Annotated in this window: 106 protein-coding genes, 2 pseudogenes and 1 riboswitch (2 of these 109 only partly in view); of the genes and pseudogenes, 54 read left to right on the top strand and 54 right to left on the bottom strand. The window is 64.6% G+C overall.

Features of this window, described 5'->3' with window-relative positions; genetic code table 11:
• On the bottom strand, positions 1-84 hold the start of the coding sequence (locus tag EJ068_RS11270) for a hypothetical protein (RefSeq protein ID WP_129554536.1). It extends 783 nt beyond the left edge of the window; only the first 84 of its 867 coding nucleotides appear in the window; the start codon lies at positions 82-84; its stop codon lies off the left edge, out of view.
• 358 nt (positions 85-442) lie between these two features.
• On the opposite strand from EJ068_RS11270, the gene glmM reads away from it, so the two are divergent.
• The 5 genes from glmM (at position 443) to serA (ending at position 6,846) form a co-directional block, all read left to right on the top strand.
• Complete coding sequence (glmM, locus tag EJ068_RS11265; protein ID WP_126064006.1) at positions 443-1,795, top strand: phosphoglucosamine mutase; 1,353 nt, start codon at positions 443-445, stop codon at positions 1,793-1,795.
• A gap of 219 nt (positions 1,796-2,014) precedes the next feature.
• Positions 2,015-2,833, top strand: coding sequence for an outer membrane protein (locus EJ068_RS11260; RefSeq protein WP_127253139.1), 819 nt, complete (start codon positions 2,015-2,017; stop codon positions 2,831-2,833).
• 197 nt (positions 2,834-3,030) lie between these two features.
• Positions 3,031-3,810, top strand: coding sequence for an outer membrane protein (locus EJ068_RS11255; RefSeq protein ID WP_127253141.1), 780 nt, complete (start codon positions 3,031-3,033; stop codon positions 3,808-3,810).
• Positions 3,811-4,002: 192 nt separating this feature from the next.
• Positions 4,003-5,178, top strand: coding sequence for a phosphoserine transaminase (locus EJ068_RS11250; protein WP_127253143.1), 1,176 nt, complete (start codon positions 4,003-4,005; stop codon positions 5,176-5,178).
• A gap of 66 nt (positions 5,179-5,244) precedes the next feature.
• Entirely contained in the window at positions 5,245-6,846 is a 1,602-nt protein-coding gene (gene serA, locus EJ068_RS11245; protein ID WP_127253145.1) for a phosphoglycerate dehydrogenase, read from the top strand.
• A 93-nt stretch (positions 6,847-6,939) separates the two neighbouring features.
• Here the strand turns inward: serA and EJ068_RS11240 are convergent, their stop codons facing one another.
• Positions 6,940-7,839 (bottom strand): DMT family transporter, encoded by a 900-nt coding sequence (locus EJ068_RS11240; protein ID WP_127253147.1) that lies wholly within the window; start codon positions 7,837-7,839, stop codon positions 6,940-6,942.
• 295 nt (positions 7,840-8,134) lie between these two features.
• Here EJ068_RS11240 and EJ068_RS11235 point away from each other — a divergent pair, with 295 nt between their 5' ends.
• Together EJ068_RS11235 and EJ068_RS11230 are read left to right on the top strand one after the other, a co-directional pair.
• Positions 8,135-9,433: an adenylosuccinate synthase gene (locus EJ068_RS11235; RefSeq protein ID WP_126080764.1), complete on the top strand. Its 1,299-nt coding sequence runs from the start codon at positions 8,135-8,137 to the stop codon at positions 9,431-9,433.
• Positions 9,434-9,502: 69 nt separating this feature from the next.
• Positions 9,503-11,347 (top strand): hypothetical protein, encoded by a 1,845-nt coding sequence (locus EJ068_RS11230; protein ID WP_129554535.1) that lies wholly within the window; start codon positions 9,503-9,505, stop codon positions 11,345-11,347.
• Between the two features lie 59 nt (positions 11,348-11,406).
• Here EJ068_RS11230 and EJ068_RS11225 read toward each other — a convergent pair whose 3' ends face one another.
• The 4 genes from EJ068_RS11225 to EJ068_RS11210 are packed head-to-tail and all read right to left on the bottom strand — an operon-like array spanning position 11,407 to position 14,478.
• Positions 11,407-11,706 (bottom strand): CcdB family protein, encoded by a 300-nt coding sequence (locus tag EJ068_RS11225; protein ID WP_126080766.1) that lies wholly within the window; start codon positions 11,704-11,706, stop codon positions 11,407-11,409.
• Positions 11,706-11,948 (bottom strand): type II toxin-antitoxin system CcdA family antitoxin, encoded by a 243-nt coding sequence (locus EJ068_RS11220; protein ID WP_126080767.1) that lies wholly within the window; start codon positions 11,946-11,948, stop codon positions 11,706-11,708. Before EJ068_RS11220 ends, EJ068_RS11225 begins: the two co-directional genes overlap by 1 nt.
• Before the next feature lie 60 nt (positions 11,949-12,008).
• On the bottom strand, positions 12,009-13,823 hold the full coding sequence (locus tag EJ068_RS11215; protein WP_127253653.1) for an ABC-F family ATP-binding cassette domain-containing protein: 1,815 nt from the start codon (positions 13,821-13,823) through the stop codon (positions 12,009-12,011).
• Positions 13,824-13,833: 10 nt separating this feature from the next.
• Entirely contained in the window at positions 13,834-14,478 is a 645-nt protein-coding gene (locus tag EJ068_RS11210; protein WP_127253652.1) for a thiamine diphosphokinase, read from the bottom strand.
• 130 nt (positions 14,479-14,608) lie between these two features.
• Positions 14,609-14,714, top strand: a riboswitch (TPP riboswitch).
• Positions 14,715-14,757: 43 nt separating this feature from the next.
• Here EJ068_RS11210 and thiB point away from each other — a divergent pair.
• The 4 genes from thiB to EJ068_RS11185 all read left to right on the top strand — a co-directional run bounded on the left by thiB (position 14,758) and on the right by EJ068_RS11185 (position 20,093).
• Positions 14,758-15,768, top strand: coding sequence for a thiamine ABC transporter substrate binding subunit (gene thiB / locus EJ068_RS11205; RefSeq protein ID WP_127253651.1), 1,011 nt, complete (start codon positions 14,758-14,760; stop codon positions 15,766-15,768).
• Positions 15,769-16,072: 304 nt separating this feature from the next.
• Complete coding sequence (thiP, locus tag EJ068_RS11195) at positions 16,073-17,689, top strand: thiamine/thiamine pyrophosphate ABC transporter permease (RefSeq protein WP_126080772.1); 1,617 nt, start codon at positions 16,073-16,075, stop codon at positions 17,687-17,689.
• Positions 17,686-18,474: a thiamine ABC transporter ATP-binding protein gene (thiQ, locus tag EJ068_RS11190; RefSeq protein ID WP_127251862.1), complete on the top strand. Its 789-nt coding sequence runs from the start codon at positions 17,686-17,688 to the stop codon at positions 18,472-18,474. Before thiP ends, thiQ begins: the two co-directional genes overlap by 4 nt.
• A gap of 152 nt (positions 18,475-18,626) precedes the next feature.
• Positions 18,627-20,093 (top strand): M48 family metalloprotease, encoded by a 1,467-nt coding sequence (locus tag EJ068_RS11185; RefSeq protein ID WP_127251863.1) that lies wholly within the window; start codon positions 18,627-18,629, stop codon positions 20,091-20,093.
• Between the two features lie 226 nt (positions 20,094-20,319).
• On the opposite strand, the gene EJ068_RS11180 is transcribed toward EJ068_RS11185, so the two are convergent.
• Both EJ068_RS11180 and EJ068_RS11175 read right to left on the bottom strand, forming a co-directional pair.
• A complete protein-coding gene (locus EJ068_RS11180; protein WP_127251864.1) occupies positions 20,320-22,695 on the bottom strand; it encodes a caspase family protein in 2,376 nt (791 codons plus the stop codon).
• Between the two features lie 171 nt (positions 22,696-22,866).
• Complete coding sequence (locus EJ068_RS11175; protein ID WP_126064022.1) at positions 22,867-23,730, bottom strand: RNA polymerase factor sigma-32; 864 nt, start codon at positions 23,728-23,730, stop codon at positions 22,867-22,869.
• Positions 23,731-24,037: 307 nt separating this feature from the next.
• Between EJ068_RS11175 and EJ068_RS11170 the strand changes: the two genes are divergently transcribed.
• The 3 genes from EJ068_RS11170 to EJ068_RS11160 all read left to right on the top strand — a co-directional run bounded on the left by EJ068_RS11170 (position 24,038) and on the right by EJ068_RS11160 (position 26,424).
• Positions 24,038-24,811: an amino acid ABC transporter substrate-binding protein gene (locus EJ068_RS11170; protein WP_127251866.1), complete on the top strand. Its 774-nt coding sequence runs from the start codon at positions 24,038-24,040 to the stop codon at positions 24,809-24,811.
• A gap of 162 nt (positions 24,812-24,973) precedes the next feature.
• The gene (locus tag EJ068_RS11165; RefSeq protein WP_127251867.1) at positions 24,974-25,654 is read left to right on the top strand and encodes an ABC transporter permease subunit; all 681 of its coding nucleotides are present in this window, start codon (positions 24,974-24,976) and stop codon (positions 25,652-25,654) included.
• Entirely contained in the window at positions 25,651-26,424 is a 774-nt protein-coding gene (locus tag EJ068_RS11160; RefSeq protein WP_126064025.1) for an amino acid ABC transporter ATP-binding protein, read from the top strand. Before EJ068_RS11165 ends, EJ068_RS11160 begins: the two co-directional genes overlap by 4 nt.
• 72 nt (positions 26,425-26,496) lie before the next feature.
• Here EJ068_RS11160 and EJ068_RS11155 read toward each other — a convergent pair whose 3' ends face one another.
• The 6 genes from EJ068_RS11155 to EJ068_RS11130 all read right to left on the bottom strand — a co-directional run bounded on the left by EJ068_RS11155 (position 26,497) and on the right by EJ068_RS11130 (position 34,655).
• The gene (locus EJ068_RS11155; RefSeq protein WP_095816705.1) at positions 26,497-27,078 is read right to left on the bottom strand and encodes a CarD family transcriptional regulator; all 582 of its coding nucleotides are present in this window, start codon (positions 27,076-27,078) and stop codon (positions 26,497-26,499) included.
• Positions 27,079-27,451: 373 nt separating this feature from the next.
• Positions 27,452-27,790 (bottom strand): ferredoxin FdxA, encoded by a 339-nt coding sequence (gene fdxA / locus EJ068_RS11150; RefSeq protein WP_126080777.1) that lies wholly within the window; start codon positions 27,788-27,790, stop codon positions 27,452-27,454.
• A 204-nt stretch (positions 27,791-27,994) separates the two neighbouring features.
• Positions 27,995-28,381: an RNA-binding S4 domain-containing protein gene (locus EJ068_RS11145; RefSeq protein WP_126064026.1), complete on the bottom strand. Its 387-nt coding sequence runs from the start codon at positions 28,379-28,381 to the stop codon at positions 27,995-27,997.
• A gap of 15 nt (positions 28,382-28,396) precedes the next feature.
• Entirely contained in the window at positions 28,397-31,807 is a 3,411-nt protein-coding gene (locus tag EJ068_RS11140; protein ID WP_127251868.1) for a helicase-related protein, read from the bottom strand.
• 815 nt (positions 31,808-32,622) lie between these two features.
• Complete coding sequence (gene phbB, locus EJ068_RS11135; protein ID WP_126080779.1) at positions 32,623-33,348, bottom strand: acetoacetyl-CoA reductase; 726 nt, start codon at positions 33,346-33,348, stop codon at positions 32,623-32,625.
• Between the two features lie 122 nt (positions 33,349-33,470).
• A complete protein-coding gene (locus tag EJ068_RS11130) occupies positions 33,471-34,655 on the bottom strand; it encodes an acetyl-CoA C-acetyltransferase (RefSeq protein WP_126080780.1) in 1,185 nt (394 codons plus the stop codon).
• A 306-nt stretch (positions 34,656-34,961) separates the two neighbouring features.
• Here EJ068_RS11130 and phaR point away from each other — a divergent pair, with 306 nt between their 5' ends.
• Entirely contained in the window at positions 34,962-35,555 is a 594-nt protein-coding gene (phaR, locus tag EJ068_RS11125) for a polyhydroxyalkanoate synthesis repressor PhaR (RefSeq protein WP_042641310.1), read from the top strand.
• A gap of 253 nt (positions 35,556-35,808) precedes the next feature.
• Here the strand turns inward: phaR and EJ068_RS11120 are convergent, their stop codons facing one another.
• Positions 35,809-36,954 (bottom strand): citrate synthase, encoded by a 1,146-nt coding sequence (locus EJ068_RS11120; RefSeq protein WP_127251869.1) that lies wholly within the window; start codon positions 36,952-36,954, stop codon positions 35,809-35,811.
• Between the two features lie 89 nt (positions 36,955-37,043).
• Here EJ068_RS11120 and EJ068_RS11115 point away from each other — a divergent pair, with 89 nt between their 5' ends.
• The 7 genes from EJ068_RS11115 (at position 37,044) to EJ068_RS11085 (ending at position 47,528) form a co-directional block, all read left to right on the top strand.
• A complete protein-coding gene (locus EJ068_RS11115; protein ID WP_127251870.1) occupies positions 37,044-38,144 on the top strand; it encodes a citrate synthase/methylcitrate synthase in 1,101 nt (366 codons plus the stop codon).
• A 343-nt stretch (positions 38,145-38,487) separates the two neighbouring features.
• Positions 38,488-39,414 (top strand): IS110 family transposase, encoded by a 927-nt coding sequence (locus EJ068_RS11110; RefSeq protein WP_129554534.1) that lies wholly within the window; start codon positions 38,488-38,490, stop codon positions 39,412-39,414.
• 366 nt (positions 39,415-39,780) lie between these two features.
• Positions 39,781-40,911 carry a patatin-like phospholipase family protein gene (locus EJ068_RS11105; protein ID WP_127252769.1) on the top strand — a complete coding sequence of 377 codons (1,131 nt, stop codon included), beginning with the start codon at positions 39,781-39,783 and terminating at the stop codon, positions 40,909-40,911.
• Positions 40,912-41,034: 123 nt separating this feature from the next.
• Positions 41,035-42,456 (top strand): coniferyl aldehyde dehydrogenase, encoded by a 1,422-nt coding sequence (locus EJ068_RS11100; RefSeq protein ID WP_127252770.1) that lies wholly within the window; start codon positions 41,035-41,037, stop codon positions 42,454-42,456.
• 354 nt (positions 42,457-42,810) lie between these two features.
• Positions 42,811-44,022, top strand: coding sequence for an efflux RND transporter periplasmic adaptor subunit (locus tag EJ068_RS11095; protein ID WP_127252771.1), 1,212 nt, complete (start codon positions 42,811-42,813; stop codon positions 44,020-44,022).
• 74 nt (positions 44,023-44,096) lie between these two features.
• Entirely contained in the window at positions 44,097-47,273 is a 3,177-nt protein-coding gene (locus tag EJ068_RS11090; protein WP_127252772.1) for an efflux RND transporter permease subunit, read from the top strand.
• Between the two features lie 96 nt (positions 47,274-47,369).
• The gene (locus tag EJ068_RS11085; RefSeq protein WP_127252773.1) at positions 47,370-47,528 is read left to right on the top strand and encodes a DUF3309 family protein; all 159 of its coding nucleotides are present in this window, start codon (positions 47,370-47,372) and stop codon (positions 47,526-47,528) included.
• Between the two features lie 63 nt (positions 47,529-47,591).
• On the opposite strand, the gene EJ068_RS11080 is transcribed toward EJ068_RS11085, so the two are convergent.
• Positions 47,592-48,548: an SDR family oxidoreductase gene (locus EJ068_RS11080; RefSeq protein ID WP_128315658.1), complete on the bottom strand. Its 957-nt coding sequence runs from the start codon at positions 48,546-48,548 to the stop codon at positions 47,592-47,594.
• A 96-nt stretch (positions 48,549-48,644) separates the two neighbouring features.
• Here EJ068_RS11080 and EJ068_RS11075 point away from each other — a divergent pair, with 96 nt between their 5' ends.
• Positions 48,645-49,559 carry a LysR family transcriptional regulator gene (locus EJ068_RS11075; RefSeq protein WP_127252775.1) on the top strand — a complete coding sequence of 305 codons (915 nt, stop codon included), beginning with the start codon at positions 48,645-48,647 and terminating at the stop codon, positions 49,557-49,559.
• On the opposite strand, the gene EJ068_RS11070 is transcribed toward EJ068_RS11075, so the two are convergent.
• The 3 genes from EJ068_RS11070 to EJ068_RS11060 all read right to left on the bottom strand — a co-directional run bounded on the left by EJ068_RS11070 (position 49,517) and on the right by EJ068_RS11060 (position 52,229).
• Positions 49,517-50,698 carry an MFS transporter gene (locus EJ068_RS11070; protein WP_129554533.1) on the bottom strand — a complete coding sequence of 394 codons (1,182 nt, stop codon included), beginning with the start codon at positions 50,696-50,698 and terminating at the stop codon, positions 49,517-49,519. The two genes, EJ068_RS11075 and EJ068_RS11070, sit on opposite strands and share 43 nt — an antisense overlap.
• A 396-nt stretch (positions 50,699-51,094) precedes the next feature.
• Complete coding sequence (locus tag EJ068_RS11065; RefSeq protein WP_127252777.1) at positions 51,095-51,403, bottom strand: DUF1244 domain-containing protein; 309 nt, start codon at positions 51,401-51,403, stop codon at positions 51,095-51,097.
• Positions 51,404-51,431: 28 nt separating this feature from the next.
• Entirely contained in the window at positions 51,432-52,229 is a 798-nt protein-coding gene (locus EJ068_RS11060) for an N-formylglutamate amidohydrolase (protein ID WP_127252778.1), read from the bottom strand.
• A 170-nt stretch (positions 52,230-52,399) separates the two neighbouring features.
• Here EJ068_RS11060 and EJ068_RS11055 point away from each other — a divergent pair, with 170 nt between their 5' ends.
• Positions 52,400-52,954, top strand: a complete 555-nt coding sequence (locus EJ068_RS11055; protein ID WP_189342600.1) for a DUF1036 domain-containing protein — start codon at positions 52,400-52,402, stop codon at positions 52,952-52,954.
• Complete coding sequence (gene pyk / locus EJ068_RS11050; RefSeq protein WP_127386250.1) at positions 52,951-54,378, top strand: pyruvate kinase; 1,428 nt, start codon at positions 52,951-52,953, stop codon at positions 54,376-54,378. Before EJ068_RS11055 ends, pyk begins: the two co-directional genes overlap by 4 nt.
• A 68-nt stretch (positions 54,379-54,446) precedes the next feature.
• Here pyk and EJ068_RS11045 read toward each other — a convergent pair whose 3' ends face one another.
• The 4 genes from EJ068_RS11045 to EJ068_RS11030 form a co-directional block, all read right to left on the bottom strand.
• Complete coding sequence (locus EJ068_RS11045) at positions 54,447-55,511, bottom strand: alpha/beta hydrolase (RefSeq protein ID WP_127251055.1); 1,065 nt, start codon at positions 55,509-55,511, stop codon at positions 54,447-54,449.
• Between the two features lie 184 nt (positions 55,512-55,695).
• On the bottom strand, positions 55,696-56,097 hold the full coding sequence (locus tag EJ068_RS11040; protein WP_127251054.1) for a hypothetical protein: 402 nt from the start codon (positions 56,095-56,097) through the stop codon (positions 55,696-55,698).
• A 270-nt stretch (positions 56,098-56,367) separates the two neighbouring features.
• Positions 56,368-56,550 (bottom strand): 50S ribosomal protein L32, encoded by a 183-nt coding sequence (gene rpmF, locus EJ068_RS11035; protein WP_006203806.1) that lies wholly within the window; start codon positions 56,548-56,550, stop codon positions 56,368-56,370.
• Positions 56,551-56,804: 254 nt separating this feature from the next.
• Positions 56,805-57,512, bottom strand: a complete 708-nt coding sequence (locus EJ068_RS11030) for a transglycosylase domain-containing protein (protein ID WP_176480066.1) — start codon at positions 57,510-57,512, stop codon at positions 56,805-56,807.
• 128 nt (positions 57,513-57,640) lie between these two features.
• Between EJ068_RS11030 and EJ068_RS11025 the strand changes: the two genes are divergently transcribed.
• Positions 57,641-58,558, top strand: a complete 918-nt coding sequence (locus EJ068_RS11025) for a polyprenyl synthetase family protein (RefSeq protein WP_127251053.1) — start codon at positions 57,641-57,643, stop codon at positions 58,556-58,558.
• Between the two features lie 7 nt (positions 58,559-58,565).
• Here the strand turns inward: EJ068_RS11025 and EJ068_RS11020 are convergent, their stop codons facing one another.
• Positions 58,566-59,162: a TetR/AcrR family transcriptional regulator gene (locus EJ068_RS11020; RefSeq protein WP_245463399.1), complete on the bottom strand. Its 597-nt coding sequence runs from the start codon at positions 59,160-59,162 to the stop codon at positions 58,566-58,568.
• Positions 59,163-59,282: 120 nt separating this feature from the next.
• On the opposite strand from EJ068_RS11020, the gene EJ068_RS11015 reads away from it, so the two are divergent.
• Both EJ068_RS11015 and EJ068_RS11010 read left to right on the top strand, forming a co-directional pair.
• Complete coding sequence (locus EJ068_RS11015) at positions 59,283-60,041, top strand: SDR family NAD(P)-dependent oxidoreductase (RefSeq protein ID WP_127251051.1); 759 nt, start codon at positions 59,283-59,285, stop codon at positions 60,039-60,041.
• A gap of 78 nt (positions 60,042-60,119) precedes the next feature.
• A complete protein-coding gene (locus tag EJ068_RS11010) occupies positions 60,120-61,154 on the top strand; it encodes an aldo/keto reductase (protein ID WP_127251050.1) in 1,035 nt (344 codons plus the stop codon).
• A gap of 24 nt (positions 61,155-61,178) precedes the next feature.
• Here the strand turns inward: EJ068_RS11010 and EJ068_RS11005 are convergent, their stop codons facing one another.
• The 8 genes from EJ068_RS11005 to EJ068_RS10970 form a co-directional block, all read right to left on the bottom strand.
• Positions 61,179-62,867 carry an ABC transporter ATP-binding protein gene (locus EJ068_RS11005; protein ID WP_127251049.1) on the bottom strand — a complete coding sequence of 563 codons (1,689 nt, stop codon included), beginning with the start codon at positions 62,865-62,867 and terminating at the stop codon, positions 61,179-61,181.
• Positions 62,867-63,811 (bottom strand): acetamidase/formamidase family protein, encoded by a 945-nt coding sequence (locus tag EJ068_RS11000; protein WP_127251048.1) that lies wholly within the window; start codon positions 63,809-63,811, stop codon positions 62,867-62,869. The genes EJ068_RS11005 and EJ068_RS11000 overlap by 1 nt, the downstream gene beginning before the upstream one ends.
• A gap of 108 nt (positions 63,812-63,919) precedes the next feature.
• Positions 63,920-65,542 (bottom strand): ABC transporter substrate-binding protein, encoded by a 1,623-nt coding sequence (locus tag EJ068_RS10995; RefSeq protein WP_127251047.1) that lies wholly within the window; start codon positions 65,540-65,542, stop codon positions 63,920-63,922.
• A gap of 29 nt (positions 65,543-65,571) precedes the next feature.
• Positions 65,572-66,492 carry an ABC transporter permease gene (locus EJ068_RS10990; protein ID WP_126064051.1) on the bottom strand — a complete coding sequence of 307 codons (921 nt, stop codon included), beginning with the start codon at positions 66,490-66,492 and terminating at the stop codon, positions 65,572-65,574.
• Between the two features lie 2 nt (positions 66,493-66,494).
• The gene (locus tag EJ068_RS10985) at positions 66,495-67,343 is read right to left on the bottom strand and encodes an ABC transporter permease (protein WP_127251046.1); all 849 of its coding nucleotides are present in this window, start codon (positions 67,341-67,343) and stop codon (positions 66,495-66,497) included.
• A 9-nt stretch (positions 67,344-67,352) separates the two neighbouring features.
• On the bottom strand, positions 67,353-67,937 hold the full coding sequence (locus EJ068_RS10980) for an ANTAR domain-containing protein (RefSeq protein ID WP_127251045.1): 585 nt from the start codon (positions 67,935-67,937) through the stop codon (positions 67,353-67,355).
• Entirely contained in the window at positions 67,934-69,073 is a 1,140-nt protein-coding gene (locus EJ068_RS10975) for a transporter substrate-binding domain-containing protein (protein ID WP_245463398.1), read from the bottom strand. The genes EJ068_RS10980 and EJ068_RS10975 overlap by 4 nt, the downstream gene beginning before the upstream one ends.
• Positions 69,074-69,328: 255 nt before the next feature.
• Positions 69,329-70,222, bottom strand: a complete 894-nt coding sequence (locus tag EJ068_RS10970) for a LysR family transcriptional regulator (RefSeq protein ID WP_127251043.1) — start codon at positions 70,220-70,222, stop codon at positions 69,329-69,331.
• Between the two features lie 109 nt (positions 70,223-70,331).
• Here EJ068_RS10970 and EJ068_RS10965 point away from each other — a divergent pair, with 109 nt between their 5' ends.
• The 3 genes from EJ068_RS10965 to EJ068_RS10955 are packed head-to-tail and all read left to right on the top strand — an operon-like array spanning position 70,332 to position 72,218.
• Complete coding sequence (locus tag EJ068_RS10965; protein ID WP_189342631.1) at positions 70,332-71,066, top strand: SDR family oxidoreductase; 735 nt, start codon at positions 70,332-70,334, stop codon at positions 71,064-71,066.
• A gap of 15 nt (positions 71,067-71,081) precedes the next feature.
• Positions 71,082-71,975 (top strand): SDR family oxidoreductase, encoded by an 894-nt coding sequence (locus tag EJ068_RS10960; protein ID WP_126080806.1) that lies wholly within the window; start codon positions 71,082-71,084, stop codon positions 71,973-71,975.
• 24 nt (positions 71,976-71,999) lie between these two features.
• Positions 72,000-72,218: a 4-oxalocrotonate tautomerase family protein gene (locus EJ068_RS10955; RefSeq protein ID WP_126080807.1), complete on the top strand. Its 219-nt coding sequence runs from the start codon at positions 72,000-72,002 to the stop codon at positions 72,216-72,218.
• 75 nt (positions 72,219-72,293) lie between these two features.
• On the opposite strand, the gene EJ068_RS10950 is transcribed toward EJ068_RS10955, so the two are convergent.
• Positions 72,294-73,376: an alpha/beta hydrolase gene (locus tag EJ068_RS10950; protein ID WP_348628717.1), complete on the bottom strand. Its 1,083-nt coding sequence runs from the start codon at positions 73,374-73,376 to the stop codon at positions 72,294-72,296.
• Positions 73,377-73,501: 125 nt separating this feature from the next.
• On the opposite strand from EJ068_RS10950, the gene EJ068_RS10945 reads away from it, so the two are divergent.
• Together EJ068_RS10945 and EJ068_RS10940 are read left to right on the top strand one after the other, a co-directional pair.
• Positions 73,502-74,074: an HXXEE domain-containing protein gene (locus EJ068_RS10945; protein ID WP_127251042.1), complete on the top strand. Its 573-nt coding sequence runs from the start codon at positions 73,502-73,504 to the stop codon at positions 74,072-74,074.
• A gap of 187 nt (positions 74,075-74,261) precedes the next feature.
• The gene (locus EJ068_RS10940; RefSeq protein ID WP_126080809.1) at positions 74,262-76,586 is read left to right on the top strand and encodes a response regulator; all 2,325 of its coding nucleotides are present in this window, start codon (positions 74,262-74,264) and stop codon (positions 76,584-76,586) included.
• Here EJ068_RS10940 and EJ068_RS10935 read toward each other — a convergent pair whose 3' ends face one another.
• The 3 genes from EJ068_RS10935 to EJ068_RS10925 all read right to left on the bottom strand — a co-directional run bounded on the left by EJ068_RS10935 (position 76,587) and on the right by EJ068_RS10925 (position 79,126).
• Entirely contained in the window at positions 76,587-77,447 is an 861-nt protein-coding gene (locus EJ068_RS10935; protein ID WP_129554531.1) for a lytic transglycosylase domain-containing protein, read from the bottom strand. It lies immediately after the preceding gene.
• 4 nt (positions 77,448-77,451) lie between these two features.
• The gene (ispG, locus tag EJ068_RS10930) at positions 77,452-78,702 is read right to left on the bottom strand and encodes a flavodoxin-dependent (E)-4-hydroxy-3-methylbut-2-enyl-diphosphate synthase (RefSeq protein ID WP_126080811.1); all 1,251 of its coding nucleotides are present in this window, start codon (positions 78,700-78,702) and stop codon (positions 77,452-77,454) included.
• Positions 78,703-78,946: 244 nt separating this feature from the next.
• Entirely contained in the window at positions 78,947-79,126 is a 180-nt protein-coding gene (locus EJ068_RS10925; RefSeq protein WP_042641511.1) for a YdcH family protein, read from the bottom strand.
• Between the two features lie 248 nt (positions 79,127-79,374).
• Between EJ068_RS10925 and EJ068_RS10920 the strand changes: the two genes are divergently transcribed.
• Entirely contained in the window at positions 79,375-79,578 is a 204-nt protein-coding gene (locus EJ068_RS10920; RefSeq protein WP_126080812.1) for a YdcH family protein, read from the top strand.
• 26 nt (positions 79,579-79,604) lie between these two features.
• Here the strand turns inward: EJ068_RS10920 and EJ068_RS10915 are convergent, their stop codons facing one another.
• Positions 79,605-80,405 (bottom strand): IclR family transcriptional regulator, encoded by an 801-nt coding sequence (locus EJ068_RS10915; RefSeq protein ID WP_126080813.1) that lies wholly within the window; start codon positions 80,403-80,405, stop codon positions 79,605-79,607.
• 164 nt (positions 80,406-80,569) lie between these two features.
• Between EJ068_RS10915 and EJ068_RS10910 the strand changes: the two genes are divergently transcribed.
• From EJ068_RS10910 to EJ068_RS10875, 8 genes are all read left to right on the top strand, one after another.
• Complete coding sequence (locus tag EJ068_RS10910; RefSeq protein ID WP_189341575.1) at positions 80,570-81,400, top strand: transporter substrate-binding domain-containing protein; 831 nt, start codon at positions 80,570-80,572, stop codon at positions 81,398-81,400.
• A 176-nt stretch (positions 81,401-81,576) separates the two neighbouring features.
• Positions 81,577-82,242, top strand: a complete 666-nt coding sequence (locus tag EJ068_RS10905) for an amino acid ABC transporter permease (protein WP_126080815.1) — start codon at positions 81,577-81,579, stop codon at positions 82,240-82,242.
• Position 82,243: 1 nt separating this feature from the next.
• Positions 82,244-82,894 carry an amino acid ABC transporter permease gene (locus EJ068_RS10900; protein WP_126080816.1) on the top strand — a complete coding sequence of 217 codons (651 nt, stop codon included), beginning with the start codon at positions 82,244-82,246 and terminating at the stop codon, positions 82,892-82,894.
• A 2-nt stretch (positions 82,895-82,896) separates the two neighbouring features.
• Positions 82,897-83,691 (top strand): amino acid ABC transporter ATP-binding protein, encoded by a 795-nt coding sequence (locus EJ068_RS10895; RefSeq protein WP_127251041.1) that lies wholly within the window; start codon positions 82,897-82,899, stop codon positions 83,689-83,691.
• A 37-nt stretch (positions 83,692-83,728) separates the two neighbouring features.
• Positions 83,729-84,190: a RidA family protein gene (locus EJ068_RS10890; protein WP_042641524.1), complete on the top strand. Its 462-nt coding sequence runs from the start codon at positions 83,729-83,731 to the stop codon at positions 84,188-84,190.
• 18 nt (positions 84,191-84,208) lie between these two features.
• Positions 84,209-85,414, top strand: coding sequence for an aminotransferase class V-fold PLP-dependent enzyme (locus tag EJ068_RS10885; RefSeq protein WP_127251040.1), 1,206 nt, complete (start codon positions 84,209-84,211; stop codon positions 85,412-85,414).
• Between the two features lie 77 nt (positions 85,415-85,491).
• Complete coding sequence (gene purE / locus EJ068_RS10880; protein ID WP_126064066.1) at positions 85,492-85,989, top strand: 5-(carboxyamino)imidazole ribonucleotide mutase; 498 nt, start codon at positions 85,492-85,494, stop codon at positions 85,987-85,989.
• A complete protein-coding gene (locus EJ068_RS10875; protein WP_127250541.1) occupies positions 85,986-87,062 on the top strand; it encodes a 5-(carboxyamino)imidazole ribonucleotide synthase in 1,077 nt (358 codons plus the stop codon). The genes purE and EJ068_RS10875 overlap by 4 nt, the downstream gene beginning before the upstream one ends.
• 4 nt (positions 87,063-87,066) lie before the next feature.
• Here EJ068_RS10875 and EJ068_RS10870 read toward each other — a convergent pair whose 3' ends face one another.
• The gene (locus tag EJ068_RS10870; RefSeq protein WP_126080821.1) at positions 87,067-87,489 is read right to left on the bottom strand and encodes a lysozyme inhibitor LprI family protein; all 423 of its coding nucleotides are present in this window, start codon (positions 87,487-87,489) and stop codon (positions 87,067-87,069) included.
• A 244-nt stretch (positions 87,490-87,733) separates the two neighbouring features.
• Here EJ068_RS10870 and ykgO point away from each other — a divergent pair, with 244 nt between their 5' ends.
• Together ykgO and EJ068_RS10860 are read left to right on the top strand one after the other, a co-directional pair.
• On the top strand, positions 87,734-87,859 hold the full coding sequence (gene ykgO / locus EJ068_RS10865) for a type B 50S ribosomal protein L36 (RefSeq protein ID WP_040974291.1): 126 nt from the start codon (positions 87,734-87,736) through the stop codon (positions 87,857-87,859).
• Between the two features lie 168 nt (positions 87,860-88,027).
• Complete coding sequence (locus tag EJ068_RS10860) at positions 88,028-88,648, top strand: hypothetical protein (RefSeq protein ID WP_127250540.1); 621 nt, start codon at positions 88,028-88,030, stop codon at positions 88,646-88,648.
• 140 nt (positions 88,649-88,788) lie between these two features.
• Here the strand turns inward: EJ068_RS10860 and EJ068_RS10855 are convergent, their stop codons facing one another.
• On the bottom strand, positions 88,789-89,346 hold the full coding sequence (locus EJ068_RS10855) for a helix-turn-helix domain-containing protein (RefSeq protein WP_127250538.1): 558 nt from the start codon (positions 89,344-89,346) through the stop codon (positions 88,789-88,791).
• Positions 89,347-89,434: 88 nt separating this feature from the next.
• Here EJ068_RS10855 and EJ068_RS10850 point away from each other — a divergent pair, with 88 nt between their 5' ends.
• On the top strand, positions 89,435-90,292 hold the full coding sequence (locus tag EJ068_RS10850) for an alpha/beta hydrolase (protein ID WP_127250536.1): 858 nt from the start codon (positions 89,435-89,437) through the stop codon (positions 90,290-90,292).
• A 39-nt stretch (positions 90,293-90,331) separates the two neighbouring features.
• Positions 90,332-90,988: a glutathione S-transferase family protein gene (locus EJ068_RS10845; RefSeq protein WP_127250534.1), complete on the top strand. Its 657-nt coding sequence runs from the start codon at positions 90,332-90,334 to the stop codon at positions 90,986-90,988.
• A 103-nt stretch (positions 90,989-91,091) separates the two neighbouring features.
• Here the strand turns inward: EJ068_RS10845 and EJ068_RS10840 are convergent, their stop codons facing one another.
• The 3 genes and pseudogenes from EJ068_RS10840 to EJ068_RS10830 form a co-directional block, all read right to left on the bottom strand.
• On the bottom strand, positions 91,092-91,367 hold the full coding sequence (locus tag EJ068_RS10840) for a metalloregulator ArsR/SmtB family transcription factor (protein ID WP_040998815.1): 276 nt from the start codon (positions 91,365-91,367) through the stop codon (positions 91,092-91,094).
• A gap of 32 nt (positions 91,368-91,399) precedes the next feature.
• Positions 91,400-92,704 (bottom strand): annotated as a pseudogene (locus EJ068_RS10835) (MFS transporter); the annotation flags it as partial.
• Positions 92,705-92,728: 24 nt separating this feature from the next.
• Positions 92,729-92,923: a DUF1192 family protein gene (locus tag EJ068_RS10830; protein ID WP_126080827.1), complete on the bottom strand. Its 195-nt coding sequence runs from the start codon at positions 92,921-92,923 to the stop codon at positions 92,729-92,731.
• A gap of 113 nt (positions 92,924-93,036) precedes the next feature.
• On the opposite strand from EJ068_RS10830, the gene EJ068_RS10825 reads away from it, so the two are divergent.
• From EJ068_RS10825 to EJ068_RS10815, 3 genes are all read left to right on the top strand, one after another.
• On the top strand, positions 93,037-94,047 hold the full coding sequence (locus tag EJ068_RS10825) for an NAD(P)H-quinone oxidoreductase (protein ID WP_128315574.1): 1,011 nt from the start codon (positions 93,037-93,039) through the stop codon (positions 94,045-94,047).
• 354 nt (positions 94,048-94,401) lie between these two features.
• Positions 94,402-94,542 (top strand): DUF1127 domain-containing protein, encoded by a 141-nt coding sequence (locus EJ068_RS10820; protein WP_071074868.1) that lies wholly within the window; start codon positions 94,402-94,404, stop codon positions 94,540-94,542.
• Between the two features lie 254 nt (positions 94,543-94,796).
• The gene (locus EJ068_RS10815; RefSeq protein ID WP_127250526.1) at positions 94,797-95,489 is read left to right on the top strand and encodes a DUF1013 domain-containing protein; all 693 of its coding nucleotides are present in this window, start codon (positions 94,797-94,799) and stop codon (positions 95,487-95,489) included.
• A 72-nt stretch (positions 95,490-95,561) separates the two neighbouring features.
• On the opposite strand, the gene EJ068_RS10810 is transcribed toward EJ068_RS10815, so the two are convergent.
• The 3 genes from EJ068_RS10810 to EJ068_RS10805 form a co-directional block, all read right to left on the bottom strand.
• On the bottom strand, positions 95,562-96,281 hold the full coding sequence (locus EJ068_RS10810; protein ID WP_042641559.1) for a YafY family protein: 720 nt from the start codon (positions 96,279-96,281) through the stop codon (positions 95,562-95,564).
• An 18-nt stretch (positions 96,282-96,299) separates the two neighbouring features.
• Positions 96,300-96,440: a hypothetical protein gene (locus EJ068_RS32550; RefSeq protein ID WP_189342604.1), complete on the bottom strand. Its 141-nt coding sequence runs from the start codon at positions 96,438-96,440 to the stop codon at positions 96,300-96,302.
• 203 nt (positions 96,441-96,643) lie between these two features.
• On the bottom strand, positions 96,644-96,808 hold the full coding sequence (locus EJ068_RS10805) for a hypothetical protein (protein ID WP_116397974.1): 165 nt from the start codon (positions 96,806-96,808) through the stop codon (positions 96,644-96,646).
• Between the two features lie 204 nt (positions 96,809-97,012).
• Here EJ068_RS10805 and EJ068_RS10800 point away from each other — a divergent pair, with 204 nt between their 5' ends.
• Positions 97,013-97,174: a hypothetical protein gene (locus EJ068_RS10800; protein ID WP_127250524.1), complete on the top strand. Its 162-nt coding sequence runs from the start codon at positions 97,013-97,015 to the stop codon at positions 97,172-97,174.
• A gap of 378 nt (positions 97,175-97,552) precedes the next feature.
• Here EJ068_RS10800 and EJ068_RS10795 read toward each other — a convergent pair.
• From EJ068_RS10795 to tkt, 7 genes and pseudogenes are all read right to left on the bottom strand, one after another.
• Positions 97,553-98,283 (bottom strand): annotated as a pseudogene (locus tag EJ068_RS10795) (SGNH/GDSL hydrolase family protein).
• Positions 98,284-98,346: 63 nt separating this feature from the next.
• Positions 98,347-99,081 carry a thioredoxin family protein gene (locus tag EJ068_RS10790; protein ID WP_128298096.1) on the bottom strand — a complete coding sequence of 245 codons (735 nt, stop codon included), beginning with the start codon at positions 99,079-99,081 and terminating at the stop codon, positions 98,347-98,349.
• A 153-nt stretch (positions 99,082-99,234) separates the two neighbouring features.
• Positions 99,235-100,260, bottom strand: a complete 1,026-nt coding sequence (locus tag EJ068_RS10785) for a class I fructose-bisphosphate aldolase (protein WP_127250520.1) — start codon at positions 100,258-100,260, stop codon at positions 99,235-99,237.
• A gap of 117 nt (positions 100,261-100,377) precedes the next feature.
• A complete protein-coding gene (locus EJ068_RS10780; protein ID WP_127250518.1) occupies positions 100,378-101,574 on the bottom strand; it encodes a phosphoglycerate kinase in 1,197 nt (398 codons plus the stop codon).
• A 159-nt stretch (positions 101,575-101,733) separates the two neighbouring features.
• On the bottom strand, positions 101,734-103,623 hold the full coding sequence (locus EJ068_RS10775; RefSeq protein ID WP_245463397.1) for a potassium/proton antiporter: 1,890 nt from the start codon (positions 103,621-103,623) through the stop codon (positions 101,734-101,736).
• Positions 103,624-103,877: 254 nt separating this feature from the next.
• Positions 103,878-104,888, bottom strand: coding sequence for a type I glyceraldehyde-3-phosphate dehydrogenase (gene gap, locus EJ068_RS10770; protein ID WP_126080833.1), 1,011 nt, complete (start codon positions 104,886-104,888; stop codon positions 103,878-103,880).
• A 155-nt stretch (positions 104,889-105,043) separates the two neighbouring features.
• Entirely contained in the window at positions 105,044-107,032 is a 1,989-nt protein-coding gene (gene tkt / locus EJ068_RS10765; RefSeq protein WP_127250516.1) for a transketolase, read from the bottom strand.
• Positions 107,033-107,294: 262 nt separating this feature from the next.
• Between tkt and EJ068_RS10760 the strand changes: the two genes are divergently transcribed.
• From EJ068_RS10760 to EJ068_RS10745, 4 genes are all read left to right on the top strand, one after another.
• Positions 107,295-107,567 (top strand): DUF4164 domain-containing protein, encoded by a 273-nt coding sequence (locus tag EJ068_RS10760; protein ID WP_023763725.1) that lies wholly within the window; start codon positions 107,295-107,297, stop codon positions 107,565-107,567.
• 4 nt (positions 107,568-107,571) lie between these two features.
• Positions 107,572-107,937, top strand: coding sequence for a cell division protein ZapA (locus EJ068_RS10755; protein ID WP_042641578.1), 366 nt, complete (start codon positions 107,572-107,574; stop codon positions 107,935-107,937).
• 191 nt (positions 107,938-108,128) lie between these two features.
• Positions 108,129-108,788, top strand: coding sequence for a peroxiredoxin (locus EJ068_RS10750; RefSeq protein ID WP_126080835.1), 660 nt, complete (start codon positions 108,129-108,131; stop codon positions 108,786-108,788).
• A gap of 45 nt (positions 108,789-108,833) precedes the next feature.
• Positions 108,834-109,043, top strand: coding sequence for a hypothetical protein (locus EJ068_RS10745; protein WP_127250515.1), 210 nt, complete (start codon positions 108,834-108,836; stop codon positions 109,041-109,043).
• A gap of 3 nt (positions 109,044-109,046) precedes the next feature.
• Here the strand turns inward: EJ068_RS10745 and rpoH are convergent, their stop codons facing one another.
• Complete coding sequence (gene rpoH / locus EJ068_RS10740; protein WP_126064089.1) at positions 109,047-109,958, bottom strand: RNA polymerase sigma factor RpoH; 912 nt, start codon at positions 109,956-109,958, stop codon at positions 109,047-109,049.
• Positions 109,959-110,171: 213 nt separating this feature from the next.
• Positions 110,172-111,071 carry the 3' portion of an RluA family pseudouridine synthase gene (locus EJ068_RS10735; protein WP_127250513.1) on the bottom strand. It continues 165 nt past the right edge of the window, so the window shows 900 of its 1,065 coding nt (coding positions 166-1,065); its start codon lies beyond the right edge, outside the window — the gene reads right to left on this strand; it ends in the stop codon at positions 110,172-110,174.

The raw sequence follows: 111,071 nt of genomic DNA, 5'->3' as shown, positions 1-111,071 counted from the left end.
CATGGTCAGCGCGTTGGCCGGCGCCGCGATGAACAAGGTTGCGACGGCGAGACCCGTCAAAGCTGCAAGTCTATGAATAAGCATGGCGTTTCTCCCTTGCTGCCGCCAATAGGTGTCCCTATGCCAAATCAATAGCTCTCAATGTCCGGTTGCGCCAGATGCATCCGGCGCGGGACCCGTCACAAAGTGTGTTGCTCCTGATAAGGTGATGAATTGCTTGCGGGTTCGCCGCCAGCCAAGCTTTTCCAGGCTCCGAAAAGCCTCGTGTCGGCAGGTGTAGCGCCGCCAAGTCAAAGGTGGTGATAGGCTGTCGAACCACTTGCACCGACCGCGACAATGTTTTTCTAAAGATTGGTAATATACAATCACGAAATTTGATGATCGGATGCGGCCCAATTGTGGCAATACGGGCCCGCTGAAAACCGACGGGGACTGTAAGGATATGGCAGGTCAGTATTTCGGCACGGACGGTATTCGCGGACGCGCCAACAAATTTCCGATGACGGCCGAGGTCGCCATGCGCGTCGGCATGGCCGCCGGGCTTTCGTTCCAGCGTGGCAATCATCGTCACCGCGTCGTGCTCGGCAAGGATACGCGGCTTTCCGGCTACATGATCGAGAACGCCATGGTTGCCGGTCTGTGCGCCGCCGGCATGGACGTCTTCCTGCTCGGCCCGATACCGACGCCTGCCGTCGCCATGCTGGTGCGCTCGCTGCGCGCCGACATCGGCGTGATGATCTCGGCCTCGCACAACCCTTATTACGACAATGGCATCAAGCTGTTCGGTCCCGACGGCTACAAGCTCTCCGACGAGATCGAGGAGCGCATCGAAGGCATGCTCGACAAGGACATCGAGCTGGCGCTCGCCGATTCCGACGGGCTCGGCCGCGCCAAGCGCGTCGATGGCGTGCATGACCGCTATATCGAATTCGCCAAGCGCACGCTGCCCCGCTCGATGTCGCTCTCGGGCCTGCGGATCGTCGTCGATTGCGCGAACGGCGCCTCCTACAAGGTGGCTCCGGAGGCGCTGTGGGAGCTCGGCGCCGAGGTGGTGGCGATCAATGTCGAGCCGAACGGCTTCAACATCAACAAGGAATGCGGCTCGACCCATCCGGCCGGCCTGCAGAAGAAGGTGCATGAGGTGCGCGCCGACATCGGCATCGCGCTCGACGGCGATGCCGACCGCGTGGTCATCGTCGACGAGAACGGAGCGATCGTCGACGGCGACCAGATCATGGCGCTGATCGCCGAATCCTGGCACCAGAGCGGAAGGCTGGCCGGCGGCGGCGTCGTTTCCACCGTGATGTCCAATCTCGGCCTGGAGCGCTTCCTCGGCGATATGAAGCTGCAGCTGCATCGCACCAAGGTGGGCGACCGCTATGTCGTGGAGCATATGCGCGCGCATGGCTTGAATGTCGGCGGCGAGCAGTCCGGCCACATCGTGCTTTCCGACTTCTCGACCACGGGAGACGGTCTGGTCTCGGCGCTGCAGGTGCTCGCCTGCATCAAGCGGCAGAACCGCCCGGTCAGCGAATTGTCGAAGAAGTTCGAGCCGGTGCCGCAGCTTCTCAAGAACGTCCGCATCTCCGGCGGCAAGCCGCTGGAGGAAGCGCCGGTCAAGGCGGCGATCGAAGAAGGGCGCAACCGGCTCGGCACGTCCGGCCGCCTCGTCATCCGGCCATCCGGCACCGAGCCGCTGATCCGCGTCATGGCCGAGGGCGACGATCCGCAGCTGGTCGAGGCGGTTGTCAACGACATCGTGGGCATCCTCCAGGAAACGCGCAGCGCCGCCTGACAGAGAGATCGGGCCAAAGCTCTTCGCGCTTGGAAGCCCGCCGCCCGGCGGGCTTTTTTGTGCGCGCCCCCAACGGCCGGACAACGGCATACCCTCTAAAATTGCATAGATTCGTGGTTAATCGGTACGGTTAAACGGCCTTTAACCTTTGCAATTCATTATCCACGCCGAGGTTCATCTTCGGGCGGTGTCGTCCCGAGGTCTCTTAGGGGTGACAGCATGTTCAATACAGCAAGAATGGCTTTGTTTGCCGCGTTGCTCGCGGGAGTGGCCGGACCGGCGCTCGCCGCCGACTTCGCGGAGCCGCCTCCGGTCGAGGAGGCGCCGCCGCCGGTTGTCGAGGCTCAACCGGTCGATGTCGGCGGTTGGTACATCCGCGGCGATATCGACTACCACTGGTCGAATTTGGACAGCATCGATTACATCACCTACGGCCCACCGCCCGGCACCAACGATTTCGATTTCGGCGACCTAAAGGGCGGGTTCTCGCTCGGCGCCGGCGTCGGCTACAAGATCAACGATTACTTGCGTACGGATCTGACTGCCGACTACTGGTTCAAGTCGGACTTCAACGGCCAGACCTCGGATCTGATCACGACATCGACCGAAGAGTCGAGCATGAGCGCTCTGCTTCTGCTTGCAAATGCCTATGTGGATATCGGCACGTGGAACGGCGTCACCCCTTATGTCGGCGCTGGCATCGGTGGTGCGCATGTCAAGTGGGACACGGTCCATGACCCGAACACCACCGAAACCAACCCCGGGTCGTCCAACTGGCGCTTCGCCTACGCGCTTATGGCCGGCGCTTCCTACTGCCTCACGGACAAGGTCATCCTCGATGCCGGCTACCGCTTCACTCACATCGAGGGTGGGCGCATGTTCGAATTCGATACGACCAGCTCCGGACCGGGTTTCGACCACGGCATCAACACGCATGAAGTGCGCGGCGGTCTGCGCTATCAGTTCGGCGGCAATAATGGCTGCGCCGCGCCGGTGGTCGCCTATCAGCCTGAGCCGGAACCGATCTACACCAAGTAGAACTGGCGCATCCGACAGTTCGACCGCCCGGCATCAGCCGGGCGGTTTTCGTTTGTGCGCGGCGGGTGAAATTTCATTGAAATCAATTCGGTAACTCTCTGTTAGCCTTAACCGGCACTTAACCACTATGGTTAACAATGGCTGCTTGAAACGGCGCCCGCGTTTGCGGCTGGCGCCAATCTCGGGAGCCGGGGACCATGACATCCAGATCGCGTATCGCGTCAGCGCTTGCCGCAACCATCCTGTTGCCGATGACGCCGGCGCTCGCGGCCGACTACGATCCGCCGATCTATGTCGACCAGGCGCCGGACTACCAGCCGGTCGAGGTCGGCTCGGGCTGGTATCTGCGCGGCGACGTCGCCTATCTGCCGCAGAAGACCTTCGACAACGGGGATTTCACCTTGCCGTCAGCGATCGACAACGAAAGCTTCAGCGAGGGCGAGGACGCGTATTTCGCGAGCATCGGCTTCGGCTATCATTTCAACGACTACCTTCGCGCCGATCTCAACCTGGGCTATCTGCCCGGCAATCACGTCAGCGTAAGCTATGACGATTCAGCGGTCGCACCGGCGGGAACGGCGATCCAGGGCTCGGGAAATGTGAAGAACTACGCGTTCTCCGGTATCCTCAATGGTTATGTCGATCTGGGCACCTATGTCGGGATCACGCCCTATGTCGGCGCCGGCATTGGTTTGGTTCGGACGACAAGCAAGCTTTCGGCCTCATACACAGACAGCGCCGACTCCTCCAACGATTTCGTCCTGAGCAGCAACAAAAACCAATACTCGCTCGCCTATACGCTCAATGCGGGCCTTGCATACCAAGTGACCAAGAATGTTCTTGTCGACCTCGGCTACCAGTATTTCTCCGCCCCCAATGCGGAATATGTGGCCGCCGAGAGCCTGACCTCCTATCCCACCCGTAAGGGGATCAGCAACCACCAGATCAAATTCGGCCTGCGCTACGACCTCTGGTAAAGCGAAGCGGGTCACGAAATGCCACGGCGGGTCCAACGGCTCGCCGTTTTCATTTCGGGGCGCGCCGGGTGGAAGGGAATATCCCGACAACGACAAAAACTTTGCTCTTGACGCCGAAAGGCTGAAAGCATATCGCCGTCCGCGGGCCACCCCTCCCCAACGAGGGGCCACTATCTGGAAGGGTAGACCACGATGACGACACCTACCAAGCCCGGACTCCGTCCGGCAAACCCCAATTTCTCCTCAGGTCCCTGCGCAAAACGCCCCGGCTGGTCGGCCGAGGCGCTCTCTAAGGCCGCGCTCGGACGCTCCCACCGCGCCAAGATCGGCAAGAGCAAGCTCGAACAGGCGATCGAGCTGACGCGCGAAATCCTCAAGGTTCCCGCGAACTATCGCATCGGCATCGTGCCGGCGTCGGACACCGGCGCGGTCGAGATGGCGCTGTGGTCGCTGCTCGGCGAGCGCGGCGTCGACATGGTCGCCTGGGAGAGCTTCGGCTCCGGCTGGGTGACGGATGTCGTCAAGCAGCTCAAGCTCGCCGACGCGCGCAAGTTCGAGGCCGGCTACGGCCAGCTGCCCGACCTCAAGCAGATCGATTTCGATCGCGACGTGGTCTTCACCTGGAACGGCACGACCTCGGGCGTGCGCGTGCCGAATGGCGAATTCATTCCCGCGGACCGCAAGGGCTTGACCATCTGCGACGCGACGTCGGCCGCCTTCGCGCAAAGGCTCGACTTTGACAAACTCGATGTCGTCACCTTCTCCTGGCAGAAGGTGCTGGGCGGCGAAGGCGCGCACGGCATGCTGATCCTGTCGCCCCGCGCCGTCGAGCGGCTGGAGACCTACAAGCCGGCCTGGCCGCTGCCGAAGATCTTCCGCCTGACCTCGGGCGGCAAGCTGATCGAGGGCATCTTCAAGGGCGAGACTATCAACACGCCGTCGATGCTGTGCGTCGAGGATTATCTCGATGCGCTGCACTGGGCGAAGTCGATCGGCGGTCTGGAAGCGCTCATTGCCCGCGCCGACGCCAATGCCGCGGTGCTCGACCGGTTCGTTGGCAAGTCGTCGTGGCTCGGCCATCTGGCCGTCGACCCGGCAACGCGCTCAAACACATCCGTGTGCCTGTCCTTCACCGATCCGGATATCGCGGCGCTCGATGCCGACGGTCAGGCGGCTTTCGCCAAGGGCCTCGTCTCGGCGCTCGACAAGGAAGGTGTCGCCTACGACATCGGCTCCTATCGCGACGCGCCGCCCGGGCTGCGCATCTGGTGTGGCGCCACCGTCGAGACCGCCGATCTCGAAGCGCTGCTGCCCTGGCTCGACTGGGCCTTCGCCGCGCAGAAGGCGTCGCTCAAGGCGGCGGCCTGAAATCCGTGGCGGCCTGCGGGCCGCCACCATTTCCCGACACATCCAATCCCCTTCAAGGAGGCCGTGATGGCGCCCCGCGTTCTCGTTTCGGATAAACTTTCAACCACCGCCGTGCAGATCTTCAAGGATCGCGGCATCGAGGTCGACTACCTGCCCGACCTCGGCAAGGACAAGGAAAAGCTGCTCGAGGTGATCGACCAGTATGACGGCCTCGCCATCCGCTCGGCGACCAAGGTCACCGAGAAGCTGATCAATGCGGCAACCAGGCTCAAGGTCGTGGGCCGCGCCGGCATCGGCGTCGACAATGTCGATATCCCGGCCGCCAGCCGCAAGGGCATCATCGTGATGAACACGCCCTTCGGCAATTCGATCACCACGGCCGAGCATGCGGTGGCGATGATCTTCGCGCTGGCGCGGCAGATCCCGGAAGCCAATGCCTCGACCCATGCCGGAAAATGGGAAAAGAACCGCTTCATGGGCGTCGAGATCACCAGCAAGACGCTGGGCGTGATCGGGTGCGGCAATATCGGCTCGATCGTCGCCACGCGCGGCGTCGGATTGAAGATGCATGTGATCGCCTTCGACCCGTTCCTGTCGGACAGCCGCGCCGAGGAGCTCGGCGTCCAGAAGGTCGAGCTCGACGAGCTCTTCGCCCGCGCCGACTTCATCACGCTGCACACGCCGCTGACCGAGAAGACGCGCAACATCATCGACGCGGCCGCGATCGCCAAGATGAAGGACGGCGTGCGCATCATCAATTGCGCGCGAGGCGGCCTGGTCGTCGAGGCCGATCTGATCGCGGCGCTGAAGAGCGGCAAGGTGGCGGGCGCGGGCATCGACGTATTCGAGGTCGAGCCGGCGGAGAACAACCCGCTGTTCGGCATGGAGAATGTCGTGGCGACACCGCATCTCGGCGCCTCGACCACCGAGGCTCAGGAGAATGTCGCGCTGCAGGTCGCCGAGCAGATGAGCGACTATCTCATCAATGGCGCCGTCTCCAACGCCATCAACATGCCTTCGATCACCGCGGAGGAGGCGCCGCGGCTGAAACCGTTCGTCAAGCTTGCCGAGGTGCTCGGCGCCTTCGTCGGCCAGGTCACCGAGGATCCGATCAAGGAGGTCGAGATCCTGTTCGATGGCTCGACCGCGACGATGAACACCCGCGCGCTGGTGAGCGCCGCCCTTGCCGGCCTGATCCGGCCGCAGGTCTCCGACGTCAACATGGTGTCGGCGCCGATCATGGTGAAGGAGCGCGGCATCATCGTCGCCGAGGTCAAGCGCGACAAGTCGGGCGTGTTCGACGGCTATATCAAGCTGACGGTCAAGACCGAGCACATGACGCGCTCGATCGCCGGCACCTGCTTCTCCGACGGCAAGCCGCGCTTCATCCAGATCAAGGGCATCAATCTCGACGCCGAAGTCGGCCAGCACATGCTCTACACGACCAATGCCGATGCGCCCGGCATCATCGGCCTGCTCGGCACGGTGTGCGGCGAGAACGGCGTCAACATCGCCAATTTCCAGCTCGGCCGCAACCGGCCGGGCGGCGATGCCATCGCGCTGCTTTATCTCGACGCGCCGTTCCCGGAAAAGGTGCTGGAGCAGGTGCGCGCGCACAAGTCGATCGACTCGGCCAAGCGGCTGCGCTTCGACGTCGGCGCCGAGTGAACGTTGAAAATGAAGACGCCCCGCCTGCATCGTCAGGCGAGGCGTTGATAGTACAGCCATCGCCAACGGCTGCTTGACGCGTGGCGGGAGATATCATCCCGCCTGCAGTGCCGCTCTGCTGCCGCTGTATTCGGCAAGGGCAATGCCGCCGAGGACAAGAGCCAGCGCGAAGGCCTGATAGGGCTGAAACTGCTCGCCGACGATCAGCACCGAAAGCAGCGTGCCGAAGATCGGCACCAGGTTGATGAACAGCCCGGCGCGGTTGGCGCCGATCAGCTCGTTGCCCTTGATGTAGAGAACCTGCGAGACGACCGAGGCGCCGAGGGCCGTATAGAGGGTGAGCGCCCATCCGCTTGCGTCCGGCATGACGGCGCGGCCGGCCGCGACCTCCCAGATGACGAAGGGCAGGGAAATCAGCAGCGCGGCGATCGACAGCGCCAGCATGAAACTCTGCCAGCGGATTGCGGGCCTGAGGCGCAGCCCCACCGAATAGAGGCTGTAGCAAAGCACCGCCACAAGCATGATGGCGTCGCCGAAGTTGAGGTCGAGCTTCAAGAGCTGGCCGAGGTCGCCATGGCTTGCGGTCAGCGCGACGCCGACGATGGTGAGCACGACGCCGACGATCTGCAGAGGCCGCACGCGCAGCCGGAAGAACATGAAATTGGCAAGGATGATGACGATCGGGATGGCGGCCTGCTCGATCGAGACGTTGATGGCGGTCGTGTAGTTGAGCGCGGTGTAGAAGATGACGTTGAAGATGGTGAAGCCGCACGCGCCGAGGCCGGCAAGCAGTTTCCAGTGGCTGCGCACTTCGGGCCAGTCCTCGCGCAGTGTCCGCCAGCCGACGGGCAGCAGGATCAGCACCGCCATGACCCAGCGCAGGAACACCAGCGTCATCGGCGAAACATGGCCCACGGCAAGCTTGCCCGCGACCGAATTGCCGCCCCACAACAGCATGGTCGACAGCAGGAACAGATAGGCGGCTCGGTGCATGAGGGATCGGCCTGCAGGGATGTTCGCGGGTTCAGGCCGGCCTAGAGTGGCGGCGGCGGCAAGTAAATGATGCGAAAGCTGGAATTTGTTATGCCTGATCGGGACGAGGCCTCGCCGGCATCGTCATGCCGATCCAACTCCTGGAGCACGATCGGGTTCCGAAAGTCGGCTCCCGCTTTTCAAATCATGTTCCGGGAAGGTTTCAGCGGCAAAGAAAGGGTCGCGCCGGCTGGCGCTTGACGCTATAGAGGCTGTCGTTTCAGGCCGCCCGCGCGGCATTTCAAGGGAAAAGAACATGGCCAATGTGGTGGTCGTCGGCTCGCAGTGGGGCGACGAAGGCAAGGGCAAGATCGTCGACTGGCTGTCGGAACGGGCCGACGTGGTCGTGCGCTTCCAGGGCGGCCACAATGCCGGCCATACGTTGGTCGTCGACGGCAAGGTCTACAAGCTGTCGCTGCTGCCCTCCGGCGTGGTCAGGCAAGGCAAGCTCTCGATCATCGGTAATGGCGTGGTGTTCGATCCGCATGCTTTCGTGGCCGAAGCGAAGAAGCTCAAGGACCAGGGCGTGGAGGTCACGCCGGAGCGCCTGAAAATAGCCGAAAACACCGCGCTTATCCTGTCGCTGCACCGGGAGCTGGATGGATTCCGCGAAGATGCCGCCTCGAATTCCGGGACCAAGATCGGCACGACCCGCCGCGGCATCGGTCCCGCCTATGAGGACAAGGTGGGCCGGCGCGCGGTGCGGGTGATGGATTTGGCGGATTTGGAAACGCTTCCTTTGAAGGTCGACAGGCTGCTGACGCACCACAATGCTCTGCGTCGCGGGCTCGGCCATCCGGAGGCGACGCATGAGGCGATCATGCAGGAGCTGACCTCGGTGGCCGGCGAGATCCTGCCTTACATGGACCGTGTCTGGAAAGTGCTCGACGACAAACGCCGCGCCGGCGAGCGCATCCTGTTCGAGGGCGCGCAGGGCACGCTGCTCGACATCGACCACGGCACCTATCCCTTCGTCACCTCGTCCAACACGGTCGCGGGGCAGGCAGCCGCCGGTTCCGGCGTCGGTCCCGGCGTCATCGGCTATGTGCTCGGCATCACCAAGGCTTACACGACGCGCGTCGGCGAGGGGCCGTTCCCGACCGAGCAGAAGAACGAGATCGGCGAGTTTCTCGGCACGCGCGGCCACGAGTTCGGCGTCGTCACCGGCCGCAAGCGCCGCTGCGGCTGGTTCGACGCCGTGCTGGTGCGCCAGGCCGTGGCCGTCAACGGCATCAAGGGCATCGCTCTCACCAAGCTCGACGTGCTCGACGGGCTGGACGAGATCAAGGTCTGCACGGGCTATCGCCTCGACGGCGAGACGATCGATTACCTGCCGGCCAGCCAGGGCGCGCAAGCGCGGGTCGAGCCCATCTACGAGACGCTCGAAGGCTGGAAGGGAACCACCGCCGGCGCCAGGAGCTGGAACGATTTGCCGGCGCAAGCCGTCAAATATGTCCGCTATATCGAGGAGCTGATCGGCGCCCCGGTGGCGCTGCTTTCCACCAGCCCCGAACGGGACGACACGATACTTGTGACCGACCCGTTTCAAGACTAGTTTCACAGCCCTTCCCGGCGCTATGGCTGATTTGCGGCCGGCGGGAGAAGAATGCAGGTCACCTGACGCATGGCAGATTTCATCGCCGTTCTGAAAAAGACGATCGACAATCTCAGCGAGAACACGCCGGAGATGCGGTCGAAGGTCTATGACAAGGCGCGGGCGACAATCGCCAAGAAGCTTGCCGATCGCGTTCCGCCATTGGCGCCTTCGGTCGTCGATCAGCAGAAGCGCACGCTTGAGGACGCCATCTCCAGCGTCGAGCGCAGTTATGCCAAAAGCGTTCCCGCCGCCGATCCGCTGGCGGAGTTGGAGCATATCTTCTCCTCCATCGACCGCAACAGGAACCAGCCGACCCACTCCCGCCAGCCGGCGCCGCCCGCGGCTGTGCCGGCGCCGGCTAAGCCGGACCCGTTCAAATCAGAACCCCTCAAGCCGACACCGGCGCCCGCCAGGGCCGAACCGTCCTGGCAAAGCGCGCCGAAGGCGGAGCCGGCGCCGCAAAACCCCGTGAAGACCGAGCCGGCCTGGCAAAGCACGGCAAGGACGGAGCCGAGTTGGCAGGCCGCGCCAGAGGCGGAGCCTGCCTGGCAGAAGGCGCCACCACCGCCGATGCCGTCGCCGCGCGAGGACGATGTCGGCCTGGCGGGCATGGATGCCGCCGACGCCGAGGACGGCAGCGATGTCTTTGCCAATGACGAGCAGCCGGCGGCCGATACTTTCCAACGGCTGCGGCCTCAGCAGCCGCAGCGCAGGCGCGGCTATGGCGGCCTGATCGCTGCCGTCATCGCGCTTTTGGTGCTGGCCGGCGGCGGCTACGGCATATGGCTGAACAAGACTGCGTTCGGCTCCCTCTTTGGCCTTGGCGGCAGCGGCAACAAGACGGTCTCGACCGAGCCGCTGGTCAAGCCTGCTCCGGCCAAGCCTGCGACCGAGACGGCGGCCGCGCCGAGCCCAGCTCCGGCCGCTACAGGCGAGCCCGCCGACACGACCAAGTTCACGCAGCGCCTGACGCCCGAGGGCAAGGAGACCGATCCCGGTCCGGCTGGCGGACAGGCCACGATCGGCGAAGGCGAATCCGTCGCGGCGCTGACCTCGCGGCCGCCGCCCGCCCCGGCAACGGCGCCTGCGCCGACCGGTGCCGCGCCTGCGCCCGCCACGCAAACGCCTCCGGCCGCGGCGCCGACGACCGACGCGGCCAATCCGACGCCGCCGGCGGCTGGAACCGCACCGCCAACGGCTGATGCGGCAACGACGCCCCCCGCGGCCGGCGCCACGCCACCAGCGGCGGCGGCAACGCCGCCGGCCGCAGGCACCGCGCCGGCCACGCCCGCGCCGGCGACCGCCGAGGCGACCGTGCCGGTCGGACAGAAGGCGATCTTCTATGAGGAGCGCACCAGCACCCAGCAGGGCACGGCCGAGCCCGGCAGCATCGTCTGGTCGCTGGTCCAGGAATCGCCCGGCGGCGACCTGCCGCCGGAACCGGCGATCCGCGCCGAAGCGACGATCCCCGGCAAGAACATCCAGCTGCGCATGACGATCCGGCGCAACACCGACCAGACCCTGCCGGCCAGCCACATCATCGAGATGATCTTCCTGACGCCGGAAGGGTTTGACGGCGGCGGCGTCGACAACATCCTGCGCATTGCCATGAAGAGCTCGGAACAGGATGCCGGCAGCCCGCTGATCGGCATCCCGGCCAAGATCGCCGACGGCTTCTTCCTCGTCGCGCTCAACGACACCAAGGCCGACGAGGACGCCAATCTGACGCTGCTTCGGGGACAGTCCTGGATCGACGTGCCGGTGGTCTACAAGACCGGGCGCCGCGCGCTGCTCACCATGGAAAAGGGCATCCCCGGCGAGAAGGTCTTCGACGAGGCGCTGAAGGCCTGGGCGGCGAAGACGTCGGGGTGAGGAGCAATTCCAGGAAAAGTGTGAGCCGTTTTCCGTCCGGAATTGCGTAAGGCAGGCCCTTAAAAGCCTTGAAAGAGCATATCGAGCGCCGCCACGATATCGTCGTGGCGGCTCATGAGATTGGTTCGATTTTCGCCGAGTTCGGTTGCGGCAACCGTCGCGATTAGGTGGGTGGCCATCACCATCTTCCGGCCGTTGATCTCAAAGACCGGATGCAGCTTGCGCATTGGCGAAGGCGCCGAGGTCAGTGGCAGAAGCGGAACGACCACCCGCGTCTTGAAGTGGTCGAGCAGGTCGGACTGAACGTCGAGCAGATAGCCGCCTTCGATGCCGCTGGCGAAGACGTCATAGCGCGCCATCAGAATTGCCGATGTTCGGCGAGTGGGATGCCGTGCTTGTCGACATAGTCGTTCCAAGCGTCTATCGTCGCACGGTTCTCAAGCTTCCATAGCCGCGTTTTTTCCGCAGCAACCGCTTCCGATATACCGGCCTCCGCAGCCCGTGATACATTCACGTTGAGCCCCTTGGCTTCCGCCATGAGCTGCGAATCGATCGACAGATTAGCTGGCTGGCGATTTGCGTTCGTTGCAATCTTGCGCATGACAGTCACCTCGACATGCGCATACTTTATGCGCATCGGTGCGTCAGCGCAATGAGGGTGCTATCCCTCCATCTCCTCACGCAGTATCTCCAGCTCCAGCCACTCCTCCTCGAGCGCGGCGAGCGTCGTGCGCTCCTTGTCGAGCGCGGCGATGGTCTTCTGGAACGAGACGGGATCGCGTTCGTAGAAGGCGGGGTCGGCGATGTTGTTCTCCAGCCTGGCGATTGAGGCTGTCACCGCTTCGATCTTCTTGGGCAGGGAATCCAGCGCGAACTTCTGCTTGAACGAGAGCTTTTTCGCCGGGCCTTTGGGTGCGGCTTGTTCGGCCTTCGGCGAAGCCTCGGCGGCCTCGGCTTTCGATCTTGCCTTGCGGTCTTCCAGCTTCGAGCCGCCGCGCTGCGCCAGCATATCTGAATAGCCGCCGGCATATTCGATCCAGCGGCCGTTGCCCTCCGGCGCGATCACGCTGGTGACGGTGCGGTCTAGGAAATCGCGGTCGTGGCTGACCAGGATGACAGTTCCGGAAAAGCCCGCGACCAGTTCCTGCAGCAACTCCAGCGTCTCCATGTCGAGGTCGTTGGTCGGCTCGTCGAGCACCAGAAGGTTCGCCGGGCGCGCCAGCACGCGGGCCAGAAGAAGGCGCGCGCGCTCGCCGCCGGAAAGCTCGCGCACCGGCGTGCGCGCCTGCTCCGGCTTGAACAGGAAATCCTTCATGTAGGAGACGACGTGGCGCTGCTCGCCATTGACCAGCAGGTTCTCGCCGCGCCCATCGGTAAGGTAATGCGCCAGGGTTTCGGCCGGGTCGACGGCCTCGCGCTTCTGGTCGAGTGTGGCGATCTCCAGGTTGACGCCGAGCCGCACGCTGCCGGCATCCGGCGCGAGCTCGCCGGTCAGCATCTTCAAAAGCGTCGTCTTGCCGGCGCCGTTGGGGCCGACCAGGCCGACGCGGTCGCCGCGCTGGATGCGGGTCGAGAAACCCTTGACCACGGTGAGGTCGCCAAAGCTCTTGTCGATGCCCTTGGCCTCGATCACCAGCTTGCCGGATTCGGCGGCGTCGCTCGCCACCATGGTGGCGATGCCTTCGGCGCCGCGGTGGCTGCGGAAGCGCTGGCGCATCGTCTGCAATTCGCCGAGGCGGCGCATGTTGCGCTTGCGTCTGGCGGTCACGCCGTAGCGCAACCAATGCTCCTCGCGCACGATCTGGCGGCCGAGCTTGTGCTGCTCGCGCTCTTCCTCCTCCAACACCTGGTCGCGCCATTCCTCGAAATGGGCAAAGCCCTTGTCCAGCCGTCGCGTCTGGCCGCGATCGAGCCAGACGGTGGCGCGGGTGACGCGTTCGAGAAAGCGGCGGTCGTGCGAGATCAGGATCACCGCCGAAGAGGTGCGGGCAAGCTCCTCTTCCAGCCATTCGATCACGGAAAGGTCGAGATGGTTGGTGGGCTCGTCGAGCAGAAGGATGTCGGGTTCCGGCGCCATGACGCGCGCAAGCGCGGCGCGGCGCGCCTCGCCGCCAGACAGGTCGCCCGGCTTCTCCTCGCCGGTGAGGCCGAGATGCTCCATCAGATAGGTGGCGCGATGCGGATCGTCGGCCGGGCCGAGGCCGGCCTCGACATAGGCGCGCACGGTGGCGAAGCCATCCATATCCGGCATCTGCGGCAGATAACGAACGGTCGCCGAGGGTTGGCGGAACACTTCGCCGTCCTGCGGCTCGATCATGCCGGCGGCGATCTTGAGCAGGGTCGACTTGCCCGAGCCGTTGCGGCCGACCAGCGCGATCTTTTCGCTGGCGGAAGCGCTGAGCGCAGCACCGTCGAGCAGCGGGGTGCCGCCGAAGGTCAGTTTAATGCCGTCGAGGTTGAGAAGTGGCGGCGCCATATCTGGAATGTCAGCTTTCGGGAAGAGGATAGGGGTGGGCCAGAAGCAGCGCCCGGCCGCGCTCCAGCGCGATGCCAAGCCGCCCTTTGACCTCGTTTGATATAGTGAGCGAGGAGCCGAACGCCAACTCGACGCGGTCGAGCGGCCATTTGGCGCCGGTGACCGTCAGGCCGGACAGGTCGGAGAAGCCGAGCACCGAAAACAGGGTGCTGTCCGCATAGTCGAAACTGGCTTTGCCAGGCAGGATGGGAACGCCTTCCTGTGCGCCGCTCGTCAGCAACACGGTCGTGCCCGCTTCTGCCAGCCGCACGGCGAGCGCCAGATGCAGGGAGGCATGGTCGGCGCGCTTGCCGCCGAAGGCGCCGGCAAGCACGAGGCTGGTGGCGCCGCGCTGGAGCGCTTCCGCTATTGCAAGCTCGCCATCGGTCATGTCCTTCTCGGCCGGGAAGATTTTTTGTGGGACGGAAGCCAGATCTTCGGGCAGGTTGGCCGGCACCGAGTCGAAATCGCCGACCCAGAGCTCGGGGACAAGGCCCAGCATGCGGGCATGGCCGATGCCGGCGTCGGCGGCGATGACGCGCGAACCAGCGATCTGGCGTTCGAGCCGGGGCGTGCGGATAAGCTCGCCGCCAAGCAGGATGGTGAATGTGCCCATGGCCGTCGCCCTTACCAGCCCGCCGGGGGAAACGGAAGCCGGAAGCGCCGCGCTTCGGTTCCTGCCTCGGAACATTAGCTGCCCGGCAAACTTCCGCTTGCACGCCGCTTCGGCCGGGCCTATCTGTCGAAACGCTCTAACGGGGTGCCGGACGTGATCCGGCTGAGAGGCAATCGAGCCAACCCGCTGAACCTGATCCGGTTTGTACCGGCGGAGGGATTAGACGTTTCGGACCATCCGGCGCCTCAATTCCTTGTCACTCGAACGAAGGAGGCGCCGATGCGCGCGATATTGTCCAAGCTTATTCTCGCAGCCGGTCTTTTGTCGCTTCTGGCCGGTGTTGCGCCTGCCGTCGCCAAGGACAAGCTCACCGTCTATACCTATGAAAGCTTCACTGCCGATTGGGGGCCCGGACCGGCGGTGAAGAAGGAATTCGAAGCCGAATGTGGCTGCGATCTCGAATTCGTCTCGGTCGCCGATGGCGTCGCGCTGCTCAACCGCGTCAAGCTCGAGGGCGCCGGCACCAAGGCCGACATCGTCCTCGGCCTCGACACCAACCTGACCGCGGACGCCAAGGCGAGCGGGCTGTTCGCGCCGCATGGCGACGTCTCGGGTATCAACGTGCCGGGCGGCTGGAGCGACGACACTTTCGTGCCGTTCGACTATGGCTATTTCGCCGTCGTCTATGACACGCAGAAGCTAAAAGTCCCGCCGAAGAGCCTGAAGGACCTGATCGAGGGTAGCGGCACCGACAAGATCGTCATCCAGGATCCGCGCACCTCGACGCCCGGCCTCGGCCTGCTCTTGTGGGTGAAGTCTGTCTATGGCGACAAGGCGCCGGAGGCCTGGGCCAAGCTCAAGACGAAAGTGCTGACGGTGACGCCGGGTTGGAGCGAGGCCTATGGCCTGTTCACCAAGGGCGAGGCGCCGATGGTGCTCTCCTACACCACCTCGCCGGCCTATCACATGGTGGCCGAGAACACCGAGCGCTATCAGGCGGCGTCCTTCGAGGAAGGCGAATACCTGCAGATCGAGGTTGCCGGCATCACCACGACGGGTGCCAAGAACCCGCTGACGCAAAAGTTCATCGCCTTCATGACCGGGCCGAAATTCCAGGACGTCATCCCGGAAACCAACTGGATGTTCCCGGCCGGCAAGACCGACAAGCCGCTCAACCCGGCCTTCGACAAACTGGTCAAGCCGACCAAGACCCTGCTGTTCAGCCCGGAGGAGGTTGCCGCCAACCGCAAGGCGTGGGCGGATGAGTGGCTGGCGGTGATGAGCAAGTAGGCTGCGATGCTTGCGCCAAGGCCCCCCTCTCTGTCCTGCCGGACCCGGCCCTTCGCTGTCGCTCCGGGCGTTCGTCATTCGGAAAGCCAAGCAGTTGGCTTTCCGTCCGCTTCGCGGACCACTCCTCACCCCCCTCAAGGGGGGAGATTGGCTGTCACGCCGGCTTTCGCCCATCTCCGACGTTGCAGGATCGAGCGGGGCGTCGACGCTGCCAATCTCCCCCCTAGAGGGGGAGATGGCCGGCAGGACAGAGGGAGGCGCGAAGGAACGCGGCGTTGCCTAGCTGAAGCTCGCATGGTGCGGCGTGCACTCCGCGCGTGACTCCCGCGTCACCGCCAGTGTCGTCGCGCTCGCGGCCATCGCCGCGCTCATCGGCGGCGCCTTCGCTGGCCTCATCCTCGAAGGCGCGCACGACCTCTCCGGCGCTGCCGCCGCCTTCGACGGCTACCTCCTGCGCGTGGCCCGCTTCACGCTGTGGCAAGCATTGCTCTCGACGCTGCTGTCGGTCGCGCCGGCGCTGCTGGTGGCACGCGCGCTTTCAAGGCATCCGGCCTTTCCCGGGCGTCGCCTGATCCTGCAGCTCTTCACCGTGCCGCTGGCGTTGCCGGCGATCGTCGCGGCGCTCGGCATATTGGCGCTTTACGGCCGCGCCGGGTACTTTGCCGGCGTCTTCGCCCGGTTCGGCGGCGGAGAGTGGCCCGGCATCTACGGCCTCTCCGGCATCCTGGTCGCGCATGTCTTCTTCAACCTGCCTCTGGCGACGCGCTTGTTCCTGGAGGCGCTGGGCACCATTCCCGCCGACCAGTGGCGGCTGGCGAGCCAGCTCGGCATGGGCGCCCGGCCGGCCTTCCGGCTGATCGAATGGCCGGTGCTGCGCGCGGCCTTGCCGGGCGTCGCCGGGCTGGTCTTCATGCTCTGCATCACGTCCTTCACCATCGTGCTGACGCTGGGCGGCGGGCCGGCCGCGACGACGCTCGAGGTCGCCATCTACCAGGCGCTGCGCTTCGACTTCGATCCGGCCCGTGCGGTGGTGCTGACGCTGCTACAGATCGCGCTCACCTTCGTCGTGGTCGCAGCGCTCACGCGGCTTGGCGCCAACACGGTCGGCGACGCCAATCTGCCGGTCGCGCCCCGCCGCTACCTTTCGGCGGGCCGGATCGAAAGCCTACTGAATGCCGGCCTCATCGCGCTCGCCCTGCTGTTCGTCGCCGGACCGATGGCGGCGACGGTGGTTTCGGGCCTTCAGGCCGATCTCGGCCGATTGGCGGGCGAGGAAGCGGTGCGCCGCGCGACGCTTACTAGCGCCGGGCTCGCCTTGATCGCGGCGCTGCTCAGCGTGTCGCTGTCGCTGGTATTGATCGCGGCGCGGCGCGCATTGGCTTTGCGTCGCCGTGCCGGCAGCGCCATGTCGCTGCTCGAGCATGCCGCCGACACCGGCGCCGGCTTCGTGCTCGTCGTGCCGCCGATAGTTCTTGGCGCCGGCTGGTTCCTGGCGCTGCGCAACATCACCGATGTCTTTGCCGTCGCGCCGGTGATGGTCGTCGCCGTCAACGCGGTGATGGCGATGCCCTTCGCCATCCGTGCCATTCGCCCAGCCTATGACGCGGCGAGCGAACGCCATGAGCGGCTTTGCCTGGCGCTTGGCATATCCGGCTGGACCCGGCTCAGCCTGATCGACTGGCCGTCGCTCAGGCGGCCCTTGGCCACCGGCTTCGCTTTCGCCATGGCGCTGTCGCTCGGCGATCTCGGCGTGATCGCGCTGTTCGGCAGCGATTCCGTGCAGACCTTGCCCTATCTTCTGCTTGCGCGCATGGGCAGCTACCGGACCGCCGACGCGGCGGGGCTCGCCTTGCTGCTCGGCCTGGTTTGCCTGATGCTGGTCGTCGTCGCCGATGGGCTGGGGCGGGAAGCAAGGGCATGACATCGACGGATAACGGCATCGCGGCAGGGAAGGCGCTGACCGTCACACTCGAAGACGTGTCGTTCAGCTATGGCGAATCGTCCTTCCGCTTCAATGCCGAGTTCGCGGCGGGCAGGATCACCGCCATCATGGGGCCGAGCGGCTCCGGCAAGTCGACGCTGCTCAATCTGATAGCCGGCTTCGAAACACCTAATAGCGGCAAGGTGCTGATCGGCGGCATCGATATCGGCGCCACGCCGCCCTCGGCGCGACCGGTGTCGATGGTGTTCCAGGAAAACAATCTGTTCGCGCATCTTACGGTCGAGGCCAATGTCGGGCTCGGCCGCTCGCCGTCGCTGAAGCTCGGCGATGGCGATCGCGCCGCCGTCGCCGAGGCGCTGGCGCGCGTCGGCCTGGCCGGCAAGGAAAAGCGGCTGCCGCGCGAGCTTTCCGGCGGCGAAAGGCAGCGCGTCGCGCTGGCGCGGGTGCTGCTGCGTGACCGGCCCGTCTTGCTGCTCGACGAACCTTTCGCGTCGCTCGGCCCGGCGCTGCGCGAGGACATGCTCGACCTTCTCGCCGGCATCCATGCCGAGCGCAAAATGACGGTGCTGTTCGTCACCCATCAGCCGGAAGATGCGCGCCGCATCGGCCAGGACGTGGCCTTTCTCGATGAGGGCAGGATCGCGGCGACCGGGCCGGCTGACGATTTCTTCGATCAGTCTGGACCGGATGCGTTCCGACGCTATATCGGCGATCGAGGCGGCACCGTTGCCGGATCACAACATATTGCCCGGAAGCGGACATAATTTACGGTCAAACCGGCAACGGGTGATCCGGCGTTTGCTTGCCTTGTCCGGGGGAGTATGGCTAGGTCCGCCATGCTGGTCCGGCGGGGCCGTGATTTGCCGAAAGATTTCGAAAGGAAGCCGATCTGTCGACCGGCGCTGAGAAAGTGTGGATGAGGCCACTGGCACGATTTTTCGCGCTGGCGGGCGTTGCCGTGCTGGCGAGTTGTCAGATGTTCACGCCGCCGGACGTGCAGGAGAGCGGCTTCCAGCCCTCTGACAAGCCGATTACCGTCGACAATGTCGTCGCCAACGCCAAACTCGCCGAAATGGCCAAGGCGCAGCATCCGCGCATTCTCGCCACCTATGGCGGCGAATATTCCGACCCGAAGCTCGAACGCATGGTGGCCAAGGTCGTCGGCAATCTGACCGTGGTGTCGGCCAACCCGACCCAGACCTATCGCATCACCATCCTCAACTCGCCCAACGTCAACGCCTTCGCGCTGCCGGGCGGCTATCTCTATGTGACGCGCGGCCTGCTGGCGCTGGCCAATGATTCCTCCGAGCTTGCCGCCGTCATCGCCCATGAGATGGGCCACGTCACGGCGAATCACGGGCTGCAACGGCAGCAGCTCGAGGCCGAGGAAGGCCTGGCGACCAAGGTGGTGTCGGACGTGCTTGGCGACAGCCCGACCGCCAAGGCGGCCCTGATCCGCGGCAAGCTTCGGCTGGCGCAGTTCTCGCGCAACCAGGAACTGCAGGCCGACGCCATCGGCATCAAGTCGATCGGCGAGGCGGGCTACGATCCTTACGCGGCTGGCCGCTTCCTGCAGTCGATGTCGGCCTATACCGATTTCCGCTCGGTCAGCGGCGCCACCGACGCCAGCCTCGACTTCCTGGCGACGCACCCCAACACGCCGCAACGCATCGAACTGGCGCAGCGCCTTGCGCGCAATTTCGGCCCCCCCGGCGTCGGCACGCGCGACCGCGACGCATTCCTCGCGGGCATTGACGGTCTGCTTTACGGCGACACGCCGGAAGAAGGCTATGTGCGCGGCCAAACCTTCATGCACCCCAATCTCGGGGTCTCCTTCACCGTGCCGGACGGTTTCGTCATCGACAATTCGGCGGCCGCCGTCACCGCGACCGGGCCGGGCGACATCGCCATCCGTTTCGACGGCGTGGCGATCGACAAGTCGGTGTCGCTCACGGATTACATCCGCAGCGGCTGGGTGGCGGGGCTCGAAGACGCCAGCGTGCGCCAGGAGACGATCAACGGCAACGAGGCGGCGATGGCGCATGCCAACGCTCAGGGCTGGCAGTTCGACATCGCGGTGATCCGCGCCGGCGGGCAGGTCTACCGGCTGCTGACGGCGGCGCCCTCGGCCAGCGCTGCACTGGATCCAGTCGCGCGCTCGGTCAGCGGCTCCTTCCGAGTGCTCACCCCGGCCGAGAAGGCGGCGCTGAAGCCGCTGCACATCCGGGTCGTCACCGTTCAGGCCGGCCAGACCATGGGCTCGCTCGCCGCGCAAATGGTCGGCGTCGACCGCAAGCTCGATCTGTTCCGTGTGCTCAACGCCATGTCGCCGGGCGCCAGCGTATCGGCCGGCGACAAGGTCAAGATCGTTACGGACAAGTAGGGCTCCGCATTCGCGTTCGTGCGGCCCGGCGCTTTGAGAGCTTGCCGCGATGCGCAATCCCTAAAGCGCGTTGCGACCTTTCAGATTCGCTCCATGCGCGTAGGTTTTTGGTCACGCGTTTCTTTGTCCCGAAACCGATTCACACTTTCGGGATACATGCTTTAAGCCGCGCACTCGACATGGCGACATGCGTTGTCCCGGCTGGTCCGGCCACGCGTCGCGGCTGCTATCCACCTCTGACGGTGGAGATGCCACCAAAGCCTGTGGTGCTGGCGTCGGTGCCGGGAGGTTCGCCCGTGCTGGGGCTGTCGGAGGTATCCGGAGTGCCGCTGTCCGGGGTGCTGTCGTCAGTACTGCTCTGCCTGGAAGGAGACGGGCGATCGCCGCTACTGCCGCCCCGCCAAGGCGCCGGCTCGATTACGGGCGGCACCGGTTTTACCGGAGGTGGGGTGATCATCGGCGCAGGCGCGCGGATCACCCTGATCTTCGTGATTACCTTGGGCTTGCATACAGCGGCTGTCTGGAAGCGGCGCCCGGCAAGACCGAGAATGCTCATCGAATAGACTTCCTGCCGTTCCATGCTGGCCTTGAGGAACGCCAGAGCGCGGGCCGGATCGGCGGGCACGTCATTGCGGCCTTCCTGGAAGATCAACGCGAGATCGTTCATGGCGTTGATGTGCCCCATCGCCGCAGCCTTGAGCAGCAGGTCCAATCCCTTTCGGGGGTTCGGCTCGACGCCGACGCCGTTGAACAAAGCGCGTCCCCAGGCAGCCATGGCGGCTGGATCGCCCTGGTCGGCCGCCTGGGCATAGAGGCCATTCGCTTTCGTAACATCCGCGGCCGTGCCTGTTGCGGACGCCGCCATATAGGCGAGCTCGAAAACGGCTCGGGCATGGCCCTTGTCGGCGGCCTCCTGAATGGCCTTCGTGGCCTCGTCGACCTTGCCGGCCGCCAGCAACGCCCGTCCGAGCTCATAGCGGAAGCGGACGACATTGGGGTAGGCTTTAACCGCCGCTTCGCAGGCTTCGATCGCTCCGCCGCCGATCTCGTTCGACTGGCGGCCGGGGGCGACGCCCTGCAGGTCGAGCGGCGCGCCTGCCGCCCGGTCGCAAGGGTCGACACTTGGCGACAGCTTCATCGTGGCCGGCTTTGACGCCTTGCCAGCGCGGATCTGGAAGCCGACCTCGAGGGGAGCGGCGGCGCCGATCTGCGGCTCGTAACGCAAATGGTGGATCTCGTTGGCCAGAATGGTCGAATCCGGCGACAACGTCCGATCCGGCAGCGACAGCGTTCCTGTTGCCGGGTAACTCGCGAGCTTCAGGCTGATGCCGGGGTCTCCGGTCGGAAAATCCAGGTTCAACGGAACCGGGCCGACGCCGACCGGGACGCTGAGGTCGCTCTTCTGGATCGTCTCGGCGGCACCGGTGATGTGGAGGCTACGCTCCACCATCAGTTGCTTCTGCAAGGCCTTCAGGGACGCTGCGCTCTGCTGGCCCTCAGCGCCATCGCCACTCTTGAGGCGCAAGACCAGGATGCCCTGAGATACGCCACCCCACTCGTCATGTGTGGCATAGGCCAGCGTTTCGACCTGTTCCTGCGTGTCGGACGCCTTGGGCAGGTCGATCAGCAGACGCGGCAGGTCGTTGCCCGCAATCTGGTCGCCTGTGGCGACGGGTTTGCCGTCCAGCACCAGGCCTGCGAGCGCGGGAAGCGTTTCAATGCTTACGGTGACCGCGCTGCCGTCGACAGTGACAGGCGTCGGCAGGTCAAGCGCGACCGGCCCGATCCCCGACGGCACGACTCTCTCCAGCACCGGCGGCAGCGCCGGCTTGTTCGCACGGTGCATGAGCACGACTTCGTCGATCAGCGAGGAGTTCTCCCAAGGAACCTGCTTGCCTTTGGTGACGGCGACCACGTCGCGGCGCACCGCGGCCATGACCGCGCGTATCTCCTGGTTCGGCGCCAGCGCGCGGCGCGAAAAAGCGGATGAGAATGGACTGGCGTTGCCCGTCCCGTCATAGGCGATCGCATCGGGACCGGTGGCAAAGGCAATCAGCGCGTTCTGCGAGCTTTTCACCTCGGCAAGACCGGTGCCGCTAGCGGTGATCAGCTGGTCCCGCAGCCAGTAGTCCTTGCGCGGAAACGGATTGTTGCGGCAGGCATCGAGGATGATGATCTGGATTTTCGACTTCGAGCGCAATTGCTCCAGCATGTCATCGAGCTTGATCGCCTGAACCTCGATGTCGGCGGCCTGCTTGAGCGAAGCGTCGACAGGGATCAAGAAATTCACGCCACCGATCTGAAACCCGTGGCCCGAATAATAGACGACAGCGAGATCGGCGCCATCCGCGGCCGCGAGATAGTTGCGGAACTGCTCCTCGAACTGCAGCTTGGTGACGTCCTTGGCGACGAATACATCGAAACCGGCCAGCCGGAACGTCTTCGAGACGTCCTTGGCGTCGGTGTCCGGGTTCTTGAGCGCCGGAATATTGCGGTATTGCGAATTGCCGATCACAAAGGCAACCCTTCGGTCAGCGTGCGCTTCGAACGTCGCGAAGCCCACGAGGATCAAGGCTGCAAGGAAGGCGCAGCATCGCAGCATGGCAAGTCCCCCATCCGCTGTGGTCTGTCGGATTCACCAAAGACCAGTTGAGCGCGCGGGTCTGTTAAAGAATTCACAATACGCTGATACAGTAAGAAGGAAAGTTTTTGCCGCAACGGCGATATATTTTTGTTCAATGAATACGACGTGCCAACAACTTCAAGTTGCTGCTCAGGCGGCCTCTGCCAGAAATTCCGGATTCTGCTTCACCAGCGCCAGCTTCAGCTTTTCCATGGCACGCGCCTCGATCTGGCGGACACGCTCCTTGGAGATGCCGAGCTGTTCGCCAAGCGATTCCAGCGTGGCGCCGTCGTCGCTCAGCCTGCGCTCCTCGATGATGCGAAGCTCGCGGGCGTTGAGCGCGCCGAGCGCGCTCTTCAGCCAGAGGGCGCGGCGCTGGACGTCGATTCTTTCGCCGACGATCTCGTCAGGCAGCGGGTCTTCGGAGACCAGGAAATCCATCCGCTCGGCAGCGCCGTTTTCGTCGGCAAGCGGTGCGTTGAGCGAGCTGTCTGGGGAGGACAGGCGTGAATCCATCATCGCCACGTCCGCTTCGGGAACGCCGAGCGCCGCCGAGACCTCACGGTAGAGCGTGGCATTGGAGAGCGGCTCGGCGCCGTTGGCCAGCCGTGCGCGCAAGCGCCTGAGATTGAAGAACAGCGCCTTCTGCGCAGAGCTGGTGCCGCCGCGCACGATCGACCAGTTGCGCAGGATGTAATCCTGCATCGAGGCGCGGATCCACCAGGTGGCGTAGGTCGAGAAGCGCACTTCGCGCGCGGGCTCGAAACGGGCCGCCGCCTCAAGCAGGCCGACATGCCCCTCCTGGATGAGGTCGCCGAGCGGCAGGCCGTAATGGCGGAATTTCGAGGCCATGGAGATGACCAGCCGCATGTGTGCGACGGTGATCCGATGCAGCGCGTGCTGGTCGTTCTCTTCCTTCCAGCGGAGCGCAAGGACATGCTCCTCGTCGCGTTCGAGATAGGGAGCTTTCATTGCCGCCCGGACCAGTGTCCGTCCTGCCGCGTCCTCAATCATGCCGGCTCCTGTTGGCGGTCATTACGCTCATGACGGTTGAAAAGACGCCGCCGCGCCCTACAACAGCCATGCAACGTGTCAGGCGCATGGATGGTTCCGCCGCCCGAGGGGGCAAATGTTGCCGGCGGGAACATTCTGTTAGCGGGCTCCGATATGCCGCTTGGCGGATTATCGGGCGATTTTGAGAATCGGATTTCCGGGAAAGTCGATTTTTGAAATGTGGTTCCTTATTTCGCGACCTTCTATCTGTCAGTTTCCGGCTCTCACAATCGGACCGGCACACCGGTCAAAACGGGATCACAGAAAAATGAAATGGCTTAAATCGCTTCTCATCGCCGGAACGCTGCAGGTTCTGGCGGTCACCGCCGGCCATGCCGGCGCCAATCTCGACCAGATCAAGCAGGCCGGCGTGCTCAAGGTCGGCACGGAAGGCACCTATGCGCCCTTCACCTATCATGACGAATCCAACGCGCTGGTCGGCTTCGACGTCGAGATCGCCAAGGCCATCGGCGACAAGCTCGGCGTCAAGGTCGAGTTCCTGGAAGGCAAGTGGGATGGGCTGATCGCCGGCCTCGACGCCAACCGCTACGACGCCGTCATCAACGAGGTCGGCATCACCGACGCGCGCAAGGCCAAGTATGATTTCTCGGATCCCTACATCGCCTCGAAGGCGGTGCTGATCGTGCGCGGCGACAATACCGACATCAAGACCTTCGCCGATCTCAAGGGCAAGAAGTCGGCGCAGTCGCTGACCTCGAATTTCGGCAAGCTTGCCGAGAAGAACGGCGCGGAACTCGTCGGCACCGACGGCTTCGACCAGTCGATCCAGCTTCTGCTCACCGGCCGCGCCGACGCCACCATCAACGACAGCCTGTCCTTCCTGGATTTCAAGAAGCACAAGCCGGACGCCAATGTGAAGATCGCCGCGGAGGAAGAGAATGCCGACTATTCCGGCGTCATCGTGCGCAAGGGCGATCCGGAACTGGTCGCGGCCATCAACAAGGCGCTGGCCGACATCAAGGCCGACGGCACCTACAAGAAGATTGCCGACAAGTATTTCGGCCAGGACGTTTCCCAGTAAGCCGAACAGTCTGTTGCCTGAATTCCGGCGGGCCGTCTTCGACGGCCCGCCGTTTTTAACAGGACACTCATTGGGGCCGTCTTTGACGGCTCGCCGGTTTTTGCATGATAGTCAGTCCACACGGGGCAACGCGCCGCCGTATCTGGAAGGGAGAAGCGCCCCGTGCCGCACTGGCTGCAATTGATGCTGGAATCGCTGCCGACGCTGTTATGGGCGGCGCTGATCTTCACCGTGCCGCTCACTCTTCTGTCCTTCGCGCTCGGGCTCATCGCCGGGCTGGTGACGGCGCTGATCCGGCTGTTCGGCCCGAAGCCGCTGGTCGCGCTGGTGCGCTTCTATGTCTGGATCTTTCGCGGCACGCCACTGCTGGTGCAGCTCTTCCTGATCTTCTATGGCCTGCCGTCGGTCGGCATCCTGCTCGATGCCTTTCCCGCGGCGCTGATCGGCTTCACGCTCAACATCGGCGCCTACACCTCCGAGATCATCCGCGCGGTCATCGGCTCGGTGCCGAAGGGCCAGTGGGAGGCGTCCTATTCGATCGGCATGACCTGGAGCCAGGCGATGCGTCGCACCATACTTCCACAAGCGGGCCGCGTCGCGGTGCCGCCGCTCTCCAACACCTTCATCTCGCTGGTCAAGGACACCTCGCTGGCGGCAGCCATCACCGTGCCGGAGATGTTCCAGGCCGCGCAGCGCATCGTTGCCACCACCTACGAGCCGTTGATCCTCTATGTCGAGGCGGCGGCGCTCTATCTCGTGCTGAGCTCGGTGCTGTCGGCGCTGCAGGCACGGCTGGAGGTGCGGCTCAACCGCTATGGCGGCTTCCTGGAGGCCAATTCATGATCGGCCTCACGAACATCGAGAAGCGTTTCGGCGACAATCTTGTCCTGAAGGGCGTCACCGTCAGCATCGACGAAGGCAGCGTCACGGCGCTGGTCGGCCCTTCCGGCGGGGGCAAGAGCACGCTTCTGCGCTGCATCAACCTGCTGGAGATCCCGACGTCCGGTTCCTTGCGCATCGGCGAGGAGACGCTTGCGTTCCATCCGGGCGGCAAGGTGCCGGCAAAGGATATCCAGCGCATCCGCCTGCAGACCGGCATGGTGTTCCAGAACTTCCAGCTCTTCCCGCATCGCACGGCCATCGAGAATGTGATGGAAGGGCTGGTGACGGTGCTGAAATGGCCCGAGCCGAGGGCGCGCGAGCGGGCGATGGCGCTGCTCGAAAAGGTCGGGATGGCGCACAAGGCCGATGCCTGGCCGGCGACGCTGTCGGGCGGCCAGCAGCAGCGCGTGGCGATCGCCCGGGCGCTTGCGCCGTCGCCGCGCGTGCTGCTGTGCGACGAGCCGACCTCGGCGCTCGATCCGGAGCTGGCTCAGGAAGTGGTCGACGTGCTCGGGCAACTGGCCCGCGAGGGCACGACCATGGTGATGGCCACGCATGATCTCAGGCTCGCCTCCAAGATCGCTGAGGAGGTCGTCTTCCTCGATGCCGGCGCGATCGTCGAGAAGGGTCCGGCCTCGGTCGTGTTCGACAATCCGGAGCGCGAGCGGACGAAACGCTTCATCGCCTCGCTGCGCCAGGAAGAGGCGCAGAAGGAAGGGGGAGGCGCGTAACCTTCGATAGGCCTTTCAGAAACAAAAAACCCGGCACGAGGCCGGGTTCTTCGTAACTTAAAGGGGAAAAGCTCAGGCAGCTTCTTCCTGTTCGGATTCTTCGTTGTCGGCCTTGGCGCCGCGCTTCGGGCCCTTGTTGAGGTTGACCTCGATGAGACGCACCGCCTCGGTCTCCGACATGCGGTTCACCGCGGCGATCTCACGAGCCATGCGGTCAAGCGCGGCTTCATAGAGCTGACGCTCGGAATAGGACTGCTCCGGCTGGTTGTCGGCGCGGTAGAGATCGCGGACGACTTCCGAGATCGAGATCAGGTCGCCGGAATTGATCTTGGCATCATATTCCTGCGCGCGGCGCGACCACATGGTGCGCTTGATGCGGGCGCGGCCTTGCACGACCTTCAGCGCGCGGTCGACATAATCCTCTTCCGACAGCTTGCGCATGCCGATCGAGGTCGCCTTGGCGACCGGCACCTTCAGCCGCATCTTGTCCTTCTGGAAATCGATGACGAACAGTTCCAGCTTGTGACCCGCAACTTCCTGCTCGTCGATCGCCACGATCTGGCCGACGCCATGCGCCGGATAGACGATGAACTCGCCGGTCTTGAACCCGTGGCGGGCCGCGGTGGACTTCTTCTGCGGGGTGATCGTTGCCATTACGCCCTGAACTCCTTAGTTGTGCCGCCGGCATCATGCCGGCGCGAACCCATGGGGCCGGCGACAGCCGACCGTTAGCCGCGCAACAGGATGAACCCACCGGAAAAGCAGGGGACCGGCATATCGCACGAATGCGACCGCCTGCCCCAGATCGCTCTGGTCCGGAATTAAAAGCTCACCTTTCAGTGATTTGGGGCGTTAGCGCCATAAATCGACGTCGTGTCACCGGCATGTTTTGCTTATGTAACACAAAAAGTCGGAAGAATCAAGGTTTTGCCGCGTTCGCTAACGCCAAGCGGCAGTGCTGCCTGTCAAGACAGTATTTGTATCGGCCCCGTTACGCGGCGTCATGCCAGCGCTATCGGCCTCTTTCTCAATCGCCCTCGCCGGGTTCGGCCGAGAAATATTTCTCGAACTTCCCGGTCTCGCCGTCGAAGGTCTTGGCGTCGGCGGGCGGTTCTTTCTTGGCCGTGATGTTGGGCCATTTGTCCGCGTATTCGGCGTTGATCTGCAACCATTTGTCGAGACCGCCCTCGGTGTCCGGCTTGATCGCGTCCGCCGGGCATTCGGGCTCGCACACGCCGCAGTCGATGCACTCGTCGGGATGGATGACGAGCATGTTCTCGCCCTCGTAGAAACAGTCGACCGGACAGACCTCGATGCAGTCCATATATTTGCATTTGATGCAATTGTCGGTCACGACATAGGTCATTGCAGGCTCCGGAACGTCCCATTTTGTTGGGCTTTTTGGCTGAGGTAACGCCTTTGCCCGCCGCATGCAAGGGTAGGGATTGCCGGCGGAGCCCGAGGGCCGGAAAGGAATTCCGGCCGGAAGAGCGGATCGAGGTCACCGAGCCTGGATCGCCGCGCAGGGTTCGCGGAATTTGCTCGGGCCGCGCCCCGGGCCGGCTATGTCTCAATCGTCGCCGAGCAGACGGTCGGTCTGGCGGCGCTCGCGTTTGGTCGGGCGGCCGCTGCCGGCTTCGCGCAGCGCTGGAATGGCGTCCGCAACGGCCCCGCCTTTGGGCGTCGGCGCCGGCGACATGTCCTGGTAAAGCAGGCGCGCTTCATCGGCAGGCCCGCGCCGCGTGCCGCAATCAAGCACCTTCCAGACCAGGATACGGCCCTCGAGCGTGATGGTCAGCACGTCGCCGGGCTTCACCAGATCGGAGGCCTGCGCTGCTTTGTCGCGATTGATGCGAACGCGTCCGGCGACGACGACCTTCGCGGCAAGGGACCGCGACTTCACCGCGCGCGAGAAGAACAGCCACTTGTCGATGCGCTGGCGGCCTTCTCCAACCATTGCAACCGACCGAGGTTATTTCTTCAGCTGGTCGCGCAAGGCGGCGAGCTTGGCGAAGGGCGAATCCGGATCGAAGCGCTGCGGGCGTTCCTCGCGCGGCTTGCCCTGGAAGGCCGGCTTGCCGCCCGGAGCGTTGCCTTTGCCTTCCTGCCTGTTGCCCTTCCAGTCAGGCCGGCCCTCCCGACGATCGCCCTGCGGCCGCCCTTCGCGGCGTTCACCGCCCTCGCGGCGGTCGCCTGCATCCGGCCTCGGCTTGAATTTCGACCGGTCGAAGCGCGGCTTGCCGACGCCGTCGCGCTGGTCGCGGCGGCCTTCATGGGCCGGCCGGTCGCCGGGCTGGCCGCCCGCGGCGCCCGTCTGGCCGTCGCGCGCCGGCTGGTCACCGCGCTGGCGATTGTCGCGACGGTTGTCGTGACGCTGGCGCGGGCGCTGATGGTCGAAACGCGCCAGGCGCCACAGAAGGACAGGCTTCGGTTCTTCAGCTTCGGCTGGCGTTTCGTCGGCCTTGCCTTCCCCCTCGTGGGGAGCGCCGGCCGTCCCAGCATCTGCATCGTCGGCGCCATCACCTCCACCCGCGTCGCTTCGCGCCGCGACCTCCCCCATCGAGGGGGAGGTAAAGGCGTCGGCGCCTTCGGCCGACTCAAGCACTGCAGCGGGGGCTTCCACAGTGGGAACCTCTTCCGCGACCTCGGCTGCAACTTCTGCCGGCTCTTCAACGGCAGGTTCCGCTGCTGCTTCCGAGCTGGCTTCGGCCGGAACTTCAGCGACAGGTTCCGCCGCTTCCGCGACGGCTTCAGTCGGAGCTTCGACGACTGCCGGCTCCGAGCCTTCGGCTGTTGCCTCTGCGACCGCGGCTTGCGTCTCTGCCGCCTGCGCGGCACGCGCCGCTTCTTCCGCCGCCAGCTTCGCCGCCGCCGCCTCACGCGCGGCATTGTCCTGGGCTTCGAGCTTCGCCTTCACTTCGGCGGCCGGCTTCGCCTCGGAGCGATAGCCGAGACCTTTCAGGATCTCTTCCATGTCGTCGGCGGTGGCGCCGAGGATCGACATCATCGGCGGCGTCACCATGAAGGCGTGGCCGTCATAGGCGCCGTCCGGACGCTGGCCGAGACTGGGCTTCCAGTTGGTCGCCGGGCGGATGAGGTCGGCAAGCCGCTCGAGGATGTCGACGCGCACGGCGCGGCGGCCGAGATTGCGATAGCCGGCGAGCTTGTAGAAGGTCTTGTCGAAGGCCGGGTCGATGACGACCGAGGTGCGGCCCGATGCGAGCGCATGCACCACGTCGCCGAAGCCCGGCTTGTCCTTGCCGTCGTTCTTCAGCGCCCAGAGCAAGGTCACCAGACCGGCCGGAGCCGGCTTGATCAGCGCCGGCACGAAGACATGATAAGCGCCGAAGCGCACCCCGAGCCGGCGGAGCGCCGCGCGGCCTTCCTGATCGAGCGACTTCATCTCTTCGGCGATGTCGCGGCGATTGATCAGGCCGAAATGCTCGACGAGCTGGAAGGCGATGCCGCGCGCGATGCCGGTGAGCTGGTCGGCATTCTTCAAATCGACCAGGGGCTTCAGCAGCGACTCGATCTGGAAATTGACGAAACGCTCGGCGCGGGACGCAACCTTGTCGCGCGCAGGGCCGGTCAGCTGCTCGTCGGCAAGCAGGACAAGGCGCGGCTTCAGCGCCTCGTCGCCGCCGACCAGCGTGCCGATCGGCGCGCCGATCCAGCGCAGGACGCCGTCGGAGCCCAAGGCCAGGTCGCCATTGGCGCAGGCGGCAAAGCGTTCGGCGCGCGCGTCGAACTCGGCCGCGAGCGCCTTCTGAGCGGCGATCCGCACCGCCTTGGCGTCCTCGCCGCCGGCGCTTTGGTCGGCGGTGAAGCGGAACCCCTGCAACTCGCCGACATGATGGCCTTCGACGAGGACGGTTCCGGTTGGGCTGATTTCGGCTTCAGGCATGGTATTTTCTCTAAGGCGCCGCATGAGGACGGAAGTCCTGCGGTCTATGAAGCGTTTCGTCAACCGCTCATGCAACGCATCCGACAATCTGTCTTCGATTTCGCGCGTCTTTTCCTGCCAGTGTAGCTGATCGGCCAGCCATCCAGGGCGGTTGGAGACGAAAGTCCAGGTGCGGATCTGCGCGATCCGGTGCGAGAGCGTGTCGATATCGCCTTCCGTCGTGTCGGCGCGCCGCACCTGCTCGGCCATGTAATTCTCATCGACATGGCCATGGCGCGCAAGGTCCATATAGATGGAGGCGATAAGATCGGCGTGCTGGGCCGGCGCGATCTTGCGGTAGTCGGGGAGCGCGCAGGCTTCCCAGAGCAGCGCGACACGATCCTTGCCGGTGGCCAAGGCGCGGATGTCGCCGTCCTTCGACAGATGCTCCAGCGCCTGCGCGTCGACAGCCGGCAGCGCGCGGGTCAGCCCCTCGACCGGCGCATTGGTCTCGGTCGAGCGCTTGAGCGCGTCGAGGCTGGAAAAATCGAAATCGGCGGTGCGCCATTGCAGCACCTTCACCGGGTCGAAATCATGGGCCTCGATCTTGGCGACCAGATCCTCGTCGAACGGGTCGACCTGCCCGGTGACGCCGAACGTGCCGTCGCGCAGATGCCGGCCGGCGCGTCCTGCGATCTGGCCGAGCTCGGCCGCGCTCAGGTTGCGGTATTGGTAGCCGTCGAACTTGCGGTTCTGGGCGAAGGCGACGTGCTCGAGGTCGAGGTTCAGCCCCATGCCGATGGCGTCGGTCGCGACGAGATAGTCGACGTCGCCGGACTGGAAGATCTCCACCTGGGCGTTTCGGGTGCGCGGCGACAGCGCGCCGAGCACGACGGCGGCGCCGCCCTGCTGACGGCGGATCAGTTCGGCGATGGCATAGACCTCGTCGGCCGAGAAGGCGACGATCGCCGTGCGCCGCGGCAGCCGGGTCAGCTTCTTCGAGCCGGCATAGGCAAGGTGCGACAGGCGCGGCCGCGTCACCACCGACACGCCCTTCAGCAGGCGCTGCAGGATGCCATGCATGGTGGCGGCGCCCAGCAGCAGCGTCTCCTGCCGGCCGCGCAGATGCAGGATGCGGTCGGTGAAGATATGGCCGCGCTCGAGATCGCCGGCGAGCTGCACTTCGTCGATGGCGACGAAGGCGGCGTCGGTCTCGCGCGGCATCGCCTCGACGGTGCAGACCGAGTATCGCGCGCCCGCAGGCACGATCTTTTCCTCGCCGGTGATCAGCGCCACCTTGTGGGCGCCGACCTTCTCGCAGACGCGCGCATAGACTTCGCGGGCAAGCAGCCTCAGCGGCAGGCCGATGATGCCGGTCTCATGCGCGACCATGCGCTCGATGGCGAGATGGGTCTTGCCGGTGTTGGTGGGGCCAAGCACGGCCGTCACGTCGCGGCCCGAAAGGATAAGCGGCTGAGAGTGTTTCGGCTGGATATTCATCGGCTCGGAAATGAGTGTTTCTGCCGCTTCGATTCTTTGAGCATGATCTTTCTCCGAAAACCGGTTCCCACTTTTCGGGATCATGCTTTTGGTCGGAAGCGCGGCGACGCCGCCGCGTGTGACAGCCGACACATAGGGATTTAGGACGCCGAGCGAAAGCGGAATGTTCTTTTGGGCAGGCGGGAATCGACGGACTCGGTCAAAACCGCCTGCCGTTAACGGCTGGAACGAGTCTGGAACGAATCAGCGACGAATCGCTGACTCGTTCTGATTCAGGTTTTGTTCACGGCTATATGTGGATTTTTTGACGGTGAGTCTCACCACATGCTGAATCGGGAAACTGGCCCGATTCATGCTTTGCCACCGCCGGGATCGCGTCGCCGTTAACCTTTGCCGGTGAACGGTCGCGGTCGATTGGAGAGGTGTCGTCAAGGTTATGAATTTGTTGAATTTTCTTAATCGCTTTTAACGATTTGGGTAACGTTTTCCGCTTCTGCGGTTAACTTTTCGACCAAAGCCAGAACGAATCGGCGACGAATCAGAGATGCAAGAAGTTTCCCGGTTTGTTCACCCCTAAATATGGTGTTATCCACAGCTTGCCCACCGAGGATTCACAGTTTGTCAGAAGGGTTGTGCACAGAGAGCGGCCGGGCCGTTAACTTTTGCGTCCCGAATTGAGGCAAGTTGGAGCGAATAGAGAGTAGCGAATAGGGAATAGGGGATAGGGATCTGATAACCGCCGCGCTGACGCCGCCGTTCTTCCCTATTCGCTACTCCCTATTCGCTAACAGGAGCCGCCGTGGCGACAAATGCCGTCAGGCAAAGTACTGGCCGCCATTGGCGGTGATGGTCGAGCCGGTGATGAAGCCGGCCTCGTCGGAAGCCAGGAAGACGACGCAGCGCGCGATCTCTTCCGGCTCGCCGAGGCGACCGACCGGGATCTGCGGGATGATGCGCTCGTTGAGCACCTTCTCGTCGATCGCCTTGACCATCTCGGTCGCGATATAGCCGGGGCAGATCACGTTGACGGTTATGCCGGCGCGGGCGCCTTCCTGGGCAAGCGCCTTGGAGAAGCCGATGTCGCCGGCCTTCGACGCCGAATAATTGGCCTGGCCGGCCTGGCCCTTCTGGCCGTTGATCGAGGAAATGGTGATGACGCGGCCGAACTTGCGGTCGCGCATGCCGCTCCACAGCGGGTGCGTCATGTTGAAGACGCCGGAAAGGTTGGTGTCGATCACTTCCTTCCACTGTGCCGGCGTCATCTTGTGGAACATGGCGTCGCGGGTGATGCCGGCGTTGTTGACCAGCACCGAGACCGGACCGAGATCGGCTTCGATCTGCTTGATGCCGGCGGCGCAGGCATCGTAGTCCGCGACGGACCATTTGTAGACCGGGATGCCGGTCTCGGCCTTGAATTTCTGAGCCGCTTCGTCATTGCCGGCATAGTTGGCGGCGACCGAATAGCCGGCGTTCTTCAAGGCGGCCGATATCGCAGCACCAATGCCGCGCGTTCCGCCGGTGACAATTGCTACCTTGCTCATGTGGTCCTCCCTTTAGAAATCGACTGAGCGAATAGGGAGTAGCGAATAGCGAGTAGGGGTCTGATGTCCCGCCGCGACGCTTTTTCTTCCCTATTCGCTACTCTCTATTCGCAATTGGCTGTTCAGATCGCTTCCACGCACATGGCGACGCCCATGCCGCCGCCGATGCACAGCGTGGCAAGGCCTTTCTTAGCGCCGCGGCGGCGCATCTCGTAGACCAGCGTGTTGAAGATGCGGGCGCCGGACGCGCCGATCGGATGGCCAATGGCGATGGCGCCGCCATTGACGTTGACGATCGAGGGGTCCCAGCCCATGCCCTGGTTGACGGCGCAGGCCTGCGCGGCGAAGGCCTCGTTGGCCTCGACGAGATCGAGGTCCTTGACCGACCAGCCGGCCTTCTCCAGCGCCCGCTTCGAGGCGGGAATCGGACCGGTGCCCATGATCGCCGGGTCGACGCCGGCGGTCGCCCAGGAAGCAATGCGCGCCAGCGGGGTGATGCCGCGGCGGGCGGCCTCGGCCTCGGTCATCAGCAGCGCGCCGGCGGCGCCGTCATTGATGCCGGACGCGTTCGCGGCTGTGACCGTGCCGTCCTTGTCGAAAGCGGGCCTCAGCTTGGTCATGGCGTCGATCGTGGCGCCATGACGGATATATTCGTCCTGGTCGACGATGGTGTCGCCCTTCTTGCCCTTGATGGTGAAGGCGACGATCTCGTCCTTGAACCTGCCGGCCTTCTGCGCGGCCTCGGCCTTGTTCTGCGAGGCAAGCGCGAACTCGTCCTGGGTTTCGCGGGTGATCTGGAACTGGCGGGCGACGTTCTCGGCGGTGTTGCCCATGTGGTAGCCGTTGAAAGCGTCCCACAGGCCGTCCTTGATCATGGTGTCGATCATCTTGTAGTCGCCCATCTTCACACCTGCGCGAAGATGCTCGGCGTGCGGCGACAACGACATCGATTCCTGGCCGCCGGCGATGATCACCTTGGCGTCGCCGGCGGCGATCTGCTGCATGCCGAGCGCGATGGCGCGCAGGCCCGAGCCGCAAACCTGGTTGAGGCCCCAGGCCGTCGTTTCCTTCGGCAGGCCGGCATTGATCGAGGCCTGACGGGCCGGGTTCTGTCCTTGAGCGGCGGTCAGCACCTGGCCGAGGATGACCTCGTCGACCTCCGCGGCTTCGACGCTCGCGCGGGCGAGCAGTTCCTTGATGACCACGGCGCCTAGCTCATGCGCCGGCGTGGCGGCGAAGCTGCCGTTGAAGGAGCCGACCGCTGTGCGGGCGGCGCTGGCGACGACGATTGAATTGGAAGCGGCCATTTTCTTCTCCAGACTTCGAGGTGTCGTATTTTAGGCTATCGTTGAAGACTTTTCTTGCTCGTTCAATGATCTGAGTCAAACCGGAAATGGGCATGGCCTCCATGCGCGGCAAGCAGAGCGCACGCCAGTCGCGGTAACGTGACGTTGGCCGCGCGGCGGATTTTGCAATGGCTGTGCAGCATTAATTGATGCCGCAGTGCACAAACCACTTGGAATTGTGACGCTTTTGCGCGTATCCTTAACAGAAGGCGCAATCGTTACCGGCCGCTTACTCCTAGAGGTGCCGGTGTCCTGGGGAGGATCCGGATGGCCGCTAAAGACGACCCGATCGTCATCAAGAAGTATGCCAATCGCCGGCTCTACAACACCGGCACGAGCACCTATGTGACGCTCGAGGACCTGGCCGAGATGGTCAAGAAGGGCGAGGAGTTCACGGTGCAGGACGCCAAGACCGGCGACGACATCACGCATCCGGTGCTGACGCAGATCATTTTCGAGCTGGAGAACAAGGACGGGCAGAACATGCTGCCGATCCCGTTCCTGCGCCAGCTCATCTCCTTCTACGGCGATCAGATGCAGATGATCGTGCCGAGCTTCCTCGAACAGTCGATGATCGCCTTCTCCAAGGAGCAGGAGCGGTTTCGCGAGCAGATGAAGGGCGCCTTCGGCAAGACGCCGATGGACATGATGAAGACGCCGATCAAGGCGCTCGAGGAACAGACGCGCCGCAATGTCGAGATGTTCCAGAACGCCATGCGCATGTTCACGCCGTTCCCGCCCGCCGGCAGCAATGCCGCGGCCCCGGCCGAGCCGCCGAAGAAGGAAGAGAAGTCCGACGATCTGCAGGAATTGAAGGCGCAGATCGCGGCGATGCAGCGCAAGCTCGACACGATGTCTTGACGAGCGCGTCGCCGTTTGGCGGCGATCGCGAACGCTGGAGATTGGCGCAAAGGCCTATCCCTTCGTCATTCTCGGGCTTGACCCGAGGATCCATTCCGTGACCGATGCCGTAGGGTGCAGCGGCGCAGAATTCTTTAATCGTCGCAACGCCTTAGCGTCACGGAATGGATTCTAGGGTCTGCGCGCGTCGCTTCGCTCCTTGCTCCGCCCTAGAATGACGACCTCAACGCATTTCGGCTAATCTGCAAGGCCATTATCCTGCGCCAACAGGCCCGTCATAGCGGGCGCGGGGCCGGATCAGCCTGTTGCTGGTCACCTGCTCGATTGCATGCGCCGTCCAGCCGATGCTGCGGCCGAGGGCGAACAGGCGGAACGGCGCATCGGCGGGCAGGCGCAGGCTGCGCGTTATAGCAGCCAGGGCGAAATCGATGTTGGGGTGCAGGCCTGTGGCGGCTAGGACCGCCTTGCGAAGGCGCGACAGCCCTTCGTCGATCTCGAGGCCGGAGAAGACGCCCTCGGCGCGCGGGTCGCCTTCCGGATAGAGCGGGTGGCCGAAGCCGGGCAGCGGCCGGTCATGCGCCAGCCAGCGGGCGATCGCTTCGTCCGCGCCCAGCCGCTCCGCATCCTCGACCAGCGCGACCGCCGCGGCACCCGCGCCGCCGTGACGCGGGCCGGTAAGCGTCGCAAGACCTGCGAGCAGGCAGGCGGCGATCGGCGCGCCGGTGGAGGCCGCGACGCGGGCGGCGAAGGTCGACGCGTTGAGCTCGTGGTCGGCCAAAAGCACCAGCGCCTTGCGGATGAGGTCGGCGCCATCGGCTTCCACCGACCAGCCTTGCGCCAGCCTTGCATGCACGGGTTCAGAGCCTGGCGTCGCGCCGAGCGCGGTGGCCAGCGCGCTGGTCGCGGCGGCGCCGTCCTGCTGCAGCATGGCCGGCCTGCGGCCGAGTGAGGGCCAGCCTTCGGCCGCAAGCGCCGAGAGCCGGGCGAAGGCGGTCGGCGTGCCGCTTTGCCGGGCGGCCGAAGGAGTCAGCGAGGCAAATGACACCGGACGGCCGGAGGCCCACAGCAGTCCGGCGGTCTCCTCGAGCGTCGCCGTCGCCGAAAACTCCACCGCGTCCTTGCCGCGGTAGATGAGGCGGCCATGCAGCACCGTCGAGATCGAGGTGGCGATGGCCGGCTCGCCCCAGGCGATGGCGCTTTCGGCGATCGCCTGCGGGCTCCTGCCTCGGTCGCGTCGTGTGGCAAGAGCTGCGATGTCGTCGGCGCGGTACTGGCTGCGGCGCGGGTCGGCGTCGTCCGGCCTCATGCCGACGCGACCACGGCTGACATAGGCATAAAGCGTCTGCGGCCGGACGTTCAGCCGCTCCAGCGCTTGCTCCCGCGTCAGCCACTCTGTCATTTGCCGCCTTATATTGATTATCTTGATCAAGATTGATGCATTGATTGCGCAGCATTAATTGCAAAGCGCAAAAGGTCAAGGAGACGATCATGGCGAATGGGCTCGATGATGTTGTGGCGGCCGACACGGTGCTTTCCGATGTCGACGGTGCAGGCGGGCACCTCACCATCCGCGGACATTCGCTGACGGAACTCGCCGGCCGCTGGCGCTACGCGCAAGTGGTGCGGCTGCTGTTCGACGGCTTCTTCGACGATCTCCCCGGCGACGCCGAACTGGAGAAGGCGATCGGCAAGGCGCGGGTGGAGGTATTCGATCGTGTGAAACCGTTGCTTGCGCAGCTCGCGCCGCTCGACATCTACAGCAGCATGCGAGCGGGCATGGCCGTCCTGCCGGACGGCGACGGACTTGCCGACGCGCTGCGCTTGATCGGGGCGGCGGCGGTGCTGACGCCGGCCCTGCTGCGCCTTGGCCGGGGCGAGACTCCGGTCGCTCCCGACGCAAAAGCCGATCATGCCGGCGATATGCTGCGGATGCTCGCCGGCGCCGCCTCGCCGGCGCTTGCCAAGGCGCTCGACAGCTATCTGGTGACGGTCTGCGACCACGGGCTCAACGCCTCGACCTTCGCGACCCGCGTCGTGGCGTCGACACAGGCCGGGCTGACCTCGGCGATCCTGGCCGGGCTCGGCGCGCTGAAGGGCCCGCTGCATGGCGGCGCGCCGGGGCCGGTGATCGAGATGCTGGACGCCATCGAGGCCAGCGGCGATGCAACCGGCTGGCTCAGCGCCGAGATAGCGCATGGCGAGCGCATCATGGGCTTCGGCCACCGTATCTACCGCGTGCGCGATCCGCGCGCCGACGCGCTGAAGGCGGTGGTGCGGCAGCTTGGTTCCCGCAACGAAGCAAGCAGCAAGAAGATGGGCAGCCGGCTGGCCTTTGCCGAGACGGTGGAGCAGGCCGCGCTCGAAGTGCTCAGGATCGCCAAGCCGCAGCGCTCGATCCAGACCAATGTCGAATTCTACACCGCGCTTCTGCTCGAAGCGGTCGGCTTCCCGAAAGAGGCGTTCTCCAACGTCTTCGCCGCCGGCCGCGTCGCCGGCTGGATCGCACATGCCCGCGAGCAGCAGGCTACCGGACGGCTGATCAGACCGCAGTCGCGCTATGTCGGGCCGGTGCCGGATCTGGTGGCTTGAGCTTGCGGCTGCTCAGTTCCGCGACAGCCTTCTCTGTTTCCTGCCGGAATGCTGAATTTCGCCGTTCGTTCGGTGACCACTCGCAAGTTCGCAATTGGCCGAAGCCTATCGAACGTCGTCATCCTAGGGCGTAACAGGAGCGAAGCTCCGTCGCGAAGACCCTAGGATCCTGTGTGTTGGTTCTGGTGTATGGTTGAGGTGGGAAGGAGACCGAGTGGATCGTGGTCGTCCTTTCGGACAGGCCGTGGCATGGCCCGGTCCCTTCCCACCGGTGAACCATCAACCTGAACAGTTGCACGGGGCTGTTCGAAGCAGACCCCGCACCACAGGAAGAGGCGTGGACATGATAGCCCAGAACTATGTCGGCTGCGACATCTCCAAGCAGTGGCTCGACTTTTTTGATGAGACAAGCGGCCGTCTTCGGCGCATCGACAACCAGGCCGATGCGATCGCCGCCTATGTGGCAGGCCTTGATCCCAGTCGGGACTTCGTCGTCATGGAGGCGACAGGTGTCCATGACCGGCTGCTGCGCCATGCGCTGGCCAAGGCCGGCGTGCCGTTCTCGCGGCACAACCCGGCGCACACCCACCACTATTCGAAGTCGACGCGCCGGCGCGCCAAGACCGATCCTCTCGATGCCAGGATGCTGAGCGACTATGGCCGTCGCTATAACCCTGAGGCCGAGCCGGCGCCGAGCGAAGAAGTCGAGCGGCTTCAATCGCTTGCCGGCCACCGCGATCATTTGGTCGAGATGCGGGCAGCGCTGAAGAAGCACCTCGCCGAGGCTTTCGAGGAGGCCGTCATTGCCGATCTGGAAGAGACGATCGCCTTCCTCGACACGCGTATCAAGGCGTTCGAGAGCCAGATTGCCGAAGTCATTCGTCAAAACCAGGACACCGCTCGCGACCACGCGCTGATGGTCTCCGTGCCCGGTGTCTCCAATGTCGGCGCGCTCTCTTTGCTGGCGCTCCTGCCCGAGCTCGGCCAGCGCTCACCCAAGGCGATCGCCGCGCTCGCCGGCCTTGCCCCGTTCGACAACAAGAGCGGCAAGCTCAGCCGCAGGAGCCAGATCCAGGGCGGGCGATCACGCGTGCGCCGCGCCCTCTATATGGCTGCCCTCACCGCCATCAGAACCTGTGAGCGCTTCAAGACCTTCTATACCGCACTTGCTGCCCGCTCAGGGTCCAAGAAACTCGCCATCATCGCCGTCGCAAGGAAGCTCCTGGTCGTCCTCAACGCCATCATGCGCGACAAAACCGCATTCGCGTGAACACAGTTGCCATGCCGTAACCTCAGTCGAAGAGCGCAGCGGAGCAGAATTCTGCACCGTTGCAACGCTTCAAAGTCATGGCATGGATCCTAGGGTCTGCGCCGCGTCGCTTCGCTCCTTGCTTCGCCCTAGGATGACGACGCGATCGTCGTTTCGGCCAATCTCCAATCTGCGAGATCTGCCAACGGAAGCATCTGTCAGGCATCAGACGAGAGCCTTTCATGACCGAAATTTCATGTGATCACGCCTGTGTGTTCGTGTTCTTGCCTTGGTCAGCCCTTATATGCTGCACTGCAACATAGACTGATCGCAGCTGCTTCGCCCCATGACGCAGGGGCAGGCCAGCGCATCAAGACAAGGAACGCCATGGCGAAGAACGGCAAGGCGGAGGAAAAGAAGAAGATCAACATCGCGCTGCAGGGCGGCGGCTCGCATGGGGCCTTTTCCTGGGGTGTGCTCGACCGGCTGCTGGAGGATGGGCGGCTGGAGATCGCGGCGGTGTCCGGCACCAGCGCCGGCGCTATGAACGCGGTGGCGCTGGCCGACGGTTTTGTCCGGGGCGGCGTGGAAGGCGCGCGAAAGAAGCTCGACGATTTCTGGCGGGCGGTGGCCTCGAAGGGCCGTTTCAGCCCGGTGCAGCGCATGCCGTGGGACGTCGCGTGGGGCAACTGGTCGATCGAGAACACGCCGGGCTATTTTTTCTTCGACACGATGTCGCGGGTGTTCTCGCCCTATGTCGCCAATCCGCTCGGCCTCAATCCACTGCGCGATGTGGTGGAGAAGGAGATCGACTTCGGCAATGTGCGCGCCTGCAAGTCGATGGAGCTGTTCATCTCGGCGACCAATGTCGAGACCGGACAGCTGCGCGTCTTCTCCGACGGCGAGATCGACCTCGACACGGTGATGGCGTCCGCCTGCCTGCCGCAATTGTTCCGCGCCGTCGAGATCAAGGGCGTGCCCTATTGGGATGGCGGCTACGGCGGCAATCCGGCGCTCTTTCCGTTCTTCAAGGCGGCGGCCACCGAGGATGTGCTCCTGGTGCAGATCAATCCGGTCGTGCGCGAAGGCACGCCCAAAAGCGCCAATGAGATCCAGAACCGCATCGACGAGATCACCTTCAACGCGGGACTCCTGCGCGAATTCCGTTCGATCGCCTTCGTCAAGGAGCTGATCTCGGCCGGACGCCTGCCGCATGGCGAATATCGCGACATCCGCATGCACCGCATCGATGCCGACGAGGCTTTCAAGGACCTCTCGGCGTCTTCCAAGGTCAATGCCGAATGGGCTTTCATCGCCTATCTGCGCGACCTCGGCCGAAGTGCTGCCAGCGACTGGCTGGAAGAGAATTACGACGCCGTCGGTCAGCGGCCGACACTCGATCTTTCAGGCGAGCTCGACGACGGCTTCAAGCCGTTGCGCGGCCCGGCGCCGGGGCGCCGGGTGAAGGAGTTCCTCGCCGCGCATATCAAGCCGGAGTCGGCGCGGCGGCGGGCTTAAGGTCTTCCATGCCTGTCAGCAAGTCCGTCCCGGCTGTCAGCATCTTCCGCAACGGAACCGGCGGGGCGCTGGATCATGCCCGCGGCGCGATGTAGTCTTACCTGAACGTAAAGGGAGGTTGCGATGCTGCAGACGAGGCAGAACGCTCTTGGCGTCCGGTTTGAAGCGCAATGCAGGGCCTTCGAGAAGGAGCCGTTCCCGACGCTGGATGTGCGCAAGGACCGGCTGAACCGCCTGCTGGCGCTCACCGAAAAGCATGAGGCCGAGATCTGTGCTGCGATCGACAGCGATTTCTCCGCCCGCTCGGCTGAGGAGACGCGGCTTGCCGAACTGTTCGTCGTACGCGCCGGCATCAGGCATGCGCTGTCGCATCTCGGCGCCTGGATGCGCGAGCGCCGCGTCGCCACCAGTCTGCCGTTCCTGCCTGGCCGCAACCGTCTGCTCCCGCAGCCGCTCGGCGTGGTCGGCATCGTCTCGCCCTGGAACTATCCGTTCCAGCTCGCCGTCGCGCCGGCGACCGCGGCGCTCGCTGCCGGCAACCGCGTCATGATCAAGCCGTCTGAGCTCACGCCGAAGTTTTCGGACCTGCTCGCCAGCCTGGTCGAGAAATATTTCGCCGCCGACGAGGTCGCCGTGATGGTGGGCGACGCCGATGTCGGCAAGGCGTTCGTGTCGCTGCCTTTCGACCACCTCCTGTTCACCGGCTCGACCGCCGTCGGCCGCCAGGTGGCGCTGGCCGCCGCCGCCAACCTGACGCCGGTGACGCTGGAACTCGGCGGCAAGTCGCCGGCAATCTTCGATCCGTCCTGCGACCTCGACGCGGCGGTCGCCAGCGTCGCCTATGGCAAGCTGCTCAACGCCGGACAGACCTGCATCGCGCCGGACTATCTGATGGTGCCGCGAGGCCAGGGCGCGGCGGTCGCGGCCAAGTTCGCGGTCGCCATGGCCAAGCTCTATCCGCGCCTCGGCGACAATCCCGACTATACGGCGATCGTCAGCGAGCGGCATCACCGGCGGCTGAGCGACATGGTCGCGGAGGCGCGCGACAGCGGCGCCGACATCACCGAGATCAACCCGGCCAACGAGACGCTCGGCGTCAGCGACCGCAAGATGGCGCCGGTGCTGGTGCGCAATGCCGGCGACAATCTGCGGCTGACGCGCGAGGAGATTTTCGGGCCGGTGCTGCCGATCGTCGAATATGGCACGGTCGACGAAGCCATCGACCATGTGAACCGGGGTGAGCGGCCGCTGGCGCTCTACTGGTTCGGCAGCGACAGCGCCAACCGCCAAAGGGTGATGCGCGAGACGGTGGCTGGCGGCGTCACGATCAACGACTGCATGCTGCATCTGGTGCAGGAGCGGCAGCCCTTCGGCGGCGTCGGCGAGAGCGGCACCGGCGCCTATCACGGCGAATGGGGATTCCGCACCTTCAGCAAGGAAAAGCCGATCTTCATCCAGTCGAAGCTCAGCGCGGGCGGCCTGCTGCGCCCGCCTTACGGCAGGACATTCGAGCGGATCTTCCGGCTGCTCAATCTCATCACTTGACAGCTTCAACCGAGGATAGCGGGGCGCTAGCGCGCTCCGACCGGACGGCTGCCGCGGCCCGTGGACGATTTTTCGCATCATGCTGACGGCTGCTGCCAGTAACCTTGGGGAAACCTGCCGGCGCGCCGGCAAAAGCGCCAGCCGGCTGGCAGAAAAGCCCGTGTTTGTCGAGGTACAGCGTTCCCCGCCGCAATGTTCCGGCAACTTTTCCGACTATATTGCGCCGCAACTTTCAGGTAGAAGCGGCGTCCGCCGATCACGGCAAATTGAACTAGGCCCCGCGCACACCCATATCGGCCGCGCGCCCAAGTCGGAAGCGCCGACCTAGCCAGGTCCTGCTACGGAAAAATGACGATGCCAAAAATCAGGTTTCACAAGCTTGCAGCCGTTGCCGTGCTCATCGGTTTCGCGGCCTGGATGGGAACGGGCGAGTTTTCCTCTGTCGGCAGCGCCGCGGACAAGTCTGTCACCACCGAGAAGTCGGTTACTACCGACAAGTCGGCTACGACCGACAAACAGGCCGGCGCCGGCCAGCCGGAGGCCGCCAAGGCGAAGACAGCCGAGGCTGAGCCAAAGGCCGCGTCGCGCACCGTGGCGGTGGTGACGCCGCCGCGCAAGACCTTCGCGCGCGCCATCCGCATCTCCGGCCTGACCGAGGCCGACAAGCGCGCCGTGCTGGCGACGCGCGTCGCCGGCGTCATCGAAAAGCTGCCGGTCAAGCAGGGCGACCATGTCAAGACAGGCGATCTCGTGCTGATGCTCGCGGCCGAGGAGAAGATCTCCAATGTCGACAACGCCAGGCAGCTGCTTGTGCAGCGCAAGGCCGAGCTCGACGCCGCCGAGCGGCTGGCCAAGACCGGCAATCTGCCGAAGCTGCAGCTCGACACTGCCCGTTCCAACCTGACGCTCGCGCAATCGCAGCTCGATGCCGCGCAGGCGGAGCTCGACCGCAATGAGGTGAAGGCGCCGTTCGACGGCGTCATCGACCGCATCCCGGTGGAGCTCGGCAGCTCGGTGATGCAGGGCGGCGAGGTGGCGACGATCCTGAAGCTTGATCCGGTCATCGCGCGCGGCGAGATCAGCGAGCGTGACCTGCGCTATGTCAAGATCGGCGACCAGGCCGATGTGCGTCTGGTCAACGACCAGAAGGTCACCGGCACGGTTCGCTACATCAGCCGCGATGCCTCGGCGCAGACCCGCACCTTCCGCGTCGAGGTGGCGATCCCCAATGGCGACGGCTCCATCCCCGCCGGCATGACGGCCGAGATCACGCTCAGCGCCGAGCCGACCAATGCGGTCATGCTGCCGCGTTCGGTGGTGACGCTCGGCGACAAGGGCGACCTCGGCATCCGCGCCGTGGGCAAGGACGACAAGGTGGCCTTCTTCCCGATCGATCTCGTCGACGACACGCCGCACGGCCTGGTGCTGGGCGGCATTCCGGAAGATGCGCGCATCATCGTCGCCGGCCAGGAGCTGGTGAAGGAAGGCGACTTGGTGAAGCCCGTCGAGGCCGATCAGGCGACCATCAGCAAGCTGATCGGCGAAGCCGCCGCCGGCACGCAGTAAAGCACGACGCGTCCGTCGCCGGGCCAATCCCGCGACGGCGGTCCGCAGCCTTGGAAGCATAACAGGCCGAAGTCATGGATATCGTCAGACTCGCCATCAACAATGCCCGCCTCACAATATCGGCGCTGCTGTTCCTGCTCGTCGCGGGCTGGGTCGCCTATCAGTCGACGCCGAAGGAAGCGGAGCCCGACGTTCCGATTCCGATGATGTATGTCAGCCTGATCTATCAGGGCATCTCGCCGGAGGATTCCGAGCGCCTGCTGCTCAGGCCGATGGAAAGCAAGCTCAAGAGCCTCAAGGGGCTGAAGGAGATGCGCTCTGCCGCCTTCCAGGGCGGAGGCTACGTGCTGGTCGAATTCCAGCCGCAGACCGATCTCGCGACGGCGCTGCAGGATACGCGCAGCAAGGTGCAGGACGCCCAGGCCGACCTGCCGCAGGCGGCCGAGGAGCCGACGGTCAACGAGGTCAACGTCTCGGAATTCCCGGTCCTGGTCGTGACGCTTTCCGGCGATGTGCCGGAGCGCGTGCTGACGGCCGCCGCGCGCGAGCTGCGCGACCGCATCGAGGAAGTGCCCGGCGTGCTCGAAGGTTCGCTGCAGGGCGCGCGCGACGACCTCGTCGAGGTCGTCATCGACCCGGTCAAGCTGTCCTCCTACGGGTTGCAGCTCGACCAGGTGATCCAGGGCGTCGCTTCTTCCAACAGCCTGGTCGCGGCCGGCAACCTCGAGGGCTCGGAAGGCAAATATGCGGTCAAGGTGCCGTCGCTGATCGAGACGCCGGAAGACGTCGCCAACCTGCCGGTGGTCGCCACACCGAACGCCGTGGTCCAGGCCAAGGATGTCGCCACCATCCGCTCGACCTTCAAGGATGCCGAGACGGTGACCCGGCTCGACGGCAGGCCGGCCATCGCCATCGAAGTGAAGAAGCGCATCGGCGCCAACCTGATCGACACTCTGACCCATGTCCGGGAAGTGTCGGACAATTTCATCAAGACGATGCCCGAGGGCATGCATGTCACCTACACGCAGGACAAGTCCGTCTTCGTCAACCAGCTGCTCGGCGACCTGCAGAACCATGTGATGATCGCCGTCATCCTGGTGTTCATCGTCATCCTCTACGCCCTGTCCGGACGTGCCTCGCTGCTCATCGGCCTTGCCATCCCGTCGTCCTTCCTGATGGGCATCCTGCTGCTCGCCATGATGGGCTACACGATCAACATGATCGTGCTGTTCAGCCTCATCCTGGCTGTCGGCATGCTGGTGGACGACGCCATCATCGTCACCGAATTCGCCGAACGGCGCATGAGCGAGGGCATGCCGAAGGCCGACGCCTTCGCGCTGGCCGCCAAGCGCATGGCCGGCCCGGTCATCGCGGCGACGATGACGCGCATCGCCGCCTTCTCGCCGCTCTTGTTCTGGCCCGGCATCATCGGCGATTTCATGAAATACATGCCGATCACGCTGATCGTGACGCTGTCGGCCTCGATGCTCTACGCGCTGGTCTTCGCGCCGACTTTGGGCGCGATCTTCGCCAAGGCGCCGGAGCATCACGAGGAAGGCAATCGCGACGGCTGGTACATGGCCGTGGTCAAGCAGGCTGTCCGCTTCCCGATCACCGTCATCCTGCTCACCGTCGGGCTTCTGGTCGGCGTCGGCTTCGCCTATTCGAAATATGGCGCGGGCGTCGAGTTCTTCCCGAGCGTCGAGCCGGATTACGGCCTGCTCTATGTCCATGCCCGCGGCAATCTTTCGCTGGCGGAAATGGACGCCGCCACCAAGACGGCGGAAAACCGGCTGCTCGGCTGGCCCGGCGTGAAGTCGGTCTATACGCGCGTCGGCAAGACCCAGGGCGGCGGCCAGGACATTCCCGAAGACGTGGTCGGGGTCATCCAGTATGAATTCGTCGACTGGCGCCAGCGCAAGTCCGCCAACCAGATCCTCGATGACCTGCGCGGCGTGATGGCCGGCATTCCCGGCGTCGATGTCGAAGTGCGCGTTCCAGAAGCCGGCCCGCCGACCGGCAAGCCGATCCAGATCCGGCTGTCGGCCGCCGACCCGGCCGGGCTGGACGACAAGGCGCGCGCGGTGGCGGCGCGCATCGCCAAGATCCCCAACGTCATCGACATTTCGGACGGCCTGCCGCCGCCCGGCGTCGACTGGGCGCTCGAGGTCGACCGCGCCAAGGCGGCGCAATACGGCATCAGCCCGACCTCTGTCGGCACGGTGGTGCAGCTGGTCACCAACGGCCTCAAGCTCTCGGAATACAGGCCAGCCGGCGCCGACGACGCGGTCGACATAAGGCTGCGCCTGCCGGAGGACCGGCGCACTCTGTCGACACTCGACGAGCTTCGCGTGCAGACCTCGCAAGGCTCGGTGCCGATCTCCAACTTCGTCGTGCGCAAGCCCGAGCCGACTGTCGGCATCCTCAACCGCATCGACGGCGCGCGCACCGTGGTCGTGCAGGCCAATGTCAGCGCCGGCGCGCAGGTCGCCGCCGTGCAAGAGCAGGTCACCAAGGCCGTCACCGACATGGATCTCGGCAGCGGCATCCGCTGGAAGCTCGCCGGCTCCAACGAGGACAGCGCCGAAGCCAGCGCCTTCCTCGGCAAGGCTTTTGGCGCTGCGATCTTCCTGATCTTCCTGGTGCTCTTGGCGCAGTTCAACAAGTTCACCAGCGTGTGGCTTGTCTTGTCCTGCGTGGTCATGGCGACGATCGGCGTGTTCTTAGGCTTGCTTCTGACAGGCGAGGCCTTCGGCATCGTCATGTCGGGCATCGGCGTCATCGCGCTGGCCGGCGTGGTGGTGAACAACAACATCGTTTTGATCGACACCTATGACCGGCTGCGCGAGGAAGGCTGGGACAAGATGGACGCGGTGCTGCAGACCTGCCGCGAGCGCGCCCGCCCGGTGGTGCTGACGGCGGTGTCGGCCATCCTCGGCGTGCTGCCGATCGCCTTCGGTCTCGGTCTCGAAATCTTCCATCACGAGACGACGATCAACGCGCCGTCGACGCAATGGTGGATATCGCTGTCCTCGGCGATCGTCTTCGGCCTGTCCTTCGCCACGCTGCTGACGCTGGTGGTGACGCCGTCTATGCTGATGGTGTTCACTCGCGCCAAGGTGAAGCCCGGCCAGCGACGCGGCTGGTTCGGACGCCTGTTCCGCAGTGGCAAGGGCGAGGTCACGACGGGCGCGCCCGCTGGAGAAACTGGCACAGAGCCGGCGGTTGCCTTTCCGAAAGCGGCGGAATAGAGCGGTTCGCAACGCCAAGACGAGAAGCCGCCCGGAACAACCGGGCGGCTATTTGCATTGTTCCCTCGAAGTTCAACCAGACGGCGAGGATTTTTCATGACGATCGGCACAATTCTCGTAATAATCCTGATCCTGATCCTGATCGGCGCCGTGCCGGCATGGCCGCATTCGCGCTCCTGGGGCTACGGCCCTTCTGGCATCGTCGGCGTCATTTTGGTCGTGCTGCTCATCCTGCTGCTGATGGGCAGACTCTGATCTTCAATGAATTGCGGCCGGGCTTTGAAACCCGGCCGTTTCATCTTTCGTTGGAGCTTTTGATCAAGCGGCCAGGCGCGAGGGCTGCACGGCGATGCCGATATCCTGCAAGGCCTCCTTCACCGCCTCATCGAGCGGGGTATGCGGGATTTCGCCGATGATCTCTTCCAGCCGCGTCGAAACCAGCCGGTGCGGCTCGTAGCGCAGATAGGACATTGAGACGATCTCGCGCCACATGGCGACGAACGGGCTGCCGGCGCGCAGCACCCACCAGGGCATGAAGGAGAGCTTCAGCTTGCGGTTCAGCGCCTTCTCGGCTGCCGCTTTCATGTCGAGGTCGGTGATGGCGTGGCCGGGGAAGTTGATGGCTTCGAAGAAGCCCGTTTTGTCGAGGTTCTTCGCCAGGCCGACGAAGGCGACGGCGAAGTCCGGCAGGTAGGCCCATTCATGGGTCAGGTCGGCCGGGCCGGGCGCGGTGTAGACGCCCTTCTCCATCTTGGCGGCGACGACAAGGTCGAACCAGGAGCCGCTGCCGGTGCCGCCGAAGAAGTCGCCGGCTCTGAGGACGATGGTGCGGACCCGGCCGGCTTCGGCCTCGCCGCGAAACAGGTCTTCCATGGCGCAGCGGATACGGCCCTTCTCGGTGGTCGGATGGAACGGCGTCGCTTCGGTGATCACCTGCGGCATCGGCGAGCCGTAATTGTAGACGGTGCCCGGGAAGAGATGCAGGGCGCCGTTTTCACGGCAGGCGGTCATGACGTTCTCGGCCATCGGCATGCACTTGCCCCAATCGGTGTAGATCGGGTTCAGGCCGTTGAAGATGATGTCGACGCCTTGGGTGGCGCGGATCAGGGACTGGCGATCCAGTGCGTCGCCGGCAACCGCGGTGGCGTCCTTGAGTTCGGCCGGAACCTTGCCGGTACGGGTGACGGCGCGGACGTCGAAGCCGGCGTCGATGAAGGCCTTGCCGACCACGCGGCCGAGCCGGCCGTTGGCGCCGAGGATTGCGATCTTGGTCATCTGTTCTCTCCGTGGTTTGCGTTTGTCCCTGCAATCTGATGCCTTCATCGACGAATTGAAATTGACTGAAGTCGGCGTTCTGTTATTCAAAAATGAATGAAGGAATTCGACTGGAACCTGATCAAGAGTTTGGTCGCAGTCGCCGAGACCGGCAGTCTGTCGGGCGCCGCGCGCCGGCTCGCGGCCAGCCAGCCGACGCTCGGCCGCCACATCGCCGAGCTGGAGGCCGCGCTCGGCGTCACGCTGTTCCGGCGTGGGCGTCGCGGCTACGAGCTGACCGAGGCGGGCAGCACGCTCTACGAGCGCGGACGGGTGGTCAGCGCTGAGGCCAATGCGTTCTCGCTGCTGGCGCTGGGCTCTGTCGAGGCGATCGAGGGCACGGTGCGCATCGCCGCTTCGGAAGTGGTCGCCGCCTTCGTTCTGCCGGACATGATGGCGCGCCTCGGCGAAGAGGAGCCCGGCATCGAGGTCGAGATCGTCGCCTCCAACCAGGTCGAGAATCTCTTGCGTCGCGATGCCGACATCGCCATCCGCATGGTGCGGCCGGCGCAGAACGAGCTGGTGGCGCGCAAGGTCACCGACATTCCGCTCTGCCTATGCGCGGCGAGCGTTTATCTCGACCGGTGCGGCCGGCCGCAAAAACCCGCCGACCTCGCCGATCACGCCTTGGTCGGCTTCGACCGCAGCGACGAGATCATTCGCGGCTTCACGTCGTTCGGCATTCCGGTCGGCCGCAGCCATTTCCGCTTTAGGACCGACAACCAGATCGTGCTGTGGGAAGCCGTGCGGACCGGCAACGGCATCGGCCTCGGCCAGGAGCCGCTGGCCGACCGCGATCCGGACCTGGAAAAGCTGTTGCCCGATGTGCCGCTGCCGGTCCTGCCTGTCTGGCTCACGATGCATCGCGACGTGCGCACCAGCATGCGCATCCGCCGCGTGGCGGATTTCCTGCATGAGGGGCTGAAGCTTTATTCGGCCGGCACGGGTTCGGGAGCGAATTCGGCGCGGTGAGCGAGCCCTGCCATCAGGAGCACGACGACCAGCAGCCCGGAAAGCGCAATGAAGATCGGTCCGAAGCTCGAATGCTCCGCGACGAAGCCGATCGCCGACGGCGCCACCAATATACCGGAATAGCCCATGGTGGTGACGACGCTCATGCCGGTGCCGGACGACATGCCTTCCTGGTTGCCGCCAGCCGAGAACAGGATCGGCACCATGTTGGCGATGCCGAAGCCGCAAAAGGCGAAGGCGGCGATGGCGAGGTAAGGCGAGGACGAGAGGCCGGCGACCAGCATGCCGGCAGCAGCGACCAGGGCCGAGCCGCGCAGCGTCGACACGGCGCCGAAGCGGTTGCGCACGCCATCGCCCAGGAAGCGCATCAGCGCCATGACGCCGGAGAAGGCGGCATAGGCGAGGCCGGCGACCGCGAGATCGGCGCCCAGTTCCTGATGCAGGAAGAGCGCCGCCCAGTCGAGCACCGCGCCTTCGGAGATCATAGTGAGCAGCGCCATCAGCCCGACCAGATAGACGGCGGTGTGCCGCGGCAGCGTGAATTTCTGATGCTCGACAGCCTGCGGCCGGTCTTCCGCGATGAGATAGCGAATGGCGAAGGCGATCACGGCGAAGGCGATCACCGTGACCGCGACGGCATGGGAAAGATAGCCGTAGTTCTGGATCGAATAGCCGCCGAGCGCGCCGCCGGCGAAGCCGCCGAGGCTCCAGAAGCCGTGCGAGGAGGACATGATCGCCCGGGAAAGCCTTCTTTCCACCACTACGGCATTCGAGTTCATGGCGACATCCATGCCGCCGATCGAACCGCCGAAGATGAGCATGGCGACCGCCGCCAGCGGCACGTTGGGCGCGAGCGCCACGATCAGCAGGCCGAAGCTGCCGCAGAGGCCGAACCAACGCGTCACGCTGCGCGAGCCATGCCTGGAAATGAGATGGACGCAGCATGTCATGGCAATGACCGCGCCGACGCCGAACAAAAGGATCAGCAGGCCGAGCGTGAACCGATTGATGTCGAGCCGGGTGAGGAACACCGGGATCTGCGGCGCCCAACTGCCGGTCAGAAAACCATTGGCGAGGAAGATACCGGCGACGGCCCAGCGGCCGCGTGTTGCGGCCTGCATCGTGGTTTGCAAGGTCATTCTTCGAACCTGGTGCGCCGGTGGATTTCGAGCGGCAAATTAGATCGATTCAATTTGTAGTCAAGAACTGAACAAAGAAAGTGCTTGGACCAAGGGAGCGACCGAGGATTGGTTCTGTTCTAGGCATACTGCCGCTTTGGAGATTAGTAGAATCGCCCCTCCATTCGTCATCCACGGGCGGAGCAAGGAGCGAAGCGACGCGCGCAGACCCGAGGATCCATTCCGTGACCTGGAAGCGCCGCTACGACGCAAACCATCCCCGGGGTGCACTACGATCATATTCTGGACCGCTGCACTCTTCGATAGTCGTAACGGCATGGATTCCAGGGTCTGCGCGCGTCGCTTCGCTCCTTGCTCCGCCCTGGAATGACGAAGTCGCGAAGGCGTTCGGCAGGCTCAGTGATCCTTCGGCCGCTTGGCCTCGAACTCTGCCTTCTTGGCTTCTGAAGCCTCGGTCTGGTTGAGCGCCTGCCATTCGGCATAGGGCATGCCGTAGATGATCTCGCGCGATGCATCCTTCGACAGCGCCACGCCCTCGGCTTCGGCGGCCTCGCGATACCAATTAGAAAGGCAGTTGCGGCAGAAGCCGGCGAGGTTCATCAGGTCGATGTTCTGGACATCGCCGCGCTCGCGCAGATGCGCCACCAGCCGGCGGAAAGCCGCGGCCTCGAAGTCGCGCTTCTGGTCGTCGCTGAGGTCGGTCATCTCGGAAAACTCCTAGACTGTCGTCTGCTCACACCGGCCCGGTGCGCGAGCCGAACATCTTCACCTGATGTATATCGGCACGGCGGTCGATGGCGTCAACGATGGGCGCCAGCCGCTCGGCCCAGGCAAGCGCCCCGGCGCGGTCGGCGATCAGGTCCTGGCGGATCTCGATCAGCGCATGCGCGTAGCCGTTGACGATGGCGTGGCGGAACATGGTGTCGCCGCGCAGCGCGCCGTCATAGGGCTCGTTGTCGCCGACGACGAGGGACCTGTCCTGCGCCAACATGTCGATCAGCGGCCGCGCCACGCGGTCGTCGCGGTCCCACAGCACGCCGACATGCCAGGGGCGGACGAAGCCCTGCATCACCGGCGTGAAGGAATGGACGGAGAAGATGAACGGCGCCTTGCCCGACGCATGCGCCACGGAGGCGATCATCGCGCCGACGGCGTCGTGATAGGGCCTGTAGAAGCGGTCGAGCCGCCGTTCGCGCTCTTCCGGAGCTATCGGATAGTTACCCGGCACCACGGTGCCGTCATAGAGCTGACGGATCATGGTCGGGTCGCCCTCGCCCCGGTTGGGGTCGATCAACAGCCGCGAGAAGCCGGCCAGCACCGCCGGCGCGTCGAGCGCGGTCGCGAGCTCGCGCGTCACCGTCTCGACGCCGATGTCATAGGCGATGTGACGGTCGAATTCGGATGCCGGCAAACCGAGGCTGCCATATTCCTCCGGCAGGTCGCGGCGGGCGTGGTCGGCCAGAAGCACGACGCCCTTCTTGCGGTCGCCCTCGACAATGTCGAACGGCGTGAAAACTGTGGATCGGGTCATCGGCTGAAAAGGAGATGGCGGCTGCGATGTGGTATCGTCATTCCACGAAGAAGACGCCGGCGCAATGCCGTTGTTTGGCCAAGGTTTCCGCAAAAAATCCCCAGCGCGGGGAGAATTTGCGCGACGGGCCCTTCTAAATCGATTGGAATTGAACAAAACGGCGCGTTGACATGCGACCGGAGTTTGCTGAAAAGGGGCTTCGAGAGATGCAAATGTGGTTCGCAAGGGGATCTGCGATGGGTTTTGCCGGCCGGCTGCGCAAGCGCCTGGCCCTGCCGTTGCTGATCGTCGGCGCGGGATTTTTCGCGATAGCCGCGACCTCGCCGGCCCGGGCCGACTTCCGCGTTTGCAACGCAACGCAAAATCTGGTGGGCGTCGGCATCGGCTATCGCGCCAAGGCCGGCTGGATCACCGAGGGCTGGTGGCACATCGAAGGATCGACCTGCAAGACGCTGATCGAGGGTCCGCTGTCATCAAGGTTTTACTATCTTTATGCAGAAGACGCCGAGCGTGGCGGGCGCTGGGATGGCCCGATCAACATGTGCGTCGCCGAAAAAGAGTTCAAGATCGCCGGCGTGAATGATTGCGTCGCTCGGGGCTTCCAACGCGCCGGATTCCAAGAATATGACACGGGCGAGCAGGCCAGCTGGATGGTCCAGCTGACCGACGAGCCCGCAACGGGAGGCGCGCCAGCGACCCCCGCTCCGGGAACAAACAGTCAATGAGACGCAACCGCAAGGTCAAGATCCTCGCCACCATCGGTCCGGCTTCCTCCTCCGAGGAAATGCTGAAGAAGCTCTTCGAAGCGGGCGCCGATGTCTTCCGCATCAATATGAGCCATACCGACCACGAGTTGATGCGCACGCTGGTCGGGCGCATCCGCGCCGTCGAGGCCGCCGTAGGCCGGCCGATCGGCATCCTCGCCGATTTGCAGGGTCCGAAGCTCAGGGTGGGCAAGTTCTCCAACGGCAAGGAAGCGCTGACTGTCGGCCAGACCTTTACGCTCGACGACAATCCCGAGCCCGGCACGTCGAAGCGCGTGTACCTGCCGCATCCCGAAATCCTGAGCTCGGTCGAGGCCGGTCACAGACTTTTGATCGATGACGGCAAGCTGGAGCTGAAGGCGGTGAAGGCCGACGGCAAGTCGATCACCTGCACCGTCGTTGCCGGTAGCGGAATCTCCGACAAGAAGGGCGTCAGCCTGCCCGACACCGACCTGCCGGTCGGCGCGCTGACCGACAAGGACCGCGCCGATCTCGACGCGGTGCTTGCCACGGGCGTCGACTGGGTGGCGCTGTCCTTCGTGCAGCGGCCGGAGGATCTGGCGGAAGCGCGCAAGATCGCGCGCGGGCGGGCGCTGATCATGGCCAAGATCGAGAAGCCGCAGGCGGTGGCCAGGCTTCCCGAAATCATCGATCTCTCCGATGCGCTGATGGTCGCCCGCGGCGATCTCGGCGTCGAGATGCCGATCGAAGCCGTGCCCGGCATTCAGAAGCAGATCACGCGCGCCGCGCGCCGCGCCGGCAAGCCGGTGGTGATTGCCACACAGATGCTGGAATCGATGATCACCGCGCCGGTGCCGACCCGCGCCGAGGTCTCCGACGTGTCGATCGCCGTGTTCGAGGGCGCCGACGCGATCATGCTTTCGGCCGAATCCGCGGCCGGCGCCTATCCGGTCGAAGCTGTCGGCATGATGAACCGCATCGCCACCAAGGTCGAAACCGACCCGACCTATGCCGGCATCATCAACGCGCAGCGTTCGGAACCCGAGGCGACCGGGGCCGACGCCATTTCGCTGGCCGCTCGCGAGATCGCCGAGACGCTGAAACTATCGGCGATCATTTCCTACACCGCGTCCGGCACGACCGGGCTGCGCGCCGCGCGCGAGCGCCCACAGGTGCCGATCGTGGCGCTGTCGCCGATCCTCAGCACGGCGCGCCGCCTGTCGCTGCTGTGGGGCACGCATTGCGTGGTTTCGGAGGATGCTACCGACCTCGACGACATGGTCGACCGGGCCTGCCGGATCGCGCTGGAAGAAGGTTTCGGCAAGCCTGGCGACCGCGTCATCATCACGGCCGGCGTCCCGCTCAGGACACCCGGATCGACCAATATGCTGCGGATTGCGTATATCGGGTCTGAGACTCACTAACCGCTGAGGCTTGGTCTGCGAAGTCGGCGCTGACCTAGTCTAAGGCTGCTTGGCGACAGCAACGCAACTCATCGGCCCGGCGCGAGCTCGGCGTCGGGCACCTTGATGTCGGGGCACTTGCCGTCTTTGTAGGGGTCGCCGGCAATCCGGCCCTCCACGGCCTTGGCCAGCGCTTGTAGATCGACATCTTCGCCCGCGACCTTCCGGATCGCGCCGACCACGAGATCGGGTGCGATCCAGTCCGGCTTGTGGCCGAGATTGCGGACCCAAACCAGTTCGGCGCCGGGAATGTCGCGCTCGAGGCCGACGGAGTGGATCGTCGCGTAGACCACCTTGTCGCGGTCGCCCGAGATGACGACGGTCGGCGCCTTGATCTCCCGGTAAGCGGGAGAGGCGGCCCGGACATAGTCGTGGAGCTGGGCGACATCGCGGGCGTTGGCGCGAAAGGCGGATGGCCTGAGCACCAGCGGGATCGAGGCGTTCTGGAGGTAGAAGTCCGGCAGGGTGTTGGGGGAGAAGACGCAAGCCGTCGCATCGCCGATCCGCAGCATGCCGGCCGGATAGGCGAGCGTTTCGGAAAACAGCCAGCCGACCACCGGCATGGCGGTGAGCTTGTAGTACCAGGCGGTCGCGCCGCCCGGCCAGGGATGCGTGGCCGGTGACACGAAGACGAGACCCGCTGTTTTTTCTGGATGCTGGCGGGCGAAAGCCGTGGTGATCGCGCCGCCGAAGGAATGCGCAACGACAATGGCCTTTGCAATGCCGAGGCGGTCTATCAGCGCCGCGATCGTATCGGCCTGCGCGGCCAGAGTTTCGTTGTTGCCGCGCCGCGACCAGCCGAGGCCCGGGCGGTCGAGGAACAGCATCTCGGCGCGGCCCTCGAGCAGCGGCTTCAGCGGCAGCATCTGGTCCTTGAGGTTGGCGCTGGCGCCATGGATGAAGACGAGCGGCGTCAGGTCGGCGCCGGCAGGTGCCGGGATATGGGCATAATGGATGCGCGCGCCGTTGACCTCGGCGAACTCGCCGGCCGGCGGACTGCGCCGCTCGATCAGCCAGACGCCGGCGCGGGTGATGCCGGCCAGGGCAAAGAGGAGTGCGATGAGGAAGAGGAGCGCGGCGCCGATGAGGTTCATGCGGTGAGATACGAGGGCAGGTGAAGATCTGGTTCAGCGGTCAGGCGATCTTGACAGGTTGAGGCCGCGTTGGCAGCCGGAATCTGTCACGCTGCCGTGGTGCGCGCGAGCCGGAGGTCTCCGCCAATCGTCAACGCATGCCATCCGGCAACGGGAGCAGCCCGTCTGAACTTCCGTGCCGGGGCTAGTTCAGATTGATGTCGCGGCTTGCCGATCGCATCGACACGGAGAAGCCGGCCAGCACGTCGAACAGCGCGATGATCATCAGCGTGAAGAAGACTGAGTGCGCCGCGCCCTTCACCAGCAGGAACTCGACGAGAAAGGCGATGAAGACCAGCGTCGACAGAAGGTGATCCAGGATCGAGGCATTGGTCGTGCGCACCGATTTCGAGATCTCGACGAACAGAAAGATCAGCCCGATCAGCACCATCAGGTCGCCGAGCGTCATGGAGAAGACGCCGCCCGACATCATGCGGAAGGAGAACATCTCGGTCATCCAGGGGTCGTCGCCGCCGCCGAACAATCCGAGCAGGCCGAGATTGTAGAGGACAAAAGGCATGATCAGCAGCGGGATGGCACCGAACATCTGGGCGACTCCAATCAGGGCACCCCCTTTTGTAAAATCCGCGGCAAGCGCGCCGTCAAGGTTTTTCGCCGCGGCGACGAACACGCTGTAAGACCTAATGAAATAACGATGTCAGCCGGTTGCCGGCTGACATTACGTCCCCTCCAGGCGCGATCTCTGGAGGAGCCACCTCATGCCGACTTCGGCACCAGTCGGCGGACCGGCAGGGCGCCAAAACAAAAAGACCGGCCAGGGGCCGGTCTTTTGAAAGTCGCAAACCTTGGAAGCCTCTCAGCTTTCCTTCGGCTCCAGAACCTGGCGGCCGCGATACATGCCGGTCTTCAGGTCGATGTGGTGCGGGCGGCGCATCTCGCCGGAGTTCTTGTCCTCGACATAGGTCGGGGCCTTGAGGGCGTCGGCCGAGCGGCGCATGCCGCGCTTCGACGGAGAGGTTTTTCTTTTTGGAACGGCCATGGATATGCTCCACTACATGGTCAAAATGCCCCGGCAACCCTCGCGAAAGGGCCGCATCGAGGCCATAATCTGAGAAAGTCGGGTGCCTATACACGCCTTGCGCCGTTTTGGCCAGCGCTGGCCGCGAATTTTTTTGAGCCGGCGCCGCTTCGCTTGGATCAGGATGCCGTTTCGTCGAAACGCCGTCCTGGTCCAAGTCTTCGTTGGAGCGTGATCTTTTCCGAAAACCGGGTCCCACTTTTCGGGATCACGCCCTAATCCAGGCATCCGACATAGGCGCCGGACCGGCTGGCGCGCCGCTCGATCAGCGAGGCCAGCCGCCTCAGTCCCGGCCCGGGCTTCGCCGGATTGCGCGCGATCGGGTTGGGCAGGCTGACGGCGAGCAGGGCCGCCTGCCTGCGCGACAACTGCTTGGCCGAGACGCCGAAATGATGCCGGGCGGCAGCCTCGATGCCGTAGATGCCCGGCCCCCATTCGGCGATGTTGAGATAAATCTCCATGATCCGCCGCTTCGACATCACCGCATCGAAATAGACGGCCAAAGGCAGCTCGACGACCTTGCGCACGCTGCCAAGCGGCCGCGACCACAGGAAAAGGTTCTTCACCGTCTGCATGGTGATGGTGGAGGCGCCGCGCGTCGCCTCGCCGGCTAGCGCGTCATCGACCACGCCGCGCAATTCGCCCAGATCGACGCCGCGATGGAAGCAGAACTGCCCGTCTTCCGACATGATCACCGAATGCGCCAGCACGGGCGCCACGTCATCGATCGACACCCAGCGCCGGTCGTAGCCGGAGAAGGTCGCGAGGTCCTTCAGCATCAGGGTCGAGACCGGATGCACGAAGGACGGCAGGTAGAGGAAGGTGAGCACGACCGGAATGGCCGCCAGCACGAGCGCGACGACCAGGCAGCGCCGGCCGATGCGCCTCAGACTGGCGCGGCTCAGGCGCCGCGAGCGCGCCATGTCCAGCCCTTCGCTTCCATGTTCGACGATCGGTTCCGTCAAGCCGTCCCACCCGTGCCTCGCCCCCTCCGGCATAAAGGCGCGCGCCTGCTTGCGCAATGTCTGAGTGTCGGCTACCGGTCCCGGCCATGAGCAAAGACGACCAGATCGCCTTCGAAACCGCGCTTTTCCTGCGCGCCGCTGCCGTCGAGACCGAGCTGCGCCGGATTCTCGACGTGCGTCCGCTCACCGGTGAGATCGCGCGGCCCGAGCGCCTGATGGCGGCGATGCGGCATGGCGTGCTCAACGGCGGCAAGCGGCTGCGGCCTTTCCTGGTCATGGAAAGTGCCGCGCTGTTTTCGGCCGACAATGACGCGGCGTTGCGCGTCGCCGCGGCGCTCGAATGCGTGCATTGCTATTCGCTGATCCATGACGACCTGCCTTCCATGGACGACGACGATCTGCGGCGCGGCCAGCCGACCGTGCACAAGGCCTTCGACGAGGCCACCGCCATCCTCGCCGGCGACGCGTTGCTGACTTTGGCTTTCGACATCATTGCCGACGAGGCGACAGCCTTGCCTGCCGACCGTCGGGTGGCGCTCGTGCTGGCGCTCTCGCGCGCGGCCGGCGCCGGCGGCATGGTCGGCGGCCAAATGTTCGACCTAGAAGCTGAGCGCAACCGGCCGGACGAGGCCGGCATCATCACGTTGCAGGCGATGAAGACCGGCGCGCTGATCCGCTTCGCCTGCGAGGCCGGCGCGATCGTCGCCGGCGCGCCGGCGGCCGACCGCGAGCGGCTGGCCGAATTCGGCTCCGCGATCGGCCTTGCCTTCCAGCTCGCCGACGACCTGCTCGACCTGACCGCCGACGCCAAGCAGATGGGCAAGGCGACGAACAAGGACGCCGCCGCCGGAAAGGCGACGCTCGCTTCGCTGCACGGCCCCGACTGGGTGCGTGGCCAGCTCCACGGCCTGATCGACCAGGCGCATGCGCTGCTCGATCCCTATGGCGAGCAGGCAGGGTTGCTCAAGGAGGCCGCGACTTTTGTCGCCACGCGCAACAGCTGACGACAGGCTATCGGACGCCTGAAGATGCTTTCTTGCCATAGCGGAGGCCGTCGACCAGCAGGGCGACCATGCGCTGGGCTTGATCGGCGCCGCTCAGCCTCGCGATGGCGTTGAGCAGGTCCCCTGCATCGACATCGCCCCGGATTTCCCCCGCGGTCGCCGCGGCATGAAGCAGTTGGCCGAGGGCGGGCTCCAGATTCTGCTGGAAGTACAGCGGCAGCGGTTCGAAGACGGAATCTCCCGAATGCAGCGCTTCGGCCAACCCGCGCTTGGTCGCGATAAAGGCCACGTAGCGCTCAATCCATTTCAACAAAGCCTCGCCAGGCTCATAGCTGGCCGCGAGGAGAGGCGCGGCGGCGGCGCAGGCATCGATTTCACGACGAAACACCGCAGCCACGAAATCGGAGCGCCGCGGGAAGTGCCGATAGACCGTACCGACCCCGACCCCCGCCTTCTCGGCGATCTCGCGCACCGGCGCATCGACGCCTGAGGTCGCGAACACCGCCTTGGCCGCCTGCAGCAGCGCGTCGAGGTTGCGCTGGACGTCGACCCGCACGCGCCGGTCAACGCCCTCCGCCACCTCATTGTGCCGTTTCCCGCTCACCAAATACCTCTTGAAAAACGGAACAATGTTCCGTATTTGTGAATCGGAACACTGTTCCGTATCCGCCAACATAGTGCAATGCGGCGGCTGTGACAATCAATCGGACGACAGGAGACGATCATGCCGGACACTCGTATCGCGCTGGTGACTGGAGCAAATCAAGGAGTCGGCCTGCAGGTCGCAAAGGAACTCGCGGCAAACGGGGTCACCGTGCTTGTCGGATCGCGCAATCTCGAGCGCGGCGAGGCGGCGGCGAGCGAGATCGGACCGGGCGCCATTGCGCTGCAGCTCGACGTGACGGACCAGGACTCGATCACCGCCGCGGCGGCGCGTATCGGCGACGAATTCGGCCGGCTCGACCTGCTCGTGCAGAATGCCGCGATTTCGAACACCGGACGCCGGCCGGACGCGACGGTCGAGGACCATGCCAGATTGACCCGCCCGAGCAACGTCTCCCTCGATGAAGTACGCGCCGTGTGGGAGACCAACGTCTTCGGCGTGCTTGCCGTTTACCAGGCAATGCTGCCGCTGCTGCGCCGGTCGGCGGATGCCCGCATCGTCAACGTGTCGAGCGGCGTCGGCTCGCTGACCTCCAACGCCGACCCTGCCTTCGGCTATCGCGCGTTGTTCGGCCCGGTCTATCCGGCCTCCAAGACGGCGCTCAACGCCATAACGCTCGCGATGATGATTGAGCTCGAGTCGACAGGCATCAAGGTCAACCTGGTCTCGCCGGCCTACACCCGCACCCACCTCAACAACTACGGCGGAACGGAGTCGGTCGAGGACGGTTCGCGCGAGGTGGTCCGTGTCGCCCTGCTCGGTCCGGAGGGTCCCTCGGGGACGTTCACAAGATGGGAAAATGTGACGATCCCTTGGTGACGGCAGATCGAACATGGTCGGCAGCGCAGCTTCTGCCGCAGGCCGCTTGGCGGCGCGTCGAATTCAAGGAGAATAGCCATGCAGTACCGTACGCTCGGACGAACCGGCATCAAGGTCAGCCCCTATTGCCTGGGCGCAATGATGTTCGGCGGCATAGCCAATGCCGATCATGACGATGCGATCCGCATCATCCACAAGGCGCTGGATTTCGGCATCAACTTTGTCGACACCGCCGATCGCTACAGCGCCGGCGAATCCGAGCAGATCGTCGGCAAGGCCCTGAAGGGGCGCCGCGACAGCATCGTGCTTGCCACCAAGGTCCACGGCCCGATGGGCGATGATCCCAACAGGCAGGGCAATTCGCGGCGCTGGATCACCCATGCGGTGGAGGACTCGCTCAAGCGCCTGCAGACGGACTACATCGACCTCTACCAGATCCACCGTCCTTCGCCGGACACCGACATCGAAGAGACGCTTTCGGTGCTTACCGACCTGGTGCGGGCGGGAAAGGTGCGTGCCATCGGCTCCTCGACCTTCCCGGTTTCCGAAATCGTCGAGGCGCAGTGGGTCGCGGAGCGGCGCGGCCTCGCGCGCTTCCGCGCCGAGCAGCCGCCCTATTCGATCCTCGACCGGGGCATCGAACGCGACACGCTGCCGACCTGTCAGCGCTACGGAATGGGCGTGCTGGTCTGGAGCCCGCTGTCCAAAGGCCTGCTTACCGGCCGCTACCGCAAGGGGCAGCCGCTGCCCGAGGGCGGCATACGAGCGAAATTCATGCCGAGGCAAATGTCCGATGAGCGGAGCCTCGATGTGGTCGAGCAGCTGATTCCGCTGGCGGCCGAAGCCGGCATGTCCCTCACTCACATGGCGATGGCGTTCGTCATGGCGCATCCCGGCGTGACATCGGCGATCCTCGGCCCGCGCACCATGCAGCATCTCGACGACCTGCTTGCCGGCGCCAACATCCCCCTGGCCGACGACGTCCTCGACCGCATCGACCGGATCGTTCCGCCCGGCACCGATGTCGGCCTGAACGAGGCCGCATACAATCCACCGGCTCTGACCACCGCCAGCCTCCGCCGCCGTCCAGCCGCGGAACGGGCGGCGGTATGAGCGCGGCGACGCGTCGGGACGACGTCAGTTCTGCACGTTCGCGGCGCGTGGATCGGGAATGGGCACGGCGGCGATCAGTTCGCGCGTGTAATCCTCCCGCGGCGACGACAGCACCGCGCGGCGCGGGCCGGCTTCGACGATGCGGCCGGCGCGCATGACGGCGACGTCGTGGCTCATGCGCTCGACCACCGCCATGTCATGCGAGATGAAGAGATAGGCTAGGCCCAGCGTCTCCTGCAGCTCCAGCATCAGGTCGAGCACGCGAGCGCGCACTGACACGTCGAGCGCGGCGACGCTTTCGTCGGCGACGATCAGCTTCGGTTCCAGCGCCAGGGCGCGTGCGATGCAAATGCGCTGGCGCTGGCCGCCTGAAAATTCGTGCGGATAGCGCGAGGCGTGATCGGCTTCGAGTCCGACCCGCGCAAGAAGCGAGGCCACTCGTTCGCGCCGATCGTCCCTGCTGCCGATGCCGTGGATGACGAGCGGCTCGGCGATGGCGGCTCCCACTGTCATGCGCGGGTCGAGCGAGGCGTAGGGATCCTGGAAGATCATCTGCGCGGCGCGGCGCACCGGCCGCATCGCGGCCGCGGAGAGGCCGTGAATGGACGTGCCGCCGATGATCACCGAGCCGGCGAAAGGAACAAGGCCGAGCACGGCCTTGCCGGTGGTGGACTTGCCGGAGCCGCTCTCGCCGACGAGGCCGAGCGTGCGGCCCGGCCTTATCTCGAAGGAGACATCCTGCACCGCCGGCGCTTCCGAGGCGCGGCGGCGGAACAGGCTGGAGGAGGCGCCGTAATCGACGACAAGCTTCTTCACCGAAAGCACGGGCGCTTCCCCGTCTGGGACCGGCGGTCGGGAGGTGGCCGTGACCCGGGGCGGTGCGTCGGTTCCCGCGAAGGCGCCGAGGCGCGGCACGGCGGCGAGCAGTTCGCGGGTGTAGTCGGCTTGCGGCCGCTCGAAGATGTCGAGCACGGGGCCCGCCTCGACGATCCGTCCATCGCGCATGACGGCCACCCGGTCGGCCATCTCGGCGACGACGCCCATGTCGTGGGTGATGAGGATGATGGCGGTGCCGAACTCCCGTTTCAGTTCCCGCATCAGCTTCAGGATCTGCGCCTGCACCGTCACGTCGAGCGCCGTCGTCGGCTCGTCGGCCAGAAGCACTTTCGGCCGGCAGGACAGCGCCATGGCGATCATGACGCGCTGGCGCATGCCGCCGGAGAGCTCGTGCGGATATTGTTTCATGCGTCGCGCCGGGTCGCTGATATGCACGACATCCAGCATGTCGCGAGCGCGCTGCTCGACGCTTGAAGCTTCCGCGCCCTGGTGGATGCGGATCGCCTCGGTCAGTTGCGCACCGATTGAGTGTACCGGGTTGAGCGACGTCATCGGCTCCTGGAAGATCATCGCGATCTCGCCGCCGCGCACGTCGCGCATGGCGCGCTCCGGCAGGCGCGGAAGCGACTGGCGTTCGAGCCTGATGTCGCCGCCGGCGATGCGCAGCGAGGCACGCGGCAACAGGCGCATGATCGAAAGCGCCGTCACCGACTTGCCCGAGCCGGACTCGCCGGCAAGGCAGAGCGTCTCGCCCGGCGCCAGCGCAAAGCTGATGCCGTCGATGACGCGCCTTGCGCCTTGCGGCGTCAGCGCGTCCACCGACAGGTTCTCGACGGTCAGGACAGCATCTCTTCCTCGCCCGGAACCATCCGCCATCAATTGAAGACGATCCTCGGAAAATAGAACGAGACGACCCAGTTCGGCATGTCGACGATCTCGCTGATGCGCAAGTCACCGCAGACCGAGCAGAGCATGTAGGCGTCGACCGGCTTCAGCCCATGGTCGGCGGCGAGCAGGTCGACCATGCGCATCACGCTTTCGCGCGCCGCGGTCATCAGGTCCGGTCCGACGCCGGTGGTGACCTCGTAGCCCGCCTCGTCGAGATGGCGGGTCACCGGTCCCGGCGTGGTGAAGCGCGGGCTTTCCAGCCGCGCATCTTTGACCAGCTCGATCGTCGCCTCGACGTCCATGCGGCTCTCGATCGCTGTGCCGCAGACCTCGCCATCGCCTTGAGCGGCGTGGGTGTCGCCGATCGAGAGCAGCGCGCCTTCGACCTCGACCGGCAGATAGAGCGTGGTGCCGGCGGCGAGATCGCGGATGTCGAGATTGCCGCCGACCCGGCGTGGCGGCACCACAGAATGCAGGCCGGGTTCGGCCGGTGCCACGCCGATGGTGCCGGCAAAAGGTTTCAGCGGCACGCGCCCGCCCGGGCCATAGAGCGCCGGCGCCATCGAGGCGGCATCATATTTCCAGATGTGCAGCGCCGGCTCCTTGAACTGGTCGGCGAGCAGCCCGAAGCCCGGAATGTTGGCGGTCCAGCCGAGGCCCGACGGTTCGAAATGGCGCAGCGTGATCTTCAGCGCATCGCCGGGCCTTGCGCCCTCGACATAGACCGGTCCGGTCACCGGATTGACCTTGCCGAAATCCAACGTCTTGACATGCTCGACCGTGGAGTTCGCGTCGAACTGTCCGCCGCCGGAATCGAGGCACTCGAAATGGATGGTCGAACCCGGCCTGGCCGTCAGCGCCGGCTCGAAATCGCAGTTCCAGCCGAAATGGTGGCTGGCGCGATGAATGGTGTAGTCGCACTTCACGCACATGGTTGTTGCTTCTCGTTTGTTTTTGGCAAGCCGCCCTCCCGTTTCGGCGGCATCATTGAAAGGCGGCCGGCGGCGGGCTGGACGTCCGCCACCGGCAAATGAGACGGCCTATTTGTTCACATAGATCGCTTCGTAATTGATGACGCGGGTCGGATCGATATAGATCTCATCCGGGCCGCCCATGCGCTTGGCCTTGGCCACCACGCGGCGTTCGTTGAAGACCGGAATCCAGGGCGCGTCATTGGTCTGGATGTCGGTGAAGATCTGCGCCCAGGCCTTGTTGCGCTCCTCGGCCTTGGCCGGCACCGGCAGGGCGTCCGCCGCCTGGCCGCGGGCGTCGATGTCCTTGTTGCAGTACCACGACCAGTTCCAGCCGCCGGCAACCGCGCTGCCGCAGCCGAGGATCGGCCCGTAGAAGTCGGACGGATCCGGGAAGTCGGCGATCCAGCCGAGCCCGCCGGACCAGACCATCGGCGCCTGGCTCTGCGTGCCGCCGGCGGCAATCACGTTCGGATTGGCCACCGCCTTGATCTCGGCCTTGACGCCGATCGCCGCCAGATCCTGCTGGATCGCCTGCGTGATGCGTGGCTGCGGATCGGTGTTGGAGGTGTAGATCTGCGTCGAGAAGCCGTCCTTCAACCCGGCCTCGGCAAGCAGCGCCTTGGCCTTTTCGGGATCGTAGGCATAGCCCTTGTAGTTCTGGTCGTAGCCCGGCATCAGCGGCGGCAGCACCTGGCTTGCCGGCGTGGCGCGGCCGTTGATGATGCGCACGATGCGGTCCTTGTTGATGGCCATGTTGATGGCCTGCCGCACCTTGGCGTTGTCGAAGGGTTTTACCTGCGTGTTCAAAGTGACGTAGCTGGTTTCCAGCTGTTGGCGGTCGACGATCATGCCCTCGAACTCGGGCGACTTCTTCATTTCCAGATATTTCGCCGGCGGAATGCCGTCGCCGGCAATGTCGACCTCGCCCTTCTGCAGGCGCAAAAGCGCCACCAGCGGTTCCTGGCCGATCTCGATCGTGAAAGAGTCGACATGCGGCCGGTCCTTGATGAAATAATCGGGGTTCTTCTGGAAGACGAGGCGCTGGCCGATCGTCCATTCCTTCAGCGTGAAGGCGCCGGAGCCGACCGGATGCTTGCCGAAGTCGCCGCCGGCGGCTTCCACCGCCTCTTTCGGCACGACGGAAGCGAAGTTGAGCGCCAGCACGTTGAGGAAGGTGGCGTCGGGCTGCGACAGCGTGAACTTCACTGTATGGTCGTCTATCGCCGTGATGCCCTCCATCGTCTCGGCGGTGCCGGCGGTCATCTTGTCGGCGCCGACGATCGAGTGGAAGAAGCCGGCGCCCGGGCCTTGCGTCTTCGGGTTGACGGCGCGCTCGATCGACCATTTGACGTTCGCCGCCGTCACCGCGCGGCCGTTGGTGAACTTGACGCCGGGATGCAGCTTGAACGTATAGACCTTGCCGTCGTCGGAGACGTCGTAGCTGTCGGCGAGCGACGGCCCCAGTTCCGTCGTGCCCGGCTTGTAGTCGACCAGGCGCGAGAACAGGGCGTTGATCATCGACCAGTTCTGCCAGTCATAGCCGATGGCTGGATCAAGCGTGGCGATGTCGTCCTTGTAGGTGACGATGATGTCGCCGCCATTGGTCGGCGTGTCGGCGAAGGCGACGGGCACCAGGGCCGAGGTGGCGAGCAAGGCCGCCAGGCCCATCTTTCTGACGAATTTGTTCATTGAGTTCACTCCTCTGTTGGTCTTGTTGGTTATTGGCTGCGGATGCGGGGGTCGACGAACGGGGCGACGAAGTCGGCGAGCAAATTGCCGAGCACGATGGCCAGGGCCGAGACCAATGTGACGCCCATGATGATCGGCACGTCGACCTGCTGGATGGCCTGCCAGGCGAGCTGGCCGATGCCGGGCCAGCCATAGACGGCCTCGACCACGACCACGCCGCTCATGAACTGGCCGATGTCGATGCCGACCATGGCGATGATCGGCAACAGCGCGTTGGGCAGCGCGTGGCCGAGCACGACGCGACGGCCGCTGAGCCCCTTGGCATGCGCGGTGCGCACATAATCCTGGCGCAGCACCTCGATCATGGCGGAACGCACCATGCGCGCATACCAGCCGGCGCCGAGCACGCCGAGCGTGAGCGCCGGCAGCACGACATGCCGCGCCGTGCCGAAGCCGGACATCGGGAACCAGCCGAGCGTGGCGGCAAAGACATAGAGAAGCAGCAGCGCCACGACGAATTGCGGCGACGAGACGCCGACGAAGGACAGCATCATCACCGAGCGGTCGACGAAGCCGCCGCGCCGGACCGCTGCGATGATGCCGAAGGTAAGGCCGAGCGCGACCTCGACGACGATGCCGGCGGCCATGAGGATGAGCGTCGCCGGCAGCCGCGCCAGGATCAGCGGCAGCACCTCGGTCTTCTGCGTATAGGAGCGGCCGAGATCGCCATGCAGCAGGTTGCCGACATAATGCAGGAACTGCATGACCAGAGGCTGGTCGAGGCCAAGCTCATGCCGGATGGCGGCCACCATCTGCGGCGTCGCGGAGCGCCCGGCGATCAGCACGGCGGGGTCCGCCGGCAGGAAATAGAGCAGAAGGAAGGTGATGGCGGCGACGCCGAGCAGGATCAGCACGGCCTGGACGAGACGGCGGGCAAGGAAGAAGGCCATCGTCACAGCCTCCCGCGCTGGGTCGGGTCGAGGATGTCGCGCAGCGCGTCGCCGATCAGGTTGAAGGACAGCGCCGTGGCGAGGATGATCGCGCCGGGGATGAACACCAGCCAGGGCGCATCCTGGAAATAGCTCTGGCTCTCGAAGATGATGTTGCCCCAGGAAGGCTGCGGCGGCTGCACGCCAATGCCGAGGAAGGACAGCGTCGCCTCGAGCAGCACCGTGGTGGCGATGCCGAGCGTGCCCCAGACGATCGCGGTCGGCATCAGGTGGGGAAGGATGTGCAGAAGGATGATGCGGCCATTGCCGGCGCCCAGCGAACGCTCGGCGACGATGAAGTCGCGTTCCACCAGGCCGCGCGTTTCGGTGTAGACGATGCGGGCGACCTGCACCCAGTTCACCAGGGCGATCACCATGGCGACGATCCACAGGCTGGGTCTCAGCAGCGCCGCGAGCGCGATGGCGAGCAGCAGCGCCGGAAAGGCCATCATCAGGTCGGTGAAGCGCATCAGCAGGTTGCCGGCGGCGCCGCGCAAATAGCCGGCGAGCAGCCCGACAAGCAATCCGATCGCGACGGCGACGCCGTTGGCGACGAGACCGATGATCAGCGACGTGCGGGCGCCGAACAGCACGCGGGCGAAGAGGTCGCGGCCGAGCGTGTCGGTGCCGAACAGATGGTCGCCGCCAGGCGGCAGCGGCGCGCCTTCGAGCGACAGGCCGTCGGCAAGCTGGTCGTCCGGCGAGAAATGCGCGATCCATGGCGCGAAGATTGCCGCCAGCAGGACGAGCACGACCACGATCAGCCCGAAAAGGGCGGAAGGCCGTCTTGTCAGTTCGTGCAGAACCCGCATGCCAGCGGCCTACATCGCGCGCGGCACGGGCTCATGCCCGGCAACTATGGAAGCGGCGACGTGCTCGACGGCAAGCCGGCGCTGCATGGCAAGGCGGCAGAGCGTGCGATAGGCGCCGGTCTCATCGCCGCCTTGCGCGGCCATGATCGAGCGCATCGCGTCGTAGACAATCGGTCTCAGCCGCAGACGCTCCTCCAGGCCGGCGATGCGCGCCTTGACGGCGGTTCGCTCATGGTGGGCGTGCGTGGCAAGCACCAGCGCCGGATAAACCGAGGAGGCGGTGACCGGCTTGGCGATGAGCGCGCCGGCGCCCTTGCCCAGCGCCCAGGCGATGCGGCCGGGCGCTTCGGAACCGAGCAGCGCGACCACCGGAACGGGCGCCTCGTCCCCGTCCCATGGCAAGAGATCATTCCACCCCTGGTCGGCGTCGACCAGGACGATGTCAGCTGGCGTTTCGGTGAGATCGAGCGGCTTCCACTGCACCAGGACGGTCACGCCGAGACGTTCGAGCTGACGCTTCAGGCGCTCGATATTGTCGTCGGCGCGATGCAGGATCGCGGCGCGCCAGGAAACGAAATTGGGCGTCCGCGTCATTGCACGACCCTCAGATGCGGGACGGGCTGGCTGGCCAGCGTGCCGACAAGATAGGGATCGGCGACGATCGCGCCATGCGAGGCGATGACGTCGAAGCCGGACTGTTCGTTGATGCGACCGAGATGGAAAGGCAGGGCCGCATGATTGGTGCGCGGGTCGATTGCGAGGGGTCCGAGCACAGTCTGTCGCGGCCCGGCGTGCAGGAAGCCGCGCACGCTGGCGGGGTCATCGCGATTGGCCTCGGTGATCGCCTCGGCGCAGAGCTTCACCGCCGCATAAGCGCCGGCGAAGAAGCTGGAGACGCGGCGTCCGGTGCCGAAACGGGCGGCGACGCGCTGCTTGAAAATCCGGTTTTCGAGCGACGCCAGGCTTTCGAAGTAAGAGGCTGTCGAGAGCTGGCCGACGGCTGTGCCCGGCTCGATCTCGCCGAGCTCGCATTCCGTCAGGTCGCAGCTCAGCACCGGGCAGCGTTCCGGCGCGAAGGCAGGATCGCGATCCGCCAACCGGCGCACAGCGGCCAGGAAGGCGTAGCTCGACGGGCCGATCATGTTGTTCAAGATGAAGTCGGGCCGGTGGCGCTCCAGATCGGCGATCAGCAGGCTGACATCGGTCTCCTCGATCGGCAAATAGCGCTCGCCGAGCACCTCGCCGCCGGCGCGCGTGAGAAGCTCGCGCGCCAGCCGGTTCATCTCCCAGCCCCAGACATAATTGGCGCCGGCGAGATAGACGCGCTTGCCGTAGCGGGGCAGCATGTGGTCGAACAGCGGTATCAGATGCTGGTTGGGACAGGCGCCGGTGTAGATGACGTTCTCGTTGGCCTCGAAGCCTTCGTAGGGGCAGATGTACCAGAGCAGCCCGTCATATTTCTCCACCAGCGGGATGACGTCCTTGCGCGACAGGGAGGTGATGGTGCCGATCACATTGCGGCATTGGTCGTCGCGCAGCATGGCGCGGATCAGATCGAGGTAACGCTCCGGCTGGCCGCCCGGATCGCCGAAGACCGGCTCGATGCGCACGGCGCTGCCGGCCTTCTCCAGCTCCTCGATGGCAAATTCGGCGCCGGCGCGGCAGTCGCGGCCGATCGCCCCGTAGGGACCGGTGGTCGAATAGAGGATGCCGACCCTGAACGTCTTCACCCGGACCTCAAAAAATAAAGGCCCCACACGCATCCCATGCTTTCACGAGACGCGGCGAGGCCATGTTGCCCTTGCCCGGCAATGCCGGACGCGATGTGTTACGCGGGAATTGTGCGCTTGCGAAATAGAACACGAGTGGACGCAGGCTTGTCAACGGTCCTGCGCGCGAATGGGTACAATGGCTTGGTGGTTTGCCCATCAAGCGACCGGCTCGCTCAAAGCCGCCACGGTTTTCAGCGGTGACGCCGCCGATGTTTACACTCTTGCCTCGGCAAAGATGCGGGACGCCCATTCCAGGAAGACGCGCAGCCGCGGCGCGAGCTGGCGGTTCTGCGGATAGAGCGCGAACAACGGCGTCGGCGTCGGCGGGAAATCCTTGAGAACCTCCACCAGCGTCCCGTCAGCCAGGTCTTTTTCGAGCCGGTAGCGTGGCGCCTGCAGAAGCCCGAAGCCCAGGCGCGCCAGATCGGCCGCGGTGTCGGAGTTGTTGACACGGACCCGGCCCGGCAATGTTACCTGGCGCAGGCCGGCGCCCATCGTGAATTCCAGCGGCAGCACCTCGCCTGTGCGCGAGGAGACGAAACCCGCGGCCTGGTGGCCTTCCAGCGCGTCAGGCGATGTCGGCGTTCCGTGGCGCTTCAAGTAAGCGGGACTGGCGCAGGTGATTTCTTCGATCATCGCCAGCCGCCGCATGATCATGCCGCTGTCCTGCGGTTCACCGGCGCGAATGACACAGTCGACGCCTTCGCGCACCAGGTCGACCAGCCGGTCGCCCTGGCCGATATGCAGATCGATGCCGGGATGGCGTTCGAGGAAGGCCGGCAGTTGCGGCAGCAGGAAGCGCTGCGTGAGCAGCGGATGCGCATCGATGCGCAACAGGCCGCGCGGCTCGGCGCTGCGGAACCCGGCCTCGGCATCCTCCACCTCGCCAAGGATCGACAGGCAGCGTTCGTAATAGGCCTGCCCGTCGAGCGTCGTGGCGACATGGCGCGTGGTGCGGTCCAGCAGCCTTGCCCCCAGATGCTCCTCCAGTTGCTGGATCGCTTCGGTCGCGGTCGAGCGTGGCAGGCCGAGATCGGCTGCGGCCGCGGTGAAATTGTGCCGCTCCACCACGCGCACGAACAGCCGCATCCTGTCCAATCGATCCATGGCCAATTGTTCGCTCTATTCGAATACTGCTGTCAATAGCCGGCCGATTATCCGGAAGACAGGGCGATCTATATGGGCTCCACACCAAACAAACGAACGGAGACCGATCATGCAAAAGACAAGAACCGCGATCGTGACAGGCGCATCGAGAGGCATCGGCGCCGCGATCGCCAAGCGGCTCGCCCAGGACGACATCGCCGTTATCGTCAATTATACGCGCGGCAAGGACGCGGCCGGCGAGGTCGTCTCGGCCATCGAGGCTGCCGGCGGCACCGCTCTCGCGGTCCAGGCCGACATCGGCGAACCGACCGGCATGGCCGCCTTGTTCGACGCGGCTGAAAAGGCCTTTGGCAAGGCCGACATCCTCGTCAACAATGCCGGTATGATGCGGCTGTCGCCCATCGCCGACACCGACGACGCTGCATTCGAACGGCAGCTCGCCATCAATCTCGGCGGCACGTTCCGCGGCATGCGCGAAGCTGCAACGCGCTTGAACGATGGTGGCCGTATCATCAACTTTTCTTCAAGTGTCGTGGGCTTCTACCAGCCGGCCTACGGCGTCTATGCCGCGACCAAGGCCGGCGTCGAAGCGATGACGCATATCCTTGCCAAGGAGCTCGGCCCGCGCGGCATCACGGTCAACGCCGTCGCGCCCGGCCCGGTCGACACCGAACTCTTCACCGACGGCAAGAGCGCCGCGCAGATCGAGGCAATCACCAGGCTCATCCCGCTCGGCCGCCTCGGCCAGCCCGACGACATCGCCGGGCTCGTCGCCTTCCTTGCCGGCCCGGACAGCCAGTGGGTCAATGGCCAGATCATCCGCGCCAATGGCGGCGCGATCTGAAGGATTGAGGCTACCATGCAGCAGACAATTCTCATCACCGGCGCATCGAGCGGCTTCGGCGCCATGACCGCGAAGGCTCTCGCCAGGGCCGGCCACCGGGTCTATGCCTCGATGCGCGATCCGCAGGGGCGGGGCGGCGCCCCGGCGGCCGAGGTCGAAAGACTGGCCCGCGAGGAGAACCTGGCGATCCGCGCCATCGCGCTCGACGTGTTGTCGGAACCGTCGATCGAAGCGGCCGTGGAAACCATCCTCGCGGAAGCCGGCAGGATCGATGTCGTCATCCACAATGCCGGCCATATGGTGTTCGGACCGACCGAGGCCTTCACACCGGAGCAACTGGCGCAGCTCTATGACGTCAATGTGCTGGGGACCCAGCGCGTCAACCGGGCAGTCCTTCCCGCCATGCGCTCGCTTGGCCGGGCCTTGATGATATGGGTCGGATCGAGCAGCACGCGCGGCGGCACGCCGCCATTCCTCGCGCCGTATTTCGCCGCCAAGGCGGGCATGGATGCGCTGGCGCAGAGCTACGCGCTGGAGCTTGCCCGTTTCGGCATCGAGACGAGCATCGTGGTGCCGGGCGCCTTCACCAAGGGCACGGAGCATTTCGCCCATTCCGGCAAGCCCGCCGATACCGAACGCGCCGCCGCCTATTGGTCGGGACCTTACGCCGGCGTCGACGACCAGGCGTTGAAGGGTCTTGCCGGCCTGGAGCCTGCCGACGCCGATCCCTCGAAGGTCGCAGAGGCCATCGTCGATCTCGTGGCGATGCCGCATGGCCGCCGGCCGTTCCGCGTCCATATCGATCCGTCCGACGACGGCGCGGCCATCGTCAACGGTGTCGCCGACCGCGTCCGCGCCCAGCTTCTGGAGCGCATCGGCCTTGCTGACCTCCTTCATCCAAAGCCCTGAACCCAACCCGAAAGGAACCTGGAAATGCCCTTTGCCAACTTCAAGATGCCCGAGGCGGCCCTCACGAAGGCGCAGAAGGAGGACCTGATCCACAAGACCACGCAGATGTTCGTCGACTATTTCGGCGAAGGTGTGCGTCCCCACACCATGGTGCTGATCGAGGAGGTTCCCGATGGGGGCTATGGCCGCGCCGACGAGGTCTTCGTCATTCCCGACGCCTACCGGGCTAAGGATAGTGCCTGACTTGAACCGGGCGAGTCGCTTGCCGAGCGGCACGCCCGACCTTCCGTGTCGGAGCCGATACTCGCTTCGCTTGGATCAGCCCCGGTTCGGCAAGCTCCGCAGGAATTCGATCATCGCGGCGTTGACCTCGTCCGGGCGCTCCTGCTGGGTCCAATGCCCGCAGCCGGGCAGCATCAGCGTATCGCGGATTTGCGGGATGAAGTTCCTGAGATTGGCCAACAGTTGATCCATGCCGGGGAAGGCGACCACCAGGTCGCGATTGCCTGCCATGTAGAGCGCGGGAACCTTGATCCGCGCGCCCGCAAAGGGCGCCATCAGTTCCCAGTTCCGGTCGATGTTGCGGTACCAGTTGAGACCTCCGGCGAAGCCGGCGCGCTGGAACTCGCCGGCGTAGAAATCGATGTCGCTTTCGCTGAGCCAGTGCGGCAGGCTTGCAGGAACCTCGGCTGCTTGCAGGAGGCTTCCGCCGCGCGGGACCATGGCGATTCCGGCGCCGCCGTCCGAAGCGTCTCCCGACACCGCGTAAAGCATGGCGCGCACCGTGGCCCGCGGGTCTCGTTCCAGCTCCGCCTCGGCAATGCCGGGTTGCTGGAAATAGAGCTGGTAGAACTGGGACTCCGCCGTTCGCGGCATGAGGCTGGTCGGGCGCGCGTTGGCGCGCGGCCGGAACGGCACACTGAGGCCGATGACGGCATGGAAGCGGTCCGGTCGCAGCAGCGCCGCATGCCAGGCGACGACCGCGCCCCAGTCGTGGCCGACGATGACGGAGCTGGGAGCTTCAAGGGCGTCGAGAAGGCCCACCATGTCGCCGACCAGATGAAAGAGCGTGTATTGGTCGATCGCCTCCGGCCGATCGCTCTTGCCATAGCCCCGCATGTCGGGGGCGACGGCGTGAAAGCCCGCCGCCGCAAGCGCGCTCAACTGATGGCGCCAGGAATACCAGGATTCGGGAAAGCCGTGGCACAACAGCACCGGGGGCCCGTCTCCGTGCTCCGCGATGTTAAGGCGGATGCCGTTGGTCGCAACTATTCGCTGTGTAGGTTCGCTCACGGCCGCCTCTCGGGCGCGCGTTTCCACCTCTGATGAAGGGAAGGCCCGACGGCGCAACGGGTGTCCGAGCCGACGGAGTCCCAAATTTCGGAGACGCGCATCTTCCATTGACTGTCTCAGGGGCACTCGCGGCAGTCAATGTCCGACATGGTCACGGAGCGCCAAGGCGTCCACGCACTTGAATAGCTCTGGCGATGTGCGTCAGGATCACTGACCGAGGAGGGCGGGAATCAATGCTTAAACTGCAACGCTGGCTAGCGGACTATTGGGTCGTCGGCGCAGGGTTCATGGCAGCATCGCTTGTTGCGGTTGCGCCGGTGGTCCCGCTTCCGCTGCCGGTGTTCCTGATCTTCCTGCACAGCCCGGTCTACATGGTCCATCAGGTCGAGGAGCACACTGGCGACCGGTTCCGCAAATTCGCCAACGAGCATGTCTTCGGCGGCCGCGACGCCCTTACCGTCGCCTCGGTTCTCGTCATCAACCTCCCGTTTGTCTGGGGCATCAACCTGCTGGCCCTTTACGCGGCCTTGCTGTGGGGACCGGCTTGGGGCCTGGTTGCTCCCTATGTCATGATCGTCAATGCGCTCGCGCATCTCGTCACGTCGGCGCGATTGCGCAAATACAATCCCGGCCTCGTCACCAGCGTCCTTTTGTTTTTGCCGCTGAGCGTCGTTACGATCTGGACGATCGGCCGGACAGCAGGTCTTCTCCCGCACTTGATCGGCGCAGCTCTCGCGGTCCTGCTTCACCTGGCAATCATTGCGTTGGTGACCGCGCGGTACCGCACTCTCGTCGCCAGCTCGTAGCCCTCTTCGGCACGGTTGCGGCGGCGAGAAGACGTCGCTCGGGCCGAAGCCCGGTCGTTGCAGCCCGGAACGGGACACCGCGCAAGGCTGCTGCTGGTATCGGACCGCCCCCGCCACCAACGAAATCTTAATGTAAATCAAGCGTAATCCCGGCCATTAAAATTATGCGTATGTGTTGGGGTGGCGCATGCCGGAATATTCTTCCTTCCTCCGGTCGATCCGGATCCGCTACATTTCGGGGCTGCTTGTCTTCGCGCTGGCCTCGGCCGCCGTGATGTTCGCGCTCAACCGTGTGAATTCGTACCGCCACGAAGTCGATGCCCTCAGCGGCAATTTCGTCATCTTTGCTCGCGACCTGCGCAACGCCACCAATTTCGCCGAGACGACCGGCACCGCCTGGCGCAGCGAGACGCGCGATGCGCTGGCCGCTGCCGCGCGCGGCCACTCCGAGCGGCTGACCAGCGAGATCGGGATACTCAACGCGCAGTTGGCCGCGATCAGGCCGCGCCTGTCCAGGAACACCATCAACGCGTTGGACACCGCTTCGGTCAACGACGACCTGTTCTGGTCGGCACGCGACATGGTGCGTAACTTCAATTTGATGTCGACGGCGCAGAAGGTCGATGAATGGAGCTACCGCGAGATCCGCAACCAGAACGACCTGTTCGCCCAGCCGATGCTGGTCAAGGTGCGCACCGCGCTCGACGAGGAGCGTCGCCTCGCCGACGCTGCCAACGACCGGCTGCTGCTGTGGGCGAGCGGTCTGCTGTTTGCCGTGCTGGCCATCGCCGCGGTTCTGATCTTCCGGCCGATGGAGAACGCCATCCGCCGCGCCTTCGCCGAGAGCGCCGCGTCGCTGTTCAAGGCCGAGGCGGCCGATCGCGCTAAGTCGGAATTCCTGGCCAATATGAGCCATGAGATCCGCACGCCGATGAACGGCGTGCTCGGCATGGCCGAGCTGCTGGCCAAGACGGAGCTTACGCCCCGCCAGAAGACCTTCACCGATGTCATCGTCAAATCCGGCAACGCGCTGCTCACCATCATCAACGACATCCTCGATTTCTCGAAGATCAATGCCGGCCAGCTCACCCTCGACCCCGCTCCCTTCCGCCTGGCGGAAGCGGTCGAGGATGTGGCGACGCTGGTGTCGGCGCGCGTTGCCGAAAAGAACCTCGAGCTCATCGTGCGCGTCGACCCGCGCCTGCCGGCCTTTGTCGTCGGCGATGCCGGACGCTTCCGCCAGATCGTCACCAATCTGCTTGGCAACGCCGTGAAGTTCACCGAGAAGGGCCATGTGCTGGTCGATGTCGGCGGCGATGTCGTCGACGGCGTCGTCCAGCTCAAGGTCCGCGTCGAGGACACCGGCATCGGCATCCCGGCCGAAAAGCTGCAAAGCGTGTTCGAGAAATTCGCCCAGGTCGACGGCTCCTCGACCCGTCGCCACGAAGGCACCGGGCTTGGCCTTGCGATCGGCGCCCGGCTTGTCGACCTGATGGGCGGCAAGATCGGCGTCGAAAGCGAGATCGGCCGCGGCTCCGTCTTCTGGTTCGCCGTGCCGCTGCCGGCGCACAACCAGGCGGCGGCCGACAAGCTGGTGCCGGTCGATGTCACCGGCGCCCGGGTGCTGGTCATCGACGACAATCCGGTCAACCGGGAGATTCTGCTGGAGCAGCTCAGAAGCTGGAGCTTCGACTGTGCGGCCGCCGAAAGCGGCGCTGTCGGCCTTGCCTTCCTCGACCGCGCCTGCCAGCTCGGCGCCTCTGTCGACTGCATCATCCTCGACTACCAGATGCCCGGCATGAACGGCGCCGATGTCGCCAAGGCGATTGCCGCCGACAGCCGGCTTTCGTCCATCCCGGTCGTGCTGCTCACCTCGGTCGACCAGGTGGATTTCGGCAGGATGGTTATCGATTTCGGCATCGTCGCGCATCTCACCAAGCCGGCGCGTTCGGCGGTGCTGCTGGGCACGGTGATCTCCGCCATACAGAAGGCGCGCATGCAGGGCACCAAGGCTCATTTCGTGCGCGAGCCGGTCGCGGCGGCGCCGTCCTTCACCGTCATTCGCGGCCCGGCGGCGCCCGTGCCGGCGGCACCGGAATCGACCGCAGCGCCGAGCGGCCCGATCGATATCCTGATCGCCGAGGACAATGACGTGAACCAGCTGGTCTTCGGCCAGATCCTCAATGGCTTCGGTCTCAGCTACCGCATCGCCGGCAATGGCCGCACGGCTGTCGAAATGTACCGCGCGCTGCGCCCCCGCCTGGTGCTGATGGACGTCTCTATGCCGGAAATGAACGGCTATGAGGCGACCCGCGCCATCCGTGCGATGGAAGCGCAGAACGGTGAGCGCACGCCGATCATCGGCGTCACCGCGCATGCGCTGAAGGGCGACCGCGAGAAATGCATCGAGGCCGGCATGGACGATTATCTGCCGAAGCCGGTATCGCCCGACCGCCTTGGCGCCAAGATCGGCACCTGGCTCAGCGAGACGGTGACGGCTAAGACGGCATAGCTACCGGTTGCGCATCACCACGCAGGCGCCGCCGACGCTTTGCAGCTTGTCGCAGATGCCGTTGGCCTCGCCGCGCAAGTCCGCGCCGATCCTGACCGCGTAGATGCCGCGCCGCCCGATCGGCGTGCGCACCCGGCTCACCACCGGATCATGGCTGGCGAGCAGCGCCGGGAACCGGCTCTTGACCCTCAGCCATTGGCCGATCGCCGCGGAACGGCGGAAATTGCCCGCCACCTGCACGCCCCACGGCTTGACGTTGATCGAGGCCATGGCGACCGTCCGCGACATGATCACCGGCAGCCGGCGGCAGGCGACCGCGAAGCTCATCTTGGGGTCGAGCGGCTCGACGGTGCCGGCATAGGATTTGTCGGAAAACTTGTCGACGGGTTCGCCCATGATGTCGAAGACATAGCTTTCCGTCTCCATCGGCAGGAAGCCGCCGGAGGCCAGCCAGCGCGACACGCGGTTCTCGCCGGCATTGTAGGCCGCGGCCGCGAGGCCGAGATTGCCATAGCCCGCCTTCATCTCGGCTAGATATTTCGCGGAAGCCGGAATGGCCTGCTCGATGTCGAAGGAATTGGCCAGGCCGCGCATCTTGGCGGTTCCCGGCATGAACTGCGCGATGCCTTCGGCGCCGACCGGGCTCACCGCGTTCGGATCGAAGCGGCTTTCCTTCCAGATCAGCCGGGCGAAGAAATCCTTGGGCAGCCCGTTCTGTTGGGCTTGGGCTTCGATCAGATCGCAGACTCGGTTGATCAGCCGTTTGCCGGCCGATTTCGACTGCGGCGGGTCGGCGGACGCGCCCGCCACCCAACTCAAGCTGCACAGCAAGGCCAGGGCCACCGTGAGGAAACGGTGCATAGGCCTACTCGGCCGCGGCTTTGCCGTGTCCGTAGCGCTGCTCGATATAGTCGCCGACCATCTTCTCGAAATCCTGCGCGATGGACGGACCGCGCAGCGTCGCCGCCTTCTTGCCGTCGATGAAGACAGGCGCCGTCGGCGTCTCGCCGGTGCCAGGCAAGGATATGCCGATGTCGGCATGCTTGGATTCGCCGGGACCATTGACGATGCAGCCCATCACCGCGACCTTGAGGTTCTCGACGCCCGGATATTTCTCGCGCCACACCGGCATGTTCTTGCGGATATCGGCCTGGATGCTCTGGGCGAGTTCCTGGAAGACGGTGGATGTCGTGCGGCCGCAGCCTGGGCAGGCGGCGACGATCGGCACGAACTGCCGGAAGCCCATGGTCTGCAGCAATTCCTGCGACACCTGCACCTCGCGCGTGCGGTCGCCGTTGGGCTCCGGCGTCAGCGAGATGCGGATCGTGTCGCCGATGCCCTGCTGCAGCAGGATTCCCATGGCGGCCGAAGAGGCGACGATGCCCTTGGTGCCCATGCCGGCCTCGGTGAGGCCGAGATGCAGCGCATGGTCGGAGCGTGTGGCAAGCTCGGTATAGACGGCGATCAGGTCCTGCACGCCGCTGACCTTGGCCGACAGGATGATCTTGTCGCGGCCAAGCCCGATCTCTTCCGCCATCTCGGCCGACAGGATGGCCGACTGGACGATCGCCTCGCGCGTGACTTCCTGCGCGGTGAGCGGCGAGCCCTGAGCCTGGTTCTGGTCCATCAGCCGGGTCAACAGCTCCTGGTCGAGCGAACCCCAGTTGACGCCGATGCGCACCGGCTTGTCATGTCTAATCGCCATTTCGACGATCGCCGCGAACTGGCGGTCCTTCTTGTCCTTGAAGCCGACATTGCCGGGATTGATGCGATATTTCGCCAGCGCCTCGGCGCAAGCCGGATGATCGGCCAAGAGCTTGTGGCCGATATAGTGGAAGTCGCCGACCAGCGGCACATCGATGCCGAGCCTGAGCAGCCTCTCGTGGATGCGCGGAACCGCCGCCGCGCTCTCGTCGCGGTCAACGGTGATGCGCACGATTTCCGACCCGGCACGATGCAGCGCCGCGACCTGGGCGACAGTCTGGTCGACATCGGCGGTGTCGGTGTTGGTCATCGACTGCACGACGACGGGCGCGCCGCCGCCGACCATCACGCCGCCGACCGAAACGCCGACCGACCTGCGCCGTGGGAAGGGAGAAGAGAAATATCCGGTCATGCCGGTCGCCTTCATCTGAAAGTTCCCGGCATGAGGTGGCGGAGCAAAGATGGCTTGTCAATGGCAAGCGCCAGGCGAGGTTGGCAAATCAGCAGCCGCCACGCGAAAAACGCCAGCTCTGCCGATCGCGGCATCCGCGACCGAACGTTCCATCGATTTCAGTTAAAAAACACCATGCCGGTGGCATTTCCTGCCACCGGACGTTTCACCGCGGCGGGTTGCGGCGATGGTGCCTGGAGGAGCTTCAGTGTGTCGTCGGGCTAGCCTTCAGCTTTTCAATCTCGTCCTTGATTGCCAGCTTGCGTCGCTTGAGATTCACGATTTCGAGGTCGTCCACCGAAGGATGGTTCATGGCGTCGGTGAGCTCGCGCTCGATATCACCGTGTTTCCGCTGCAACTCATCAAGATGGGATGCAAGAGACATGATTGGTTCTCCCTTTCATGGTTTCCTCGATTGCAGCCGTCGCAGGCACGTCCACCGCAGGTTGAGACTGTGACGGCACCGTGACAGTCTGCCACCAACCGATCTCGATGTCGAATGACACGTGGTAGCATTCCACGACAAAGTGAAATGTGATAAGGGCTGCGCGCCGGCCTCAGACGAAAAGTCACAAACCCAGCCGGTCCCGCCCAAACAGCCCGATTGGGCGATGCATACGCAGACGGTAGATAATGTCCGAACAGGAACAGGCTGAAATACGCCTCGAATATTCCCGGCTCAAACAAGAACACGCCGATTTCGACGCCGCCATCAACGCGATGATCGCCACGGGCTGCGACCCGCTTCAGATTCAGCGCATGAAAAAGAAGAAGCTGATCCTGAAAGACCGGCTGTCGGCGCTGGAAGACCGCATCATTCCCGACATCATCGCCTGAGCGGGCAGTTTCCCGCGCTCCACAGTCTACGAGATCGAAAGCCGGGCGGCGCGCTCGCGCAGCAACGCGACCAATTCGCCAGTCCGCGCTTCCGACGTGTCGATCGGCACCACAAGGCACATCGTTGCCTCGACCTTGCCAGGCGCCGAGAACACGGGCGCCGCCAGGCATTTGGTATAGGCGTCGACAAGGCCTGACGTGACGCAATAGCCGGTGACGCGCGCCCGAGCGATGTCATCGATGAAGTCATCGATCTCTATCTTGCGGCCGTCCGGCAGCACGAGATCGTCTTCCGTGACCATCGCCTCGATCCGGCTGCGATCAAGACCGGCCAGCAGCAACCGGCCCGAAGCAGTCCATGGCAGCGGAATCTGCAGGCCGGTGGCCGAGCTGATGCGGAACGGCCTCGTGCCCGGGCTTGAATGGATGATGGTGTAGCGACCGCTCTGCAGCATGCAGAGCTCGGACGTCTCCCCGGTCTCGCGCGACAGCGTATCGACCTCCTGGCGGCCGCGCCTCAGCAGGTCGTTGCCGCGCATATAGGCCATCCCGTAGAGATAGAGCTTCTTGCCGAAATAGACGCGATTGCCGTCGCCGGCCATTTCCAGGAGACCGGCTTCGACCAGCTCGCGCACCAGCGTGTAGGTGGTCGAGCGCGGCGCGTTGAGCCCCTTTGCCAGCTCGCCGATGCCGATCGCTCGCTGGTTGGCGTGCAGGAACTCCAGGATGTTCAGGACCCTGTTGAGACCTTTCTCGCGCGAGCCAGCTGGCCGCTCTTCGCCCGTGCCTTCGCTCGGCCACCCGGTCAGCATTTCACTCTCTTGCATTGTCGATTCCTGGTGCTAGTATCTGTCTTGTACAGGATACACACGTCTCTTGTAAGAGACAATCGCTGATTGCGGCGTGTATTTCTGCTGCATTGGGGAACACACCATCAAAGGAGGTCGCCGTGAACGACACATCCGGCAGACGTGATTTTCTGAAACTTGGAATGGCGGGGCTGGCCACCGCCGGCGCGCTTACCGCCATCAGCGCCGAGAAGGCAGCCGCGCAGGCCGCATCCGATAGCGTGCTGCGCACCGCGCTTGATCGTGGCAAACTGATCGTCGGCACCGGCAGCACCAATGCGCCATGGCATTTCGAGAACGACGCCGGTGAATTGGTCGGTATGGACATCACCATGGGCCGCATCCTCGCCAAGGGCCTCTTCGACGACCCGACCAAGGTCGAGTTCGTCACCCAGGACCCGGCGCAGCGCATCCCCAACGTGACGACCAACAAGGTCGACATCACCATCCAGTTCATGACCATGACCGCGCAGCGCTCGCAGCTGATCCATTTCTCGCGGCCCTACTATGTCGAGGGCGTGGCGCTGCTGACGCTGCCCGGCTCCGAAAACAAGACCTTCGACAAGCTCCTGGCGAATGGCGCCAACACCCGCATCTCGATCCTCCAGAATGTCGATGCCGAAAGCTCGGTGCATTTTGCCTTGCCGCAGGCTCAGGTGCTGCAGATCGACACCCAGGCGAACGTGCTGCAAGCGCTGGAATCCAAAAGAGCCGACGCCGCGGCCGTCGATCTGTCGACGGTGCGCTGGCTCGCCTCGCGCAACCCGGACAAATATTTTGACGCCGGCAAGAGCTGGTATTCGATGCTTTACGGCGCTGCCGTCCGGCAAGGCGACCTGGATTGGCTGACCTTCGTCAACCAGACCTTCACCATTGCCATGTTCGGCCACGAGACGGCGCTCTATGACGCCGCCTTCAAGGAATATTTCGGCCAGGAGCCGCCGCCGCGCCATCCAGGCTTCCCGGTCATCTGACCAAGCCTACGCCAAGCCGGCGGAGGAGCGCGACAGGCGCTCTTCCGCCTCCTCGACACGGGCCGTGCGGGTGACGAATCCTTGAGCAATTTCAGGAAAAGTGTGAAGCGGTTTTCCGTCCGAAATTGCGCCAAAACAAGAGATTGTTTGTCACCGCGAGCCATTGAGACGGATGCATGGGCTACACGCTCAATTTCAACCTGATCTGGCGGCATTTCGACAAGCTTTGGGGTGGCCTGCTGCTCAGCCTCGAACTCGCCGTGATCTCGATCGCCATCGGCATCGTCATCGGCCTGGTGCTGGGGGTCTGGTACGTCTCGGCCGGGCGCGTCGTGCGCACGATCATCGCGGCCTATGTCGAATTCATCCGCAACGTGCCATTGATCCTGCTCGTCTACCTCGTCTTTTACGGTGTGCCGACCGTCATAGACCTCGCTTACAGCGCGCCCACCTCTTTTGTCGTGACGCTGTCGGTCTATAGCGGCGCCTATCTGGTCGAAGTGTTCCGCTCCGGCCTGGAAGCCGTGCCGCGCGGCCAACTCGACGCCGGCAAGGCGATCGGCCTCACCCCATGGCAGCGCCTGATCCATGTGCGCCTGCCGACGATGCTGCGCATCACGCTGCCGGCGCTGTCCAACACCTTCATCTCGCTGTTCAAGGACACCTCGATCGCTTCGGTCATCTCCGTGCCCGAGCTGACCTATGGCGCCCAGTGGATCAACTTCAACACATTCCGCATCGTCGAGGTCTATCTGGTGACGACGGCGATGTATCTGGTGACCGGTTACGCCCTGCTGTTCGCGCTCAGGCTGGTCGAACGCCGTTTCAGGGCGGCGCGCTGAGATGCTGAGTCAGATCCTCTACGCCCTGCCGTTCCTCGCCGAGGGCTTCGCCTTGACCTTGTGGGTCTCGCTGCTGGTCGTGGTCCTGTCTTTGATCGCAGGGGTGCTGCTGGGTGTCGGCCTCGTCTATGGGCCGGCGCCGCTGCGTTGGTCGGTGCGCATTTTCTCGGACACCATCCGCGGCATCCCGATCCTGGTGCTGATGTTCTTCGTCTATTACGGCCTGCCCGCGGTCGGACTGCATCTGCAGTCCTTTTGGGCGGCGGTGCTGGCGCTCACGCTGTTCAAGACGGCGCAGGTCGTCGAATATGTGCGCGGCGCCGTGGCCTCGATACCGAAGGGCCAGTCAGAGGCGGCGATGGCGATCGGCCTGACCTTCCGGCAGCGCCTCACCTCGGTCATCTTCCCGCAGGCCTTCCGCCGCTTCCTGCCGCCCTGGATCAACGGCGTCACCGACGCCGTGAAGGGCAGCGCCCTGGTCTCGCTGCTCGGCATCACCGATCTGATGCAGGCCATCAACCAGGTCATCGGCCGCACCTATGAGGCGATGCCGCTCTACATCCTCGGCGCCCTGATCTATTTCGCCGTCAACTACGCGCTTTCCTACGCCAGCCGCAGGCTGGAACGGCGCTTCGCCTTCATCCGGGACTAACCATGGCCACCAGCTCCAGCAACAGCCCAGCGCTTCTCGAGATCGCCGAGGTCTCCAAATCCTTCGGCCCGGTCGCGGTGCTGCGCTCGGTCAGCCTGCAGGTCACCAAGGGCGAGGTGGTCACCATCATCGGCCCTTCCGGCAGCGGCAAGACCACGCTGCTGCGCTGCGTGAACTTCCTCGAGAGCTATGATTCGGGCTCGATCCGCATCGACGGCAAGGAAGTCGGATACCGTGATTCCGGGACGCGGCAGCGCCGCAGCGAACGCGATTTGGCCGCCATGCGCGCCGAAACCGGCATGGTGTTTCAGAGCTTCAACCTCTTCCCGCATCTGACCGCGGCCGGCAACATCATGCTCGGCCTCACCAAGGTGCGCGGCAAGAGCAATGTCGAAGCCCGCTCGATCGCCGAGCATTGGCTCGGCCGCGTCGGCCTCGCTCACAAGGCCGACAGCCTGCCGGCGGAGCTTTCAGGCGGCCAGCAGCAGCGGGTCGGGATTGCCCGCGCCGTCGCCATGGAGCCGAAGATCCTGCTGCTCGACGAGATCACCTCGGCGCTCGACCCCGAACTCGTCGGCGAGGTGCTGGCCGTGGTGAAAAGCCTCGCCGAGGACGGCATGACCATGGTGATGGTGACGCATGAAATGGCCTTCGCCCGCGACGCCTCCAGCCGCATCGTCTTCATGGCCGATGGCGACGTCTCGGCCGTGGGGCCGCCGAAGGAGGTTCTCGCTGCCGAGACCACCAATGAGCGGCTGCGCACCTTCCTGGCGCGTTTCCGTGCCTCGCATTTCTGAAAGCGGATGGCTTTCGCCATCCAAGGAGTACCCTTCCATGTCGCCTTACGAACGGCTCGCTGAACTCGGCCTGACCCTGCCCGAGCCGCCGACACCTATCGCCAATTTCGTAACCCATGCCGAGAGCGGCCGTCTGATCTTCCTTTCGGGCCAGGGGCCGCTGCGCGCTGACGGCACGCTGTGCACCGGCAAGGTCGGCGACAACGTCACCGTCGAGCAGGCCTATGAGCATGCCCGCCTCACGGGCCTCAATCTGCTTGCCGTCATGCACGCGGCGGCGGGCGACCTCGGCCGCATCGTGCGCGTGGTAAAACTGCTCGGCTTCGTCAACGCAACCCCGACCTTCAGCGACCACCCCAAGGTGGTCAACGGCTGCTCGGACCTTTTCGCCGATGTCTTCGACAAGATCGGCGGCCATGCCCGCTCGGCTATCGGCGTCGGCTCGTTGCCTGGCAACATCACCGTCGAGATCGAAGCGGTCGTCGAGATCACCGCCTGATTTTAGGAGTTCGCCCTCATGAAAACCTATTCCGACGCCGGCTCCAACACCACAATTCGCGAGCGCCTGGGGCTGAGACCCATCATCAACGTCTCCGGCACGATGACGGCATTGGGTGCTTCGATCATCGTACCCGAGGCGATCAGCGCCATGGCCGAGATGGCCTCACAATGGGTGGAGATGGACGATCTGCAGCGCTCAGCAAGCGCAGTCGTCGCCCGACTCACCGGCGGCGAGGCCGGCTTCATCACCGCTTGTTGCGCCTCAGGCATCACCATGGCGGTCGCCGGCGCGATGACCGGCACCAATCTTCTGGCGATCGAGCGGCTGCCGGACGACACCGAAGGGCTGAAGTCTGAAGTCGTCATCCAGCTCGGCCATATCGTCAATTACGGCGCGCCGATCGACCAGTCGATCCGGGTGGCCGGCGCCAAAGTCATTCCGGCGGGCACCGTTAGCGTCACCCAGGACTACCATGTGCGCGAGGCGATCAACGAGCGCACGGCGGCGGCTCTCTACGTCGTCGCCCACCACACCGTGCAATACGGCATGCTTTCGCTGGAGGAGTTTTGCGAGATCTGCCACGCCAAGGGCGTCCCGGTGATCGTCGACGCCGCCTCGGAATACGACCTTCGCAGCTTCCTGGCGCGCGGCGCCGACATCGTCGTCTACAGCGGCCACAAATTCCTTTCAGGGCCGACCAGCGGCATCGTCACCGGCCGCAAGGACCTGGTCCGCGCCGCCTATCTGCAGAACCGCGGCGTGGCGCGCGCCATGAAGGTCGGCAAGGAAAGCATCGCCGGCACCATGGCGGCGCTCGAGGCCTGGGAAAAGCGCGACCATGCCGGCATCCGCCGGCGCGAGGAGGCGGCGCTCAATCTGTGGAAGGACGCGCTGCAGGGCATTCCGGGTATCAATGCGCAGATCATTCCCGATCCGACCAACAACCCTCTCGATCGCCTGCAGGTCTATGTGCGCCCGGCGAGCCGCTTCACGGCTGCCGGACTTGCCTCCGCGCTCGCCGCTGGCTCGCCGCCGATCATCGTGCGCAACCACGAGGTCGAGCGAGGCCATTTCTTCCTCGATCCTTGCAACCTGCATCCCGGCGAAGCGGAGATCGTGGCCGAGCAACTGCGCGCCGTGCTGACGGCGAAGGACCGGCCGGCTGACGCGATGAAAGTGGCGCGCAAGGATTCGACCGAATCGTTGCGCTGGCCGGACTAGCTGGCTGTCATCGCGACAATCCTTGCGGCTATCGGCGAATTCCGCTAAGGCGCGCCTTTGCCGCCGGGAGCGAAACCTTGACCGATCAGCGTGCCGACGTCGCCATCATCATGGGCAGCCAGTCCGACTGGGCGACGATGCGCCAGGCGGCCGAAACCCTGGATGCGCTGGGCATCCCGCACAAAAGGCTGATCGTCTCCGCCCACCGCACCCCCGACCGCCTCTATGAGTTCGCCAAGGGGGCCAAGGCCGCCGGTTACAAGGTGATCATCGCCGGCGCCGGCGGCGCCGCGCATTTGCCCGGGATGACGGCGGCGATGACGCCGCTGCCCGTCTTCGGCGTCCCGGTCGAATCCAAGGCGCTGTCCGGCCAGGATTCGCTGCTCTCCATCGTGCAGATGCCGGCCGGCATCCCGGTCGGCACGCTGGCCATCGGCAAGGCGGGGGCGGCCAATGCCGCGCTGCTTGCCGCGGCGGTGCTGGCGCTCAACGACGACAAGCTCGCCGCCCGGCTCGATGCCTGGCGCGCGGCGCAGACCGCCAAGGTCGCCGCCGAACCGACGGACGCGCCGTGAGCCTGGCGCCCGGATCGACCATCGGCATCATCGGCGGCGGCCAGCTCGGCCGCATGCTGGCGATGGCTGCTGCCCGCCTCGGCTACCGCATCGTCGTCCTGGAGCCGCAGGCCGACTGCCCGGCGGCTCAGGTCGCCAACCGGCAGATCGTCGCCGCCTATGACGATCCGAAAGCGCTCGCCGAGCTCGCCGCCGCCAGCGCCGTCGTCACCTATGAATTCGAGAATGTTCCGGTCGCCGCGGCCAAAACGCTCTCGGCAACGGTCCCGGTCTACCCGCCGGCGCGCGCGCTCGAAGTCGCGCAGGATCGCCTCACCGAGAAAACCTTCCTGAACGGCATCGGCATCCCGACGGCCGAGTTCTGTCCGGTCGACAATGACGACCATTTGACCGAAGCTTTGAGGAAATTCGACGGCAGCGGCGTGCTGAAAACCCGCCGCATGGGCTATGACGGCAAGGGCCAGCGCGTCTTCCGCAACATGGAAACAGGCGGCTTTGCAGGCACCTGCGAGGCGATGGGCAATGTGCCGCTGATCCTGGAATCGCTCGTCGCTTTCGAGCGTGAGATTTCGGTGATCGCCGCGCGCGGTCTCGAAGGAGCGATCGCCGCTTACGATCCGGCCGAAAACGTCCATCGCGAAGGCATATTGCGCAGCTCGACCTTGCCGGCCGCCATCGGTCCGCAAACGGCAGCGGCCGCCAAGGATGCGGCCGCAAAAATCCTGTCCGCGCTCGACTATGTCGGCGTCATCGGCGTCGAGTTCTTCGTGCTTGCCGACGGCTCGCTACTGGCCAACGAGCTGGCGCCGCGCGTGCACAATTCCGGCCACTGGACGGAGGCTGCCTGCGTCATCTCGCAGTTCGAGCAGCATATACGCGCCGTCGCCGGCCTGCCGCTGGGCTCGCCCGCCCGGCATTCCGATTGCGTGATGGAAAACCTGATCGGCGACGACATGCTGAAAGTGCCGGCGCTGCTCGCCGAACCCGACCTGATGCTGCATCTCTACGGCAAGGCCGAGTCGCGCCCCGGCCGCAAGATGGGCCATTTCACGCGCCTTATCAGGCAGCCATAACGCTCTATTGCATATCCTCGTCGCCGCCCGCGTCGGAGCCGGCGCAACTCGGATCGCTCAGCTTGCAGTTGGCGGAGGAGGTGAGCTGCTTCAAGCGCTCGTTGGTGAGCTTGGTCAGGCACTGCGACACCTCCATCGGATGGATGGAGCCACCCTCGCTGTCGGCGGTCGAATAAGCGCATTCGGCGTCACGAAAGGCGATCCAGGCCCGCTGCGCCGTCTGCAGCAGCCTATTCGAGGCCTGATCGTTGCTGCTGACGATGTTCTTATAGGCGGCATTGAGCCTGGCATCGGCCGCCTGGTAGTCGGCATCGGCGCAGATGTTCAGCATCGACTGGCTGTCGTCGCTGCGGTCGCAGTCCTCGGCAAACGCTGCCGGGGCGGTCGCCAGGAGAACAAGACAGGCGGGCAGAAAAAGACCGCGCATGGGAATCTCCAGTCGCTTGGGTGTGGACACCATTCCAGTCGACCTCGAGTCGCGCAATGCCGTGGCCGGTAGGGATGGCGAATATTTGACGGATCGCGCCAATTGCCCTTGTTCGGACACCGTCACGTGGTTGACACGGACGAGACTCCTCGTTTATGAGCCTCGCCAAGTTCAAAGGCGCGCTTTTTTCGGGCGCGCCTTTAAAATTCGGCCCGGGACGGGCCCTGACCGAACAGGCAAGACCATGAAGATCAAGAATTCGCTCAAGGCGCTCAAGGCGCGTCACCGCGACAACCGGCTGGTTCGCCGCAAGGGACGCATCTACATCATCAACAAGACCGCTCCGCGCTACAAGGCGCGCCAGGGCTGACGCTTGCGCGCGGCTTAGTGCATGTCGCCCAAACGCGCCAAGCGGTTTTGGGGCAACGACATGCGCAAAGAGACTACGCCGCGCCCGTTTGTTGTTGATTGCCGGTTCGCCGGCTATCGCACGCTAAAATCATTTGGACGATCCGCCGTCCGGGATTAGATTCCGGCGATGGGGATTCGTTTTGCATTTTTCGCCGCCTTTTTGCTTTCCGGCGCAGCTTTGCCTGCAGGAGCAGAAACGGTTCCGGGCGCGTTGCCTCCAGATGCCGCGCCGCCCGCCGCGACACCTCCGCCGGCCGCTCCAACCAGGCAGGGTCGCCTCGACCAGCTGTTCACCGAGTTAAAGCGCGAGCGCAACGAGAAGGCCGCCGAGCGCATCGCCGGCCGCATCTGGAACGGATGGAACCAGTCGGGCAGCGCCTCGATCGACCTGATGATGCAATGGGTGCAAAAGGCGACGGAAGACCAGAAATTCGACGTCGCGCTCGATTTCCTCGACCAGGTCGTGACCTTGCAGCCCGACTATGCCGAAGGCTGGAACCGGCGCGCCACCGTGCATTTCCTGATGAAGAATTACGGGAAGTCGATGGCCGACATCGACCGCACCCTGCAGCTCGAGCCGCGCCATTTCGGCGCGCTCTCGGGCCTGGCCCAGATCATGTCCGAGACCGGCCACAAACAGTCGGCGCTGGAGGCCTGGCAAAAGGTGCTGGCGATCTATCCGATGATGCGCAGCGCCCAGGACCAGGTTTCAACGCTTTCGGAAGAGCTCGCCGGCGAGGGCATCTGACGCGCTTACGTGCGTTTCTTCATCTTAAAGCGCGTCGCGCTAGAGCGGTTCACCGTTTCACGGAAACGGCGAACCGCTCTATCTCTTTGTTTTGACGCAATTCCGGACGGAAAACCGCGAACACTTTTCCTGGAATTGCTCTAACCGGATGCGCGCAACGGGCTTGAGGCCTCTGTCTTGATGTGGCGAAGTTCCTCGGCCTTACGCTCGACGACGGCCTCATAAGCAGTCCGCAACTGCTGGCGCACGCTCGGCGCGCCGGGCGGCGGCCTCGAAGGCGCGCCGAGATGCTCATGGCGCAACTCGTCCATGAACTGCTCCCATAGCGGCGGGCCGCCCTTTTCGAGCAGCTCGGCGCGGATCGACAATTCTTCGCTTACCGGCAGCCAGACCCGGCCCCAGGCGCCGAGCTGCGCCATGATCGGCACCAGCGTGATCGCCATCTCGGTCAGGCTGTAGATCGCCTTCTGCTTGTGGCTGGGATCGTCGGCCTTGGTCAGCAGGCCGAGCGCCATCAGCCGCTTCAGCCGGTCGGCCAGGATGTTGGAGGCGATGCCCTCCAGCGAGCCATTGAGCAGCTCGCGAAAATGGCGCCGGCCGCCAAAGATCACGTCGCGCAGGATGATCAGGCTCCAACGGTCGCCGAACACTTCGAGCGACAGATTGATCGGGCAACCGGACCGGCGGTCGATGTTCATGGCAGTCTCCAGAAAAACCAGTTGCATTATGATATCGGTTTCACTATCGTGCAACTGATTGCAAAATGCAATCGGATTGGAGGAGCAGATGACCTACGCGGCGCAGCGCCCCGACATCGTTTCGGAAAGCTTCGGCAGTCCGAAAGATCCGCCGATCCTTCTGATCATGGGCGCCATGGCCTCGATGCTGTGGTGGCCGGAACCCTTCTGCCGGCAACTCGCCAGGCGCGGCCGCTTTGTCATCCGCTACGACAACCGCGACACTGGACTGTCGACGAAATACCCGCCGGGCACGCCGCCCTACAATTTCGGGGATATGGTGGACGATGCCATCCGCGTGCTCGACGACCACGGCGTCGGCAAGGGGCATGTCGTCGGCCTGTCGATGGGCGGCATGCTCGCGCAGAACGTGGCGCTGAAATATCCTGAACGCGTCAGCGCGCTCACCGTGATCTCATCTTCGCCGCTCGGCGTCGATACGTCCGGCCTGCCCGGACCGACCGAAGCCTACAAGGAGCATTCGGCGCAAGGCGGCGACGTCGACTGGTCGAACAGGAAGCAGGTGCTCGACTTCATGGTCAAGGACGCCCGCGCGATCGCCAGCACGCGCCATCCATTCGACGAGGAACGCACGCACGCGATGATCGAGGCGGACTATGATCGTTCCGGCGGCCTCGCCAGCGCGACCAACCATTTCCTGCTCAAGGGCGGCGGCCCGAAACGGACGGTGCGAGACCTGATGGCACCGCTGCTCGTCATCCACGGCACCGCCGATCCGCTCTTTCCGATCGAACATGGCGAGGCGTTGGCAAAGGTGGTTCCCGGCGCAAGGCTGGTCAAGATCGAAGGCGGCGGCCATGAGCTGCACCGCAACGACTGGCCGCAGATCATCGACGCTATCGCGCCGAACGGCCGGAACTTGACGCGGCCGGCATGCGACATGTGAATTCTTCAACCGTGATTGAAGGCGACAAAGAGGCCAAGCATGTCCCTGACTTTCCATTTCCACCCGCTGGCTTCGTTTTGCTGGAAGCCACTGATCGCGTTCTACGAGAACGACACGCCATTCAATCCGGTCATCGTCGATCTCGGCGACCAGGCCTCGCGCGCGGCGTTCCTGAAAGTGTCGCCGACTGGCAAGATGCCGGCGCTGCGCGACGATGCGCGCGAGCGAACGCTGCTGGAATCGACCATCATCATTGAATATCTGGCTGCGCATTATCCCGGGCCTGTCACGCTGGTGCCCACCGACATCGACTTTGCCCTTCAGGTCCGTCAGGCCGACCGCTTCTATGATTTCTACGTGCAGGCGCCGATGCAGAAGATCGTCGGCGACCGGCTGCGGCCAAAGAAGCAGACCGATCCATTCGGCGTCGAGGAAAGCCGCGCGCAGTTGCGCAACGCCTATGGCATCGTCGAAATGGAGATGCAGGAAAAAATCTGGGCGGTCGGCGACACCTTCACCATGGCCGACTGCTCGGCCTCACCCGCCTTGTTCTATGCCAACAAGGTTGAACCGTTCGGCGACAGGTTTCCGACGCTGAAACGCTATCACGATCGTCTGCTGGCGCGCCCATCCTTTGCCCGCGTGGTCGAGGAAGCGCAGCCCTATTTCAAGTTCTTCCCCTACAACAACGGCTAAAGCATGTCTCCCGAAAGTGGGAACCGGTATCGAGGACAAAGACATGCGTGAAATCAAAAACCTAAGCGTGGAGCGAATCTGAAAGATCGCGACGCGGTTTAGATCATTCCCCCGGCGCCGTTTCCCAGAACTGGTCGAGCCAGATGTTCAGCCTAAGGAAGCCGGCGCTGCTGACAGTATAGACGCGCCTGGTGCCTTCAGCCTTGGCATTGACAAGGCCGGCATCGAGCAGAACCTTCAGATGCTGGGAAACAGCCGGGCGCGAGACGGGCAATCCGGCCGCCAGTTCGTTCACCGTCTTCGGGCCGCGCCGGAGTTCTTCCAAGAGATAGCGCCGATTGGGGTCGGCTATCGCCACAAAGGCGTCAGAAAACATCATGCCGTTATTTGTGGGGCAAAGTTTTCGGAATCTCAACTATTGGTTTCAATCTTTCTGCGCGGATCGAGCCGGGTTGCTTCGGGCGTGACCGCGCGGTCCGCGGGCTGCGTCTTGAACGCATCGCGGTTTTCGATCGGCACCGGCGCGCGGGCGCGGATACGCAGCAGCGTGTAGCCGGCGAGGCTGAGATGAGCGAGCGCGGTTGCAAGAAACAGCCCCTCCGGACGCACCGAACCCATCAAGGCCGCGGCCAAAAGCGGGCCGATCATCGTGCCGAAGCCGTAGAGCAGAAGCAGGCCGCCGGAAACCTTGACGAAGTCCTCGGCGCGGGCGTGGTCGTTGGCGTGCGCGACGGCGATCGAATAGAGCGTGTAGGCGAAACCGCCATAGGCGGCGGTCAGCACGATGACGAAGATACCTGAACGCGGCGCGATCAGGAAGATCAACACCGCGACCAGAGCCGCGCCGAAGGCAGCACCCGCCAGCACGAAGCGGCGGTCGGTTGTGTCGGAAAGGCGCCCGGCTGGAAGCTGCATGGCGGCGCCGGAAACGACGACAAGGCTCATCATCAGCGCGATCTCGGCGGTGGAGATGCCGATGCGCGCCCCATAGACGGCGCCGAGCGTGCCCCAGGCGCCGTTGGCTATGCCGATCAAGAGGCAGGCCACCGCCGACACCGGCGAATTGGCGTACAGGCCTTTGACGTCGAGCTTGACGTCCTGCAGCGGCTTCGGGGTCGATTGGGTAGAAACCGCCGTCGGAATGAGCGAAAGGCAAAACAGGATGCCGGTGATCATGAACAGCGAGGCCGATCGTACGTCGCCGCCGGCGACGATCATCTGGCCCCCCATGATCGAGGCATAGGTGACCATCATGTAGAGGCCGAAGACGGTGCCGCGGTTCTCGTTGGTGGCCTTCTCGTTCAGCCAGCTTTCGATCACCATGAAGGCGCCGGCCATGGTGAAGCCGGTGAAGGCGCGCAAAAGAATCCAGAAATATTCATCGATGATGAGGCCGGTGAGCAGCGCGATGATGGCGCCCGACGCGGCGAAGGCGCCGAAGGCCCGGACATGGCCGGCGCGGCGCACAAGGCGCGGGGCGAAGAAACAGCCGGTGACGAAGCCGCCTGCCCAGGCCGTGCCCATCAGGCCGAGCGATGCGGTCGAAAAGCCCTCGATCTGGCCGCGCAGCGGCAACAGCAGGCCGTGCAGGCCGGATGCCGCGAGCAGGAAGGCGGTACCGCGCAGCAGCGAGAGGATCGGTCGGTAGGTTGCAAACATCGCTTGATCCTGGTTCGGGCGCCGGGGTCTGAAAACAGGCGTATTGGGGCTTTTCGGCGGCGGTCTTGCGCGCCGACAAAATTATCCGCGCCGGAACAATGCGTCGGCGGCGGATTTGGTGGCGCTCTTGGCGGCCCGCTCTGCCTCGAGCCTGGCGATCTCGTCGCGCAGCAGGGCGATGCGCTCCGACAATTCGTCGACGGAAAGCAGCGAGAGGTCCTGCCCGATCTCGTGCGGGCGCGCCTTCTTCCGGGGTTCGTCGTCGAAGATCGCCATCGTCGCTTCTCCCTTACTTGGCCATTTGCCTGATTTGGCAATCAGCATACATAGGGCAGGGGCGCCGATGCAAACCACTGTGACAAGACAGGATTCGAGGAGACGGGACAGCGATGGCGAACAAGGACAGGATCCCGGAGAAGATGACAGCCATCGCGATCTCGCAACCCGGCGGTCCCAGGGTGCTCAAGCCGGAAACCCGCGACGTGCCGGTCCCCGGCCCCGGCGAAGTGCTGATCCGGGTGCACGCAGCCGGGGTCAACCGACCCGACGTGCAGCAGCGCAAGGGTGTCTATCCGCCGCCGCCTGGCGCCTCGGACCTGCCTGGACTCGAGGTCGCCGGCGAGATCGCGGCGCTCGGCGACGACATATCGCGCTGGCGCATCGGCGACCGGGTCTGCGCGCTGACGCCGGGCGGCGGCTATGCCGAATATGTCAAGGTCCATGCCGGCAGCGTGCTGCCGATCCCGGCCGGCTTCACCTATTCGGAAGCCGCGGCCGTGCCGGAGAACTACTTTACCGTCTGGCACAATGTGTTCGAGCGCGGCGGGCTCAAGAAGGGCGAGACGCTGCTTGTCCATGGCGGCTCGTCCGGCATCGGCACCACCGCCATCCAACTTGCTTCGGCCTTCGGCGCCACTGTTTTCACCACCGCCGGCAGCAAGGACAAATGCGACGCCTGCCTCAAGCTCGGCGCCGACCGGGCGATCAATTATCGCGAGGAGGATTTCGTCGCCGCGGTCAAGGATGCGACCGGCGGCAAGGGCGCCGACGTCATCCTCGACATGGTCGGCGGCGACTATGTCGCGCGCAACTACGAGGCCGCGGCCGTCGAGGGGCGGATCGTCCAGATCGCCGTGCAGGCCGGCGCTGTCGCAACCACCAATTTCGCGACGCTGATGGTCAAGCGCCTGACCCATACCGGCTCGACGCTTCGTCCGCGCACCGTCGAGTTCAAGGCGGCGATCGCCGCCGCGCTGGAGGCCCAGGTATGGCCGCTGCTCGGCACGCGCAAGGTGGCTCCGGTCATGGACATGATCTTTCCCCTGACCGAAGCCTGGCGGGCGCATGAGCGGATGGAAGAGGGCGAGCATATAGGCAAGATCGTCCTCGACGTCGGGTAGGATTGGCCGATTTTCAGGTGAGGCCGGCCTGCGAACGGCGGCTTCCTGCGCTTCCGGTGCTCACGTATTTTTGGAGCCGCATGTCCCTTATCGGAAAACCGGAACCACTTTTCCGGGACATGCGGAAGTACGCTCCGCTCCGGTTCTCGAGCGCCACCATTTTCGGCTCGGCCTGACCTGAATCTCGACCCATCCTGGGTCCGCGCTTGTCCCCTGTTCCAAGCTGAACGCATCGTTAATGGTGCAATGCACAAAACGCATTGCGGCCATGCAAAAGCGTCCGTTCATTTCTTGGGCAGGCATGCCTATTTACGCGGCATCAAACGATTTCATCAAACGACTGGAGAAACTGAAATGAACCCGATCCGTGCTTTCCGTAAGTGGCGCATGTACAACGAGACCGTGCGCGAATTGAACAAGCTCAATGCCCGCCAGCTCAGCGACCTCGGCATCAACCGCGCCGACATCGAGCGCATTGCCCGTCAGGCGGTGTAATCAAAACCAGCCCGGCCACAGGGCCAGGCTGGACAGGCAAGCAAGAGCCGTCGAGACGCTTGCTTCGTTTCCGGTTCCAAGCCCGCTGGACCTCGTCCAGCGGGTTTTGTCTTTTAATGGCTGTGAATCAGCCCTTTTCCAAAAACATTGCGAAAATTCGAGGGAGCGTTTATACAGGCCGCGAATTTCCCATTTTGGTGGCTCTAAAACCACCGCCCGCGCGGGAACGCGGGCGAACGAGAAGGATTTTTGACATGGCCAATACGCTGCTGATGCCCAAGGCGACCGCCGTCTGGCTGGTCGACAACACCGCGCTCTCCTTCGAGCAGATCGCGCAGTTCTGCGGGTTGCATCCGCTCGAGGTCAAAGCGATCGCGGACGGCGAGTCGGCGCAGGGCATCAAGGGCATGGACCCGATCATCACCGGCCAGCTGACGCGCGACGAGATTGCGCGCGGCGAGAAGGACATCAACTACCGGCTGAAGCTGTCGGAGCCGAAGGTTCGGGTGCCGGAATCGAAGCGCAAGGGCCCGCGCTACACGCCGCTGTCGAAGCGCCAGGACCGGCCGAACGCCATCCTTTGGCTGGTGCGCAACCACCCCGAGCTCAAGGATGCGCAGATTGCCCGTCTCGTAGGCACCACCAAGTCGACCATCGAGCAGATCCGCGAGCGCAAGCACTGGAACTCGGCCAATCTGCAGCCGATGGATCCGGTGACGCTCGGCCTCACCTCGCAGATCGACCTCGACCTCGAGGTCAACCGCGCCTCGCGCGGCCGCGAGCAGCCGCAGCCCGTCGGCGACACGCTGCTGCCCGCCGCCCTCACCGAACGGCTGGTGCCGGCGCCGGAGAAGCCGAAGGATGAAGACCAGGAGCTCGATGCCAACGCGGTGTTCGCCAAGCTCTCGGCGCTCAAGTCGAAGGACAAGGATGAAGGCGAGGAGTGAGCCTTCCGGAGCGCTCAACAAAAAAGCCCGCTTCGAGCGGGCTTTTTTGTTGGACAATGGCTTGGGAGGAAGTCACGTCCGCGCGGCGCGGTCGGGCGCCATGCCGTAATCCTCCGAGCGCTCGACAGCTCGGTAGAAATCGGCGAGCTGCTTGCCGCGCTCCGGCTTGAAGGTGCGGCCGGCGATGACGACCGAAGCGATGCGGTCGATGCGGAAGGCGCGGAAATCGTCGCGCATCTCGCACCAGGCAACCAGGGTCCAGACCTTGCCCCAGAACCACAGGCCGAGCGGCCTGATGTCGCGCGCGGTGCCGCGCCCGGCCTCGTCGGAATAGTCGATGGTCAGCACCTGGCGTTTCTCGACCGCGCGCTCGATCAGGTCGATCGCCTCGCGCGCGGCGTCGCTCACCACCCACATCGGCGTGTGGATCTCGGTGCGGGCGATGCGGTCCTTCTCGGTATCGGGAAGCACCGCGCCGATCTTGACCAGCGCCTCGTCGGCGGCCCTTGCCATCGCGGCGCCGCCAAAGGCGCGCACCATGCGGGCGCCGGCAACCAGCGCCACGATCTCGTCACGTGTGAACATCAGCGGCGGAAGGTCGAAACCTTCCCTCATCATGTAGCCGACGCCCGCTTCGCCGTCGATCGGCACGCCGGTCGACTGCAGGTCGGCTATGTCGCGGTAAATGGTGCGCTCGGAAACCTCGAGCCACGTGCCGAGCTTCTGCGCGGTGACCAGCCGGCCACCCCGCAAATGCTGCACGATCTGGAAAAGCCTGTCGGCGCGGCGCATCGGTTTCTCCCCCGGGGTTTATGGCTTTAGCCCTTCGCGCTTGCGCGCGGTCGGCACCAGCATCGACTGGCCTTCGACGACATCGCCGACCGTGCGCGGCGACGGTTTGATGCCGTTGATGCCTGGCGTGTTAAGCCTGTCGTTCCAGCTTTTCACCATACGCGGATTACTCCGGATCGTCGGATCATGTTCGTTGTTGTCAGGATCGAAGCCGCTCCAAATACCGCATTCCTCCTGACAACATACTGTCAGGAGGCTGCGGCAAGCTACCAAGCAAAGGCTTCTTCCCTGTACTCAACATCACTGGCCGCCAATACATCTGGGCGCGGTGTCGCCACAATCCAAGTCGTGGCGGCAAAATTTCAGTTTTCCCGCACGCGGCCCGTGTAAAGGTCCGGCCAGCCAATGTCCTTGCGGATGTCCGCCGGCAAGGTGTTCAGGAAACGCTGGGTGCGGATCTCGTTGCGCACGGTGCGGATCCGGCCGACATAGTGCTGCACGCTGCGCAGGATGGTAAAACCGTTCATGACCTCACTCCTCTCTTTTCGATGAGAGGAGTATCTCACACCCCTCCTGACAGCAGTCTGTCAGGAGGTGGGCAGGGTGCGGAAGAAGGCGGCACGGTGCCCCCCGCAGGGCCTGGATGAAGCCGATTCCTGTCAGGAGTGCTCGGCCCGGTGGGGTCTCAAGAACAGCTTTGACAGCCGCCATCGTTACTGGTCAAAGGCGGAATGACGAAACTGCTCGCCCTAGTCATCTGCGGCATCATGCTGATCCAGGTCATCAGGCCGCTGGGCTGGCCGGGGCTGAAGCGGCGCGGCGATTTCTGGAAGCTGGCGCTGCTTGCGATGGCGGCCATCTCGCTTGCCGCTGTCTTGGGTCATTGGGCTTAGTTCCTTAACGCAGAAGTTTTGACCTGGTTAGTGTGCGTTGGCAGGTCCCACGCCTCGGCGATTAGCTGAGACGCTTATCGCGGTCGTCATCCACGGGCGAAGCGACGCGCGCAGACCCGAGGATCCCTGCCGTGACTTGGAAGCGCCGCGGCGGTCCAGAACTCTGCACCGTTGCACATTTCGGTCCAGGTAACGGCATGGATTCCAGGGTCTGCGCGCGTCGCTTCGCTCCTTGCTCCGCCCTGGAATGACGAGGTTCGGGAGCCTCCAGCTCATCGCCAGCGTTTGCGCTGACTACCCCAAATGGACGCTGATAGCCTTGCCCGACAAGCCTGCGATCTCGGAAGTCGCAATTCTCGGCTCGCCCTGACCTGAATCTCAACGTACCTCAGCGCAGTTACCCATGACGAAATCCAGCAGATGCTCGGCCCAGGCGCGATAACCTGCTTCCGAGGCGTGGAAGCCGTCGGACGCGAAGCCGGCTTCGGGATTGGTGATCGGCAGGCGCGAGGCGGGCACGGCGCCGCGTTCGTTGCAGAGGCGCACGCCCATGCGGTTCATTTCCGTGGCGCGGATCTCGAGGATCCGGCCCAGCAATGGCGGCATTGCCGGTGCGCGGGTGAATTCCAGCACCGGCGACCAGACCACGCGCGCTCCGGCCATTTGGCGCGTAGCGCGTAGAGCAGCCCGCCGAACTCCTTCTTGAAGCGCGGCACGGAGTGAAAGTTCTTGGTGTCGTTGGTGCCGATGGCGAGCACGATATGCGTCCATGGGTCGGCCGACAGATTGGGCAGGACATGGTCGCGGATCTGGCCGGATGTCGCCGAATTGAAGCCGGCGGCGCGCCAGCGCACGGCTCGGCCGGTTCGCTCGGCGATCAGCCCCGCAAGCTGCGCCGCAAGCCCGTGTTCGGATTGCTCGATGCCGACCGATGCTGCCGAGGAATCGCCTAGGACCAGCAACGCCACGGGCGGCGCCTTGCCCGGTATTTCGTGCAGGACCGGACCTCGCGCCGGCAGCATGCGCGAAGTCCGGCGGCGCACGCCGAACCCCTGCCATACATAGACCGGGAAAGCGAGCCAGGTGAGGAGGGCAAGCAGGCGCTGCATGGCAAATCCGTTGAAAACAGCGGGAAGCCTTAGCGCATCTTCAGGCCCAGGTGAACGAGATGATCACGCGCAGCAGTCCGGCCGGTCCTCGTCCTGGTATTCGTCGTGGAGGCGCACCCAATCCATCAGGTTGTGATAGGGGCCGGTCTCGCCGCGGCCCTTCGGCGTCATGTCGAGATAATGATAGGCGCCGATCAGCGCGTCGCCGCCGCGGGCGCGCGACAGGAAGGTGAGGAAGATGTCGCCATTGCCGTCGCGGTAGAAGACGCTGGTGCCGGGCAGGTCTTTCGACCGCAACGGTCGCTTCTCGAAATTGTAGGTCGTGTCGCCGGCCGCGATCTGCCTGTCGGTGAAGGAGACCTGCAGGTCGAAGTTGAAGTCCGATGCATAGGACGATACCCAGTCGAACTTCCAGCCCATGCGCTGCTTGTAAGGCAGGATCTCGGTCAGCGCCGCGCGCGAGACGACGACCAGGGATACGTCGTGGTGCTTGAGATGCTGGTTGGCGCCGTCGATATGGTCGGCGAGGAACGAGCAGCCCTGGCAACGGTGGTCGCAACCCGGCGTCATCATGAAATGATAGACGATGAGCTGGCTCTTGCCGGCAAAGAGATCGCCAAGACGCTTCGGTCCCGCTTCGCTCTCGAAGACATAATCCTTGCGCAGCTTGAACCAGGGCAGCTGCCGCCGCTCGGCGGCGACAAGGTCGCGGAAGCGTGTCAGCTCCTTCTCGCGTTCCAAATGATTGCGATGTGCCTCGAACCAGTCCTCGCGTGAAACCACGGCATTGCGTTGCATGACCATCTCCTGTCCTCTCCCGCCAAGGACGTTCGACATCGGCTCAACCCGACACAGTCGCCGTTGTTTCGCTGCTCAGGTAGGAACGCGGCCCGCAAAAAACAAAACCCGGGCCATGAGCCCGGGCTTCTGTTGGAATTGGAAGAGATGGCGTCAGGCGGCTTTCTCAAGCGCCGGCTGCCATTTCCCGAGCGCCGCCAGATGGTTCATATGGGCGCGGTGGGTGAAGGCGGCCTGGCCGGCGGCGACGTTCGAGGCCTTGCCGCTCCATGCCTTTTGCGGCGCGGCCTGCAGCGCGCGGCCATAGGAGAAGGTCAGCTTCCACGGATGCGGGCCGATGGCGTTGATGGCGTTGAGGTTGGCCGTCGCTTCCTCGTCCTCCTGGCCGCCGGACAGGAAGGCGATGCCCGGCACTGCCGCCGGCACCACTTCGCGGAACAGTTTTATCGTCTTTTCGGCGATTTCCTCGGGGCTGTCGGTCCTGCCCGACTTCTTGCCGGAGATGACCATGTTGGGCTTCAGGATCGAGCCTTCCAGCACGACGCGCGCCGCATAGAGCTCGTCATAGAGCTTGACCAGCGTCGCCTTGGTGACGTCGTAGCAGGTGTCGATCGAATGCGCGCCGTCCATCAGCACTTCCGGCTCTACGATCGGCACGATGCCCGCCTCCTGGCAGAGCGCGGCATAGCGGGCCAGCGCATGGCTGTTCGAGGCGATCGAGTTGGCCGAGGGTACGCCCTTGCCGGTGTCGATATCGATCACCGCGCGCCATTTGGCGAAACGGGCGCCGAGCTTGTAGTAGTCGGCAAGCCGCTCGCGCAGGCCGTCGAGGCCCTCGGTGATGGTGTCGCCGGGAAAGCCCGCCAGGGGCTTGGCGCCGAGATCGACCTTGATGCCCGGAATGGAACCTGCCGCCTTGATGATGTCGACCAGCGGCGTGCCGTCGGCGGCCTTCTGGCGGATGGTCTCATCGTAGAGGATGACGCCGGAGATGTATTTGGACATCGCTTCCTTGGCGCGGAACATCATCTCGCGATAGTCGCGCCGGTTGTCGGCGGTCGACTCGACGCCGATGACGTCGAAACGTTTCTTGATGGTGCCGGAGCTCTCATCGGCGGCCAAAAGGCCCTTGCCGCCGCTCACCATCGCGGTGGCGATATCTTCGAGACGTTCGCTCATGGGTGCTCTCCTACGCTGCGTTTGTTCCGCGCTAGCAGAACATTATCGCCAAAGGAATGACCCCGGAAAGCGCGAATCGATTGAAAGCCGCGCTGGCTTTGCCTTGTCTCGGACTGTTTACCGCTTCAGCACTTCGACGCCGGGCAGCGGCTTGCCTTCCATCCATTCGAGGAAGGCACCGCCGGCGGTCGAGACATAAGTGAAGTCGTCGGCGACGCCGGCATGGTTGAGGGCGGCCACCGTGTCGCCGCCGCCGGCGACCGAGACCAGCTTGCCTGCCTTGGTGCGGGCGGCCGCGTGCTTTGCCGCCGCCACCGTGGCGCGATCGAAGGGCTCTATCTCGAAGGCGCCGAGCGGGCCATTCCACACCAAGGTCGCGGCGCGGTCGATCCAGTCGGTAACGCTCTGCACGGTCTTTGCGCCGACATCGAGGATCATGCCGTCCGCCGGCACGGCATCGATGGCAACGGTCTCGCTCGCGGCACCCGCCTTGAATTCCTTGGCCACCACGCCGTCGGCGGGCAGGATGATGGCGCAGCCAGCTTCCGCCGCCTCGATCATGATCTGCTTGGCGGTGCCGGCAAGGTCGTGCTCGCAAAGCGACTTGCCGACATCGGTGCCACGCGCGGCCAGGAAGGTGTTAGCCATGCCGCCGCCGATCACCAGCGCGTCGACCTTCTTCACCAGGTTCATCAAAAGGTCGATCTTGGTCGAGACCTTGGCGCCGCCGACAATGGCGACCACCGGCCGTACCGGGTTGCCGAGACCCTTTTCCAGCGCGTCGAGCTCGGCCTGCATGGTGCGGCCGGCATAGGCCGGCAGCCGGTGCGCCAGGCCTTCGGTCGACGCATGCGCGCGGTGCGCGGCGGAGAAGGCGTCGTTGACATAGATGTCGCCATTGGCGGCGAGCTTTTCCGTGAAGGCCGGGTCATTCTTCTCCTCGGCCTTGTAGAAGCGGGTGTTTTCGAGCAGCAGCACGTCGCCGTCCTTCATGGCGGCAACGCCTTCGGCGGCTTTGTCGCCGATACAGTCGGCGGCGAAGCGGACGGGGAGGCCGAGAACCTCGGCCGTGGCCCTGGCGATCGGCTCCAGCGAGAATTCGGCCGACGGACCGTCCTTCGGACGGCCGAAGTGCGCAAGCAGGATGACCTTGGCGCCTTTTTTCGAGAGCTCGGCGATGGTCGGCGCGATGCGCTCGATGCGAGTGGCGTCGGTCACCTTGCCGTCGGCGACAGGAACGTTGAGGTCGATGCGCACCAGGACGCGCTTGCCGCTGACGGCGCCGATGTCATCGAGTGTCTTGAAGCGGGCCATGGTCGTTCCTTCCTGGTGCGTGAGGCAATTCCGGACGGAAAGCCGCCCACACTTTTCATGGAATTGCTCTAGCGAAAACGCGGGGACCTTACCCGGCAGCGGCGGCGATGCAAGAGCCGCGTTAAAGCGCGCGCGCAAAAATGATGTCGCCATGAGACATCAGCCTTCGCCGGTTGCCTTTTGCTCGCCCAGTGCCGGCGCCACGGGATCGATCGGTACGTCCTCGACCGGCTGCTTTTCCACCGGCCTGCGCCAGTTGCGAATCAGGGCCGCTATGCGATCGCCGATCTCGCCGGCGCTCATGAACACCGGCACGCGCGCCACCGGCGCGGTCGGCTCGAAGGACAGGCCGAGCCCGGTGATCCGGCCTTTCTCGTCGACGTCGCGCACGATCAGCTCGATCGGCCCGATCATCACGCGGTCGGCATATTCGGCATGGCCGCCGAGCCGCTCGGTAACGAGCGCCGCGACGGTGAGCTTCTGTTCGGCCTCGGTAAGGCCGGGCCCATAGGCCGCTTCCAGCTCCGCCGCGGAGCGGGCCGGATCGACGGCAAAGGCGCCGAAGAAGTCGGCGTCCTCGGGGTCGACCACGGCGCGGCTGGCGAAAAGCTTGTCGAGCAGGCGCGGATAGCGATCCGGCACGAAGATATAGACCTGGTCGCCAGCGGTGAGACGGCCCATGTCCTGAAAGCGCATCGAGCGGCCGTCGCGCAGCACCAGCGAGGGCCTTGCCCAGCGCGGGATGCGCTCGCCGCGCGCAACCGGGCTGCCGGGCGCCACGCGATAGGCGAGCAGCTCGTGATGGGCTGAGCCCGGCAATTCGAGCTCCACCTTGTCCAGGGGCCCGAGACGGGCCGGCACGATCAGGCCGAGGCGGCGCGCCAGGGGACCGACCGTCCAGCCCTGCACCACCAGCGACACAAGCACGATGATGAAGGCAGCGTTGAAGATCAGGCGGCCATGCTCGAGGCCGCCGAGCAGCGGCGTGATGGCAAGCAGGATCGAGACCGCGCCGCGCAGGCCGACCCAGGACACGAAGGCGACCTCGGGACGCGGCAGGCGGAAGGGGATCAGGCAGAGCCAGACGGCCAAAGGCCGCGCGACGAAGATCAGGAACAGGCCGAGCAGCACCGCCGGCACCAGGATCGCCGGGAACTGCGAGGGTGTGGCGAACAGGCCGAGGATCAGGAACATGATGATCTGCGCCAGCCACGACATGCCGTCCTGGAAACGCCTCAGGATGGTGACGGCGCGGATGTCGGAATTGCCGGCGATCAGCCCGGCAAGGTAGACGGCGAGGAAGCCTGAGCCGCCGACCGCGCCGGCGGCGGCAAACACCATCAGCGACAGCGTCAGCACGAAGATCGGCAGCAGGCCGTGATCCAGGTTGAGCCGCTCGACCAGACGCACGATGCCGAAGCCGCCGAGGACGCCGATCACGGCGCCGAGCCCCATATTGGCGAGGAAGCCGAGCAAGAGATTGGCGGCCAGCACATTGGCCTCGGGGTTTGCATGCGCGGCGATGATCTCGACCAGGGTGATGGTGAGGAAGATGGCGATCGGGTCGTTGGTGCCGGATTCCACTTCGAGCGTCGATCGCACGCGCTCGCGCAGATGGATCTCGCCGGCGCGGAGCAGGAAGAACACGGCGGCCGCGTCGGTCGAGGCGACGGCGGCGCCGAGCAGCGAGGATTCCAGCCAGCTGAGCTTGAGAAAATAGGAGGCGGCGACGGCAAAGATGCCGGTGGTCAGGATGACGCCTATCGTGGCCAGCGACAGTGCCGGCCCGGCCGCTTGCTTCAGCGCGTTGAGCGGGGTGCCGAAACCAGAGTCGAACAGGATGATGGCCAAAGCCAGTGAGCCGGCAAAATAAGCCAGCCGCGCGTTGTCGAATTCGATGCCGAGGCCGTCGACGCCGGTGGCAAGCCCGATGCAGAGAAAGAGGAGCAGCAAAGGAGCGCCGAAGCGGAAGGCGATCAGGCTCGAAAACGCGGCGGCAACAATGAGCGCCGTGCCGACCAGCGTCACGAGATAGATCGCATGCTCCATCCGCCAGTGCCCCTCAAGTCCCTCTCATTTGTCGATTTAAGGGAGAGTGGGGCGAAGACATGACCAGTGCAAGGCAACAGCGTGGTTTTTTGGATTCTGCTGGCGTGGGGAAATGGAGGAGCCGCTTTCCTCTCGTCATCCACGGGCGGAGCGACTGATGTTGCGGCTAATCTCCACGACATGCGGAACCGCCGAGACTAAAACGAAAACGCCCGGCCGGGGCCGGGCGTTCGAAACTGCTTAGCGAGCCTGGATCAGGCGATGGTTTTGCCGAAGGCGACGGCAGTGTCGCCCATGCGGTTCGAGAAGCCCCATTCATTGTCGTACCAGGACAGCACCGAAACGAAGTTTCCGTCCATGACCTTGGTCTGGTCGAGGGCCACGATCGAGGAGTGCGGATCGTGGTTGAAGTCGATCGAGACGTTCGGGTGATGGGTGACCGAGAGCACGCCCTTGAGCTTGCCCTTGGAGGCGGCGATCAGCGCTTCGTTGATCTCCTGCGGCGTGGTCGAACGCTTGGCGACGAACTTCAAGTCGACCACCGAGACGTTCGGGGTCGGCACGCGGATCGAGATGCCGTCGAGCTTGCCCTTGAGGTCGGGCAGGACCAGGCCGATCGCCTTGGCGGCACCGGTCGAGGTCGGGATCTGCGACAGCGCCGCGGCGCGGGCGCGGTAGAGGTCCTTGTGCATGGTGTCGAGCGTCGGCTGGTCGCCGGTGTAGGAGTGGATCGTCGTCATCATGCCCTTCTCGATGCCGACGGTCTCATGCAGCACCGCCGCCAGCGGCGCCAGGCAGTTGGTGGTGCAGGACGCGTTCGAGATGACGATGTGGTCCTTGGTCAGCTTGTCGTGGTTGATGCCGTAGACGACGGTGAGGTCGGCGCCTTCGGCCGGGGCTGAGACGATGACGCGCTTGGCGCCGGCGGCGAGGTGCGCGGCCGCCTTGTCGCGGGCCGTGAAGATGCCGGTGCATTCGAGCGCGATGTCGACGCCGAGTTCCTTCCACGGCAGCTGGGTCGGATCCTTGATCGCGGTGACCTTGAACTTCTCCTTGCCGACCGAGATCTGGTCGCCGTCGACGGTCACCTCATGCGGGAAGCGGCCATGCACGCTGTCGTAGCGAAGCAGATGCGCGTTGGTCTCGACCGGGCCGAGGTCGTTGACGGCGACCACGTCGATATCCTTGCGGCCGGATTCATGGATGGCGCGCAGGATGTTGCGGCCGATGCGGCCAAATCCGTTGATGGCAACTCTGACGGTCATTGTTTTCTCCCTAGGGACTGGGGGCGATTGGGTCCGCTGCTTCATAGCGGCCATGAGCCAAAGAATCCAGCCGCAGAAGGTCGAACTTAAATCGATTAGGTTAGTCCAGCATGGCGGAGCCGCCTATTTGCGGCCCCGCGAATTGACGCAGCCGGTCAGCCGTGCAGACGAGTCTCGACCGCTTTCGCCGCGGCCTCGGCGGTGATGCCGAAATGCGGATAGAGTTGCTCGATCGAGCCGGAGGCGCCAAAACCGTGCATGCCGATGAAGACGCCGTCGGTGCCGATCAGGTGGTCCCAGCCCTGGCGGATGCCGGCCTCGATCGCGACCTTCACCTTGGCGTTGCCGATGGTCTCCTTGCGGTAGTCATCGCTCTGCTGGTCGAACAGCTCGAAACAGGGCACCGAGACGACGCGGGTGGGATGGCCGTGCTTTTCGAGCAGGTCGCGCGCGCCGAGCGCGATCTCGACCTCGGAGCCGGTGGCGAAGATCGTCACCACGGCCTCGCCGTTTGCCGCGGCGAGCTCATAGGCGCCCTGGCTGGAGAGGTTCTTCGCCGAATGCTCGGTGCGCACGGTCGGCAGGTTCTGGCGGGTCAGCGCCAGGGTCGACGGCGTCTTTTCGGATTCCATCGCGATTTGCCAACATTCGGCGGTCTCGACCGCGTCGGCCGGACGGAAGACATTGTGGTTCGGGATGGCGCGCAATGCCGCCAGATGCTCGACCGGCTGGTGGGTCGGGCCGTCCTCGCCGAGGCCGATCGAGTCATGCGTCATGACGAAGATGGAGCGGATGCCCATCAGCGAGGCCAGGCGCATCGAAGGACGGGCATAGTCCGAGAAGCACATGAACGTGCCGCCATAGGCGATCAGGCCGCCATGCAGCGTGAGGCCGTTGATCGCCGCCGCCATGCCGTGCTCGCGGATGCCGTAATGGACATAGCGCTGGCCGTAATCGTCCGGCGTGATGTTCTTGGTCTGGCTGGTCTTGGTGTTGTTGGAGCCGGTGAGGTCGGCCGAGCCGCCGATAGTCTCCGGCACCGCGCCGTTGATGACTTCCAGCGCCATTTCGGAGGATTTGCGAGTGGCGACCTTCGGTTTGTCGGCCGAGAGCTTCTTCTTGTAGTCGGCGATGACGGCGTCGAAGTTGGACGGCAGCTTGCCGGCGATCCGGCGCTCGAACTCGGCCTTGAGCTTCGGCTCGGCCTTGGCGAGGCGGCCTTCCCAGTCGGCGCGCGCCTTGGCGCCGCCGGCGCCGACGGCGCGCCAGGCGTCGAGGATGTCGGCCGGAATCTCGAAGGGCGGCGACTCCCAGTTGAAGAATTTGCGGGCGCCGGCGATTTCCTCGGCGCCGAGCGGCGAGCCATGCGCCTTGTTGGTGCCGGCCTTGGTCGGGGCGCCGAAGCCGATGGTGGTCTTGCAGGCGATCATCGTCGGCTTGTCGGAATGGCGCGCCGCCTCGATGGCATAGGCGATCGCTTCCGGATCGGTGCCGTCGATATGGCTGGCGTTCCAGCCGGAGGCCTGGAAGCGGGCGACCTGGTCGGTGTTGTCGGCCAGTGAGACCGGGCCGTCGATCGAGATGTTGTTGTTGTCCCAGAAGACGATCAGCTTGTTGAGCTTCAGATGGCCGGCCAGCGCGATGGCTTCCTGGGAGACGCCTTCCATCAGGCAGCCGTCGCCGGCCAGCACATAGGTGTAGTGGTTGACGAGGTCGTTGCCGAAGGCGGCGTTCATGATGCGCTCGCCGAGCGCGAAGCCGACCGAATTGGCAAGGCCCTGGCCGAGCGGACCGGTGGTGGTCTCGATGCCAGCGGCATGGCCGTATTCGGGATGGCCGGCGGTCTTGGAGCCGAGCTGGCGGAAGTTCTTGATCTGGTCAATCGTCATGTCCTCGTAGCCGGTGAGGTAGAGGAGCGAATAGAGCAGCATCGAGCCGTGGCCGGCCGACAGGATGAAGCGGTCGCGGTCGGCCCAGTGCGGGGCCTTGGCGTCGAATTTCAGGAAACGGCTGAACAGAACCGTGGCGATGTCGGCGCAGCCCATCGGCAGGCCGGGGTGACCGGAGTTCGCCTTCTCGACGGCGTCCATGGAAAGGAAACGGATCGCGTTGGCCATCCGATCATGTTGTTCACGCGACGTCATGCTTCCTCCGGAAGTGGGTTGGAGCCTGGGGAGAGCCCTTGGAAAAGGATGCCGCGACACATAGCAGGCGCGGCCTTTTAGTCAACAAATCGGGATGGATTTTGCCGGGCTTGTGATGGCATCGAGCGCCTTACATTAGCGATAGCGGGGGACAGTCGCGAGAGCTTTGTTGACGCGCCCTTCACCCGGCGCCTAATCTTTCCGAGGTAACGCGTTCTGAATGCGCGCGATTCGGTGATGGGCAGGGCATAGGACGAAGGCCATGACCGGGGAAACGACCCTCAAGGAAGTCATCGCGAGGCTGGGCAAGGCCATGGAAGGGCTGGAAAACGCCGTGGCGGCGAAGCTCGAGCACGAGCGTGATTATTCGGAAGCCGAGGCAGAGGTGCAGCGCATGAACGCCGACCGTTCGCGCCTGGCGCAGGAGCTCGACAATTCCGAAGCGCGCGCCGAGCGTCTGGAAGACGCCAACAAGGAAGTGTCGCGGCGGCTGGTGACCGCCATGGAAACCATCCGCGCGGTTCTGGACAGGTAGGGCAATGGCACAGGTCACGGTTTCCATCGACGGCAAGCAGTATCGCATGGCCTGCGACGAGGGCCAGGAAGAGCACCTGATCGACCTTGCCGAGCGCTTCGACCGCTACGTCTCGCATCTGAAGGATTCCTTTGGCGAAATCGGCGACCAGCGGCTTACCGTCATGGCCGGCATCATGGTGATGGACGAACTCTCGGAGCTTACCAAGCGCGTCAAGGGCATGGAGAGCGAAGTGCTGACCTTGCGCAAGACGCGCGACGAGGCGCTGACCAAGGCCGACAAGAGCGACAGCGTGCTGACAACCGCGCTCGGCGCGCTTGCGCAGCGCATGGAAGATCTCGCGGTGACGCTCGCGGTGAAGAAGGCCTGAGCGGCTCTGATACCCGTTCCGACGGAAAATCCAACCGCGAATTGCCGGCGGTCACGCAAAAAATTCGCCTCGCGCGGGCCATGACCATCATCGCGAGCGTTTAATCGGCGTCGCGATGGTGCTACGCTTTTGCAGCCGGCAACGGCCAGCCGCAGGCCGGCTACGGTTTTCAAAAAGGGTAGGGACAGGTCATGAGTCTTCGTATCAACGATGTCGCGCCGGATTTCACGGCCGAGACCACGCAGGGCACCATCAAGTTCCACGACTGGATCGGCGACGGCTGGGCGGTGCTGTTCAGCCATCCGAAGAATTTCACGCCGGTCTGCACGACCGAGCTCGGCACCATGGCGGGTCTCGAGGACGATTTCAAAAAGCGCAACGTCAAGATCATCGGCATCTCGGTCGATCCGGTGTCGAGCCACGAGAAGTGGCAGGCCGACATTAAGACCGCCACCGGTCATACGGTGCACTATCCGCTGATCGGCGACAAAGACCTTCACGTCGCCAAGCTCTATGAAATGCTGCCGGCGGGCGCCGGCGAGAGCTCGGAAGGCCGCACGCCGGCCGACAACGCCACCGTGCGCTCGGTCTATGTCATCGGCCCCGACAAGAAGATCAAGCTGGTGCTGACCTATCCGATGACCACGGGGCGCAACTTCGACGAGATCCTGCGCGTCATCGATTCCATCCAGCTGACCGCCAAGCACCAGGTGGCGACGCCGGCCAACTGGAAGCAGGGCGACGACGTGATCATCACCGCCGCCGTCTCCAACGAGGATGCGGTCAAGCGTTTTGGGGCGTATGAGACGGTGCTGCCTTATCTCAGGAAGACCAAGCAGCCGACGGCATGATTTTTCCTTCTCCCCGTTCACGGGGAGAAGGTGCCCGAAGGGCGGATGAGGGGCGGCGCGGCATTCGAGGCGATGGCGCCAATATTCAAACTCAACCGCTGCTCGAACGACAATGTCGCAGCGTCGGCGCTGGCCCTCATTGTCCTGCCGGACATTTCTCCCCGTATAGTGACGGGGAGAAAGGGCTGGTTCCCCGCTTTCGCCAAACAAAAAAAGGCAGCGCCGAAGCGCCGCCTTTTTCATTTCGTGCCTTGAGCTTTAAGCCGCCGGCTGCGCTTCGATGGTGCGTAGCGCCTGCATCTGACGCTTGGCGGCGGCCTTGACCGCGTCCTGCACCTTCTCGAAGGCGCGCACCTCGATCTGGCGCACGCGCTCGCGGCTGATGTCGAACTCGGCCGAGAGCTCTTCCAGGGTCAGCGGCTCTTCGGCAAGGCGGCGCGCCTCGAAGATGCGCCGCTCGCGGTCGTTGAGCACCGACAGAGCGCCCGACAGCATGGCGCGCCGGCTTTCCAGCTCGTCCTGCTCGATCAGCATCTCTTCCTGGCTTTCGTGGTCGTCGACCAGCCAGTCCTGCCATTCGCCGGACTCGCCCTCGCTCGCCCGGATCGGGGCGTTGAGCGAAGCGTCGCCCGACAGGCGGCGGTTCATCGACACCACTTCCGCCTCGGAAACGTTGAGGCGGGTGGCGATCTCGGCAATCTGGTCGGGCTTCAGGTCGCCATCATCGAGCGCCTGGATCTTGCCCTTCACCTTGCGCAGGTTGAAGAACAGACGCTTCTGGTTGGCGGTGGTGCCCATCTTGACCAGGCTCCACGAGCGCAGGATGTATTCCTGGATCGAGGCCTTGATCCACCACATGGCATAGGTGGCGAGCCGGAAACCACGCTCCGGTTCGAATTTCTTAACGGCCTGCATGAGGCCGACATTGCCTTCCGAGATCACCTCGCCGATCGGCAGGCCGTAGCCGCGATAGCCCATGGCAATCTTGGCGACGAGCCGCAAATGGCTGGTGACGAGCTTGTGCGCAGCCGTGGTGTCCTGATGCTCGGCGTAGCGTTTCGCGAGCATGTACTCTTCCTGCGGCTGAAGCATCGGAAAGCGGCGGATTTCTTCCAGGTAACGGGCGAGACCGCCTTCACCGGAAACAATACTGGGTAATGATTGGGCCATGATAGCGCCCCCTCTCTCTTTGGAGTGGATGCCCCCGAAACGCGGCGGGCACACGTCACGGATGCCAAAGGCTCATCCGCGACAACTTCTGTATATAGGAACAAAACCAGAAAAGACAGGCATTTGTTCAACGCTAAACAGTCTGTCACGTTGAAGTGAACAACGCCGGTCAGGTTTTTTGATGGCTGGTTTGCAGCTTGTTGGCGGGTCGGTTCAAAGTTTTCGGAAGTCGACGACGAGTTCCTCCATGTCTCCCGGTATCGGCGCTTCGAACCTCATCGTTAGATGGGTGGTCGGGTGCTCGAATTCAAGGAGCCAGGCATGCAGGGCCTGCCGTGGAAAGGCTTTGACCTTGGTTTTCAAGGGTTCCGGCAGCCGGTTGGCTTTGGTGCGGAACGCCTGGCCGTAGTCCGGATCGCCGACAACCGGATGGCCGATATGGGCCATGTGGACGCGGATCTGGTGGGTGCGGCCGGTCTCCAGCCGGCATTCGACGAGGCTCGCGGTGGCGAAAGCCTGCTGTCCTTCGCCGAAGCGCTCGACGACGCTGAAATGAGTGACGGCATGGCGGGCATCGTCGCGGCCCTCGGGAACGACGGCACGGCGGACGCGGTCGGCGGCTCGGCCGAGATGGGCGTCGATCGTGCCGGTCGGCCGCTGCGGAATGCCCCAGACCAGCGCCAGATAGGCGCGTTCGAGATCGCCGGTGCGGCCGTGATCGGCAAAGGCTTCCGACAGGGCCTTATGCGCCCGGTCGGTCTTGGCCACCACCATGACGCCGCTGGTTTCCCTGTCCAACCGGTGGACGATACCAGGCCGTTTGACGCCGCCGATGCCGGACAGGCTGTCGCCGCAATGATGGATCAGCGCATTGACCAGCGTGCCGGTCCAGTTGCCGGCGCCGGGATGCACGACCAGCCCCGCCGGCTTGTTGATCACGATCAGCTCGTCGTCCTCGTAGAGGATGTCGAGGGGAATGTCCTCGCCTTGCGGTTCGGCCGGCTCGGGCGCGGGCACCAGAATCTCGATCCGCTCACCGGCGATCAGCTTGCGCTTGGTTTCCAGCACCGGCTTGCCGGCGATGGAGACGGCCCCCTGTTTGATCAGCGCCTG

This window comes from Mesorhizobium sp. M2A.F.Ca.ET.043.02.1.1, from assembly GCF_003952405.1.
Classification (GTDB): domain Bacteria; phylum Pseudomonadota; class Alphaproteobacteria; order Rhizobiales; family Rhizobiaceae; genus Mesorhizobium.
The sequence above is the reverse complement of the archived record's forward strand: the minus strand, read 5'-3'. Positions and strand labels throughout refer to the sequence as shown.

What these genes read in the sequence shown, in the direction of transcription:
- glmM (WP_126064006.1), top strand. Translation starts at nt 443, where the DNA reads ATGGCAGGTCAGTATTTCGGCACGGACGGTATTCGCGGACGCGCCAAC.
- EJ068_RS11260 (WP_127253139.1), top strand. Translation starts at nt 2,015, where the DNA reads ATGTTCAATACAGCAAGAATGGCTTTGTTTGCCGCGTTGCTCGCGGGA.
- EJ068_RS11255 (WP_127253141.1), top strand. Translation starts at nt 3,031, where the DNA reads ATGACATCCAGATCGCGTATCGCGTCAGCGCTTGCCGCAACCATCCTG.
- EJ068_RS11250 (WP_127253143.1), top strand. Translation starts at nt 4,003, where the DNA reads ATGACGACACCTACCAAGCCCGGACTCCGTCCGGCAAACCCCAATTTC.
- serA (WP_127253145.1), top strand. Translation starts at nt 5,245, where the DNA reads ATGGCGCCCCGCGTTCTCGTTTCGGATAAACTTTCAACCACCGCCGTG.
- EJ068_RS11240 (WP_127253147.1), bottom strand. Translation starts at nt 7,839, where the DNA reads ATGCACCGAGCCGCCTATCTGTTCCTGCTGTCGACCATGCTGTTGTGG.
- EJ068_RS11235 (WP_126080764.1), top strand. Translation starts at nt 8,135, where the DNA reads ATGGCCAATGTGGTGGTCGTCGGCTCGCAGTGGGGCGACGAAGGCAAG.
- EJ068_RS11230 (WP_129554535.1), top strand. Translation starts at nt 9,503, where the DNA reads ATGGCAGATTTCATCGCCGTTCTGAAAAAGACGATCGACAATCTCAGC.
- EJ068_RS11225 (WP_126080766.1), bottom strand. Translation starts at nt 11,706, where the DNA reads ATGGCGCGCTATGACGTCTTCGCCAGCGGCATCGAAGGCGGCTATCTG.
- EJ068_RS11220 (WP_126080767.1), bottom strand. Translation starts at nt 11,948, where the DNA reads ATGCGCAAGATTGCAACGAACGCAAATCGCCAGCCAGCTAATCTGTCG.
- EJ068_RS11215 (WP_127253653.1), bottom strand. Translation starts at nt 13,823, where the DNA reads ATGGCGCCGCCACTTCTCAACCTCGACGGCATTAAACTGACCTTCGGC.
- EJ068_RS11210 (WP_127253652.1), bottom strand. Translation starts at nt 14,478, where the DNA reads ATGGGCACATTCACCATCCTGCTTGGCGGCGAGCTTATCCGCACGCCC.
- thiB (WP_127253651.1), top strand. Translation starts at nt 14,758, where the DNA reads ATGCGCGCGATATTGTCCAAGCTTATTCTCGCAGCCGGTCTTTTGTCG.
- thiQ (WP_127251862.1), top strand. Translation starts at nt 17,686, where the DNA reads ATGACATCGACGGATAACGGCATCGCGGCAGGGAAGGCGCTGACCGTC.
- EJ068_RS11185 (WP_127251863.1), top strand. Translation starts at nt 18,627, where the DNA reads ATGAGGCCACTGGCACGATTTTTCGCGCTGGCGGGCGTTGCCGTGCTG.
- EJ068_RS11180 (WP_127251864.1), bottom strand. Translation starts at nt 22,695, where the DNA reads ATGCTGCGATGCTGCGCCTTCCTTGCAGCCTTGATCCTCGTGGGCTTC.
- EJ068_RS11175 (WP_126064022.1), bottom strand. Translation starts at nt 23,730, where the DNA reads ATGATTGAGGACGCGGCAGGACGGACACTGGTCCGGGCGGCAATGAAA.
- EJ068_RS11170 (WP_127251866.1), top strand. Translation starts at nt 24,038, where the DNA reads ATGAAATGGCTTAAATCGCTTCTCATCGCCGGAACGCTGCAGGTTCTG.
- EJ068_RS11160 (WP_126064025.1), top strand. Translation starts at nt 25,651, where the DNA reads ATGATCGGCCTCACGAACATCGAGAAGCGTTTCGGCGACAATCTTGTC.
- EJ068_RS11155 (WP_095816705.1), bottom strand. Translation starts at nt 27,078, where the DNA reads ATGGCAACGATCACCCCGCAGAAGAAGTCCACCGCGGCCCGCCACGGG.
- fdxA (WP_126080777.1), bottom strand. Translation starts at nt 27,790, where the DNA reads ATGACCTATGTCGTGACCGACAATTGCATCAAATGCAAATATATGGAC.
- EJ068_RS11145 (WP_126064026.1), bottom strand. Translation starts at nt 28,381, where the DNA reads ATGGTTGGAGAAGGCCGCCAGCGCATCGACAAGTGGCTGTTCTTCTCG.
- EJ068_RS11140 (WP_127251868.1), bottom strand. Translation starts at nt 31,807, where the DNA reads ATGAATATCCAGCCGAAACACTCTCAGCCGCTTATCCTTTCGGGCCGC.
- phbB (WP_126080779.1), bottom strand. Translation starts at nt 33,348, where the DNA reads ATGAGCAAGGTAGCAATTGTCACCGGCGGAACGCGCGGCATTGGTGCT.
- EJ068_RS11130 (WP_126080780.1), bottom strand. Translation starts at nt 34,655, where the DNA reads ATGGCCGCTTCCAATTCAATCGTCGTCGCCAGCGCCGCCCGCACAGCG.
- phaR (WP_042641310.1), top strand. Translation starts at nt 34,962, where the DNA reads ATGGCCGCTAAAGACGACCCGATCGTCATCAAGAAGTATGCCAATCGC.
- EJ068_RS11120 (WP_127251869.1), bottom strand. Translation starts at nt 36,954, where the DNA reads ATGACAGAGTGGCTGACGCGGGAGCAAGCGCTGGAGCGGCTGAACGTC.
- EJ068_RS11115 (WP_127251870.1), top strand. Translation starts at nt 37,044, where the DNA reads ATGGCGAATGGGCTCGATGATGTTGTGGCGGCCGACACGGTGCTTTCC.
- EJ068_RS11110 (WP_129554534.1), top strand. Translation starts at nt 38,488, where the DNA reads ATGATAGCCCAGAACTATGTCGGCTGCGACATCTCCAAGCAGTGGCTC.
- EJ068_RS11105 (WP_127252769.1), top strand. Translation starts at nt 39,781, where the DNA reads ATGGCGAAGAACGGCAAGGCGGAGGAAAAGAAGAAGATCAACATCGCG.
- EJ068_RS11100 (WP_127252770.1), top strand. Translation starts at nt 41,035, where the DNA reads ATGCTGCAGACGAGGCAGAACGCTCTTGGCGTCCGGTTTGAAGCGCAA.
- EJ068_RS11095 (WP_127252771.1), top strand. Translation starts at nt 42,811, where the DNA reads ATGCCAAAAATCAGGTTTCACAAGCTTGCAGCCGTTGCCGTGCTCATC.
- EJ068_RS11090 (WP_127252772.1), top strand. Translation starts at nt 44,097, where the DNA reads ATGGATATCGTCAGACTCGCCATCAACAATGCCCGCCTCACAATATCG.
- EJ068_RS11085 (WP_127252773.1), top strand. Translation starts at nt 47,370, where the DNA reads ATGACGATCGGCACAATTCTCGTAATAATCCTGATCCTGATCCTGATC.
- EJ068_RS11080 (WP_128315658.1), bottom strand. Translation starts at nt 48,548, where the DNA reads ATGACCAAGATCGCAATCCTCGGCGCCAACGGCCGGCTCGGCCGCGTG.
- EJ068_RS11075 (WP_127252775.1), top strand. Translation starts at nt 48,645, where the DNA reads ATGAAGGAATTCGACTGGAACCTGATCAAGAGTTTGGTCGCAGTCGCC.
- EJ068_RS11070 (WP_129554533.1), bottom strand. Translation starts at nt 50,698, where the DNA reads ATGACCTTGCAAACCACGATGCAGGCCGCAACACGCGGCCGCTGGGCC.
- EJ068_RS11065 (WP_127252777.1), bottom strand. Translation starts at nt 51,403, where the DNA reads ATGACCGACCTCAGCGACGACCAGAAGCGCGACTTCGAGGCCGCGGCT.
- EJ068_RS11060 (WP_127252778.1), bottom strand. Translation starts at nt 52,229, where the DNA reads ATGACCCGATCCACAGTTTTCACGCCGTTCGACATTGTCGAGGGCGAC.
- EJ068_RS11055 (WP_189342600.1), top strand. Translation starts at nt 52,400, where the DNA reads ATGCGACCGGAGTTTGCTGAAAAGGGGCTTCGAGAGATGCAAATGTGG.
- pyk (WP_127386250.1), top strand. Translation starts at nt 52,951, where the DNA reads ATGAGACGCAACCGCAAGGTCAAGATCCTCGCCACCATCGGTCCGGCT.
- EJ068_RS11045 (WP_127251055.1), bottom strand. Translation starts at nt 55,511, where the DNA reads ATGAACCTCATCGGCGCCGCGCTCCTCTTCCTCATCGCACTCCTCTTT.
- EJ068_RS11040 (WP_127251054.1), bottom strand. Translation starts at nt 56,097, where the DNA reads ATGTTCGGTGCCATCCCGCTGCTGATCATGCCTTTTGTCCTCTACAAT.
- rpmF (WP_006203806.1), bottom strand. Translation starts at nt 56,550, where the DNA reads ATGGCCGTTCCAAAAAGAAAAACCTCTCCGTCGAAGCGCGGCATGCGC.
- EJ068_RS11030 (WP_176480066.1), bottom strand. Translation starts at nt 57,512, where the DNA reads ATGGCGCGCTCGCGGCGCCTGAGCCGCGCCAGTCTGAGGCGCATCGGC.
- EJ068_RS11025 (WP_127251053.1), top strand. Translation starts at nt 57,641, where the DNA reads ATGAGCAAAGACGACCAGATCGCCTTCGAAACCGCGCTTTTCCTGCGC.
- EJ068_RS11015 (WP_127251051.1), top strand. Translation starts at nt 59,283, where the DNA reads ATGCCGGACACTCGTATCGCGCTGGTGACTGGAGCAAATCAAGGAGTC.
- EJ068_RS11010 (WP_127251050.1), top strand. Translation starts at nt 60,120, where the DNA reads ATGCAGTACCGTACGCTCGGACGAACCGGCATCAAGGTCAGCCCCTAT.
- EJ068_RS11005 (WP_127251049.1), bottom strand. Translation starts at nt 62,867, where the DNA reads ATGGCGGATGGTTCCGGGCGAGGAAGAGATGCTGTCCTGACCGTCGAG.
- EJ068_RS11000 (WP_127251048.1), bottom strand. Translation starts at nt 63,811, where the DNA reads ATGTGCGTGAAGTGCGACTACACCATTCATCGCGCCAGCCACCATTTC.
- EJ068_RS10995 (WP_127251047.1), bottom strand. Translation starts at nt 65,542, where the DNA reads ATGAACAAATTCGTCAGAAAGATGGGCCTGGCGGCCTTGCTCGCCACC.
- EJ068_RS10990 (WP_126064051.1), bottom strand. Translation starts at nt 66,492, where the DNA reads ATGGCCTTCTTCCTTGCCCGCCGTCTCGTCCAGGCCGTGCTGATCCTG.
- EJ068_RS10985 (WP_127251046.1), bottom strand. Translation starts at nt 67,343, where the DNA reads ATGCGGGTTCTGCACGAACTGACAAGACGGCCTTCCGCCCTTTTCGGG.
- EJ068_RS10980 (WP_127251045.1), bottom strand. Translation starts at nt 67,937, where the DNA reads ATGACGCGGACGCCCAATTTCGTTTCCTGGCGCGCCGCGATCCTGCAT.
- EJ068_RS10970 (WP_127251043.1), bottom strand. Translation starts at nt 70,222, where the DNA reads ATGGATCGATTGGACAGGATGCGGCTGTTCGTGCGCGTGGTGGAGCGG.
- EJ068_RS10965 (WP_189342631.1), top strand. Translation starts at nt 70,332, where the DNA reads ATGCAAAAGACAAGAACCGCGATCGTGACAGGCGCATCGAGAGGCATC.
- EJ068_RS10960 (WP_126080806.1), top strand. Translation starts at nt 71,082, where the DNA reads ATGCAGCAGACAATTCTCATCACCGGCGCATCGAGCGGCTTCGGCGCC.
- EJ068_RS10955 (WP_126080807.1), top strand. Translation starts at nt 72,000, where the DNA reads ATGCCCTTTGCCAACTTCAAGATGCCCGAGGCGGCCCTCACGAAGGCG.
- EJ068_RS10950 (WP_348628717.1), bottom strand. Translation starts at nt 73,376, where the DNA reads ATGGAAGATGCGCGTCTCCGAAATTTGGGACTCCGTCGGCTCGGACAC.
- EJ068_RS10945 (WP_127251042.1), top strand. Translation starts at nt 73,502, where the DNA reads ATGCTTAAACTGCAACGCTGGCTAGCGGACTATTGGGTCGTCGGCGCA.
- EJ068_RS10940 (WP_126080809.1), top strand. Translation starts at nt 74,262, where the DNA reads ATGCCGGAATATTCTTCCTTCCTCCGGTCGATCCGGATCCGCTACATT.
- EJ068_RS10935 (WP_129554531.1), bottom strand. Translation starts at nt 77,447, where the DNA reads ATGCACCGTTTCCTCACGGTGGCCCTGGCCTTGCTGTGCAGCTTGAGT.
- ispG (WP_126080811.1), bottom strand. Translation starts at nt 78,702, where the DNA reads ATGACCGGATATTTCTCTTCTCCCTTCCCACGGCGCAGGTCGGTCGGC.
- EJ068_RS10925 (WP_042641511.1), bottom strand. Translation starts at nt 79,126, where the DNA reads ATGTCTCTTGCATCCCATCTTGATGAGTTGCAGCGGAAACACGGTGAT.
- EJ068_RS10920 (WP_126080812.1), top strand. Translation starts at nt 79,375, where the DNA reads ATGTCCGAACAGGAACAGGCTGAAATACGCCTCGAATATTCCCGGCTC.
- EJ068_RS10915 (WP_126080813.1), bottom strand. Translation starts at nt 80,405, where the DNA reads ATGCAAGAGAGTGAAATGCTGACCGGGTGGCCGAGCGAAGGCACGGGC.
- EJ068_RS10910 (WP_189341575.1), top strand. Translation starts at nt 80,570, where the DNA reads ATGGCGGGGCTGGCCACCGCCGGCGCGCTTACCGCCATCAGCGCCGAG.
- EJ068_RS10905 (WP_126080815.1), top strand. Translation starts at nt 81,577, where the DNA reads ATGGGCTACACGCTCAATTTCAACCTGATCTGGCGGCATTTCGACAAG.
- EJ068_RS10900 (WP_126080816.1), top strand. Translation starts at nt 82,244, where the DNA reads ATGCTGAGTCAGATCCTCTACGCCCTGCCGTTCCTCGCCGAGGGCTTC.
- EJ068_RS10895 (WP_127251041.1), top strand. Translation starts at nt 82,897, where the DNA reads ATGGCCACCAGCTCCAGCAACAGCCCAGCGCTTCTCGAGATCGCCGAG.
- EJ068_RS10890 (WP_042641524.1), top strand. Translation starts at nt 83,729, where the DNA reads ATGTCGCCTTACGAACGGCTCGCTGAACTCGGCCTGACCCTGCCCGAG.
- EJ068_RS10885 (WP_127251040.1), top strand. Translation starts at nt 84,209, where the DNA reads ATGAAAACCTATTCCGACGCCGGCTCCAACACCACAATTCGCGAGCGC.
- EJ068_RS10870 (WP_126080821.1), bottom strand. Translation starts at nt 87,489, where the DNA reads ATGCGCGGTCTTTTTCTGCCCGCCTGTCTTGTTCTCCTGGCGACCGCC.
- ykgO (WP_040974291.1), top strand. Translation starts at nt 87,734, where the DNA reads ATGAAGATCAAGAATTCGCTCAAGGCGCTCAAGGCGCGTCACCGCGAC.
- EJ068_RS10860 (WP_127250540.1), top strand. Translation starts at nt 88,028, where the DNA reads ATGGGGATTCGTTTTGCATTTTTCGCCGCCTTTTTGCTTTCCGGCGCA.
- EJ068_RS10855 (WP_127250538.1), bottom strand. Translation starts at nt 89,346, where the DNA reads ATGAACATCGACCGCCGGTCCGGTTGCCCGATCAATCTGTCGCTCGAA.
- EJ068_RS10850 (WP_127250536.1), top strand. Translation starts at nt 89,435, where the DNA reads ATGACCTACGCGGCGCAGCGCCCCGACATCGTTTCGGAAAGCTTCGGC.
- EJ068_RS10845 (WP_127250534.1), top strand. Translation starts at nt 90,332, where the DNA reads ATGTCCCTGACTTTCCATTTCCACCCGCTGGCTTCGTTTTGCTGGAAG.
- EJ068_RS10840 (WP_040998815.1), bottom strand. Translation starts at nt 91,367, where the DNA reads ATGATGTTTTCTGACGCCTTTGTGGCGATAGCCGACCCCAATCGGCGC.
- EJ068_RS10830 (WP_126080827.1), bottom strand. Translation starts at nt 92,923, where the DNA reads ATGGCGATCTTCGACGACGAACCCCGGAAGAAGGCGCGCCCGCACGAG.
- EJ068_RS10825 (WP_128315574.1), top strand. Translation starts at nt 93,037, where the DNA reads ATGGCGAACAAGGACAGGATCCCGGAGAAGATGACAGCCATCGCGATC.
- EJ068_RS10820 (WP_071074868.1), top strand. Translation starts at nt 94,402, where the DNA reads ATGAACCCGATCCGTGCTTTCCGTAAGTGGCGCATGTACAACGAGACC.
- EJ068_RS10815 (WP_127250526.1), top strand. Translation starts at nt 94,797, where the DNA reads ATGGCCAATACGCTGCTGATGCCCAAGGCGACCGCCGTCTGGCTGGTC.
- EJ068_RS10810 (WP_042641559.1), bottom strand. Translation starts at nt 96,281, where the DNA reads ATGCGCCGCGCCGACAGGCTTTTCCAGATCGTGCAGCATTTGCGGGGT.
- EJ068_RS32550 (WP_189342604.1), bottom strand. Translation starts at nt 96,440, where the DNA reads ATGGTGAAAAGCTGGAACGACAGGCTTAACACGCCAGGCATCAACGGC.
- EJ068_RS10805 (WP_116397974.1), bottom strand. Translation starts at nt 96,808, where the DNA reads ATGAACGGTTTTACCATCCTGCGCAGCGTGCAGCACTATGTCGGCCGG.
- EJ068_RS10800 (WP_127250524.1), top strand. Translation starts at nt 97,013, where the DNA reads ATGACGAAACTGCTCGCCCTAGTCATCTGCGGCATCATGCTGATCCAG.
- EJ068_RS10790 (WP_128298096.1), bottom strand. Translation starts at nt 99,081, where the DNA reads ATGCAACGCAATGCCGTGGTTTCACGCGAGGACTGGTTCGAGGCACAT.
- EJ068_RS10785 (WP_127250520.1), bottom strand. Translation starts at nt 100,260, where the DNA reads ATGAGCGAACGTCTCGAAGATATCGCCACCGCGATGGTGAGCGGCGGC.
- EJ068_RS10780 (WP_127250518.1), bottom strand. Translation starts at nt 101,574, where the DNA reads ATGGCCCGCTTCAAGACACTCGATGACATCGGCGCCGTCAGCGGCAAG.
- EJ068_RS10775 (WP_245463397.1), bottom strand. Translation starts at nt 103,623, where the DNA reads ATGGAGCATGCGATCTATCTCGTGACGCTGGTCGGCACGGCGCTCATT.
- gap (WP_126080833.1), bottom strand. Translation starts at nt 104,888, where the DNA reads ATGACCGTCAGAGTTGCCATCAACGGATTTGGCCGCATCGGCCGCAAC.
- tkt (WP_127250516.1), bottom strand. Translation starts at nt 107,032, where the DNA reads ATGACGTCGCGTGAACAACATGATCGGATGGCCAACGCGATCCGTTTC.
- EJ068_RS10760 (WP_023763725.1), top strand. Translation starts at nt 107,295, where the DNA reads ATGACCGGGGAAACGACCCTCAAGGAAGTCATCGCGAGGCTGGGCAAG.
- EJ068_RS10755 (WP_042641578.1), top strand. Translation starts at nt 107,572, where the DNA reads ATGGCACAGGTCACGGTTTCCATCGACGGCAAGCAGTATCGCATGGCC.
- EJ068_RS10750 (WP_126080835.1), top strand. Translation starts at nt 108,129, where the DNA reads ATGAGTCTTCGTATCAACGATGTCGCGCCGGATTTCACGGCCGAGACC.
- EJ068_RS10745 (WP_127250515.1), top strand. Translation starts at nt 108,834, where the DNA reads ATGAGGGGCGGCGCGGCATTCGAGGCGATGGCGCCAATATTCAAACTC.
- rpoH (WP_126064089.1), bottom strand. Translation starts at nt 109,958, where the DNA reads ATGGCCCAATCATTACCCAGTATTGTTTCCGGTGAAGGCGGTCTCGCC.